The 115343-nt window shown below is 40.5% G+C and carries 111 protein-coding genes and 2 tRNA genes (2 of these 113 running past the window's edge); 66 read left to right on the top strand and 47 right to left on the bottom strand.

Annotated elements, in window-relative coordinates; translation table 11 throughout:
* From alaS to csrA, 3 genes are all read left to right on the top strand, one after another.
* Positions 1-902 carry the 3' end of an alanine--tRNA ligase gene (gene alaS / locus F887_RS11475; protein ID WP_171067390.1) on the top strand. The gene continues 1789 nt to the left of window position 1, outside the view, so the window shows 902 of its 2691 coding nt (coding positions 1790-2691); the start codon falls outside the window, past its left edge; the stop codon is at positions 900-902.
* Positions 903-968: 66 nt separating this feature from the next.
* Positions 969-2249 carry an aspartate kinase gene (locus F887_RS11480; RefSeq protein ID WP_005151971.1) on the top strand — a complete coding sequence of 427 codons (1281 nt, stop codon included), beginning with the start codon at positions 969-971 and terminating at the stop codon, positions 2247-2249.
* A gap of 238 nt (positions 2250-2487) precedes the next feature.
* Positions 2488-2751, top strand: a complete 264-nt coding sequence (gene csrA, locus F887_RS11485; RefSeq protein WP_005151969.1) for a carbon storage regulator CsrA — start codon at positions 2488-2490, stop codon at positions 2749-2751.
* Positions 2752-2809: 58 nt separating this feature from the next.
* Here csrA and rnhB read toward each other — a convergent pair whose 3' ends face one another.
* Complete coding sequence (gene rnhB, locus F887_RS11490) at positions 2810-3376, bottom strand: ribonuclease HII (RefSeq protein ID WP_005292969.1); 567 nt, start codon at positions 3374-3376, stop codon at positions 2810-2812.
* A 38-nt stretch (positions 3377-3414) separates the two neighbouring features.
* Complete coding sequence (locus F887_RS11495) at positions 3415-3798, bottom strand: hypothetical protein (RefSeq protein ID WP_005292968.1); 384 nt, start codon at positions 3796-3798, stop codon at positions 3415-3417.
* A 224-nt stretch (positions 3799-4022) separates the two neighbouring features.
* Between F887_RS11495 and F887_RS11500 the strand changes: the two genes are divergently transcribed.
* Positions 4023-4577 carry a cytochrome b gene (locus F887_RS11500; protein ID WP_005211622.1) on the top strand — a complete coding sequence of 185 codons (555 nt, stop codon included), beginning with the start codon at positions 4023-4025 and terminating at the stop codon, positions 4575-4577.
* A 43-nt stretch (positions 4578-4620) separates the two neighbouring features.
* Here F887_RS11500 and F887_RS11505 read toward each other — a convergent pair whose 3' ends face one another.
* The 4 genes from F887_RS11505 to F887_RS11520 all read right to left on the bottom strand — a co-directional run bounded on the left by F887_RS11505 (position 4621) and on the right by F887_RS11520 (position 10092).
* A complete protein-coding gene (locus F887_RS11505; RefSeq protein WP_005292965.1) occupies positions 4621-5619 on the bottom strand; it encodes an adenosine deaminase in 999 nt (332 codons plus the stop codon).
* Between the two features lie 113 nt (positions 5620-5732).
* The gene (locus tag F887_RS11510; protein WP_004805960.1) at positions 5733-7052 is read right to left on the bottom strand and encodes an NCS2 family permease; all 1320 of its coding nucleotides are present in this window, start codon (positions 7050-7052) and stop codon (positions 5733-5735) included.
* Positions 7053-7378: 326 nt separating this feature from the next.
* Positions 7379-7564, bottom strand: a complete 186-nt coding sequence (locus F887_RS11515; RefSeq protein WP_005151956.1) for a hypothetical protein — start codon at positions 7562-7564, stop codon at positions 7379-7381.
* Between the two features lie 317 nt (positions 7565-7881).
* Positions 7882-10092, bottom strand: coding sequence for a TonB-dependent receptor (locus tag F887_RS11520; RefSeq protein ID WP_005292963.1), 2211 nt, complete (start codon positions 10090-10092; stop codon positions 7882-7884).
* Positions 10093-10378: 286 nt separating this feature from the next.
* Between F887_RS11520 and F887_RS11525 the strand changes: the two genes are divergently transcribed.
* Positions 10379-12451 carry a TonB-dependent receptor plug domain-containing protein gene (locus F887_RS11525; protein WP_005292961.1) on the top strand — a complete coding sequence of 691 codons (2073 nt, stop codon included), beginning with the start codon at positions 10379-10381 and terminating at the stop codon, positions 12449-12451.
* Positions 12452-12621: 170 nt separating this feature from the next.
* Complete coding sequence (locus F887_RS11530) at positions 12622-12843, top strand: DUF6500 family protein (protein WP_005292959.1); 222 nt, start codon at positions 12622-12624, stop codon at positions 12841-12843.
* Between the two features lie 9 nt (positions 12844-12852).
* On the opposite strand, the gene F887_RS11535 is transcribed toward F887_RS11530, so the two are convergent.
* The 3 genes from F887_RS11535 to F887_RS11545 are packed head-to-tail and all read right to left on the bottom strand — an operon-like array spanning position 12853 to position 16527.
* On the bottom strand, positions 12853-14322 hold the full coding sequence (locus F887_RS11535) for a sulfite reductase subunit alpha (protein ID WP_005292957.1): 1470 nt from the start codon (positions 14320-14322) through the stop codon (positions 12853-12855).
* Positions 14323-14331: 9 nt separating this feature from the next.
* Entirely contained in the window at positions 14332-14922 is a 591-nt protein-coding gene (locus tag F887_RS11540; protein WP_005292955.1) for a PepSY-associated TM helix domain-containing protein, read from the bottom strand.
* A 33-nt stretch (positions 14923-14955) separates the two neighbouring features.
* Entirely contained in the window at positions 14956-16527 is a 1572-nt protein-coding gene (locus F887_RS11545; protein ID WP_005292952.1) for a DUF2271 domain-containing protein, read from the bottom strand.
* A gap of 314 nt (positions 16528-16841) precedes the next feature.
* On the opposite strand from F887_RS11545, the gene F887_RS11550 reads away from it, so the two are divergent.
* The 3 genes from F887_RS11550 (at position 16842) to F887_RS11560 (ending at position 19573) form a co-directional block, all read left to right on the top strand.
* Positions 16842-17729, top strand: a complete 888-nt coding sequence (locus F887_RS11550; protein ID WP_005292950.1) for a DUF4198 domain-containing protein — start codon at positions 16842-16844, stop codon at positions 17727-17729.
* Between the two features lie 122 nt (positions 17730-17851).
* On the top strand, positions 17852-18853 hold the full coding sequence (locus F887_RS11555) for an AraC family transcriptional regulator (RefSeq protein ID WP_005292945.1): 1002 nt from the start codon (positions 17852-17854) through the stop codon (positions 18851-18853).
* A gap of 96 nt (positions 18854-18949) precedes the next feature.
* Complete coding sequence (locus tag F887_RS11560; protein ID WP_005292943.1) at positions 18950-19573, top strand: sterol desaturase family protein; 624 nt, start codon at positions 18950-18952, stop codon at positions 19571-19573.
* A 66-nt stretch (positions 19574-19639) separates the two neighbouring features.
* On the opposite strand, the gene F887_RS11565 is transcribed toward F887_RS11560, so the two are convergent.
* Positions 19640-19972 (bottom strand): DMT family transporter, encoded by a 333-nt coding sequence (locus tag F887_RS11565; RefSeq protein WP_005292940.1) that lies wholly within the window; start codon positions 19970-19972, stop codon positions 19640-19642.
* Positions 19973-20079: 107 nt separating this feature from the next.
* The gene (gene mnmG, locus F887_RS11570; RefSeq protein WP_005151930.1) at positions 20080-21960 is read right to left on the bottom strand and encodes a tRNA uridine-5-carboxymethylaminomethyl(34) synthesis enzyme MnmG; all 1881 of its coding nucleotides are present in this window, start codon (positions 21958-21960) and stop codon (positions 20080-20082) included.
* 251 nt (positions 21961-22211) lie between these two features.
* Between mnmG and F887_RS11575 the strand changes: the two genes are divergently transcribed.
* The 9 genes from F887_RS11575 to F887_RS11615 all read left to right on the top strand — a co-directional run bounded on the left by F887_RS11575 (position 22212) and on the right by F887_RS11615 (position 31594).
* Entirely contained in the window at positions 22212-22580 is a 369-nt protein-coding gene (locus F887_RS11575; RefSeq protein ID WP_005292937.1) for a hypothetical protein, read from the top strand.
* 184 nt (positions 22581-22764) lie between these two features.
* Positions 22765-23670, top strand: coding sequence for a 50S ribosomal protein L11 methyltransferase (gene prmA / locus F887_RS11580; protein WP_005292934.1), 906 nt, complete (start codon positions 22765-22767; stop codon positions 23668-23670).
* Positions 23671-23684: 14 nt separating this feature from the next.
* Positions 23685-24545 (top strand): DUF3426 domain-containing protein, encoded by an 861-nt coding sequence (locus F887_RS11585; RefSeq protein ID WP_005292931.1) that lies wholly within the window; start codon positions 23685-23687, stop codon positions 24543-24545.
* Between the two features lie 375 nt (positions 24546-24920).
* A complete protein-coding gene (gene fis, locus F887_RS11590; protein ID WP_001086304.1) occupies positions 24921-25190 on the top strand; it encodes a DNA-binding transcriptional regulator Fis in 270 nt (89 codons plus the stop codon).
* A gap of 82 nt (positions 25191-25272) precedes the next feature.
* Positions 25273-26847, top strand: coding sequence for a bifunctional phosphoribosylaminoimidazolecarboxamide formyltransferase/IMP cyclohydrolase (gene purH, locus F887_RS11595; protein ID WP_005292929.1), 1575 nt, complete (start codon positions 25273-25275; stop codon positions 26845-26847).
* Positions 26848-27031: 184 nt separating this feature from the next.
* Positions 27032-28318 carry a phosphoribosylamine--glycine ligase gene (purD, locus tag F887_RS11600; RefSeq protein WP_005292927.1) on the top strand — a complete coding sequence of 429 codons (1287 nt, stop codon included), beginning with the start codon at positions 27032-27034 and terminating at the stop codon, positions 28316-28318.
* A 608-nt stretch (positions 28319-28926) separates the two neighbouring features.
* Positions 28927-29802 carry a MetQ/NlpA family ABC transporter substrate-binding protein gene (locus F887_RS11605; protein WP_005292925.1) on the top strand — a complete coding sequence of 292 codons (876 nt, stop codon included), beginning with the start codon at positions 28927-28929 and terminating at the stop codon, positions 29800-29802.
* Positions 29803-29873: 71 nt separating this feature from the next.
* Positions 29874-30902 carry a methionine ABC transporter ATP-binding protein gene (locus F887_RS11610; protein ID WP_005151899.1) on the top strand — a complete coding sequence of 343 codons (1029 nt, stop codon included), beginning with the start codon at positions 29874-29876 and terminating at the stop codon, positions 30900-30902.
* On the top strand, positions 30899-31594 hold the full coding sequence (locus tag F887_RS11615; RefSeq protein WP_004654491.1) for a methionine ABC transporter permease: 696 nt from the start codon (positions 30899-30901) through the stop codon (positions 31592-31594). Before F887_RS11610 ends, F887_RS11615 begins: the two co-directional genes overlap by 4 nt.
* Before the next feature lie 53 nt (positions 31595-31647).
* On the opposite strand, the gene F887_RS11620 is transcribed toward F887_RS11615, so the two are convergent.
* Together F887_RS11620 and F887_RS11625 are read right to left on the bottom strand one after the other, a co-directional pair.
* Complete coding sequence (locus tag F887_RS11620) at positions 31648-32517, bottom strand: arginase family protein (protein ID WP_005292922.1); 870 nt, start codon at positions 32515-32517, stop codon at positions 31648-31650.
* Positions 32511-33497: a hypothetical protein gene (locus F887_RS11625; protein ID WP_005292920.1), complete on the bottom strand. Its 987-nt coding sequence runs from the start codon at positions 33495-33497 to the stop codon at positions 32511-32513. Before F887_RS11625 ends, F887_RS11620 begins: the two co-directional genes overlap by 7 nt.
* Positions 33498-33864: 367 nt before the next feature.
* Between F887_RS11625 and gloB the strand changes: the two genes are divergently transcribed.
* The 10 genes from gloB (at position 33865) to F887_RS11675 (ending at position 45779) form a co-directional block, all read left to right on the top strand.
* Positions 33865-34596, top strand: a complete 732-nt coding sequence (gene gloB, locus F887_RS11630) for a hydroxyacylglutathione hydrolase (protein ID WP_005292918.1) — start codon at positions 33865-33867, stop codon at positions 34594-34596.
* Positions 34597-34894: 298 nt separating this feature from the next.
* Positions 34895-35101 carry a hypothetical protein gene (locus tag F887_RS11635; RefSeq protein WP_004654498.1) on the top strand — a complete coding sequence of 69 codons (207 nt, stop codon included), beginning with the start codon at positions 34895-34897 and terminating at the stop codon, positions 35099-35101.
* A 561-nt stretch (positions 35102-35662) separates the two neighbouring features.
* Positions 35663-37045, top strand: a complete 1383-nt coding sequence (gene ahcY / locus F887_RS11640; protein ID WP_005292915.1) for an adenosylhomocysteinase — start codon at positions 35663-35665, stop codon at positions 37043-37045.
* Positions 37046-37118: 73 nt separating this feature from the next.
* On the top strand, positions 37119-37955 hold the full coding sequence (metF, locus tag F887_RS11645) for a methylenetetrahydrofolate reductase [NAD(P)H] (RefSeq protein ID WP_005292913.1): 837 nt from the start codon (positions 37119-37121) through the stop codon (positions 37953-37955).
* Positions 37956-37977: 22 nt separating this feature from the next.
* Positions 37978-38697, top strand: a complete 720-nt coding sequence (locus tag F887_RS11650) for a 16S rRNA (uracil(1498)-N(3))-methyltransferase (protein ID WP_005292911.1) — start codon at positions 37978-37980, stop codon at positions 38695-38697.
* Between the two features lie 116 nt (positions 38698-38813).
* Positions 38814-41690, top strand: a complete 2877-nt coding sequence (locus F887_RS11655; protein WP_005292909.1) for a bifunctional diguanylate cyclase/phosphodiesterase — start codon at positions 38814-38816, stop codon at positions 41688-41690.
* Between the two features lie 191 nt (positions 41691-41881).
* A complete protein-coding gene (locus tag F887_RS11660; protein ID WP_005292908.1) occupies positions 41882-44152 on the top strand; it encodes an NADP-dependent malic enzyme in 2271 nt (756 codons plus the stop codon).
* A gap of 96 nt (positions 44153-44248) precedes the next feature.
* Positions 44249-45472 carry a multifunctional CCA addition/repair protein gene (locus tag F887_RS11665; RefSeq protein ID WP_005292905.1) on the top strand — a complete coding sequence of 408 codons (1224 nt, stop codon included), beginning with the start codon at positions 44249-44251 and terminating at the stop codon, positions 45470-45472.
* 146 nt (positions 45473-45618) lie between these two features.
* A tRNA-Asn gene (locus F887_RS11670) sits at positions 45619-45694 on the top strand.
* A gap of 9 nt (positions 45695-45703) precedes the next feature.
* Positions 45704-45779 (top strand) — tRNA-Asn (locus F887_RS11675).
* Positions 45780-45892: 113 nt separating this feature from the next.
* On the opposite strand, the gene F887_RS11680 is transcribed toward F887_RS11675, so the two are convergent.
* The 11 genes from F887_RS11680 to F887_RS11730 form a co-directional block, all read right to left on the bottom strand.
* A complete protein-coding gene (locus tag F887_RS11680; RefSeq protein WP_005292902.1) occupies positions 45893-46549 on the bottom strand; it encodes a MiaE family protein in 657 nt (218 codons plus the stop codon).
* 4 nt (positions 46550-46553) lie between these two features.
* On the bottom strand, positions 46554-47282 hold the full coding sequence (gene pdxJ, locus F887_RS11685) for a pyridoxine 5'-phosphate synthase (protein WP_005292899.1): 729 nt from the start codon (positions 47280-47282) through the stop codon (positions 46554-46556).
* Between the two features lie 55 nt (positions 47283-47337).
* Positions 47338-48045 carry a DNA repair protein RecO gene (gene recO, locus F887_RS11690; protein ID WP_005292896.1) on the bottom strand — a complete coding sequence of 236 codons (708 nt, stop codon included), beginning with the start codon at positions 48043-48045 and terminating at the stop codon, positions 47338-47340.
* Between the two features lie 9 nt (positions 48046-48054).
* Entirely contained in the window at positions 48055-48252 is a 198-nt protein-coding gene (locus tag F887_RS11695; protein WP_005292893.1) for an NF038104 family lipoprotein, read from the bottom strand.
* Between the two features lie 26 nt (positions 48253-48278).
* Complete coding sequence (gene era / locus F887_RS11700; RefSeq protein ID WP_005161120.1) at positions 48279-49304, bottom strand: GTPase Era; 1026 nt, start codon at positions 49302-49304, stop codon at positions 48279-48281.
* Positions 49305-49308: 4 nt separating this feature from the next.
* Positions 49309-50004 carry a ribonuclease III gene (gene rnc / locus F887_RS11705; protein ID WP_005151874.1) on the bottom strand — a complete coding sequence of 232 codons (696 nt, stop codon included), beginning with the start codon at positions 50002-50004 and terminating at the stop codon, positions 49309-49311.
* Positions 49973-50350 carry a DUF4845 domain-containing protein gene (locus tag F887_RS11710; RefSeq protein ID WP_005292889.1) on the bottom strand — a complete coding sequence of 126 codons (378 nt, stop codon included), beginning with the start codon at positions 50348-50350 and terminating at the stop codon, positions 49973-49975. Before F887_RS11710 ends, rnc begins: the two co-directional genes overlap by 32 nt.
* A gap of 28 nt (positions 50351-50378) precedes the next feature.
* Positions 50379-51242, bottom strand: a complete 864-nt coding sequence (lepB, locus tag F887_RS11715; RefSeq protein WP_005151872.1) for a signal peptidase I — start codon at positions 51240-51242, stop codon at positions 50379-50381.
* A 73-nt stretch (positions 51243-51315) separates the two neighbouring features.
* Entirely contained in the window at positions 51316-53133 is a 1818-nt protein-coding gene (gene lepA / locus F887_RS11720) for a translation elongation factor 4 (RefSeq protein WP_005292886.1), read from the bottom strand.
* 162 nt (positions 53134-53295) lie between these two features.
* Complete coding sequence (locus tag F887_RS11725; protein WP_032862807.1) at positions 53296-53751, bottom strand: acyl-CoA thioesterase; 456 nt, start codon at positions 53749-53751, stop codon at positions 53296-53298.
* A 125-nt stretch (positions 53752-53876) separates the two neighbouring features.
* Positions 53877-55253, bottom strand: a complete 1377-nt coding sequence (locus tag F887_RS11730; protein ID WP_005151869.1) for a Do family serine endopeptidase — start codon at positions 55251-55253, stop codon at positions 53877-53879.
* Between the two features lie 381 nt (positions 55254-55634).
* Here F887_RS11730 and nadB point away from each other — a divergent pair, with 381 nt between their 5' ends.
* Positions 55635-57266: an L-aspartate oxidase gene (nadB, locus tag F887_RS11735; RefSeq protein WP_005292885.1), complete on the top strand. Its 1632-nt coding sequence runs from the start codon at positions 55635-55637 to the stop codon at positions 57264-57266.
* 253 nt (positions 57267-57519) lie between these two features.
* Here the strand turns inward: nadB and tmk are convergent, their stop codons facing one another.
* From tmk to pabC, 3 genes are read right to left on the bottom strand one after another with little or no spacing between them, the layout of a single operon-like run.
* Positions 57520-58119: a dTMP kinase gene (gene tmk / locus F887_RS11740; protein ID WP_005292879.1), complete on the bottom strand. Its 600-nt coding sequence runs from the start codon at positions 58117-58119 to the stop codon at positions 57520-57522.
* Positions 58119-59198 (bottom strand): endolytic transglycosylase MltG, encoded by a 1080-nt coding sequence (gene mltG, locus F887_RS11745; protein WP_005292876.1) that lies wholly within the window; start codon positions 59196-59198, stop codon positions 58119-58121. The genes tmk and mltG overlap by 1 nt, the downstream gene beginning before the upstream one ends.
* Before the next feature lies 1 nt (position 59199).
* The gene (gene pabC / locus F887_RS11750) at positions 59200-60012 is read right to left on the bottom strand and encodes an aminodeoxychorismate lyase (RefSeq protein WP_005292873.1); all 813 of its coding nucleotides are present in this window, start codon (positions 60010-60012) and stop codon (positions 59200-59202) included.
* 251 nt (positions 60013-60263) lie between these two features.
* Between pabC and F887_RS11755 the strand changes: the two genes are divergently transcribed.
* The 6 genes from F887_RS11755 to F887_RS11780 all read left to right on the top strand — a co-directional run bounded on the left by F887_RS11755 (position 60264) and on the right by F887_RS11780 (position 65778).
* Entirely contained in the window at positions 60264-61271 is a 1008-nt protein-coding gene (locus F887_RS11755) for a sulfate ABC transporter substrate-binding protein (protein ID WP_005292871.1), read from the top strand.
* A gap of 31 nt (positions 61272-61302) precedes the next feature.
* Entirely contained in the window at positions 61303-61905 is a 603-nt protein-coding gene (locus F887_RS11760; protein ID WP_005292869.1) for an RBBP9/YdeN family alpha/beta hydrolase, read from the top strand.
* Positions 61906-61980: 75 nt separating this feature from the next.
* Positions 61981-62814, top strand: a complete 834-nt coding sequence (cysT, locus tag F887_RS11765; protein WP_005256814.1) for a sulfate ABC transporter permease subunit CysT — start codon at positions 61981-61983, stop codon at positions 62812-62814.
* Positions 62811-63695 (top strand): sulfate ABC transporter permease subunit CysW, encoded by an 885-nt coding sequence (gene cysW, locus F887_RS11770; protein WP_005292867.1) that lies wholly within the window; start codon positions 62811-62813, stop codon positions 63693-63695. Before cysT ends, cysW begins: the two co-directional genes overlap by 4 nt.
* Before the next feature lie 12 nt (positions 63696-63707).
* Complete coding sequence (locus F887_RS11775) at positions 63708-64778, top strand: sulfate/molybdate ABC transporter ATP-binding protein (protein ID WP_005292865.1); 1071 nt, start codon at positions 63708-63710, stop codon at positions 64776-64778.
* Between the two features lie 76 nt (positions 64779-64854).
* Entirely contained in the window at positions 64855-65778 is a 924-nt protein-coding gene (locus F887_RS11780) for a CysB family HTH-type transcriptional regulator (RefSeq protein ID WP_005151839.1), read from the top strand.
* Between the two features lie 102 nt (positions 65779-65880).
* On the opposite strand, the gene carO is transcribed toward F887_RS11780, so the two are convergent.
* Positions 65881-66627: an ornithine uptake porin CarO gene (gene carO / locus F887_RS11785; protein WP_005292863.1), complete on the bottom strand. Its 747-nt coding sequence runs from the start codon at positions 66625-66627 to the stop codon at positions 65881-65883.
* A 621-nt stretch (positions 66628-67248) separates the two neighbouring features.
* Between carO and dapD the strand changes: the two genes are divergently transcribed.
* From dapD to F887_RS11825, 8 genes are all read left to right on the top strand, one after another.
* The gene (dapD, locus tag F887_RS11790; RefSeq protein ID WP_005292861.1) at positions 67249-68070 is read left to right on the top strand and encodes a 2,3,4,5-tetrahydropyridine-2,6-dicarboxylate N-succinyltransferase; all 822 of its coding nucleotides are present in this window, start codon (positions 67249-67251) and stop codon (positions 68068-68070) included.
* A gap of 134 nt (positions 68071-68204) precedes the next feature.
* Positions 68205-68915 carry a 7-carboxy-7-deazaguanine synthase QueE gene (gene queE / locus F887_RS11795; protein WP_005292858.1) on the top strand — a complete coding sequence of 237 codons (711 nt, stop codon included), beginning with the start codon at positions 68205-68207 and terminating at the stop codon, positions 68913-68915.
* A 76-nt stretch (positions 68916-68991) separates the two neighbouring features.
* Complete coding sequence (gene queC, locus F887_RS11800; RefSeq protein WP_212749628.1) at positions 68992-69660, top strand: 7-cyano-7-deazaguanine synthase QueC; 669 nt, start codon at positions 68992-68994, stop codon at positions 69658-69660.
* A 31-nt stretch (positions 69661-69691) separates the two neighbouring features.
* On the top strand, positions 69692-70114 hold the full coding sequence (locus F887_RS11805) for a hypothetical protein (protein ID WP_005292853.1): 423 nt from the start codon (positions 69692-69694) through the stop codon (positions 70112-70114).
* Positions 70115-70208: 94 nt separating this feature from the next.
* On the top strand, positions 70209-70895 hold the full coding sequence (locus F887_RS11810) for a Dph6-related ATP pyrophosphatase (protein ID WP_005292852.1): 687 nt from the start codon (positions 70209-70211) through the stop codon (positions 70893-70895).
* A 19-nt stretch (positions 70896-70914) separates the two neighbouring features.
* Entirely contained in the window at positions 70915-71376 is a 462-nt protein-coding gene (locus F887_RS11815) for a peroxiredoxin (protein ID WP_004771476.1), read from the top strand.
* A 119-nt stretch (positions 71377-71495) separates the two neighbouring features.
* On the top strand, positions 71496-72065 hold the full coding sequence (locus tag F887_RS11820) for a CAP domain-containing protein (RefSeq protein ID WP_005292849.1): 570 nt from the start codon (positions 71496-71498) through the stop codon (positions 72063-72065).
* A 12-nt stretch (positions 72066-72077) separates the two neighbouring features.
* Positions 72078-72440, top strand: coding sequence for a glyoxalase superfamily protein (locus tag F887_RS11825; protein WP_005292847.1), 363 nt, complete (start codon positions 72078-72080; stop codon positions 72438-72440).
* 13 nt (positions 72441-72453) lie between these two features.
* Here the strand turns inward: F887_RS11825 and F887_RS11830 are convergent, their stop codons facing one another.
* Positions 72454-73026 carry a nicotinate-nicotinamide nucleotide adenylyltransferase gene (locus F887_RS11830; protein ID WP_171067447.1) on the bottom strand — a complete coding sequence of 191 codons (573 nt, stop codon included), beginning with the start codon at positions 73024-73026 and terminating at the stop codon, positions 72454-72456.
* A gap of 107 nt (positions 73027-73133) precedes the next feature.
* Between F887_RS11830 and F887_RS11835 the strand changes: the two genes are divergently transcribed.
* Complete coding sequence (locus F887_RS11835) at positions 73134-73934, top strand: enoyl-CoA hydratase-related protein (protein ID WP_005292841.1); 801 nt, start codon at positions 73134-73136, stop codon at positions 73932-73934.
* A 132-nt stretch (positions 73935-74066) separates the two neighbouring features.
* Entirely contained in the window at positions 74067-75221 is a 1155-nt protein-coding gene (locus F887_RS11840) for a glycerate kinase (protein WP_005292839.1), read from the top strand.
* Here F887_RS11840 and F887_RS11845 read toward each other — a convergent pair.
* The 5 genes from F887_RS11845 to F887_RS11860 all read right to left on the bottom strand — a co-directional run bounded on the left by F887_RS11845 (position 75215) and on the right by F887_RS11860 (position 82243).
* A complete protein-coding gene (locus F887_RS11845) occupies positions 75215-75529 on the bottom strand; it encodes a YqfO family protein (RefSeq protein WP_032863103.1) in 315 nt (104 codons plus the stop codon). The two genes, F887_RS11840 and F887_RS11845, sit on opposite strands and share 7 nt — an antisense overlap.
* A 68-nt stretch (positions 75530-75597) precedes the next feature.
* Entirely contained in the window at positions 75598-75723 is a 126-nt protein-coding gene (locus tag F887_RS18875; protein ID WP_005292834.1) for a KGW motif small protein, read from the bottom strand.
* Positions 75724-76384: 661 nt separating this feature from the next.
* Positions 76385-77596 carry a multidrug effflux MFS transporter gene (locus F887_RS11850; protein WP_005292829.1) on the bottom strand — a complete coding sequence of 404 codons (1212 nt, stop codon included), beginning with the start codon at positions 77594-77596 and terminating at the stop codon, positions 76385-76387.
* Positions 77597-77671: 75 nt separating this feature from the next.
* Entirely contained in the window at positions 77672-81502 is a 3831-nt protein-coding gene (gene purL / locus F887_RS11855; protein WP_005292826.1) for a phosphoribosylformylglycinamidine synthase, read from the bottom strand.
* A 225-nt stretch (positions 81503-81727) separates the two neighbouring features.
* On the bottom strand, positions 81728-82243 hold the full coding sequence (locus F887_RS11860) for a hotdog fold domain-containing protein (RefSeq protein ID WP_032863101.1): 516 nt from the start codon (positions 82241-82243) through the stop codon (positions 81728-81730).
* 211 nt (positions 82244-82454) lie between these two features.
* Here F887_RS11860 and F887_RS11865 point away from each other — a divergent pair, with 211 nt between their 5' ends.
* The 10 genes from F887_RS11865 to pal all read left to right on the top strand — a co-directional run bounded on the left by F887_RS11865 (position 82455) and on the right by pal (position 91592).
* The gene (locus F887_RS11865; RefSeq protein ID WP_005292822.1) at positions 82455-83795 is read left to right on the top strand and encodes a deoxyguanosinetriphosphate triphosphohydrolase; all 1341 of its coding nucleotides are present in this window, start codon (positions 82455-82457) and stop codon (positions 83793-83795) included.
* 70 nt (positions 83796-83865) lie between these two features.
* A complete protein-coding gene (gene ruvA / locus F887_RS11870; RefSeq protein ID WP_005292820.1) occupies positions 83866-84471 on the top strand; it encodes a Holliday junction branch migration protein RuvA in 606 nt (201 codons plus the stop codon).
* A 7-nt stretch (positions 84472-84478) separates the two neighbouring features.
* On the top strand, positions 84479-85474 hold the full coding sequence (ruvB, locus tag F887_RS11875) for a Holliday junction branch migration DNA helicase RuvB (RefSeq protein ID WP_005292817.1): 996 nt from the start codon (positions 84479-84481) through the stop codon (positions 85472-85474).
* Between the two features lie 170 nt (positions 85475-85644).
* Positions 85645-86547 carry a hypothetical protein gene (locus F887_RS11880; RefSeq protein ID WP_005292815.1) on the top strand — a complete coding sequence of 301 codons (903 nt, stop codon included), beginning with the start codon at positions 85645-85647 and terminating at the stop codon, positions 86545-86547.
* Positions 86548-86696: 149 nt separating this feature from the next.
* Positions 86697-87104 carry a tol-pal system-associated acyl-CoA thioesterase gene (gene ybgC, locus F887_RS11885; RefSeq protein WP_005151801.1) on the top strand — a complete coding sequence of 136 codons (408 nt, stop codon included), beginning with the start codon at positions 86697-86699 and terminating at the stop codon, positions 87102-87104.
* Positions 87105-87128: 24 nt separating this feature from the next.
* Positions 87129-87827 (top strand): protein TolQ, encoded by a 699-nt coding sequence (gene tolQ, locus F887_RS11890; RefSeq protein ID WP_005292812.1) that lies wholly within the window; start codon positions 87129-87131, stop codon positions 87825-87827.
* A complete protein-coding gene (gene tolR, locus F887_RS11895) occupies positions 87827-88279 on the top strand; it encodes a protein TolR (RefSeq protein ID WP_005292808.1) in 453 nt (150 codons plus the stop codon). Before tolQ ends, tolR begins: the two co-directional genes overlap by 1 nt.
* 3 nt (positions 88280-88282) lie before the next feature.
* On the top strand, positions 88283-89620 hold the full coding sequence (gene tolA / locus F887_RS11900) for a cell envelope integrity protein TolA (RefSeq protein WP_005292805.1): 1338 nt from the start codon (positions 88283-88285) through the stop codon (positions 89618-89620).
* A gap of 99 nt (positions 89621-89719) precedes the next feature.
* A complete protein-coding gene (gene tolB / locus F887_RS11905) occupies positions 89720-91003 on the top strand; it encodes a Tol-Pal system beta propeller repeat protein TolB (RefSeq protein ID WP_005292803.1) in 1284 nt (427 codons plus the stop codon).
* Positions 91004-91025: 22 nt separating this feature from the next.
* Positions 91026-91592 (top strand): peptidoglycan-associated lipoprotein Pal, encoded by a 567-nt coding sequence (pal, locus tag F887_RS11910; RefSeq protein ID WP_005151791.1) that lies wholly within the window; start codon positions 91026-91028, stop codon positions 91590-91592.
* Between the two features lie 55 nt (positions 91593-91647).
* On the opposite strand, the gene F887_RS11915 is transcribed toward pal, so the two are convergent.
* Positions 91648-91833, bottom strand: a complete 186-nt coding sequence (locus F887_RS11915) for an NF038105 family protein (protein ID WP_005151788.1) — start codon at positions 91831-91833, stop codon at positions 91648-91650.
* Between the two features lie 176 nt (positions 91834-92009).
* On the opposite strand from F887_RS11915, the gene F887_RS11920 reads away from it, so the two are divergent.
* The 5 genes from F887_RS11920 to F887_RS11940 all read left to right on the top strand — a co-directional run bounded on the left by F887_RS11920 (position 92010) and on the right by F887_RS11940 (position 95282).
* Positions 92010-92981, top strand: a complete 972-nt coding sequence (locus F887_RS11920; protein ID WP_005292800.1) for a class 1 fructose-bisphosphatase — start codon at positions 92010-92012, stop codon at positions 92979-92981.
* Between the two features lie 58 nt (positions 92982-93039).
* A complete protein-coding gene (locus F887_RS11925) occupies positions 93040-93816 on the top strand; it encodes a TrmH family RNA methyltransferase (protein ID WP_005292799.1) in 777 nt (258 codons plus the stop codon).
* Positions 93817-93975: 159 nt separating this feature from the next.
* On the top strand, positions 93976-94593 hold the full coding sequence (locus F887_RS11930; RefSeq protein WP_005292797.1) for an RNA polymerase sigma factor: 618 nt from the start codon (positions 93976-93978) through the stop codon (positions 94591-94593).
* Entirely contained in the window at positions 94580-94903 is a 324-nt protein-coding gene (locus tag F887_RS11935) for a hypothetical protein (protein ID WP_005292795.1), read from the top strand. The genes F887_RS11930 and F887_RS11935 overlap by 14 nt, the downstream gene beginning before the upstream one ends.
* Entirely contained in the window at positions 94893-95282 is a 390-nt protein-coding gene (locus F887_RS11940) for a DUF3106 domain-containing protein (protein WP_005292794.1), read from the top strand. Before F887_RS11935 ends, F887_RS11940 begins: the two co-directional genes overlap by 11 nt.
* 67 nt (positions 95283-95349) lie before the next feature.
* On the opposite strand, the gene F887_RS11945 is transcribed toward F887_RS11940, so the two are convergent.
* The 4 genes from F887_RS11945 to cxpE form a co-directional block, all read right to left on the bottom strand.
* Positions 95350-97902: a CSLREA domain-containing protein gene (locus F887_RS11945; protein WP_005292793.1), complete on the bottom strand. Its 2553-nt coding sequence runs from the start codon at positions 97900-97902 to the stop codon at positions 95350-95352.
* 16 nt (positions 97903-97918) lie between these two features.
* Positions 97919-99808, bottom strand: a complete 1890-nt coding sequence (gene rbtA, locus F887_RS11950; protein ID WP_005292792.1) for a rhombotarget A — start codon at positions 99806-99808, stop codon at positions 97919-97921.
* Positions 99809-99920: 112 nt separating this feature from the next.
* Positions 99921-100619 (bottom strand): DnaA regulatory inactivator Hda, encoded by a 699-nt coding sequence (locus F887_RS11955; protein WP_005292791.1) that lies wholly within the window; start codon positions 100617-100619, stop codon positions 99921-99923.
* Between the two features lie 20 nt (positions 100620-100639).
* Positions 100640-101833: a chloramphenicol efflux transporter CxpE gene (cxpE, locus tag F887_RS11960; RefSeq protein ID WP_005292790.1), complete on the bottom strand. Its 1194-nt coding sequence runs from the start codon at positions 101831-101833 to the stop codon at positions 100640-100642.
* Positions 101834-101966: 133 nt separating this feature from the next.
* Between cxpE and purM the strand changes: the two genes are divergently transcribed.
* Complete coding sequence (gene purM / locus F887_RS11965) at positions 101967-103037, top strand: phosphoribosylformylglycinamidine cyclo-ligase (protein WP_004805639.1); 1071 nt, start codon at positions 101967-101969, stop codon at positions 103035-103037.
* Positions 103034-103663 (top strand): phosphoribosylglycinamide formyltransferase, encoded by a 630-nt coding sequence (gene purN / locus F887_RS11970; protein ID WP_171067444.1) that lies wholly within the window; start codon positions 103034-103036, stop codon positions 103661-103663. The genes purM and purN overlap by 4 nt, the downstream gene beginning before the upstream one ends.
* 38 nt (positions 103664-103701) lie before the next feature.
* On the opposite strand, the gene F887_RS11975 is transcribed toward purN, so the two are convergent.
* Both F887_RS11975 and sppA read right to left on the bottom strand, forming a co-directional pair.
* Positions 103702-104493 carry an alpha/beta fold hydrolase gene (locus F887_RS11975; RefSeq protein WP_005292788.1) on the bottom strand — a complete coding sequence of 264 codons (792 nt, stop codon included), beginning with the start codon at positions 104491-104493 and terminating at the stop codon, positions 103702-103704.
* A gap of 132 nt (positions 104494-104625) precedes the next feature.
* Complete coding sequence (sppA, locus tag F887_RS11980) at positions 104626-105648, bottom strand: signal peptide peptidase SppA (RefSeq protein ID WP_005292787.1); 1023 nt, start codon at positions 105646-105648, stop codon at positions 104626-104628.
* Positions 105649-105786: 138 nt separating this feature from the next.
* Between sppA and F887_RS11985 the strand changes: the two genes are divergently transcribed.
* Positions 105787-106743 (top strand): lysophospholipid acyltransferase family protein, encoded by a 957-nt coding sequence (locus tag F887_RS11985; RefSeq protein WP_005292786.1) that lies wholly within the window; start codon positions 105787-105789, stop codon positions 106741-106743.
* 1 nt (position 106744) lies between these two features.
* Here the strand turns inward: F887_RS11985 and F887_RS11990 are convergent, their stop codons facing one another.
* The 3 genes from F887_RS11990 to F887_RS12000 all read right to left on the bottom strand — a co-directional run bounded on the left by F887_RS11990 (position 106745) and on the right by F887_RS12000 (position 111169).
* The gene (locus tag F887_RS11990; RefSeq protein WP_005292785.1) at positions 106745-109171 is read right to left on the bottom strand and encodes a DNA internalization-related competence protein ComEC/Rec2; all 2427 of its coding nucleotides are present in this window, start codon (positions 109169-109171) and stop codon (positions 106745-106747) included.
* An 86-nt stretch (positions 109172-109257) separates the two neighbouring features.
* A complete protein-coding gene (gene lolD / locus F887_RS11995; RefSeq protein WP_005292784.1) occupies positions 109258-109941 on the bottom strand; it encodes a lipoprotein-releasing ABC transporter ATP-binding protein LolD in 684 nt (227 codons plus the stop codon).
* On the bottom strand, positions 109934-111169 hold the full coding sequence (locus F887_RS12000; RefSeq protein WP_005292783.1) for a lipoprotein-releasing ABC transporter permease subunit: 1236 nt from the start codon (positions 111167-111169) through the stop codon (positions 109934-109936). Before F887_RS12000 ends, lolD begins: the two co-directional genes overlap by 8 nt.
* A 25-nt stretch (positions 111170-111194) precedes the next feature.
* Here F887_RS12000 and F887_RS12005 point away from each other — a divergent pair, with 25 nt between their 5' ends.
* Positions 111195-111776, top strand: coding sequence for a PilZ domain-containing protein (locus tag F887_RS12005; protein WP_005151758.1), 582 nt, complete (start codon positions 111195-111197; stop codon positions 111774-111776).
* 3 nt (positions 111777-111779) lie between these two features.
* Here the strand turns inward: F887_RS12005 and F887_RS12010 are convergent, their stop codons facing one another.
* Together F887_RS12010 and F887_RS12015 are read right to left on the bottom strand one after the other, a co-directional pair.
* Positions 111780-112673: a DMT family transporter gene (locus tag F887_RS12010; RefSeq protein WP_005292782.1), complete on the bottom strand. Its 894-nt coding sequence runs from the start codon at positions 112671-112673 to the stop codon at positions 111780-111782.
* 7 nt (positions 112674-112680) lie between these two features.
* Positions 112681-113151 (bottom strand): YaiI/YqxD family protein, encoded by a 471-nt coding sequence (locus F887_RS12015; RefSeq protein WP_005151751.1) that lies wholly within the window; start codon positions 113149-113151, stop codon positions 112681-112683.
* A gap of 233 nt (positions 113152-113384) precedes the next feature.
* Here F887_RS12015 and F887_RS12020 point away from each other — a divergent pair, with 233 nt between their 5' ends.
* Complete coding sequence (locus F887_RS12020) at positions 113385-114323, top strand: hypothetical protein (RefSeq protein WP_005292781.1); 939 nt, start codon at positions 113385-113387, stop codon at positions 114321-114323.
* A 35-nt stretch (positions 114324-114358) separates the two neighbouring features.
* Positions 114359-114502 (top strand): hypothetical protein, encoded by a 144-nt coding sequence (locus F887_RS18620; protein ID WP_005151747.1) that lies wholly within the window; start codon positions 114359-114361, stop codon positions 114500-114502.
* A 67-nt stretch (positions 114503-114569) separates the two neighbouring features.
* Here F887_RS18620 and serC read toward each other — a convergent pair whose 3' ends face one another.
* Positions 114570-115343, bottom strand: the 3' portion of a protein-coding gene (serC, locus tag F887_RS12025) for a 3-phosphoserine/phosphohydroxythreonine transaminase (RefSeq protein WP_005292780.1). The gene runs 306 nt beyond the window's last position; only the last 774 of its 1080 coding nucleotides appear in the window; its start codon lies off the right edge, out of view; it ends in the stop codon at positions 114570-114572.

The raw sequence follows: 115343 nt of genomic DNA, 5'->3' as shown, positions 1-115343 counted from the left end.
AACATGTTCAACAGAAAGGTTCTTTGGTTGCGAGTGACATTTTACGTTTCGACTTTGCCAATGACCAACCTGTTTCATTTGAACAGTTGCAACAGATTGAGCGTTTAGTCAATGCTGAAGTGATTGCCAACAGCCCTGTAACGACTGAATTACTGGATATTGAATCTGCGAAAGCCAAAGGCGCAATGATGCTGTTTGGCGAAAAGTATGGCGAAGAAGTTCGCGTACTGTCTATGGGTTCTATTATTGAAGAGAAAAACTTCTCTATCGAACTGTGTGGTGGTATTCACGTTAAGCGTACTGGTGATATTGGTCTCTTCAAAATCACCTCTGAAGGTGGTGTCGCTGCGGGCGTTCGTCGTATTGAAGCCGTGACTGGTACCAAGGCGCTTGAAGTTGTTCAAAAAACAGAAACTGATATCCAAACCATCAACGGTTTGTTGAAAGCGCAAAAAGACCAAACTGTAGAGAAAGTTGAAGCGATTGTTGAAACTGCTTCTAGTCTACAAAAGCAAATCGAACAATTGAATCAAAAGTTAGCGAGCTTCCAAGCAGCTGAACTTTTAGATCAAGTAAAGGAAATTGCTGGCCGTCAAACGCTGATCACATCGGTAAAAGGTTTAGATGCCAAATCATTACGCAATCTTCATGACAGCGTAAAATCAAAATTAGAAGATGCAGTCATTATTTTAGCTGGTGTTGAAGGTGATAAAGTGAGTTTAATCGCTTCCGTCGCTAAACAATACGCTGCAACTCTAAAAGCAGGTGACATCATCAAACATTTAGCTCAAGAGCTTGGTGGTAAAGGTGGTGGTAAACCTGACTTAGCACAAGGTGGCGCGCCACTTAACGAGAAGTTTGATCAAGTCATCGCAGCATTACCTGCTTGGCTTGAGCAATAATAAAGACTTCACTTTTGTGTAACTGACCCTGATGCCTCTCAGGGTCATGGCTTATATGGAACAACTATGGCATTAATCGTTCAAAAATATGGCGGTACCTCTATGGGTACTCCTGAGCGCATTTTAAATGTTGCTCATCGTGTCAAGCGTTGGCATGATCATGGTCACAAGGTGGTCGTGGTTGTATCAGCAATGAGTGGTGAAACCAACCGCTTACTTGCGCTTGCCAAAGCCATTACCAGCACCCCTGACCCACGTGAATTAGATCAAATGGTGTCAACGGGTGAACAAGTAACGATTTCCATGTTAGCGATGGCACTGAATTCAATTGGTGTAGAAGCTAAATCATATACAGGTCGTCAAGTTGGTATTAAAACGGACAGCGCGTTTACCAAAGCACGTATCGAATCGATTGATACTGATGTGATGAGCAATGATTTAGATGCTGGTCGTGTCATTGTTGTTGCTGGTTTCCAAGGTTTTGATGCCAATGGCAATATCACAACTTTAGGGCGTGGCGGTTCTGATACATCTGGTGTTGCACTTGCAGCAGCATTAAAAGCAGATGAGTGCCAAATTTATACCGATGTTGATGGTGTTTACACCACTGACCCGCGTGTTGCACCAAAAGCGAAGAAAATTGATCGCATTTCTTTTGAAGAAATGCTTGAAATGGCATCTTTAGGTTCAAAAGTTTTACAAATTCGCTCTGTTGAATTCGCAGGCAAATATCAAGTTCCACTACGCGTGTTATCAAGCTTTGATAATGATGACGATGGTGCATTTGATGAAGATTTCAAACAAAACGTAGGCACACTAATTACGACTGAGGCAGAAGACGATATGGAACAACCAATCATCGCAGGTATTGCATTTAACCGTGACGAAGCAAAATTAACAATTTTGGGTGTTCCTGACGAACCAGGTATTGCCTCTAAAATCTTGTCACCAATCAGTGATGCAAACATTGAAGTGGATATGATAATCCAAAATGTTGAAGAAGATGGCACAACTGATTTTACTTTTACTGTAAATCGTAATGACTTAGCAAAAGCAAAAGCAATTTTAGATCAAACAGCCAACAGTATCGAAGGTTGTGAAGTTGTGACGCGTGATGACATCGTAAAAGTGTCTATCGTTGGTGTAGGTATGCGTTCTCATGCGGGTGTAGCAAGCAAAATGTTTACTGCATTGGCTGAAGAAAGCATTAATATTCTCATGATTTCTACATCAGAAATTAAGATTTCTGTGATCATTGAAGAAAATTACTTAGAGCTAGCAGTTCGTTGTTTACATACAGCTTTTGGTTTGGATCGTGAACATGGCGAAAGCAGTGTACGTGCTTAATTAATAGCTGCTTAAACATATTTACTCGCAAGTAAATAAGAAAAAAAACAGAGCCACTATAGTTTTTTTTATAGTGGCTCTGTTATATTAGGCCTTGAGGTTGTAAAGATGATTCTCACAGAACTTACGAAAAAAAATGTTTTTTACATATTTCTGTTAGAATTTTCTGTATATTAAGCTGTGCTTTCGAACAATGAATTCCCTGTCGCAAGTTTAAGCGTTTAGCAAGGAGATAAACATGCTGATTCTGACCCGTCGTGTCGGAGAAACATTAATGATTGGGGATCAAGTCAGTGTTACTGTGCTTGGCGTAAAAGGCAATCAGGTGCGTATTGGTGTAAATGCTCCAAAAGAAGTTTCTGTGCATCGTGAGGAAATTTACCAACGTATCCAACATGAACGTGCCATGCATGAGCATCTGCAACATCTTGATCAAGATTTTCAACATTCTTTTGAAGAAGATAATAACGATTTTCCTCGAAATAATAACTTCAATCGTTAATACCCCGTGTGCTTCTCCAAAAATTAAAGCGACTATTCTTAGTCGCTTTAATTGTTTTTTATAGGCCTAAAGCCTTCTTTACAGGTCCATAGCTACGACGATGTTGATCAATCACACCATGGGCCGCAATCGCTTCAAAATGTGCTTTGGTTGGATATCCCTTATGTTTAGCAAAACCATAGTCTGGGTATTGCTGATCTAACTCATACATTTGTCGATCACGTGTGACTTTCGCCAAAATACTAGCAGCACTAATCTCTGCATGGCTGGCATCACCACCAACAATTGCTTCACAAGGAATAGTGATTCCCTTTGGAATCTGATTGCCATCCACAATCACTTTGACAGGCTGAGTGTTTAATGCTTCAACTGCACGACGCATCGCAAGAAAAGTCGCTTGTAAAATATTAAACTCATCAATTTCAGCATGTGTTGCTTCGGCAATGGACCAAGCCAAAGCTTTTTCCTGAATCTCTAAAAACAGTTTTTCCCGTTTTTTTTCAGTCAGCTTTTTAGAATCATTTAAACCCTCAATCGGATTATTCGGATCTAAAATAACTGCAGCTGCAACAACGGAACCTACTAAAGGTCCACGCCCTGCCTCATCTACACCAGCAACTTTCATATAAAATCTCTAAAGGCTGATGACTCAGCCTTATCTTATTAACCGGCTTTCTTGAACGTTTCAGCTACACATGCGTTTACAGTTTGAGAAACGACTTGAGTCACAATCGTCGCACGTGCTGTTGGATCAATGGCAGCTGTTGCCAATTCAACTGCAGTGACGCTGTTTGGCGCTTTTTCACTAACACAACCACACACTTCAGTTTGGATATTGTCACGCTGCTCTGCTGTCATTACACGTGTCGCTGTTTTCCACGCTGGTAGTGTATTAATCTCATTAATACATTTCGCATTTACAGCAACTTTTAACGCTGCCATACCTAACTGCTGTGAAGTTGTACCCGCTGAGTTATTTCCATCTGGGGTAACACAACCACTCAAAGCTAAAACGACAGGGGCAACAATAAGTACCAACTTTTTCATAATTTCTATCCTGTATCTAAATTTTGGCAGGCGTATTGTGCCTAAATGACGGCTTTTATGATATGACTCAGCTTCATATTTACATAATTAAACAATGATAAATGATTTAGACAACAATGAACGTTCTACGCATAAAACGCTCCGTTACACTTCCGATATATGAGAAAGAACAAGGGCTAACTAGAATTAAAAACACCCATCTATAACAAAGCCAGGATGTTGCAATGCCAACCTCAGCACAATATTACACGCGTACGGCACAAGTTATACATTGGCTCATGGCTGCAATTTTTATCACTGCTTGGCTGATTGGCTTTTACAGTGGCAACTTTCTCAGCTATGACGTTGATGGTAGCTTCAAGGGAACCGTTATTACCCTACATAAAAATATAGCCACAACCATTATTTTCTTAGTGGTGATCCGTATTTTTTGGCGCTACACCCACCCTGCACCAGAATTACCAGACACCATGTCACCGACAATGAAAATGTTGGCACATGTTGGACATTTATTCCTGTACTTAATGCTGCTCGCTCTGCCAATTACGGGCTGTTTATTTAGTTGGAGTGCTGGACACCCTGCTCCAGTTTTATATTTATTCGAAATTCCACGTTTAGTACAAGACAATCCAGAATTACTGGCAATTGTTAAACCCTTACACATTTATCTTTCTTGGTTTGCGGGCTTATTGGTTGCTGGACATGCATTGGCCGCCATTAAACACCATCTGATCGATAAAGATAATGTCTTGCTCAGCATGTTGCGTCAGCCCAAATAATACTTAAGACATAAAAAAAACCGCTTTACGCGGTTTTTTTAATTTAGATCTTTTTCACTTCTGCAATCCACTTTTGCTTTTCTTCATCAGAAATAAATGAAGCTTCAAAAGAGTTAATTGCCAATTGCTTTAATTCATCATTGCTTAAATCCAAAGCCTGCTGAATCGCAACAAAGTTATCATTCATATAACCACCGAAATATGAAGGATCATCTGAATTGACCGTTACCTGTACGCCCTTTTGCAATAAACGGCGAATATTGTGTTCGCCCATATCATTGACCACACAAAGCTTTAAATTACTCAAAGGACAAACCGTTAATGGCATTTTTTCAGCGATTAAACGCGCCATTAGACGCTCGTCTTCCTCAGAACGCACACCATGATCAATACGATTTACTTTTAATAAATCCAAAGCTTCCCAAATGTATTCTGGTGGACCTTCTTCACCTGCATGCGCAACGATTAAAAAGCCTGCTTCACGCGCTTTGGCAAAAACACGTTCAAATTTTGCAGGAGGATGTCCAACTTCACTTGAATCCAAACCAATTGCAATAACGTCATCTTTAAATGGCAAAGCTTGCTCAAGCGTTTCAAATGCTTTTTCTTCGCTCAAATGACGCAAGAAACACATAATTAACTGAGAACTAATGCCCAACTTGGTTTGTGCATCCGTACAGGCACGTTTTAAACCCGCAAGTACTGTTGCAAACTCAACACCACGCTCGGTATGTGTTTGCGGGTCAAAGAACATTTCTGTGTGCACCACACGATCTTCGGCACATTTCTCAAAATAAGCCCAAGCAAGGTCATAAAAATCCTGCTCATGCACAAGCACATTCGCGCCTGCATAATAAATATCTAAAAATGATTGAAGATTATGAAAGTTATACGCTTGTTTCACTTCTTCAACTGATTGATAAGGAATCTGAATCTGATTACGCTGTGCAATTGCAAACATCAGTTCTGGTTCAAAAGTCCCTTCAATATGCACATGCAATTCGGCTTTGGGTAAAGCACGAATCAGCTCGACTTGATTCATATTAACTCCACGTCTAAAGAAAAAAGGGTGTTACCGAAATAACGCCCTTTTAGGCTCTCTTCACAATGAGCTGTAAACACCTACAGCTCAAGAAGAAAATGATAAAAAATTACTTAACCACCAAATGCAACAAACTTAAATACCCACAGCGCTGCAATAATCCAGACCATATAAGGCACTGTCTTTGCTTTGCCTGTCAGTAACTTGACCAATGCGTAGCTGATAAAGCCCATCGCAATACCATCTGCAATTGAGTAGGTAAATGGCATAAATACGATGGTTAAAAATGCAGGAACAGCTTCAGTAATATCATCCCAATCGATATGGGTGATCCCCTGAATCATCAACACACCAATGAATAACAATGCTGGTGCTGTTGCGAAACCAGGAACAGATTGAGCCAATGGTGCCAAGAACAGGCAGCCAATGAACAAGAAAGCAACTACAACTGCTGTTAAACCAGTACGACCACCAGCAGCAACGCCTGAAGCTGATTCAATATAAGGCGTGGTTGAAGATGTACCTAATGCTGCACCTGCAACGATTGCCGTTGAATCAGCAAATAATGCTTTCTTCAAACGGGGTAATTTACCATCTTGTAAAAGGCCTGCACGGTGCGAAACACCAACCAATGTCCCTGTACTATCAAATAGATCAACAATAAAGAAGACAAAAATCACCCCAACCATACTGGCTGTAAATAGACCTTCAAAGTCCATTTGCATAAAAGTCGGTGCTAAAGAAGGAACTTGACCGACAACGCCTTTAAATTCATTCAAGCCCATTGCTGTTGCAATAGCAGTCACCACAAGAATACTGAGAATAATCGCACCACGAACTTTAAATTGGTGCAAAACTACAATCATTAAAAAGCCGAATAGTGCCAACAAAACCGTTGGTTGCTTGATATCCCCTAAACCAACCAATGTCGCTGGATTATCAACAATAATGCCTGCATTTTTTAGTGCAATTAATGCGAGGAATAGACCAATACCACCGCCAATCGCAAATTTAAGTGACATTGGAATCGCATTGACAATCGCTTCACGAATTTTAAAGAAACTAATCGCAAGGAAAACCAAACCTGACACAAAGACTGCAGCGAGTGCAGTTTGCCAAGGTACGCCCATACCCAAACAGACAGAATAGGTGAAATAAGCATTTAAGCCCATACCAGGTGCAAGTGCGATTGGATAGTTCGCAATAATCCCCATGACCAAACACCCAATTGCCGCAGCCAAACAGGTTGCAACAAAAACAGCACCATGATCCATGCCGGTTTCAGAAAGAATGAGTGGGTTTACAATGATGATGTAACACATCGTTAAAAATGTGGTTACACCTGCTAGAACTTCTGTTCTAAAGTTGGTTTTGTTCTCGCTCAGCTTAAATAAGCGTTCTAACAAACCAGCCGAAGCATTAGGCGTTGTCATAACATAGCACCTGTTGAAATCTAAGATCGTAGAATGTGAAATCTATACGTTTGTGTTTGCAATCTTTTTTGAATGTACACAAAAAGGTATACAAGGCTAAAAGCAATCTATATGCCAGCTTTGCCCTTGTGATACAGAGGATATGTATAAATTCGATTCCGATATCAAAACGTAAAAAGCCGCATATCTACATGCAGCTTTTTATTTAATGGTAAATATTTTAACAGATTCTATTCAAAACTTGAGTACCACAATACAAAAAAAGCGCATTTGATGCTCAATCTCGGATGATTGGCGCAATAATGCATGCATTACAGCCCTAGAAACTAGTTACTCCGCTGATAGGACGATAAATGTGTATGCGGATTGTGCTGTATCGTGTTCAGGCTATTTTCAGCATCTTGAACAATCTTCATCAACTCTTGACGTTTCTTTGCTTGGGCATCGACATAAGCTACATAACCCAAAATAAATATAGAGAAAGCCAAGACGATCGCAATTTTAATCTTCATTATTATTATCTCTATTATAAAGTTTTCTTTAATGCTAACAAAAAAGACTGAAAATGAGAACAAAAACGCATATTAAAATCACAAATGATAACCACATCACAATTATATCGTTATTTTAATAAGTTTTTTGTTTAATTTTCGCTCAATCAAATAATAGAATATTCCAGTTTTTTTAGCAATGACATTTTATATAATTCAATAAGATAGATAAAAATTACATCTTTATAATCGAAAAAACCCTTCATTTTCAGCATCTAAAAAATAAAAAGCACTTTTCCCGAAGGAAAAGTGCTTAAAGTCACAATTAAATATTTAGATTAGAACTGGTAGTTCAAACGCACCAAGAAGTTGCGTGGTGTACCAGACATAGACGGGTCTCTCCAATATTCCTTATCTGTAATATTATTTACAGCAACTGTTGCTCCCCAACGTTCATCTTTATAGCCAACTGCAGCATCTAAACGTGTCCAACCCTCAATTTTTGCTGTGTTTGCATCAGTTGTATAGAAAGATCCAACATATGTTGCACCCAGCTCTCCATAAACTTTTTCAGTTGGTAAATAGCGGACAAATAAGTTACCTGTATTCTCTGATATCTTCGCCAACTGTTTATCTTTTAAACGAGATGCTTCTGGAACGTTATTTCGGACATCTTTGGTCCACTTAGCATCTGTATAGCCATAGCCACCACGAACAAATAGATTATCCATTACGCGACCAATAAAACTGAACTCAAGCCCTCTTGAACGTTGTTGTTGACCAACGTCCCATTGTTCAGGATGCTTAATTTCATCAGGACGATAACGAATATTGTTTTTTGTAATATCATAAATAGAAAATTGCGTATTTAGTCGGTCATTCAACCAATCACTTTTAACCCCAATCTCATACTGTTCATTGTATTGTGGTTCAGCATCATAAACATTTGGACTTTGAGTCGGATCAATACTGATCATTCCGCGGCCACCATACGGCGCAAAACTCTTGCTATATGAAGCGTAAAAACTTTGACTCTCTATAGGTTGCCACACAAAACCCATATTTGGACTAAACGTTTCACCATCATATGACTGTTTCTTATCCGTCACCATGTTGTGTGTTTTAAACTCAAATTGATCGTAGCGTGCGCCAAGCATCATTTTAATAGTTGGAGTTAAACTCACTAAGTCCTGAATAAAAATAGCTTTATTTTCTGCATTATGTTGACTATAAGAAGTCATAGGTGTCCGACCAATTGTCTGACTAAATAATGGAGAGGCATAATTATCATTAGGATTGTACGGGTTAATATATCCGTAATATTTACCTGCATATTGACCACTAGAATAGTTACCCAGCTTTGGATCACGATCCTCATGCGTCCAGTCACTTCCAACCATGACATTATGTTCAAATGAACCCGTTTTGAATTTACCTGTAATATCGAAGGTATTCATTACAGTTTTATTCATGGTTTCTTGCCAAGCATAGCTTTGACGAAGATAACCATTCCAATCACATTTATCTGGCTTAGTTGCTAAAGTCAAATTATTATCACAATAAGTTCCACCAAAAAAATTATCAAAGTTTTGATACGCTTGGCGATAACTGGCAGCCCAATGGAACTTCCAATCTGGTGCAAACTCGTATTTAACATCAGTACGAATTGTTTGTAATTCATCTTCAATAAAATCTGAACTACGCGCAAAGGCATTCTTAATAGAAATGCCTTTTGGTAGACTTTCATAAGTAGGACCACGATCAGGCGTACGCTCTAATTTGTCAAACGTATATTGCGTTGTCCAAAGCAGCTTCTCATCATCACTACGATAAGTCACACTTGGAGAAATCATTTCAATTTGTGACCCAATAACTGAACGGAAGCTATTGGTATCTGCTTTTTCACCAGTTAGACGAATAGCCCAATTATCAGTAAGAACCTGATTAAAATCTAAAGTACCACCGATGTTTTCATATGAACCTGCATAGACTCCAACAGAACTTTTAGAATCAAAATTTGCGAATTTGGTAACCATATTGATTACACCACCGCCAGCACCACGCCCATAGAGTACAGAAGCAGGTCCTTTTAAAATCTCAATACGCTCTACATTCGCAGTACTACGACGTAATTGCCCACTTTCACGAACACCATCACGATAGATATCCCCTTCATCCGCTTTAAAACCACGAAGTGAAATCCCATCACCACGTGCATCATAATTCGTAGATACGCCTGGTGTCCCCTGCAACATCACACTCAGGTCATTTGCCCCATAGATTTTGTATTTTTGCACATCAATCGTATCGATCGTCTGCGGGATATCTTTTTTCTTTAGACCATTACGAGTAACACTTGCCTGATCATAATCAATATAACTTTTGATTGGATCAAGCTCACTCATTGCTTCAATTTTAATGGTTGGCATGACTGCTGTTGGTGCAGTTGTTTCATTCGCAAATGCATACTGCGCTTGCAGAAGCATCATAGTTAACAAGCTAAATTTAAAAATAGGCTTGTTATGCATATTCAAAGGTACAGAACTCATAAAATTTCTCAAAAAAACTCAGACAAAAATTAAAAAAATATTAAAAATAAAAAAACACTACAATTTTAATAAAAATCATTCTCATTTTCACCAACTTTTACACTATTTTTAAAGTTTAAAGCTGTTTTATTGTTCATATAGAATTCTTAGCTATTTTCCCTATAAAGCTTTTTAACGATAAAAATATTTTAAAATCTTTGAGTTATCCGCACTAAATTCCATTTTTCTACACAATTGTACATTAGGCTACACAGAAAATAATTTGATCATTTTTTGGGGTTCTAGAATGAAATATACCGTTTATTGTGGAAGACTCAGTGTGCTTAGCTCAGCATTACTCAGTATAAGTGCGTCAATGTTTGCTGCCGAGCCCCCAACCGAGACTTCTGCACCCGCAGTATCCGAATCAAGTCCTCAAGTTTTACCCACCCTTTCATTCAAAGCCTCAGCAGAACCCCAAAAAGCAAAAGATGATGATATTAGTGCTGTACCTAAAACCATCATTACCCAAGAAGAAATGCTGCAGTATGGTGATCAATCCGTCATGGATGCATTGCGACGTTCAGCTGGATTCCAAATTCCAAGTTTTGGCCAAGGCCCTCGCGGTGGTGGCGGTGCATCAGGTATGCGCTTTCGCGGTGGCGGCGCACCAACATTTTTGGTGAATGGTGAACCCGTACAGGGTGGCCCACGTGGCGGCATGTCAGTTATTGACACCATTAGCCCTGAAATGATTGAACGCATCGAAGTGATCAAGCAGCCTAGCGTTGCACAAGCTTCTGTTGCTTCTTCAGCCGTAATTAATATTATTTTAAAAGAGCCTCTAAACACAGGTTTAAATGGCTCAGTGAAACTCGGCTATGGTTTACGTGATAGTGGTGAGCAACAATCTGAACGTAAACAGATTAATATTCAAGCAGATGGTCGTAAAAACCAATGGTCATACAGTGTTTCAGCCAATCAGATGTGGATGGACAATACTTCGATCACCAAAATAGAAACAGCCACTGGAACACGTGAACAACTTCGCACTGTCAACCGCACCATGCAAATGTTTTCACCGCGTTTGCAGTACGATTTGGACGATCAACAGAAATTGATTGCAGAATTGTTCTATCGCAATGTCAAAATGGATGGCTATTCATCGAATCAAACTCAGGATGACAAGAACGACAGTATTCGATTAAACACCCGTTATGAACGTAAAGACAAAGACTTGAGTGATAAAATCCGCCTGTCAGTCGAACGTCAAACTGAAACACAACTGACGCACTCATCTCAAAATACAATTTATACCGATGAAACTGTAAATGAGTATGGTCTTGCCTATGATGGTATACGGAAATTAGATAAAGACCGTCAGATTAAATTCGGTTTTGATACGCGCAGTAACGAACTCGATAGCAATGTCAGCAAAAGCCTAGATGAGCAGCGTTATGCTGTGTATGGCGAAGGGAGCTGGCGCTTTACCGACCGTCAAACTGTGACTTTAGGAGTACGTCAGGAGTGGCTTAACCGCTCTGGCTTAGTCGATTATCAAGATCAACATTTAAGCCCTGTTCTAGCATATCGTTTCGACCTTACTGAACAGTGGTCGATTCAGACCAACTTAAGTCAAGCGTTTAAAAGCCCAAATACAGATCGTCTGATTCCCAATGTCACCGTTTCTACAGACAGCGATGCAGGAAGTTTGAATAATCCAGATCGTGGTGGAAATCCAAATCTAAAACCTGAAAAAATTCGTGCGGCTGAATCTACCCTTGCCTATGACTCTGCTAGTGGCGGTGTGAGTGTCACGGCGTATCATCGCGAAATTAAAGACTACATCGAAAAAGTCATTGCACTGGAAGGTACACGTTATGTGGAGCGACCACAAAACCAAGATCAAGCGACCACCTATGGTGTTGAGTTCTCAGGACGCTATGCATTAAAACAAACTGATGCTGGGCATTCATTTATGCTCAACGGTCAAGTATCGACGATTCGCGCCAAGATTGAAGATGGGCAGCACAATGAACGTTTGGTAAGTGATGTTGCACCTTATAATGCCAGTACGGGCGTATCTTATAGTTTTAAACCATGGCAACTTTCAACCAGTGCCAATGTCAGTTATACCCCGGAGTTTACCCGTGCCCTCGATGGCCAGCCTTATGATCGAACTACCAATCAGCGTTTTAGTTTAGACCTAAGTGCAACCAAACGTTTTGCACATGGCTGGGCTGCAAGTCTTAACCTTAACAATGTCTTGAGCACCCACTATAAAGAACGCCTGACGAACCAAACAGATGGTAGCTTATATCAGGCGAGAACCAATGAAAGTATTCCTTCATTGCAGTTTAACCTTGAGAAAAAGTTTTAATCCATCTCTAGCAGCAAATCATTTAACCAATCAAAGCCAGCGATTTACTCGTTGGCTTTGATATTTTAGATGCGCAAAGCGATGTAAGATGCGCTAAAACTGAATAATGACAATACTTTAACTGAGCATGTTATGATCTCAGCAATTGATCCACCTATGCTCCGAATAAAATGAGAACTGAACTAAAAACGAAGATCATACAAGTCTGCGATGAAAAAATTGCCAAAAAAGGCGATAACGTAGGACTTTCATTTTATGCTTTCTTTGCCAATAAAAATGATGATCCTGAACGCCTCATGGAAGCAGCACACTGGTGGATCATGCAGCATCAACTCGATCATTTTGAAAAAGCCACTAAAATTAAAGCATTGATCTTGGCACAAGCCGATTAACGACTAGACTTAATACACATCTCGCTGATAACGCTGTTCAAGCTTGAGTTGCTCAACCCATTCAACACCCAACAGCTCTTTTAAAGCTTGATCAACGCCGCTCGCCATGCCTTTCAAGCTACCACATACATAAATCGCTGCACCTTGTTGAATCCAAGCTTGCAAGCGAATGGATTGGGTTCTTAGACAGTCTTGCACATATACTTTTTCAGCTTGATCACGAGAAAATGCATAATCCACCTGATCCAGATAACCATGCTGCTGCCAGTAGTGAATTTCTGCCTGATAAAGATGATCAAACTGCTGTTGTCTTTCACCAAAAATCAGCCAATTTTGTTTATACCCCCAATGCTCTCGTTGACGCAAATGCGCCAATAAACCAGCAATCCCCGTCCCGTTGCCAATTAAAATCAGAGGTCTTGCATCATGTGGCAAATGAAAATTTGGATTATGCCGAATATGTGCTTGTACGCATTGATCAGGTTGCAACCCCTCAGTCAGCCAACCAGAACCTAAACCTAATCCAGTTTCTGTTTGCTGCTGTCTAACCACCAATTCGAGTAAACCATTTTCAGGTAGGCTTGCAATTGAATACTCGCGCTTTGCTAAAGCTTCAAATTGATCTATCCATTGTTCAAATGTTTGATCTCGTCTGACAGGTAATTCTCTTAAATTTAACGTTCTTAATTTAGCGGAAATCTCTGCATTTTGATTGCGCTGATGTAAGACCAAAAACTCCTCAATTTCTTTCAGATTGTTCTCACATTGGATTTCCAGAATATCCCCTGATGACCAAGTCAACTCTTCATCACCAATCAATTGAACTTTATAAATTGGCTCACCGACACTGCCTTTATTTAAACACTGACGATGGGCAAATTTTAATGGCAACATCTGTTGGGAATTTGCTAAGTCACCCAAGCTGACCGAGGTCAGTTGCTCTAAACCATTCAACCATTGTTCCAAATCACGACTATTCAGTTGATCAACCAAAACCGTATTAAATAAAATTTGCGCCTGTTGTTGAAGCAACCATTGTTCTAATCGCTGTCCAAACTGACAGAAGTTCGCATAACGCCGATCTCCCAATGCCAATATTGCAAATGATAAATGGGATAAATCTAAGTTCTGAGCAAACGCTTTATTGATAAAAGATTGTGCACTATCCGGTGCATCCCCTTCACCATAGGTACTAACCACCCATAAAATTCTTTGTTGTTCAGTGAGATCATCAATACTGAGATCTTGAATATTTTTGACTACGATCTGATCATCAACTAAGCGTAGTTGTTCAGCGGTATGTCTCGCCCAGATTTCTGCATGTCCAGATTGGCTCGCATAGACGACCAAATATGAAGGATGCAATTGTGAAGATGACGTTGAACGTTTTTGCTGCCAAAGCAAGTACACCACAATAAAAAGATGCAGACCCAATAATATTGCCAAAATCGCAATAACGATCAGCACAGCCTGTGTCATGACTCCACCTTAAATGGCAAACCAAATGAGTAAAATAATCGCTGCCAAACTTGCTGCTGTGAGAAGCAAATGTGTGATTAAACGGGTTTTAATCGTGAGAAATAAAATATAGCCCGCCAAAGACAATAAAATGATGATGATCGCACTGATATCGATTAACCAATGCCATGTTGCACCAACATTTTTACCGCGATGCAAATCATTGAGCAATGAAACCGTAGTGGCTGGTTTTTGGGTAATTTCAACTTCTCCTTGATCCATCAGTACCCACAGATCTGTTGATCCTGCCGGACTCTCCAAACGGATCATCACCTCGCCATCCATCACTTCACTACTTTTATAACGACCAATCAATGAGTGCTTGTCACGAACAAAATCCAAAATCGCCTGACTTGGATTTTCTTGTTTTTTAATTGCACTGATAAAAGCAGGTGGCAAAGTAATTTTCGCTATTTGCTCATCATTGGATGATTTAAACCAATCTGGGTTATTGAGTAACAATCCTGTCGCAGCAAAAAAAATCAGTGCGATAAAAGCGAATGCAGAAAGCCAACCATGCACATAGCGTGCATGGCGGTAAAAATCACGGCGTTGATACAAAAGACAAGCCTCGAAAATAAGTGGGACTTTTTATTAAGCGCCACGTTGGAAGTTTAATTTTAGCGTACCAATTTCTGCCTGTGCAGGAAGTGTTTTTGTGACCGCTTTTGGCCCAACCTCTAACTCAAAGCTTTGATATGAATGGTCACCATGCTCACGAGAGGTTTCAATATGGATTAAATATTTACCTGCATCCACAGCTTTACCAGCGTCATCTTTACCATCCCAAGCTAAACGATACTGTCCTGGTTGGCGTGATGGTTTTGCAACTGCATCCAAGTTTGGCATTTGACGACCATAACGGCGCCACCACACATAGTTTGAGTTGAGCCATTTCTCATCTTTACCCCAAACTGCAAGGGTACGAACCAGTTTTTTATCACTATCCGTCACCCAAACTGAAACATAAGGCGCACGGTAATTATCAACAGCAAGTTTTGGAATATTCACTTCAATTTGAGCCTGATAACCTTTAGGCCAAGCTGTTGCAGCAGCATTTGCAGCCACATGTCGAAGGATCGCAGGCTGATTGGCATCTAACAAAGTTGACCAACCTGAACTTTGATAGCTGCTTCCATCACTGGCAACCAATTGTGCTTCGAAACCAACCAGTTGTTCAATCAGTTGCATGCCTTCATGCGGTGACATTGCAGTTAAAGCCGTTGCCAAAGCATCTGCATCTGCAGCACACTGCCCGACCACTACACATTGCTCTACAGTTTGAATTGGCATCCCAGTTTGAGGGTTAAGCAAATGCGATTGCCCAGCCAATGAACGATAACCTTGTCCACTAAAAGCAACCGCTTGATCTTTGATATTTAAAATTTGGTTTGGTGCCGCATTATCAAAGTGTTCATTTGGATTTTGAATACCGACTTTCCAACCTGCCTGTTGAGGTGATTGTCCCCAAACACGCATATCCCCCCCAATATCAACCAAAATCCCCTGTAAATGTGGCACAGCTTGTTTTGCGGCAATCAAGGCACGGTCAATCACATAACCTTTTGCATAGGCATCTGGTGCGACTTGAACCGCAGAAGCAATTTTAATCTGTTTGGTTTTTGGGTTTAGCTCAATACTCTGTGTCTTTAACTGACGCAGTAATGCTTCTTGGGTTTGATCATCCAGACTTTGCACCTGATTGCTCCGTTCCCAAAGTTGAATTAACTGACCTAAACGTGCATCAAAACCACCACAGGTCGCACTACGCCATTGTTCACAAGCAGCAATGACCTCATAAAGTTCAGGAGATGCTGCTATTTGTTGCTCACGATTCAACTGACTGATTTCACTGTCATCACGCCAAACCGATAGAATCTTATCTAAACGTGCAACTTCTGTCTGAATCGCCTGTAATGCCTTTTCTGCATCGTGTTGATGTGCTGTCGTAACAACAACATCCAAAGATGTGCCCAAAATGTGATCTTGATGAAAGCTATAACTTGGAATCTGCACTGGAGCTTGCAATATAGGTACATCTTTTGCACTGCTTTCATTGGCCTGAGTAACAGTAATTGGCGACATAAATACAGCCAGCGCGGCCATCAACGGTGATAAACGAAATATGATTTGAACTGGGCGAAAAACGTGTTGCGTTGATGACATCGTTAAGGTTCCTTTTCTCAGATTTACCTAAGCCAATACATGAGCTTTTTCAAAAGCAAATAGCTTGGTCTCACGCATGAATTACAGCCAAAAGAACATGAAAGTGAAATCATTTTATTTTCAATAAAATCAAAAACATTCTATTCACTTAAGACACACATTAGGGAGAAAAATAACGTGTTTATCTTTATATGTACAATGGCATAAAAACGATTAAAAATTTATCGAAATAATATTGCAACTGATACTCGTTATCAAGTAGATTGTAGCAATTCTTTTGCATTTTTGTTTATTTCTCTTTTAAGGAGTTCTTCATGCGTCATCTGCTCACTGTTGCCCTTTTTTCAGCGCTGCCAACATTCAGTTTTGCTCACACAGCAAGTCCTTTTTTATTGCCAGACGTATTTGATAGTAAAGCGGATAGCGTAAGTTTCCAGAGCGCAATCACTGTAGAAAAATTCTTTGTACCAGGCCGTAACTTTAAAACAGATTATCAAGTGACAACACCAGAGGGTAAAACCGAAACAATTAAAGCAGCAGCAGAATTAAAAAAATTCAATATCGCTGAAGTCAATTTAAGTACCGAAGGGACATATCGTATTCGCACACAAGATGCGACGGGCACTCCGACCAAATATGCCTTGGTTGATGGTCGTTGGTTACGCGTTCGTCCTCAGCGTCCAGCAAATGCCAATCCAATGCCACCGCAAAATAATAATGCAGCACAAAAAGCACCTCAAGCGCCTGCAAATCAACCACCTCGTTTTATTGCTGAAGACCAAATCCCTGCAAATGCAAAAACTGCACAGACGATCAATCACTATATCGCAGAAAGTTTTGTCACCAAGGGCAAACCTAGTCCTGTCCCAGCTGTAAGCAATAAAGGCTTCGAATTCAAATTCTTAACTCATCCAAATGAACTCTATGCTGGCGAATCATTTAAGGCGCAAGTTTTAATCGACGGCAAACCTGTACCAAACTTGGAAGTTGATGTATTTAAAGGTGCAAGTAGCTATCAACCCAATGCAAAGCGTGATCAGCCGCATGTAAAAACCAATGCCAAGGGTGAAGTTGAGGTGAAATTCAGTGAAGCAGGTATTTATCTGATTACAACCGCTTATCCAGAAGCAAATACAGATAACACCAAACAACCTGTCGCACAAACTTATACTTATAGCGTCACGGTTGAAGTGACTGAATAAGCCTTTTAATGAAGGTACTTATCAGCGTATAAGTACCTTTCTCCACCTGATTTAATCCCTATCCATTTCTATCTTAAAAATAACAGCGTATATTGTTTTAAAACTCGTACTTCCCCTGTTTTATGACTTCAAGAAAAACCAGTGATGCAGGCATCTTTTTGTGGATGGTCTATCAAACCATGCAAATGATGGATATAGATGCTGCCGCCATCTTTGCCCGAGTGCACCTTCCAGATCAACCACCAGATAAATTTGTGCGTCGAGATAACTCTACTCAGCAGCGTTTTTGGAAAGCCGCTGTAGAAATTAGTAAAGATCTCGACATTGGTTTGCATATCGGTGCAAATGTCCCAGCATTTCGTGGGCAAGTTATTGAATATCTTTTTTTGAGTAGCCCAACATTTGGTGAAGGCCTAAAACGCACCATGCGCTATCAAGCCTTACTCACCGATGCCATGTCATTTAACTTAGACATGATAAATGAAGATACGGTCATGATTTCAGGCCTAAATCATCCTGTTCGGCATTATCTGGAATGTGCGATTGGCATTCTGCTTAATTTTTTTAAATACATTAGTGACGAAACATTTATACCGCTTGAAATTGGCTTGCCCTATCATGAAGGTGCACACCCAAATGAATATCAGAAAATATGGGGATGTCCTGTTAGACTTGGTCAAGAGAATGGCTACATTTACTTTGATGCAACACAATTAACAACTGCTTCTCCTGCACATGAACCTGAACTTTTAAAAGTACATGAACATCATGCTGCTTCACAGCTTGAGCTATTAAACAAACATCAGCTCATCAATGAAATCGAAAAGATCTTGGCTAGTGGATTATTAGAGTCTGGAGATTTTGACCAGAACATCGTGGCCCAATATTTAGGACGCAGTGCCCGTAGCTTAAGAGCAGACCTACAGCTTTTAAATACCACCTATGAAAAAGTCATTGCCCACTATCGTGAACGCCTTGCACGGCGTTTGCTATCCCATACACAGGAAAGTATCGATCAGATCGTTTATCTTACAGGCTTCTCTGAACCCTCAGCTTTTTCAAGAGCATTTAAACGCTGGACTGGGGAGACACCAACTGCATACCGACAACGTAAACAGGCTTAAATTGATTGGATAGGCAGCTCCAAACTGTCAGATCAGTCAAAATATTTTGCTCATCTCTTTTTAAAATCAGATCCATGTTAGACGAGGTAATCCAGCATGATCGGTTTTCCAGTAGGTGTTTTTGTTGCAAATGGTATGGAATGGTATTTCCACAAAGTATGGTTGCATGAATTCCCAAGTAAAAATAGAAATAGCCCCTTCTTTACCCATATTGCCCATCACAAACGTGCACGTTTAAATGGCTTTCATGACGAAGGTTATGCAGAGTCCATGTTTAAAAACTCTGAAATGTATAATGAAAAATCAGCATTAATCGGTTTGGCTGCCGCATCTACGATTTTTCTACCCGTTGCCCCTTTCTTTACCGCGGGCTTGTACTATGGCATTTGGAATTATTGGAAAGTTCATGCCAAATCGCACCTAGATCCAGAGTACGCCAAAAAGCGGATCCCTTGGCACTATGATCATCACATGACCAGCAATCAAAATGCGAATTGGTGTGTGACCCGTCCATGGTTCGACTATATTATGGGAACCCGAGTCATGACCGATGTATCGGTTACCGAAACGAATCCATTGGCAATGAACATGCCAAAGTGGTTGGAAAAAAGAGTGAATCGTATAGCACGTCGTTTATTGCCTAAAGCATATGCTCAAATTGATGCCAATACCCAATTTGATCAACAGAATTTAAGGCAAGGAATTGAAGTGGCTTTATAAATTATGAGGCGCTTATTCTTTTGATAAAACCGAGCTAAAACAGCTCGGTTTTTTATTATGAGAAAGTTAATGTGAACTGGTTTTAGACAATAAATTTAAAATCAGCACACCACTCATAATCAACACAATGCCTATAATTCCCCAAAGATCCAGTTTTTGATCAAACACAAACCAAGCAACTGTGGTAATCAAGACTATCCCAACCCCAGACCAAATCGCATAAGCAACGCCTACAGGAATCGTTTTCAAGGTCAAAGACAAACAATAAAATGCAATCATATAACCCTCAACCACAACAATGGATGCAATTGGCTTGGTAAAACCCTCACTACTTTTTAAGGCAGATGTTGCGATCACTTCCGCAGTAATCGCAATGAATAAAATAATCCAGTTGTTCATTTACCCATTTCCCATCATCAAATACGACCTATTAGAATATCTACAAGAAAAAACACCCTTTATAAAAAGGGTGTTTTCATATGACTTAGAATTAATCTAGTGACAACTTAAGCCGTCTTTTTCGCCATATTGTTTTTACGGATCGTAATCATGACCAATTGCACTGCTGCTGGTGTAACACCTGGAATACGACTCGCTTGTGCCAAGGTCTCTGGACGAACAGTATTTAACTTCAAAGTGATTTCACGTGATAAACCTGAAATACCATCGTAGACAAAATCAGCAGGAATCTTGGTTTCTTCAAGACGCTTTAATTGCGCTACATCTTCGTGCTGGCGGTTAATATAACCTTCATATTTCACCGCAATCTCAATCTGCTCACCCACATGTTCAGACACTTCCGAACCCGTTAATTCAGCAATTTGGCTAAAATTAATATTCGGACGTTTCAACAAATCGATCGCACTACACTCTTTACTGAGATCTGCACCCGTCATTTCAACGAATTTTTTGCCCATTGGGTTATTTGGTGCAGCCCATAAATGCTGTAATCGAGAGGTTTCACGCTCAACCGCTTCCATTTTTTCGCTATAGGCAGCCCAACGTTCATCATCAACAAGACCAAGTTCACGGCCAATCGTGGTTAAACGCTGATCCGCATTGTCTTCACGCAACATCAAACGGTATTCCGCACGCGACGTAAACATACGGTACGGTTCTTTGGTTCCAAGCGTAATCAAGTCGTCTACCAATACACCCATATAGGCTTGATCACGTTTTGGTGTCCACTCTTCTTGTTCCCAAGCACGGCGTGCGGCATTTAAGCCTGCAAGTAAACCTTGTGCACCCGCTTCTTCATAACCTGTCGTACCATTAATTTGACCAGCAAAGTACAAGTTTTGAATCGCTTTGGTTTCAAGTGTGAATTTCAATGCTTGAGGATTGAAATAGTCATATTCAATTGCATAGCCTGGACGCAAGATATGCGCATTTTCCATACCGCGAATCGAACGAACCAAATTGAACTGTACATCAAATGGCAATGAAGTCGAGATACCATTTGGGTAAAGTTCATGCGTATCTAAGCCTTCAGGCTCCAAAAATACCTGATGTGAATCTTTATCTGCAAAACGGTGAATTTTATCTTCAATCGATGGGCAATAACGTGGGCCAACACCTTCAATCACACCGGTATACATTGGTGAGCGATCTAAACCACCACGAATAATTTCGTGGGTTTTTTCGCTGGTGTGCGTGATATAGCAATTGACTTGTTCAGGATGCATCGAAACATCACCCATGAACGACATCACTGGAGATGGGAAGTCGCCTGGTTGTGGTGTCATGACTGAGAAATCGACCGTACGCGCATCAATACGTGGTGGCGTACCAGTTTTTAAACGACCAACAGGTAAATCAAGCTCGCGTAAACGATGTGCCAATGCAATTGACGGTGGATCACCAGCACGACCACCACTTGAGTTTTGTAAACCTACGTGGATCACACCGCCCAAGAATGTTCCTGTCGTCAAGACCACAGTTTTGGTATCAAAACGGATCCCCATTTGGGTGACAACACCTTTAACAGTATCGCCTTCAACAATTAAGTCATCCGCAGCTTGTTGGAAAATATCCAAATTGGCTTGATTTTCTAAAGTATGACGAATTGCAGCTTTATAACGTACACGGTCTGCTTGCGCACGCGTCGCACGGACAGCAGCGCCTTTACGTGAATTCAGAATACGAAATTGAATACCACCTTTATCTGCCGCAAGTGCCATTGCACCGCCAAGTGCATCGATCTCGCGGACAAGATGTGATTTACCAATACCACCGATTGCTGGGTTACAGCTCATCTGCCCCAAAGTCTCAATATTATGCGTCAACAATAATGTTTGTCTTCCCATACGTGCAGCAGCAAGCGCCGCTTCCGTACCAGCGTGACCGCCACCAATTACGATAACGTCGTAAACTTTAGGATAGTGCATAGTGGTAAATGTGTATTCAAAAAATGACAGAGTATTATACAGGAGTTTTCTATTAAATTGGCAAAAACCATCAATATTCTTATAGGTTCCAAGCCACTGTTCTGGCTACAGAATACACAAAAAGAAACCTTATGTTGCATTTTCCTCTTATACTTCACACAGCGATTCATCACTATTAACTTGAACACCACTGTTTTATCTGTTCAATTTCTTATCCTAAAAAGTGCATAACAAATACTTAGGAAAATGACATGAACACAAAGCTTTTATTTTCATCTCTTATTTGTGGCCTATGTTTTAGCGTAGCTGCACATGCAGATACCAAGGCGACCCAAGATCAGCAAACCAAAAAGTATCAGCAGGTTTGTAAAGGCAAAAAACAAGGTGACCCAGTTTCTTTTGCCTATAAAGGCGTTGTTTTCAATGGTTCATGTGAACCGAATGAAGCAGGTAAATTAGCGTTCCAGCCACCAACACCTGCAAATAATGCAGCGCCTGAGACTCAAAGTCGTCTTGCAGAAACACAGTCTGCGCCGCGTCCTGTGAGTGAACCTGTAGAAGCGCCACCCGTAGCTCCTGCTCCTCCTGCTACACCCGATGTAGAACAAACTGCGCCTTAATTGCAGTCATTATAAAGAAGGTCTCTGTAGACCTTCTTTTTTATTTATCTGTGATAAAAACAATGCGATAAGCCAATCTCGCTTAAATATTTGCCCTTAAAATTGTAATCTGTCTATTTTATAATCCCTTTAATAAGTTTTAATCTATTACAATACTCGCAAATACATTTATTTAGGTTTTCCTGTGAACTGGCTACAAATTCATATTACTGTTGATCAAAATCAAGTTGAACTGACCGAAACATTACTCCTGTCATTAGGTGCGGTGAGTGTTACCTTGGATGATGCAGAAGATCAAGCCTTGTTAGAGCCATTACCAGGAGAAACGCCACTTTGGAATAAAGTCATCGTTACAGGGATTTACCAACAAGAAGAAGATGATCCAATTGATGTCGATACTTTAGAAGCATTCTTAAAAGTTCAACTCCCAGATGTGCCTATGCGTCACCAATATTTGGAAAACCAAGTCTGGGAACGTGCATGGATGGATTATTACGAACCAATTCAAATTGGTGAGAAATACTGGATTGTTCCTGAATGGTTAGAGCCACCTGAAGCAGATGCAACCAATATCAAACTTGATCCTGGTCTTGCATTTGGTACAGGCAACCATGCCAGTACCTTCTTATGCTTACAGTGGTTAGGTAAAACTGATGTAAAAGATAAAATCGTGATCGACTACGGCTGTGGTTCAGGGATTTTAGGTGTTGCAGCACTTCTCTTAGGTGCGAAGAAAGTTTATGCAACCGACATCGACCCCCAAGCCGTACTTGCTACAAAACAAAACGCAGATTTGAATGGTGTACTGGATCGTCTTTATGTAGGATTACCTGAAGAGTTTGATCAAGAATTTAAACCACAACAAGCAGACGTCCTTGTCGCAAATATTTTAGCGGCACCGTTAATGGCGCTTACGCCTGAATTCTCAACTTTATTAAAAAATGAGGGTGAGTTCGCACTTGCTGGTGTAATCGAAGAGCAAGTTGCTGATGTTTCTAGTGTTTACTCGCAGTTTTTTGATATATTAGAGATTGAAAAGCGTGAAGAAAACTGGTGTCGCATTTCAGGAAAACGTAAAACAACAATTTGAGAACACTGTTACTTATGAGTGAAAAACAAACCCGCTGCCCTAAATGTTCTACTGTGTACAAAGTGACCCTTTCACAACTCAGTGTTGCACAGGGCATGGTTTGTTGTCCGAAATGCGTGATTAACTTTAATGCACTCACCAATTTATTAGAGTCAGAAAGCGAAGATATCCCGACCCCGACCAATCGCTCACTTTTTTCTTCAATTCAACCTGACAGCTCGTTTGCAGAAAAACAGATGCAGATTTTGCGCATCTTTGATCAAAAAATTGAAAACTCAAATATTGATTTATTAACGTATCTGAATAACCTGAATTACTTTAATACCGAACCTGTTACAGCCCTACCCAATTTAAATCTGTCGGAAGATACCCTGTTAATTGATCATGAGACCAATGACAAACAGCATGGCTGGCTGTATTACACCTTGTGGGGTTTAGGTAATATTGCCCTCATTTTAGTGTTTGCATTTCAAATTTTATGGTTCAACCCTAAATTGATGCATGAAAGCCCTGCACTGAATCAGATGTTTAATTATGCATGCGGCATTTTTTCATGCAAAACCAGCAATGAACAATACAAATACCTGAGCTTTGAAAAAGTAAAAATTAAACGGGGCGAACAAGATAGCTCTGTTTTTTCAGGCGTACTTTTGAATCATCATGAGAATAGCGTAGCACTCCCTTCTATTAAGGTTGTACTCAAACAAAATGACGAAGCCGTTTTTAATGTATTACTTAAACCACAAGACTATTTAGTCGACAGTTTAAAAACGATTCAACGCATTCCAACCAACAGCCCTTTTCGCTTCGAATTTAGCCTTCCAAAAAGCAAAAATAGCTTTAATGACTATAGTTTAGAATTTGTACAGCCCTAAAAGCTCAAAAAAGTGACAAAAAAACAAAAAAAAGTGAAGTTAAATTGCTCACTTTTTCGCTGACAGTGGTATGATACGCGCCACGAATGCTTTGACCTACTTACTCCTCGTTATTTATAGACAATAAAATCGTTAAACGAACTGTGCTTCTATCCCATAAGCGCATTGTTGGTTTTTTTGTTTTTAAAAGTAGGCTGTAACAAATATTTAACTATTGTTACGCTTATTTTTTACACAATTCGAGGATTTGTGGCAAGCTAATAGTCCCATTGTTTTAGAGTCACTGTTTTAGGATCTAAAACAGGACTCAGTAATTTAGACCACATTTATATCACTTTACCCAAGTAGATATTTTGAATTTTCGGATTAAAACGCATGAATAGCAAATCTCCTATTTTTACGGCTCAATCTGATGTCGCTCTTCGCATCCATGTAGATCGCGCAGTTCGTCATTATTTTGCACAATTGCAAGGTGAGCAACCATCTCAAGTTTATGACATGGTTTTAGCAGAAATGGAGAAACCTCTTTTATCTGTGGTCTTAGAATATACTCGCGGTAACCAAACACGTGCTGCTGAGATTTTAGGCCTTAACCGCGGAACTTTACGCAAAAAGTTAAAAGCTCACGGTTTAATGAGTGAATAATTGATAAAATGCTCACGTTCTCGTGGGCATTTTTTTTGCCTTTTATTTTCAATCTGTAGACTTCAAACTGTTGACTAAAATCATGACTATCAAACGTGCTTTAATCTCTGTTTCCGATAAAACTGGAATCGTTGAATTTGCTCAAAATCTTGCAACGCTAGGGGTAGAAATTTTATCTACGGGCGGTACATATAAGTTGCTTAAAGACAACAATATCGCCGTAGTAGAGGTTTCTGAACATACAGGTTTTCCTGAAATGATGGATGGTCGTGTAAAAACACTACATCCAAAAATTCATGGAGGCATCTTAGCGCGTCGTGGTCTGGACGAAGCAGTGATGCAAGAACACAACATCGATCCGATTGATCTGGTGATTGTTAACCTGTATCCATTTGCAGCAACAGTAGCAAAACCAAACTGTTCACTGGCAGATGCAATCGAGAATATCGATATCGGTGGCCCAACAATGGTTCGTGCCGCAGCAAAGAACCATGCATCAGTGGGTATTATCGTAAATGCAGCTGACTACGACACAGTGGTTGCTGAATTAAAAGCAAATGGTGCGCTGTCTTACGAAACTCGTTTCGACTTAGCAGTAAAAGCATTTGAGCACACAGCACAATACGATGGCATGATTGCATCTTATTTAGGTGCGCGCGTTGGTAAAACTGAAGGCGAAGCGGACCTATTCCCTCGTACCTTCAATACCCAACTGAATAAAGCACAAGATTTACGTTATGGTGAGAACCCGCATCAAAAGGCGGCTTTCTATGTTGAAGCGACTGCTCAGGAAGCATCAGTTTCTACTGCGAAGCAATTACAAGGTAAAGAACTTTCTTATAACAATATTGCAGATACAGATGCCGCACTTGAATGTGTGAAATCTTTTGTGAAGCCAGCTTGTGTGATCGTTAAACATGCCAACCCATGTGGTGTTGCTGTTTCTCTAGATGGTATTCAAGCTGCCTATGATCTTGCTTATGCAACCGATCCTGAATCTGCATTTGGTGGCATCATTGCATTCAACCGTGAATTAGATGTCGCAACTGCTCAAGCGATTGTTGATCGTCAATTCGTTGAAGTGATTATTGCTCCAAGTCTTGCAGATGGCGTACTTGAAATCACAGGCGCGAAGAAAAATGTTCGTGTCATGGTTTGCGGTGAACTTCCTGCAATTGATGCACGCGCACCACAGCTTGACTACAAACGCGTCAATGGCGGCTTATTGGTTCAAGACCAAGACTTAGGCATGATCACTAAAGACGACTTAAAAGTTGTGACGAAGCGTGCACCGACAGAACAAGAGATTGATGATTTGATCTTTGCTTGGAAAGTTGCGAAATACGTCAAGTCAAATGCGATTGTTTATGCTAAAGATCGTCAAACCGTTGGTATTGGTGCTGGTCAAATGAGCCGCGTCAACTCTGCACGTATTGCTGCAATCAAAGCAGAACATGCAGGTTTAGTGGTTGAAGGTGCGGTCATGGCATCTGATGCATTCTTCCCATTCCGTGATGGTATTGATAATGCTGCAAAAGCTGGCATTAAATGCATTATCCAACCTGGCGGTTCAATGCGTGATGAAGAAACCATTGCAGCAGCTGATGAAGCTGGCATTGCTATGGTCTTCACAGGCATGCGTCACTTCCGTCACTAAATAATATAAGTCTCTAGCCCAATCACCCTAAATCCCCCTTTATAAAAAAGGGGGCCTTACTTTTATCCAAACTAAAAAGCATGTTGCCCTCTTTTTCAAAGAGGGGTTTAGGGAGATTCTGAGGGGACTTTTTTATTCTGAACAGGTATATTCTTAGATACTGAAAAAGGGAAATAACTTTATAATGAATATTTTAGTTTTGGGTAGCGGTGGCCGTGAACATGCACTTGCATGGAAAATCGCACAAGATGCAAAAGTCACTCAGATTTTCGTTGCACCAGGTAATGCAGGTACAGCAACAGAAGACAAATGTAAAAATATTGATCTGAATATTTTAGACAATCCAGCCATCATCAAATTCGCAAAAGAGAATGATGTTGCTTTGGTCATTGTTGGTCCAGAAGCACCATTAGTGAATGGTGTGGTAGATGCAGCACGTGAAGCAGGTTTAAAAATCTGGGGCCCGACTCAATACGCTGCACAGCTTGAAGGTTCTAAAGCATTTGCTAAACACTTCTTAAAGCGTCACAACATTCCAACGGCTTTTTATGACGTATTTACTGAAGTTGAAGCGGCTAAAGCCTACGTTGAAAAAAATGGCGCACCAATCGTAATCAAGGCTGATGGCTTGGCTGCGGGTAAAGGCGTCATTGTAGCCATGACCAATGAAGAAGCTTTTGCTGCCATTGATGACATGCTTGCAGGCAACAAATTTGGTGATGCTGGTTCACGTGTCGTGATCGAACAGTTCCTTGATGGTGAAGAAGCAAGCTTCATTTGCATGATCGATGGCAATAACATCTTGCCAATGGCCACGTCACAAGACCATAAACGTATTTTCGAAGGTGATGAAGGTCCGAACACTGGTGGTATGGGAGCTTACTCTCCTGCTCCTGTAGTGACCACAGAAGTCTTTGAACGTGTGATGAACGAAGTGATGCGCCCAACTGTTGATGGTATGACAGCAGACGGCCATGTTTATACAGGTTTCTTATACGCAGGTTTGATGATTGATGAACAAGGTCAACCCCGTGTGATCGAATTCAACTGTCGTTTTGGTGATCCAGAAACTCAACCGATTATGATGCGTTTAAAATCATCTTTAGTCGATTTAGTTGAAGCAGGTATTGCAGGCAACTTACCAAGTGAAGCCGAATGGGATGAACGTAAATCAATTGGTATCGTACTCGCAGCTGAAGGTTATCCAGAAACCGTACGTAACGGCGATGTGATTTCAGGTCTTGGCCAATCTCCAGAAGACACCAAGATTTTCCATGCAGGCACTGCAATGAGTGCTGATGGTCATGTGATTACAGCAGGCGGTCGTGTACTGTGTGTAACTGCACTGGGTGATACCGTTCTTGAAGCACAAATCAATGCACTAGAAGTATGTGGTCAAGTCACCTTTACGGGTATGCAATACCGCAGTGATATCGGCTACCGCGCGATTGCACGTGAAAAAGCTGAATAAGTTTTTTAAGCAAAAAAGAGCCTTCTTCGGAAGGCTTTTTTATTCCCTAAACTGCATAAACATGAATTCTATATTCATTATTTAAATATAAAATTCAGAAAAATATATATTTATTATTCAATTGATTCATCTCTCTATATTTTTTTAAAAAACTATAAAACTATCATTTATTTATATTTACTTAGTCGATGATTTTCTTTTACTCATCAGACGATTGGTCTCCTAAGTACAGGCGGTTCCACTATAACCTCCCCTAAATTGTTGCTATGATTGCCGAAATTTTAGATGTTGTTTTTATGTTAACTACATATTCTTTTTCATTATTTTTAAATGACTGGAATATTGCACCTAACAAAACAAATTGCAGCTAAATCCAAATTTGATTTGAAAATGAAATGAATAGTTGGTTCCTATCTGTATATACTGAATTGGAACATGAATATTCATCTACTTTTCGGATGTTGTAGATATCACACTTGTTCAAACTTTAACAATAATCCAGGGATTGTTTTGAGTGCGATGTCAATTTACAACATACAAACCTATTGCAATCATGAATGCTAGAGAAATAATGATTTTCTCGACATTTTTCCGATTAGGATTTATACATGAAAAAGCTGATTAGTCTTTTTTTAAGTGTATCGGTGTTATTACTTGCAGCCTGCAGTAAACAACCTGATACCGCATCTACCGAACAAAAAGGTGATGCTGCTGCATTACAAACCGTTGTAATCGCTTCTACAGGTTCAGATGCTGATATTTGGCGTTATATCGCAACATTGCCAGAAACCAAAGCAGCTGGTCTTAAACTCGAAATTAAAAACTTCACTGACTACGTTGCAATGAACACTGCCGCAGCGAATAAAGAAGTTGATTTGAATGCGTTCCAATCTTACGCTTACCTTGTCGCATTCAATGCTGCAAATAAAGACAAGATTGCTCCTGTTTCAACAACTTACTTAGAGCCAATGGGTATTTACTCAAGCAAAGTAAAGAAAGTTGAAGAGTTTGCTGAAGGCGCTACGATTGCGATTCCAAATGATGGTGCGAATGAGTCACGTGCTTTATTACTTTTACAAAGTGCTGGCTTGATTAAATTAAAAGCTGACTTCGATCCTGTAAAAGGCACTCCTGCTGACATTATCGAAAACAGCAAAAAAATCGTGATCAAACCAATCCAAATGGCAACAGCTGTACGTGTTAAAGACGAAGTTGATGCAATTTTATTGGGTAATACGCTTGCAATGGAAGGCGGTTTGAACGTTCTTAAAGATGCCATCTACTATGAGCCTGTTGATCAAAGCACCAAGTTAAATGTCAATGTATTGGCAACTGCTGAATCACGTAAAGATGATGCTGTGCTGCAAAAAGTTGGCGCGCTTTATCATACAGAAGCAGTAAAGAAATATGTTGAAGAACACTTTGCTGGTACGAAAGTTGACGTAAATAAACCAACAAGCTACCTCACAGAAGCGAATTCGTAATATAATACCCCCAAATAAAACAGGCAAAGTGATTTTGCCTGTTTTTTCTTTTTTGCATAGTATTGACGAACATGATCCAATTTAAAAACATTTCGAAACACTATCAGTTGAAAGGTCAAACGATTAACGCACTGGATCAGATCAACTTAGAGATCCCAGAAGGCAGTATCTTTGGCATTATTGGCTATAGTGGTGCAGGTAAAAGTACGCTCATCCGTTTGGTGAATTTACTTGAACGCCCATCTCAGGGACAAGTGATTATCAACCAAAAAGACTTTACTGCAATGGATGCACGTACACTTCGTCAAGAACGTGCAAATATCGGTATGATCTTTCAGCACTTCAATTTACTTCAGACCAAAACCGTGTCTGAGAATATTGAAATGCCACTAAAATTACTTGGTCATAGCAAAGCAGAGCGAGAAAAGCGCCTCGCCGAATTACTTGATTTTATTGATCTCAAACATAAAAAAGATGCCTACCCTGATGAGCTGTCAGGTGGTCAAAAACAACGTGTTGGCATCGCACGTGCACTGGCAAATCATCCTAAAATTTTACTGTGTGATGAGGCAACTTCGGCACTCGACCCACAAACCACCAAATCCGTTTTGGCACTGTTAAAAAAGATTAACCAAGAACAAAACATCACCATTGTCATGGTCACCCATGAAATGGATGTGATTGAATCGGTGTGTGATTATGTTGCTGTGATGGAAGCTGGTCATGTCATTGAAACTGGTCCAACACTGGATATTTTCAGTCAACCACAGCATCCAACCACAAAGACCTTTATTCAAACCGTATTGCAACAACAATTACCAGTCAACATTTTGAATAATCTCGAACATAAGCATCACAATAGTATCTACAGCTTGCAATTCTTGGGTACTTCGGCACAAGAAACCGTGATTCAAGCAGCGATTAAGCAGTTTGATGTGAGTTTAAATATTTTGTTTGCCAATATGACCGAGATTAATGGCACAGTAATCGGGCAAATGTTTATTCAACTTTTAGGTGATCCGCTAACGATTCAGGAAACGGTGAAATTCCTTGAACTTCAAGGGGTGAAAGTTGAACAGTCTGGAGTGGTCAGCCAATGAGAGATTTAATCGTACAATGGCTGACACAAGTCACAGCTCCGTTTTGGCATAGCTCACTGTCTATCGACCAATTTGTTACCGCACTACAAGAAACCTTCCAAATGGTATTCTTCTCGCTGCTGTTTGGCTGTATTTGGGGACTCATCCAAGGCATTACCTTAGTGGTTACCCGTACAGGTGGTATTTTACAAAATCGCGCGATTTATTATTTCCTCAACCCGATTGTCAATGCACTGCGTTCACTTCCCTTTATTATTCTATTGATCGCTGTTATTCCACTGACAAAAATGCTAGTTGGAACTTCGATTGGAACATGGGCTGCAATTGTGCCGTTAACCATTTACGTTGGTCCATATCTTGGTCGTTTAATTGAGACCTCATTACTTGAAGTGAATGAAGGGATTGTTGAATCTGCTCAGGCAATGGGTGCTTCACCTTGGCAAATTATCTTTAAGTTTATTATTCCAGAAGCGCGTAGCTCTCTGATTTTAAACTTAACCACAGGTACAATCTCCCTCATCGGAGCGACAGCGATGGCCGGTGCTGTCGGTGCTGGCGGTATTGGTGACTTGGCGATCTCATATGGCTACCAGCGTTTTGATACCAGCGTAGTGATTTTAACCGTGATCGTGTTATTGCTGTTGGTTCAGATGGTGCAAATGCTGGGTGACTGGCTAGCAAAATTGCGCTAATCCATTACTTCATAAAAAAACGCTCAACTTGGGGCGTTTTTTTATGTCTTGTTTTACTTGGGAAAGTAGATTTCATTCGCTGCTTTAAAGGTATTGACATGCAACGGGACCAAATCATCCAGTGCCTGATACCCCCCTGCCAAAACGAACAGCATCGGAATTTTCATTTTCTTGGCCATTTCAAAGGCAATACGATCACGTTCAAATAGCAACTCAGTAGTAAACCATTTAGAGCCATATTTATCATGTTGATGACAGTCCATGCCTGCCTGATAAATGATTAAATCAGCCTCCCAACGCGAAGCATATTGAAACGCCTCAAAGATTGCTTCACGGTATAAATCAAAATTACCTTGTTTGGGATGGATATAACGGGTCAGACTGCGTTCACTGGCTTTACAGCCAAAGCGAATTCCAAAAATTCCAAAATTAATCAGATTGGTCATTCGATTAGTAAAAATAGCAGTGCCATCACCGCCATGTTGGTCACAGTCTAAAACGAAAATACGTTTTTCTGGATATTGCTTGGCAACCAGTGCTAGACCATTAAAAGTACAATAGGCCGCACCCGATTCATAACTGGCATGATGAAATCCTTGTGCAATATTTGCAGCCACCCCTTCGTTTAGGGCAATTTCAGCCCCCAATAATTGCCCTGCCTGAACCGATAAAATCGCATCTCTCAGTTGTTCATTCCATGGCTTAAACCCTTGGATGGTTGCAAATGCAGATTGCCCTGATATAAAAGCATCCACATATTGTGGATGATGTAATTTCTTTAATATTTCAATATCAATCAGCCCTGGATCAACCAACTCAACCATTTGATGAGCACGCAACACATCTGCAACGGCTGTGAGTTTTTCCATACTATTGGTATGCGTTTGTGCAAAATAGCGTGGAGAATAACAAGCTTTTAGCATGGATGTCCTACGTAAATTTGATCATGCGCAATGTCCACCAGCTGACTTAATTCAGTTGTATCTGGTCGAAATAATCCATTATCCACCTGTTGTTTAAAATGATACCCAAATGCCCGAGCACGATTTTTTGGCGATACAGCCAAAGTTGTTAAGCGTAAAAACCAGAAACCATTCATTTCGATAATCGGGATTACATAGCCTTTGTATTGCTTATTTTTATGTTTTTCCAGCTGTTCGATTTCATAATTGGTAGAAAATAAACTTCCCGCTGGTAAACGAACACCATTCATCATCAGGGGTACCAAGCTAATACAGGAATGGTTATCCCCCATATTCAATTTTTCCATCATGATCGGTTGATCATGCGCATTCACAAAAATATTGATTTCACCCTGCCGTAATAAACGGTGGTGTGCAATGCGCAAGAAAAACTTTTCCGCCATCGGACAAGAACCCACTTTGGGCTTTTCTGCCAAAGCCTGACACTCAATCATGCCAATCTGCTCGGCATCCTGTGGCAGGATAATATCGCTCAGTAGCTGACAAATTAATTGGCTCTCTTCAAGCTCTGCATATTGATGAATCGTTCTTAACTTGGCTTGAAAATCGACTTCCTGTTGCAGATTTTGTGCGAAGCTTTCTTGTGGATCTAGACGTTGCAGACATTGTTGAACTGCTGGATTGATATCTAAGTTACGCCACGACTCAAGTTGTAATCCATAGGAAGCACTTTGACTCAGAATATTCTTTAAGCCCTTGCTGTCATACTCTTCAAAAATGCGTAAATCTTGTAAGCCAATGGCATCCCTTGGCTGCGAAACGAATTCCGCAATCACACGTGTTGCTTGGGTATAGCCACAGCCCCGTCGTTCAGTTTGATGACTAAAATGCTCATTCAGCATTTCTGTAAGTTTGGCAGAGAGTGGATATAAATACTTTTTAAAGATAACGACCACTTCATGATCGGGTATATCAGACATAGCTCCCTCTCTTGTTGTTGTGATTTATAACAACTTTGTCTTTAAAAAATGAACTGTAGTTATCTTGTTCAGCCTAATCATTTAAATTATTTGCTTTGATTCAATATTTTTATAGAACTAAAGATGAATATAAACCATTAACTTATAAAACTTTTATCTCATCTTTATCGAAAAAATGACACTTGTCAACGATAAAGATATTCATGGAAAGTGGCTGTCAGAATATGCCCGAAAAAGTCATTATTCAGCATTAAAAATTAGCAGGAGTTTTGCACTGAAGTAGATTTCCACTTACACTAGAAACAGGCACTCATTATGAGCACCCAAATCGCAATAACCACACGAAACAAAGCTTTAGGATTCGGCTATGCATTATAAGATTCATGCAATTGACGTAAAAAATGCCTTAAAAAACTATATTTGGTTATTGGAAGATACAGCTACACACGAAGTTGTTGCCATTGACCCAACAGAAGCAGGTTTGGTCACAGATTTTTGCGAACAACATGACCTACAACTCAGACAGATCTGGCTGACCCATTGGCATCGTGATCACACAGGTGGTGTTGAAGGACTACTCGCAGATCAGAATATTATGGTCTATGGACCTCGTGATGAACTCAGTAAAATTTCACTGATCTCAAACCCTTTGCAAAATGACGATCATTTTCATTTTAATGATCTCAAAGTTGAAATTATTGCAACGCCAGGCCATACCCTTGGTCATATTACCTATTTCATTGAAAAAATTGAAACGCTGTTTAGCGGTGACACCTTATTCGCAATGGGTTGCGGTCGTCTGTTCGAAGGGACAGCGGAGCAAATGTATCATTCATTGAATCGGCTGGCTGCCCTGCCTATTCAAACCAAGGTGTACTGTACCCATGAATACACACTTGGCAATGCAGAATTTGCCTTGACTGTTGAACCTCATAATGTTGCTTTACAAGAGCGTATGCAACACGTCAGAGCACTCAGAGAAGCAGATCAAATTACCCTCCCGAGTACAATTGAATTAGAGCTTGAAACCAATCCTTTTCTGCGTACTGAAAGTGCTGAAGACTTTGCGCGCATTCGCAGTTTGAAAGATCAATTTTAATTAAACCCCAGCGTCTCCATTGATTCATTTTCTGCTTGCTCAATAAAGTGGAAAATGAAATCATTTTTTACATTTGGCCCAAGAAAATTTAAAAAAAAATTTGCTTCCCCCCAAGCAAAGACAAAATATTTTATATAATAAATTCAATTGAATAACAAAAGCACAGATAAAATTCTATCTATAAAAATTACGCTAAATTTACATTACTTACATGTGGAAAAATAAATCTATGCAATGCCCCTTTAAAAAATTTTAACTGACCCTTATTAATAAATACATGTTCACAAGGAGATCTGTCATGAAAAACAGAGTTGTTAAAGCAAAAAACGTATTGGCTTTCCGTATTTGGTTAGAAAAATTGGGATATTCAGTTAAAAATCTGACAGATAACCGTGGTTTTACATTTAGCTTTAAAAAAGAATATGGTTTGGTTACTTGTGATCTCTCTGGTAATGCTTTAGCAATGCAGTTGGGTGAAGAATTCGAAGATCATTTAAAAGCCTAATGACAACTTTTTCTAAATATGAGGATTCCAAAGGGATTTGGAATCCTTGATTGATATACATAAAAATAATTAAAACCTATGTTCCATTTAATCCTTCATTTTCTAACCATTTCAAACAAAATATTAGGGTCTGGTGACATTTCAGCCATACATTGCGTTATTCGCTAAAGCCACATCAACAAGGCATGAAAAGCAGGCAATCGCAGCCGTTTGCCAAATTTCATAACGTAATTTAGGGAAGTTTTAGCTATAACCCTCTGGGACAGGGCTATTTTTTGCCGTTACTACGTTATGTTTTGCTTACTTAGAGTAACTAAGTTTCGCAAAACCCTCCTTGTACCGCCTAAAAAATATCCTCTGTCGCAAGTATCTGTGAAATGTCAACAGCCCCTATTGGAACAAAACTGATTTCCAAGTATCATTATGCCCAATCGAGGGATGCTGCGACGATTGATCGGCACTAAAGATCAATTTGCCAGGCTCGATGTGAGAAGCAACGCTTCGCAAGACAACGGCATCCGCGAACAGAACGATCCATACTATTTTTTCTAGGAGATCCTGATGAACGCGGTGAATGCTTCATTTACAGATTATAAAGTTGCTGATATTTCCCTTGCTGACTACGGTCGTAAAGAGATCAAACTCGCTGAAGCAGAAATGCCAGCTTTGATCGGTTTACGTAAGCGTTATGCGGCTGCAAAACCACTTGCTGGTGCAAAAATCTTGGGTTGTATCCACATGACAATCCAAACTGCTGTTTTAATCGAAACATTAGTTGAACTCGGCGCAGAAGTGCGTTGGACCTCATGTAATATTTTCTCAACTCAAGACCATGCTGCTGCTGCAATTGCTGCAAGCGGTGTTCCAGTTTTTGCTTGGAAAGGCGAAACTGAAGAAGAGTATGTATGGTGTTTAGAACAGCAGATCAATGTCAACGGTCAGCCTTGGGATGCCAACATGATCTTGGACGATGGCGGTGACTTAACTGCACTTGTTCATGACAAATACCCTGCGCTTTTAGAACGTATTCACGGCATTACCGAAGAAACCACAACAGGCGTTCAACGCCTATTAGAAATGTGGAAAGACGGTTCGCTTAAAGTTCCTGCGATCAACGTGAATGACTCGATCACTAAATCGAAAAACGACAACAAATACGGTTGCCGCCATTCATTAAACGATGCGATCAAACGTGCAACTGACATGTTGCTTTCTGGTCGTCGTGCGCTTGTGATTGGTTATGGTGACGTTGGTAAAGGTTCTGCACAATCTTTACGTCAAGAAGGCATGATCGTTCGTGTGACTGAAGTCGACCCAATTTGTGCAATGCAAGCATGTATGGACGGCTACGAAGTTGTATCTCCGTACAAAAATGGCGTGCAAACTGGTAAGAAAGAAGACATCAACCAAGACTTATTAGGCAATACTGATCTTGTTGTCACAACGACGGGTAACTACCACGTATGTGATTCTGCAATGTTAGATAGCTTAAAAGCAGGTGCTGTAGTTTGTAACATTGGTCACTTCGATACAGAGATCGACACTGCATACTTACGTGATTACAAGTGGGTTGAAGTAAAACCACAAGTACACCAAGTGTATCGTTCAGAAGACGAAAATAACTACCTGATCCTTCTTTCTGAAGGTCGTTTAGTGAATCTTGGTAATGCAACTGGCCACCCTTCACGTGTCATGGATGGTTCTTTCGCCAACCAAGTTTTAGGTCAAATGCATTTATTCGCAGAAAAATTTGCCGACTTACCTGCTGATCAAAAACAAGCTGCTATTCGTGTAGAAGTACTTCCTAAGAAATTAGATGAAGAAGTTGCTGCTGCAATGGTACTTGGTTTTGGTGGTGTGTTAACCCAGTTAACGCAAGTACAAGCAGATTACTTAGGCGTTCCTGTTGAAGGTCCGTTCAAATCTGACGCTTATAAATACTAAGAAAACTAGGGCAGACGTTTTACGGACTGCCCTTTTTTCTAAAAATTCCAAGCGATTTTAAAAAGGATTTGAAATGACAAAACGTGTTCCTATTTCTTTTGAGTTTTTCCCGCCAAAAACTGATGCAGGTGCGGAAAAATTAAAAACTGTTCACCAAGAATTACAACTGTTAAATCCAGAGTTTTTCTCGATTACTTATGGTGCGGGTGGTTCGACGCGTGAACGTACTTTAGCTGCCATCCATGATTTCAATGGCAAAGGCACGCCTGTTGCACCTCACTTGTCTTGTATTGGGGATAACAAAACACGTATTGCTGAACTTTTAGATTTATACAAATCTCAAGGGATTGATCGCATTGTCGCATTACGTGGTGACTTACCGTCAGGTCAGGTTGGTCTAGGTGAATTACCCTACGCGCAAGACCTCGTGCGCTTTATCCGTCAACATTCAGGTGATCACTTCCATATTGAAGTAGCTGCGTATCCTGAAATGCACCCTCAAGCCGATACATTTGATGGTGACATTCAGCGTTTTGTTGAAAAAGTGAATGCAGGCGCGAATGCAGGGATTACCCAATTTTTCTTCAATCCAGATGCTTATTTCTATTTCATCGAACGTATTGCCAAAGCTGGTGTGGATATTCCAGTTGCACCAGGCATCATGCCGATTACCAATGCAAGTAATTTAATCCGCTTTGCAGACGGCACAGGTGCAGAAGTTCCACGTTGGATCCGCAAACAACTGGCTGCTTATGGTGATGACAGTGCAAGTATCAAAGCATTCGGTCACGAAGTGATTGTAAATCTTTGCGAACGCCTGATTGCAGGTGGTGCACCGACACTACATTTTTATTCAATGAACCAAACTGAACCGACTCGACAACTCGTTGTTGATCTTGGTTTAAACTAATCTGTACGAGCACGACCCAAGCATGAATCGTTTTTATATCGAAACCGAATTAAATACTGGCAATACTGTTGAATTAACCGAGGCGGTATTTCATCACTGGGTACGCGTGCTACGTGCAAAAGAACAAGAACAAGCCATCTTTTTCAATGGAAAAGGTGGTGAATACGTCGTAACACTCACGCAAATCAATAAGAAAAATGCTTTTGTTTCTGTTGATCAATTTGAAGCAGCTGATCGTACCGCACCTTTCACCGTTGTTTTAGGTCAAGTGATGAGTAAAGGTGATCGCATGGATTATGCGATTCAAAAAGCCACAGAATTGGGTGTTACGACCATTCAACTGTTAACCAGTGAACGTTGTGAAATGCGTTTAAAATATGATCGTGACCAGAAAAAACTAGACCACTGGCAATCCGTTGCAATTGCGGCCTGCGAACAATGTGGTATGAATCGCGTTCCTCAAGTACTCGCTCCAATTTCCTTAACAGAATGGCTGAATTCCGAGCTACCTGCATCTCGTTTGGTACTCGCGCCAAATAAAGACCAAAACAATGTATTGCTGAATAGTTCCCCTGATTTAGCCTTGCTCATTGGTCCTGAAGGTGGCTTAAGTGAAGCAGAAATTAACACTGCCAATCAACACCAATTCCAAAACTGGTGTATTGGTGACCGTGTGCTCAGAACGGAAACTGCACCCGTTGTTGCGTTATCCATTTTAAATTATCACTTCGCATCGAACTAAAGCAGTGGCATTGCTTTCTGTTATGTTTAGCGTTAATTTAAAATAAAACTCTGCTCTGTTTACAAAAAAACAAAGACTGTAAATATAGATAAAAAATGAAAAGGATTATTCTTTGTATGTTAGGGGTTCAGGAAAAAAATTTGCCACAGTTTATCTACACGGATCAAATCGATTATCCAAATCATGTGCGCCTATTCGTATTAAGCGTATTTTGCATTTGTCTGTTAGATTATGCCCTATTCGGTATTTTTTATTCTTTTGAATCGAATATCTTCACAAAATGGATGAGTATCACTCTCGTCATTTTGTTTAGTTTTTCCTGCATTTGCCATTTTTTACTCAAACGTTATTCATCCGTTCGCTTCACCAAGCAAACCAATATTATTTTTCAGTTGATTTGTTTCTTTACTGGCTTATTGATCGGGGTCAATACCATTGTAATTAATCATTATTTAATGGTAGACGTCCCACATCTGGTTGGATCGCATGTTTTAACCTTGACTGCATTGTTACTCACCGCATCTCATATCATTGCGCTGACCTTCTTAACTCAGCATATCCGCTATTTCTTTTTATTTTTTATCCCAAGTATTACACCGCTCATCGCATCTCAGTTATTGCATCGAGATCATGATCATACCCTGTTCTATCTTGCTTACTATTCATCATTTTTTGCAACAGTCCTATGTGCTCAAGCCACCTTCAAAATTCACAAACGTCTGGCCTTGGTACTAGAGAAGAATAAGCAATTGATTGATGTCGCTGAACAGCACAATCAATGGACAGAAGAGCTGTGCCAACAATTACAACGTGAAGTCAATAAATCCAAAGATATTGAAGCACAACTCCAGTTTAATAATCACTTATTGGAACAGAAAGTTCGTGAACGTACATTTGATCTAACACAGATGAACGAAAGTTTAGAAGAACATCGTCAGAATTTAACCTTTGCTCATGAAACTGCGGGAATTCGCCCTTGGGATTGGAATCTTGAAAATCATACCGTTGGTGTGACCAATGCGCACAGCAACGCAGTCACCCGTAATTCTGAAAATCACTACACCCTATTGCATAAAATCATTCACCCAGAAGATATCGAACGTGTAAAAAATACCTTATACAATCACCTCTGTGGCCAAACTAAACGTTATGAAGAAACATTCAGGATCAAGCGTCAAAATGGCGAATGGACATGGATTCACGATGTTGGCCAGGTGATTTTAAGAGACCCTAAAGATGATACGCCTTTAAGAATGGTGGGTATTCATCGTGATATCAATCAGGAAAAGAAAGATCAGGAGCGCTTAAAACTCGCTGCCAGTGTATTCGAACAAGCCTCTGAAGGCATTTTTATTTTAGATGAAAACTTTAACTACATTGAAGTGAATCCGAAATACGAGCAACTTACTGGCATTGATAAACAAGCGATCGTCAATAAACAGTTATTTGAAATTACCAAACAAAATAAACAGCATCACCATAATTTCCATTTGTCTATTCTTGATACCCTGCGTGAAGAGCATGAGTATGAAGGTGAATTTCAAGAAACTTATAATTCTGAAAAATCATGTTTTTTATGGATCCATATCAATGCTGTGAAAAATGAGCAAGATCGCGTCATCAATTATATTGGCATTGTCTCAGACCAGACCGAACGCAAACATCAGGAACAACGTTTATCTTATCTGACCAATTACGATACGCTTACTGATCTGCCCAACCGTTTTTATTATCAGCAACAATTACATCAGTATTTGGTGAATGAAGCTTCGATTCAGCATTTAGCAGTGATCCGTTTAAATATCGATCGTTTCCGTGCATTGAATGAAATTATCAGTAACCAAGCAGGTAATGAACTGCTGAAACAGGTTGCACAGCGTTTGCGCATTAGTAATATTGATGCTCTGTTGGTCGCGCACTTAAGCGCAGATGACTTTGCAATTATTTACGAAATGTCGCCGCTGCACCCGCCAATTCATCAACTCTGCAATAACATTGTTGAAGCCTTCAGCAAACCGTTTTATCTGGCTGATCAAGAGTACTTCGTCAGTATTTCAATTGGTGTTGCCATCTATCCTGAACATGGTCGCCAAGTCGATAATTTAAATACCCATGCAGAACAAGCACTGACTGAAGCAAAGCGTTTGGGCGGCAATACCATTCGCTACTATTCAAATGAAAGAGCCAATTTTGTTGCGAAATATACAGATTTAGAACTCGACCTCAGAAAAGCCATACAAAACAATGAACTGGTTGTTTACTATCAACCAAAAATCAATGCGCACAATAGTCACATTAATGGTTTTGAAGCCCTGATTCGCTGGAAACATCCAACCAAGGGTTTGATCATGCCAAGCATTTTCATTCCTTTGGCGGAAAGTACCAGCTTGATTTCTGATATTGGTCAGTTCGTTTTGCATGAAGCCGCTAAACAATTACAAACCTGGCAAAAGCTTGGTTTTAACAATATCAACATTGCGGTCAATATTGTGGCGCAACAAATTTTACGTGGTCAACTACTGCATGATATCGATGCGGTGTTAAATACCTATGCCATTTCAGGGAAAAATCTGGAACTGGAAATTACCGAATCGGCCTTTATTGAAAATACTGAAAGTGTCAAAACAGTATTACATGCCATTAAAGAACGTCAGATTTCAATCGCGCTAGATGACTTTGGGACAGGCTATTCCTCACTCGCCTACTTAACCGAATATCCAATTGACATTTTAAAAATTGATCGCGCTTTTATTTCAAAAATTGGCAATGCTAAACAAGATGCGATAGTTAATGCCATGATTGCCATGGGCAAAACCATTGGCCTAAAAGTTGTAGCAGAAGGCGTTGAGACTGAACAGCAATACGAATATTTGAAACGACAAAATTGCGACATATTACAGGGTTACTTATTTTCACAACCACTTACTTCTGCCCATGCAACGGAATATCTGCAAAAACAGATGCAACAGTCAACTGTAAAATATTCCATTTAATAGCTAATTTTGAGCTTTTTGGCCGTTTATTTTACACGCCACATCGATTGTCAATAAGCTCGAAGTTGAGTGAAAATAAGCTTTTTTGACTGTGCGAAAGCATGAACTAGTGCTATATTCTTGTGCACTTATCTTAATATAGTAATTAGACTTCTATATGTCTGATTATTATCGGAACAAACGAGACTCAGATGGACGATCAATCTTTAAAACAAGCCGCTTTGTATTACCATGAATTTCCAACACCAGGCAAAATCAGTGTGACACCTAGCAAGCAGCTCGTTAACCAACGAGATTTAGCGCTTGCATATTCCCCAGGTGTTGCTGCTCCATGTTTGGAAATCGAACGTGACCCTTCTGCTGCTGCGAAATATACAGCTCGCGGTAATCTGGTCGCGGTTGTGAGTAATGGTACAGCCGTGCTTGGTTTAGGAAATATTGGTCCGCTTGCTTCTAAGCCGGTAATGGAAGGTAAAGGCGTTCTATTCAAAAAATTCGCTGGCGTAGATGTATTCGATATCGAAATTGCTGAAAATGATCCAGATAAGATCGTTGATATCGTTGCATCTCTAGAGCCAACTTTCGGTGGTATCAACCTTGAAGATATCAAGGCACCAGAATGTTTCTACATCGAGAAGAAACTTCGCGAACGTATGAAAATTCCAGTATTCCATGATGACCAACATGGTACTAGTATTATTGTCGGTTCAGCATTGCTCAATGCTTTGCAACTGGTGAACAAGAAGATTGATGAAATCAAAATTGTTGCATCAGGCGCAGGTGCAGCAGCACTTTCGTGCTTAGATTTACTTTGTGCTTTAGGCGTAAACAAAGCCAATATCTTCGTTGCAGACTCTCGTGGTCTTCTCACAACATCTCGTGAAGGATTGGATGATTCGAAAAAACGTTATGTTCAAGACATTCAAGTCAGCCAATTACATGAAGTTATGGCAGGCGCTGATATGTTCTTGGGTCTTTCAGCAGCAGGCATCTTAACCAAAGAAATGGTTAAAGAAATGGCTGAAAATCCAATTATTTTTGCACTTGCAAACCCAGATCCTGAGATTTTACCTGAACATGCACATGAAGTTCGCCCAGATGTCATTATGGCAACTGGACGTTCTGATTATCCAAACCAAGTAAACAATGCGCTTTGCTTCCCTTACATCTTCCGTGGTGCATTGGATGTTGGTGCAACCACCATTAATGAAGAAATGAAGATTGCATGCGTACACGCAATCGCACGCATGGCACATGTTGAAGCTGATGCTGCAACCTATGGTGAAAAATCTGCTTCATTTGGTCGTGATTACCTTATCCCTCGTCCACTTGATCAACGTTTGATTCTAGAAATCGCGCCTGCCGTAGCAAAAGCTGCAATGGATTCTGGTGTCGCAACACGTCCAATCGAAGACTTCTCTGCGTACCGTCAACGTCTTTCTGAGTTTGTTTATAACTCAGCATTCTTGATGAAACCGATTTTCTCTCAAGCGAAGACTGATCCAAAACGCATTGCATATGCTGAAGGTGAAGACCAACGCGTATTACGTGCTGTTCAGATTGTGGTTGATGAAGGCTTAGCGAAACCAATTCTGATTGGTCGTACTGCCGTGATTGAAGACAATATCAAAAAGCTAGGCTTACGTTTACAACATGGTGTAAACATTGAAATCGTCGATCAGGAAAAAAATCCGTCGTATGATGATTTCTGGAAAGAATATCACCAGATCATGCAACGTAAAGGCGTGACAGTTGAATATGCGCAACGTGAAGCACGTCGTCGCTCTACACTCATCGCAGCAATGTTGGTTAAATTTGGCAAAGCTGATGGTATGTTGTGTGGTACTTACTCAAGCTATGACATTCATTTAGATTTCGTGAAAAACGTGATTGGCTTAAAAGAAGGCCGCAGTACCTTCTTCACGCTGAATGCATTGATGCTTGAAGATCGCAATTTATTTATTGCTGATACGTATGTAAATACCAACCCAACAGCGGCTCAACTTGCTGAAATGACCATTTTAGCGGCTGAAGAAGTTCGTCGTTTCGGTATTACACCACGTGTTGCCCTGCTTTCTCACTCAAGCTTTGGTAGCGACCAGACTGACGCAAGCGCACAAAAAATGCGCGAAGTCTATCGTTTACTTTCAGAACAAGCACCTGAGTTAGAAGTGGAAGGTGAAATGCATGGTGATGCGGCATTAGATGAAAATATTCGTCACTTCGCATTTCCTAACTCACGTTTCAAAGGTTCAGCAAACTTATTGATTATGCCTAACCTAGATTCAGCGAACATTTCATTTAACTTGTTAAAAGCGACTTCTGGTAATAATGTGACCATTGGTCCTATTTTACTAGGTGCTGCAAAACCTGTTCATATTCTTACACCTACAGCAACGACTCGTCGTTTGGTGAATATGACAGCATTAACGGTTGCCGAAATTCAGCAAAGTCAAAACTAATTCGACTTAAGCCTCGCTTTTCTTGAAAAGCTTCGCTTAACGCTTGAGAAAACCTCTATTCTGTAGCATGATTGTGTGAAGAATAGAGGTTTTTTCATGCAAGTTTATTTAGTAGGCGGTGCTGTTCGAGATCATTTGCTCGGCCATCCCTATCACGAAAAAGATTATGTGGTGGTTGGAGCAACGCCCGAGCAATTATTGGCTGAAGGTTATCAACCCGTTGGCAAAGATTTTCCTGTATTTTTACATCCAAAAACAAAAGAAGAATACGCCCTTGCTCGCACAGAACGTAAATCTGGTGTGGGTTATCACGGCTTTCAATTTTTTACTGACACCACCGTTAAATTAGAAGAAGATCTGATTCGTCGTGATTTAACCATTAATGCAATGGCGATGGATGATGCAGGTAAACTGTATGATCCCTATGGGGGACAGCACGATTTAGATCAAAAAATTCTACGCCACGTTTCAGATGCATTTACCGAAGATCCACTACGTGTCCTTCGTGTAGCACGCTTTGCTGCCCGTTACGCAAGCTACGGCTTTAAAATTGCAGATGAAACTCTGCAATTAATGCAGCAGATTGCCAAATCTGGTGAGCTTGATGCATTAACACCTGAACGTGTGTGGAAAGAAACCTCACGTGCTTTGCTCGAAGACCATGCAGATGTCTACTTCCAAACACTCAAAGAGTGTGATGCCTTAAAAATCTTATTTCCAGAGATTGACGCGTTATTTGGTGTACCACAACGCCCTGAGTATCACCCTGAGATTGATTGTGGTATTCATACCCTCATGGCACTCAAACAAGCCTGTTTAGCAGAATATGCGCTTGATGTGCGCTTTGCAGTGCTTGTTCATGATCTTGGTAAGGCACTTACCCCTGTGGATGAATTGCCACGACATATTATGCATGAAGAACGTGGTATAAAGCCGGTGACAGATCTCTGTGACCGTTTAAAAGTACCTACACATTTAAAAAGCCTAGCCTTAATTGTGTGTAAAGAGCATTTGAAATGTCACCAAGTCAAGAACCTGAAACCAGGTACTTTATGGCGTCTATTACAACGTTTAGATGTATTGCGTCGACCTGAAAAAGTGGAAGCTTTTGTTCAGGCCTGTGAATGTGATGCCAAAGGGCGTTTAGGTTTAGAGCAACGTCCCTATCCCCAAGCACAATATATGTTAGATGCGATGCAAATTGTCAGAAATATACGTGCACAAGATTTACCTGAACATGTCACTGGCCCAGAAATTGGTGAAATGCTGATTCAATATCGAATTGATGCCTTAGCCAAATTTAAAGAAAATGCACAATAACTGATTAATTTTTAAGTGAATAAAGTTAATTTTTTGCAATTTTTCTTGTTTATAGAGCAAAAAGATTATTAATCAAGCAAACGGTTAATTTTATTTACTATTGTTGTTGACGCATCTGCTTTTCATGCCTAAAATGCGCATCAGATTCTCCAATAGCTCAGTCGGTAGAGCGACGGACTGTTAATCCGCAGGTCCCTGGTTCGAGCCCAGGTTGGAGAGCCAATCTACTATTCTCCCATAGCTCAGTCGGTAGAGCGACGGACTGTTAATCCGCAGGTCCCTGGTTCGAGCCCAGGTGGGAGAGCCAAGATTCTAAAAAGCCCTGATCATTGATCGGGGCTTTTTTTATTACTCAATAATGAGAATGCCCCCATAAAAAAAAGCTCCTGATCAACAGAAGCTTTTTTCTTTTAATTCAACTTAGGCAGCGACCTGTGCTGGCACACCACTATGAAAACGGAACGTATCATCTGGGCTTAAAATCAGATTCTTTTCCACTTCACGAATATGCTCAATACGTTTCTGGATCGTCTCTTCTGGATCTTTGAGTTTTGCAGTTTTTGCAACATCCAAAGCCAGTGCTAAATAGTCCTCAAAATGACGCGATTCTGATTTAAGCAGGTAGCGGTAGTAACGCCCCAGTTCATCATCAACAATCGGTGCCAGCGCATAGAAACGCTCACACGAGCGTGCTTCGACAAATGCACCAATAATCATCACATCAATTAAAGCCTCAGGCTCATAGGTACGGATTTCTTTACGTAATCCACCTGCATAGCGCCCGGCACTCAAACCCTTCCACTCTTGGCCACGTTTATTCATGAATTCCAAAACCTGCTCATAATGCAGCATTTCTTCACGCACCAATTGTGCCAATTTCACTTGCAGGTCTGTAAAAAAGCTGTAGCGGAACATCAAATTCATGGCTGTACTTGCCGCTTTTTTCTCGCAGTTAGCATGATCTTGCATTAATACATCAAGATTATTAACAGCTTCATCCAACCACGCCTGAGGAGTTGTACAACCTAAAAACCCAATGACAGGCTGCATTAACTCGTCATAATTTACACTACTCATCAACTTATCTCGCAGCAGCCTGAATTGCTGCTTTCATATCTGTTACCGCTTGAGTCAGACCAACAAATACGCTATCGGCAATAATCGAATGACCAATGTTGAGTTCATGAATTTGAGGGATCGCAGCAATTGCAGCAACGTTCTCCAGATTCAAGCCATGCCCTGCATTCACCACCAAACCTTTGGCTGCCGCGTACTCTGCACCTTGAATAATACGTGCTAATTCAGCTTGCTGCTGCTCTGTAGTCTCGGCATCTGCATATGCACCCGTGTGAATCTCAATGGTCGGTGCACCACAGGCAACTGCTGCATCAATTTGCGCCAAATCTGCATCGATAAACAAAGACACATCACTGCCAATTGCAGTCAATGCTTGTGTTGCTGCCTTTACTTTTTCAAAATGCCCAACCACATCCAATCCACCTTCCGTGGTCACTTCTTGACGACGTTCAGGTACAAAGCAGACATGCTGAGGTTGAATCTCTTTGGCAAACGCAACCATTTCATCGGTTACCGCCAATTCCAGATTCATACGTGTTTTTAATAATGGACGCATACGACGTACATCATCATCTTGTATATGGCGGCGATCTTCACGCAAATGTAACGTAATCCCCTCAGCACCTGCCTGTTCACACACCAAAGCAGCCTGAACTGGATCAGGGTAAGTTGTACCACGTACTTGTCTTAATGTCGCAACATGATCAATGTTTACACCTAAGATTGCAGCCATAAAAAATATCCTATCGGTTTAGCCCTGAATAATTATTTTCAATACATCAGGAATATCAAGTTTGTGTACTTTGGATCCAAAGTTGACGGCTTTTCAGCGGTCGATCACCCAACAAGGAGCTAATCATTTGACGGTATAGTTTACCCAATAATTGCAACTGTTCGTGAGAAAAATCCCGTCCATCTTCATAACTTTGCATTGACGCAATCAACGCGCCATCAAGTGTTGAACGCGAGGCTTGTGAAACTGGCAAAAAGCCATCATTGAGCTGAAATTGATAATGCTGATTGACCTGAATGTCTTGTTGGCTCGCATCTATTGAAAAATCAATGGCATAACCAAGTTCTGGCAAGAGTACATGCTCAAATTGACGTAAAATCTGCCGGAGAAATACAGCAGCTTGTTCGTGTGTCGCCAATTGCTGTAACAGCACTAAAATCAACTGATATTGTTCAAATGTTTGCGGCATCATCTCTTCTAAAGGACATAGTCGCAATAGAATTTCATTTAAATAAAAACCAGCAAAAAATGCATCACCATGAAAAAATACAGGTTGATTCAGAATTTCCAGTTTTGTGAAGTTTTTTAGTTCAGATTTGCCTGTGGCTTGCAGACGAATAGGCTGATATTGCGGCGGTGGGGTCTGTCTTAGAATCCCATCCACTCGACCATATTCTTGTGTAAATAAATGCACAATATGACTTTTTTCACGATATTTACGATGATGAATCAAATAACCATGTAGGACTTCATTGCGCATCATAGTATGAGACTAGTCCTTCTTTTTCTCATCCTTTTCTTCATCATCGCCATCGGGAATCACTGCGCCAACAACCGCAGCAGTTCCTTTAACAACACCTTTGGTGGTTTTATAAGCAACTTTAACAGGTACAGTCACAAGCTTGTGAATACAGCCTTGCAACATGAATACACATGTCACGATCGCGAGTATACGAATTGTTGTTTTCATACCTGTTTCCGTTATCTTAACTGCGATTAAATATCGCTATAACCCAAGCTTTTGAGTGCACGCTCATCATCAGACCAACCACCTTTGACTTTCACCCAAAGCGTTAGCATAATTTTTTGCTCAAACATTTTTTCCATGTCTGTACGTGCATCCATGCCGATGCTTTTCAGCTTCGCACCTTTATCGCCAATCACAATGGCTTTTTGACCTTGGCGTTCCACAAAAATAGTCGCATCAATATACGTACAAGGTGGTTTTAAACGACCTGTTTTTTCATTTACTGCTGCTTCTTCAGTTTTAAATGATTCAATTTGAACCGTTAAATCATATGGAAGCTCTTCACCTAACTGACGCATAATTTTCTCACGAATGATTTCACTCGCAAGGAAACGCTCAGAACGATCTGTAATTTGATCCAATGAATACAAAGGTGGCTGATATGGCAGATATTTTTCAATCGTGTCACGCAAATGATCTAGATTTGCACCACGCAATGCTGATACTGGCACAATTTCAGCAAAATTCATTAGCTTGGCACGCTCTCGAATCAGCGGTAAAGCCTCATTTTTATTTTCAAATGTATCTAGCTTATTGATCACGAGGATCACAGGCATATCTGCATTTTTAAGCTTTTCCAAAACCAATTCATCGTTTTGAGTCCACTTTTGTGCATCAACTACAAATAAAACCAAGTTCACATCACGCAGTGCTGAATGTGCAGCGCGGTTCATCATCTTATTGATGGCACGCACTTCTTTTTTATGCATCCCTGGCGTATCGACAAATACGGCCTGTGATTTCTCACGTGAATCAATCCCCACGATCTTATGGCGTGTGGTTTGTGGCTTACGTGAGGTAATCGATAGTTTTTGACCCAAGATATGGTTCATCAAGGTTGATTTGCCCACATTTGGACGACCAACAATGGCAACAAAACCGCTTTTGAAATCTGAAGGAATGGTCGTTCCTTGAGAACTAAAAAATTGATCAACTAGATTATTGCCATCTTGCTGTTCAGTTGCTTCTGGCTTATTTTCTTCTGAATGAGACATCAGGTTATTGCTCCAATAATTTTAAAATCTCTGCCGCTGCCGTTTGTTCGGCAAAACGACGACTTGAGCCCTCGCCTATAATTTTTGGCAATCCCGCTACATCACATTCCACTTTGAAATGTTGATTAGGGGCATCGCCCTGAATATCTACAACCTCGTAAACTGGGAGAGGTTTTTTACGTGCTTGTAAATACTCTTGCAAACGTGATTTAGGGTCTTTCAGTTGATCTGTCGGTTCGATATGATCAAGATATGGTTCATACCATTTTAGCACAATGCGTTCGAGCAAGTTGAGATCATTGCTGTCTAAATAAATAGCACCAATGATTGCTTCAACGGTATCCGCCAGAATTGACTCTCGGTGGTGTCCACCTGATTTTAACTCGCCAGTGCTTAAAATTAATGACCGACTCAGTTGTAAATCATTTGCGATTTTTCCTAATGCTTCCTGTCGAACTAAAGTCGCACGCATTCGCGTTAAACGACCTTCATTTTCAAGCGGATAAGCATTGTACAAATAATTCGCAACGATCATTCCTAATAAAGCATCGCCTAGAAATTCTAGGCGTTCATAATTCTGCTTATGACTCACAGAGCGATGGGTCAAAGCCAGTTTTAACAAGTCAATTTGCTTAAACTGGTGACCTATTCGCCCTTGCAGCCGTGTATCATTGAGCTTGTTTTGCAGATTTTTGGTCAAAAGTCTTCTCAAAGGTCATCACTAAACTGATATTTAGCATGAAAGGCTTACGTATTTCATACTTCTTCATTACCACAAGATCATCTTTATAAGTCACTTGCGCAATATCTTTAAAATGTAAATCGCGGATCCCATTCATCTCAAAACGCTGATCCATCTGAGAGGCAAACTTACTCGGTGTGATATTCGCAGGACTATCTTTTAGCAGCCCCTCGATTTGAGTATTAATCAGTTTGTCATCCCAATATGCTGGCCAAATCGCAATTGCTGCTTTTACAGCAACTGCAAATAAGACCACCCCAAATAAAATTGCAATATACGAAGTCCCTTGCTGAGATTTACGCATCTGTCTATTTCCTATGTGTTTTTATTTATTAGTCAATCTTACCATTTCGGTTGAAACTTGGAAGATTTAAACCAGGTTCTTTATGCATCCATACATAAAAAGCACGACCGGTTAAATTCGCTTCAGGCACAAAGCCCCAAAAACGACTATCAGCACTTTGATCACGGTTATCCCCCATTGCGAAGTATTGTCCCTTCGGCACTGTTACTTCCCAATCTTGACCATTACTTTGGATAAATACATCATTCGCTTTTGCGACGAAAGGTACCAAAGCTTCAGCACCTCTCAATTGCGCAAATTGGAATTGTTCAGCAAGTGGATTGCGTCCTTCCAAGTAGCGAATTAAGTGCTGATGCTCACCCAGAGTTTCTTTAAAATAGAGTGCAGTCGGTGTATCTTGCTGATCTTTCGCACGCGTGAATTGAGTTGCAACTTTTGCAATTTGCTGGCCATTGATGGTCAACTCACCCGCCTTAAACTGAATGTGATCGCCAGGCAAACCCACTACACGCTTGATATAGCTAATGGTTGGTTGTGGTGGATAACGGAATACGATGACCTCACCACGTTTTGGCTCACCGACATCAATGATTTTCGAGTTTACGATTGGCAGACGCACACCATAATCAAACTTATTCACCAAGATAAAATCACCCGTTTCTAAGGTAGGGACCATAGAATCTGATGGGATATTAAATGGTTCATATAAGAAAGAGCGAAGCACCAGCACAACAGCTAACACAGGCCAAAAATCATAGGCCCATGTAATGACAAAGTTCTCTTGATTACGCCCACGTGTTGCACGCTGTTTCAATACCAACTTATCCAGTAACCACACCAAAAAGAAAATTAGTGTTGCTGGTACCAGAATCAAGTTAAAATCAAAATCCACAAACCCTCTCTTGCAGTTTCACTGCCTGTCGTCCAACTGGGTAAAACCAACGTTTCCCCAGCCTCATCTTTCTTTATCTATCAACTTTTAATACAGCTAAGAACGCTTCTTGTGGAATCTCAACACTTCCCACTTGCTTCATACGTTTCTTACCTTCTTTTTGTTTCGAAAGAAGTTTCTTCTTACGCGAAACGTCACCACCATAACATTTTGCCAATACGTTTTTACGCATCGCTTTGACAGTAGAACGGGCAATGATTTGCGCACCAATTGCAGCCTGAATCGCAACATCATACATTTGGCGAGGAATCAGATCTTTCATCTTCTCAACCAATGCAATACCACGATGACGTGCATCTTGACGGTGGCAGATCATCGCTAAGGCATCAACCTTTTCGCTATTAATTAATACATCAACCTTAACTAGAGCTGAACTCTCGAAACGCACGAAGTTATAATCCAGTGACGCAAAACCACGTGAGCATGATTTCAACTTATCAAAGAAATCCATCACCACTTCCGCCATTGGAATTTCAAAGCTTACCGAAACTTGGTTACCCAAGAACTTCATATCCTTTTGCACACCACGGCGCTCGATACACAAGGTCATTACATTACCCAAGTATTCTTGTGGCACGAGGATATGACATTCAGCAATTGGCTCACGTAGATCTTCAACCGTCGAGCCATCTGGCATTTTTGACGGACTGTCGATATAAATAATGTCGCCTTTTTTGGTTAACGCTTCATAAATTACCGTTGGCGCAGAGCTGATCAGATCAAGATCATATTCACGCTCTAAACGCTCTTGTACGATCTCCATGTGCAGCATCCCTAAGAAGCCACAACGGAAACCAAAGCCTAACGCATCTGAACTTTCTGGTTCAAAGAATAAAGCAGAGTCATTGATCTGTAATTTTTGTAAAGCTTCACGGAATGGTTCAAAGTCACTTGAATCAATCGGGAACAAACCGGCATAGACCTGTGGTTTGACCTTTTTAAAACCTGGTAAAGTCGCAACATCAGGTGTATTAGACAATGTAATGGTATCGCCGACTGGTGCACCAAAAATATCTTTAATCCCTGCAATCACAAAGCCAACTTCGCCCGCTTCCAGAATGTCAGTTTCTGTATGCTTCGGGTTGAATACACCGACTGAAGTTACAGGATGCGTTTGCCCTGTAGATTTCACCAACATCTTGTCGCCCTTGCGGATACGACCTTGCTTGATACGAACTAATGACACTACACCAAGATAGTTATCGAACCATGAGTCAATAATTAAGGCTTGTAAAGGTGCATCACGATCACCTTCTGGTGCTGGAATCACATCAACTAGACGCTCTAAAACATTTTCAACACCTAAGCCAGTTTTTGCTGAACAGGTTGGCGCATCTGTCGCTTCGATCCCGATAATTTCTTCAATTTCATGAATCACACGCTCAGGCTCAGCTTGCGGTAAATCAATCTTATTCAAGATAGGTAAAACTTCTAAGCCTTGTTCGATCGCGGTATAACAGTTTGCAACTGACTGTGCTTCAACACCTTGTGCAGCATCAACAACCAACAATGCACCTTCACATGCCGCCAAAGAACGTGATACTTCATAAGAGAAGTCAACGTGTCCCGGAGTATCAATGAAGTTCAATTGATATTCTTGACCATTTGGATGCGTGTAATACAAGGTGACTGACGCGGCTTTGATGGTAATCCCACGTTCACGCTCAAGCTCCATAGAGTCTAATACTTGAGCTTGCATCTCGCGATCTTGCAAACCACCGCACATTTGAATAAAGCGGTCAGCCAAAGTTGACTTACCATGGTCAATATGAGCAATGATCGAGAAATTGCGTATATTTTTGATATCTACGGATTTTTTAGCTTGCGCCATGGGTTACCTTAAGAAAATAGAACGCCCCGTACTTTAAAAAAGTAATGGGCCAAATGGTTTAATAAAATTGCTCGCGATTATAACAGAACAGGCTTTCAAAGTATTCAAAATAATAAACACTATGATATGAGCAACTGAACAATTTATCTATATTTAGACCAATCAAACTGCTTCATATGAAATGGAGAAATCCATTGGGTTTAAATCAGCAGCAATCGGCTGATACGCTTGGGTAAAACTTGGTGACATCCGTTTTGGCCGACCTGTTTCAATTTCAATACAGGCCCATTTGGTATTGCCAACAAATAGTATGCTTTGGTCTTTAGGTCGATAAAAGGCATACTGGCGAAATGAATAAAGCGCATTAATATCATCTAACCATGTCCGTAAGATGACTTCTTCACCTTCAAGTGCGGCCTTACGATATTGAACATGATGCTCAACCGCTACCATTGCATGTTTGAGTTCTAAATATTGAGCCAGCCCCAAACCCAAGGTTTCAATATGGGCTGCAGCGACATCTTGCATCCACTGCACATAAATCACGTTATTGACATGCCCAAGTACATCAATATGCTCAGGCTGAACTTGTATTTTTAAATCAAAAATCGTACTCATAATCTCAGGTATTTCATTCATCAAAGTTCAGCTAGCTACACTAGTCTAAACACAACAGCATTACAAAACAAAAACCACCCTATTTTAGAGTGGTTTTATTTAGTCGATATAAGGTCAATTCAAACTTAAGGTAAGCGTAAGCCAAGAATTGCACGTTGACCTTGACGAATAATCGTCACACGCGCAACGCTATTTTTTGGCAAGGCAGACACTGTTTTGGCAAACATTTGGCTGTTGGTAATTGCTGTACCATTCACTTGTACAATCACATCACCTGCAACCAAATTAGATAAAGATGCTGTACCACCGCGCTTCACATCTTGAATCAAAATACCACCACGAACTTCCAAACGCGCTTGTTCAGCTGCTGTTAAGTCACGGATGCTCATACCCAAACCACTGGTTGGGTTGTTTTTCTCTGCATCGGCAGCCGTATCATCTGGCGCAGTGCCTAAGGTTGCCGAAATCGAACGTGTTTTATCATCACGAAGGATTTCGAGCTGAACTGTTTGGTTCGGAGCAATACGGTTGAGTGAATAAAGTAAATCGCTAGTACGTGAAATTGGAGCACCATTGGCTTTCAAAATCACATCACCCGATTTGAGACCTGCTTTTTCAGCCGGTGATTTCGGTGCAACTTGAGTAATCAACGAACCTTCTGGTTTCGGCAATTTATATGCTTCAGCCAAGTTACGATCAATATCTTGCATCATGATACCAAGATAAGAACGGGTCACCTTGCCAGTCGTTTTCAGCTGTTGCACGACATCCATCGCCACATCAATTGGAATCGAGAACGATAGGCCCATATAACCGCCCGTACCACTGAAGATACGTGAGTTAACCCCAACCACTTCGCCACGCTGGTTAAATAGTGGACCACCCGAGTTACCAGGATTCAGTGCTGCGTCAGTTTGAATAAACGGAACAGATGTTTCGCCACTCATATTCCGTGATTTTGCACTGACGATTCCTGCCGAAGCAGAATAGTCAAAACCGAATGGTGAACCAATTGCGAGTACAGGCTCACCCACTCTCAATTGATTTACATCACCCACTTTTAATTCGGGGAAATTATTTCCATTTACCTTAAGCAATGCGATATCAGTACGCTCGTCACTGCCCACCAAAGTTGCGTCCAATTCACGACGGTCATTCAAGGTAATACTAATACGCGAGGCATCCGCGATCACGTGACGATTGGTAAGCAAATAACCATCTTTACCGATAAAGAATGCACTTCCGAACGCAGTTTTTTCTTGTGGCCCTTGCTGTTGAGGGATAATCACTTGATTACCAAAAAAGCGTCGTAAAATTTCAGGAACTTGTTGTTGCAATAACTCTTCCTGAGTCATTTTCTTTACAACATTGACACTCACAACAGCAGGACTAACCTGCTCAACGAGATTTGAAAAATCTACTGGCGCAGCAGCATTGACTTGAGACGCTGCTATCGTAAATACCGCAGCATACATTCCTTGTTGTAAATAGCGACTTTTCATGAAGCAAGAACCCACATACTGATGATTAAAATGAAATTTAGATCTATGTTTTTAGCATAACCTAACCATTCTTTTCGTAAAAATATGTTTATATTTTCAATGCATACAACGAACTAGAATGATGAATTGTGAACAAATTATGGAGACATTATCCACGATTTACCCTGTAGCTAAGGTTTTATCCCGAGTAGCTTAAACATAGATTAAAACAATGTACTGAAACGTAATCGTTTTCTCATTCGCACAGATGAGGCAAAAAATAATCGGCAAATAAATCGCATTCGCTAAAAATTCACTCAATTCTAGGCAGATTGGCCCTTGCCTTTTTGATAAAAAAGCGGTGTCATTAGCGAACGTTTAAAACTGAAGCAGATCGACGACATGCCTGATTTAAAAACAATTCACCATTTTGATGTGATTATTGTGGGCAGTGGTGGTGCAGGTTTAAGCCTCGCACTCTCTTTACCAAGTCATTACAACATTGCAATTTTAGCCAAGGCAGCATTGACAGAGGCCAGTACCTACTATGCGCAAGGCGGTGTTGCTGCAGTATTAGACGAAACAGATTCTATTCAACAACACATTAATGACACTATGATTGCAGGCGGTCATCTTTGTGAGTTGGATGCGGTAAAACATACTGTTGAAGGTGGTAAACCTTCGGTTGACTTCCTGCTTAAGCAAGGCGTGCAATTTACGCTGGATGATGATGAACAACTCCATCTCACTCGTGAAGGTGGTCACTCACAACGTCGTATCATTCACTCTGCCGATGCAACAGGCAAAGCCATTTCAACCACGTTGGTTGAGCGCGCTAAAGAACGAAAGAATATTACGATTTTTGAAAATTATATTGCGATTGATCTAATTACCCTACACAAGCTAGGGCATCAAAACCAAGCTAATCGTTCAATCGGCCTTTATGCTTTAGATGAATCCACCGAACAGGTTCATACTTTCTTGGCTCCATTCACTGCCCTTGCCTGTGGTGGTGCAATGAAAGCCTATCTCTATACATCAAATCCGGACATCGCGACGGGCGATGGAATTGCCATGGCCTACCGTGCAGGTTGTCGTGTCGCCAATATGGAATTTAACCAATTCCATCCAACTTGTTTATACCATCCCAAAGCCCGTTCATTCTTAATTACCGAAGCAATGCGTGGTGAAGGTGCTTATTTACGCCTACCAGATGGCGAACGTTTTATGCTGCGTTTTGATGAACGCGCTGAACTTGCCCCACGAGATATTGTGGCACGCACCATCGACCATGAAATCAAACGCTTGGGGATTCGTCATGTCTGGTTAGACATCACGCATAAATCACCAGAATTTATTATTGAACATTTCCCGACACTCTATGCACGTTTGCTCGAACTCGGCATTGATATCACCAAAGATATGATCCCTGTGGTGCCTGCGGCGCACTATACCTGTGGCGGTGTCGTCGTCGATGAGCATAGCCAAACTGATTTAGACGGTTTATATGCAATTGGTGAGACCTCATATACAGGCCTACACGGCGCTAACCGTATGGCAAGTAACTCATTACTCGAATGCTTCGTTTACGGTATGAGTGCAGCAGAAGATATCGAACAAAAATTTGATGCAGACTTTAAGCTTCCAGACGTCCCTTCTTGGGATGAAACACAAGTGACAGATGCAGATGAAGATGTCGTCATCTTACAAAACTGGGATGAACTTCGTTCGACCATGTGGAACTATGTCGGTATTGTACGTACCACTAAGCGTTTGCAACGTGCTTTACATCGCATTGAAATGTTGAAGCGTGAAATCACTGAGTACTATCAGGATTATCGTGTCAGTAAGAACTTGATTGAATTGCGTAACCTCGTTCTGGTTTCGGAAATGATTGTACGTTGTGCGATGGAGCGTAAAGAATCGCGTGGTTTGCATTACACGCTGGATTACCCTGAACTCTCGAATGAAATTCGCAAGACAGTTTTAACTCCACCAACCTTTAAAGTGGAACAACCGCTGGTGAATGAATAGCACTTTTAATTTATTCGTCTATTATTTAATTAGCACTGCCTCATATAGCCCAAATAATTAAATATTGTTTGTATAGGCGATACATTACTTTGAAGGATCAAAGTAATCAAAATCCATTGTTGGACAGAGGGTACATCCTTGTTACCCCTGTCCAACTGGCGGCATCCATGCCGCCGTTCTCGATAGTAAATAGCAACTTGAATTCAAATACTAAAAAAGCAGGCTATTTTTTAGACTTAATTTTGCTTAAAGCCTATTTTAAATATTGCAAAGCCTCTTCAAACACAAGATCAGCATTCTGTGTTGCATCCAAACGCTTCATCCGCTCAGGCTCTGCTTTCCACAAGGTCTCATAACCCGCACGCACTTTGGCAAAGAAACTCAACTTCTCTTGCTCAAAACGATCCAATGCACCACGCTCTCGCGCACGGGTCATGCCTAACTCAATTGGTGCATCCAGCCAAAAGGTAATATTCGGCATTTTCGCAACAAATGTTTGATTCAACAGTTCAAGCTTTTCCTGACTTAAACCGCGTCCAGAACATTGATACGCAAAGCTGGCATCGGTAAACCGATCGCTCAACACAATTTTCCCAGCCGCCAATGCAGGTAAAATGACTTGCTGTAAATGCTGTGCACGCGCAGCATAAATCAATAACAATTCAGTATCATGACTCATTTGCTCTTCATGATTCACAGCCAACAATAATGAACGAATTTGCTCAGCCAATGGTGTTCCACCCGGTTCACGGGTTAGCACCACTTCTTTACCTTGCTGTTCAAAGTACTGATGAATTTTACGAATCAGCGTGGTCTTCCCCACACCTTCCGTCCCTTCAAAACTAATAAACATTATTCAGCCTGCTTTTTCTTTGAACGTAATACAGTTAAATATTCTTGCACTGCACGGTTATGGTCTTCTAAAGACGCGGTAAATTTATGTCCACCGTTACCTGTGGCAACAAAATAGATATTTTTAGCATCATCAGGATGCATCGCTGCTTCAATTGCCTTCTTACTTGGCAAAGCGATTGGTGTCGGTGGTAAACCATTAATGGTATAGGTGTTATACGCAGTCGGCGTGCGTAAATCATTGCGGGTGATATTGCCTTTGTAACTATCACCCATACCATAAATCACGGTTGGATCAGTTTGCAAACGCATCCCCATTTTCAAACGACGCACAAATACACCTGAAACCTGTTCTAACTCGCTATCAAGGCTGGTTTCTTTCTCGATAATCGAAGCCATGATCAAGGCTTCATATTTATCTTTATACGGTAAGTTCGGTGCTTTTTTTGCCCAAGCGTCATCTAAAGATTTCATTTGACGGCGATACAAATCGGTTAAGATTTTTTTATCCGTTTCGCCTTTGGCAAAGAAATATGTATCAGGTGCAAACAAACCTTCTGGATGTGTAAAAGGAATATCTAATTGTTTTAACAATTCAGTTTGAGGAAGATCAAGCAATGTATTGGTGACATTCGAATCTTTTCGCAAACTCTGAATTAACTGTGAAAAAGTCGTCCCTTCAATCACCAAAATACGATTCATCTGTGCATTATCTGCATCAGACAACATATCCATCACTTGACGGATACTCATACCTTCAGTTATTTCATAGACACCTGCTTTCATGGTGTCGTGAATCATAAACTTCTGGTAGAGCTTTAAAATAATTGGAAAATTCACCTTATTTTCTTTGGCTAAACGATCAATAAATCGTGAGTACGTATCACCAGAAGAAATCACCAAAAGTTGTTTTTTACTTTCTACAGGATAATTTTTAAATAAACTCGACCATACAATGCCAAAGATCACCAAAACAAAAATAACAATGGCGATCAAAAAGGCTTTAAAAAAAGAAAATCTAGATTTCGGTTTAGCTTTTGGCTTTTTCTTACTTTTGCTGGAACTAGGCGGCTTTGGCATATTAATCAATCTGGCTAAGTTTTAAAGTTTCAAATAAATCAAGATAAGGTTGTTGCTCTAAACAACGGTCATGAAATCGAATCACCGCTTTCATTGGGTGTAACGCATTGCAGAAAAACAAACTCTGAATACGCCCAATCTCACTCATATCAATACAACGCTGCTCACATTCCACCTGATATTGCTGCATTCTCGATAAAATTTTGGCACGCATCACACCGTGGACGCCATTATAGCGAAGTTCTGGCGTAATCCACCGATCATTTATACGAATAAAACAATTACTGCTCACCCCTTCAACAATAGAGCCCTGTACATCACTGACCAATGCTTCCAGCCAGCCTTGTTGATCTGCCTCTTGCTTAAGCAATACTTGTTCTAATCTATTTAATGTTTTTAATCCAACCAGATGTGGCATGTTCAACCCTAACGCATGATTTAACATGCCACTTTCAATCCATTCAGGTTGAAAAGCCTGTGTCACTCTTGGGTAATACCAGACGTAGACGTCAGCAGCATGCAAAGGCAGACTATAACCTCGATCGCCTTCACCACGGCTAATCACGACTTTTAAAGTGCCATTCAGATTTGGATGTTGCTGTTGTAAGTGCACAAAAGACTTTTCAATAAAGGATAAATCCGCATCGAGACTGAGGCTATTACACGCCAATTTTAAACGTGCGAAGTGAAGTTCTTTTAGCTCAAAATTTCCGTGAAAAATACGTGCGGTGGTAAAGCAACCATCTCCATAGTGAAAAGCTCGGTCTAATAAAGGAATGGAGTCAATCAACTGTCCATTTTTATAACACTGCATGATTTAAGCACCTATCCACTCTGTATAAGACCTACCATCAAAACAAATAAGCCATTGATTTTAAATAAGTATAGCAATATAAACTGAGAATTAAAAATTTCTTATTTATCAATAATTCAGCAAAGCTTATCTGTTTTATCTATTTCTATTTTTTTCATAACAAATTCGATTTTAATTATTTTTTTTGCAAAAAAACTGGCGTTATGCTGCGTACATATTCCAAACAGTAATTTAGTTTTAAGGGGTTTTTCATGCGTTTTTCTCAAGTTAAAGTCGGCGTCATTGCCGCATTACTCTCAGTTTCTTCATTTGCGGCACAAGAATTCTTAAACGTTTCTTATGATCCGACTCGTGAGTTATATACAGATTTCAACAAACAATTTGGTACATTCTGGAAACAGCGTACTGGTCAAGACATCGACTTTAAACAATCACATGGCGGCTCGGGTAAGCAAGCACGTGCCGTGATTGATGGCTTAAATGCAGACGTGGTCACACTTGCACTTGCAGCAGATATTGATGAAATTGCTGAAAATGCAAAACTACTTCCAGCGGACTGGCAAAAGAAATTACCGAACAACTCTACGCCATATACATCAACAATTGTATTTCTAGTTCGTAAAGGCAACCCAAAACAAATCAAAGATTGGGGTGATCTAGTAAAACCAGGTGTAGAAATTATTACGCCAAACCCAAAAACATCAGGCGGCGCACGCTGGAACTACTTAGGTGCATGGGCGTGGGCGAAACATCAAAAAGGTGGTAACAACGCTAAAGCTCAAGAGTTTGTTCGTCAAATTTACAAGCAAACCAAAGTCCTTGATTCTGGCGCACGTGGTGCAACGACGACATTTGCTGAGCGCGGTATTGGTGACGTATTACTGGCTTGGGAAAATGAAGCTTACCTTGCTGTACGTGAACAACCAGGTAAATTCGAAATCGTCACCCCATCTCTGTCAATTCTTGCAGAGCCACCAGTGGCTGTGGTTGAAAAGAATGCTGAGAAAAAAGGTAACTTACAAATTGCTCGTGGTTACTTGAACTATCTGTATTCACCAGCAGGCCAAGAAATTGCCGCACGTAACTTCTACCGTCCACGTAATGCAGCAGTATTAAAGAAATATAGCAATGTATTCAAACCACTTAAACTGGTTACGATTGACCAAGAGTTCGGTGGCTGGACCAAAGTACAAAAAACTCACTTTGATAATGGCGGTGTGTTTGACCAGATCGTCAAGCTCAACAACTCAGCGAAATAATTTACTCAGCGGGTAAATAGGGAGAGCGGACATGATTCATACTGTAATTGTTCCAGGTGTAGGCGGTAGCGAAGCGCAGCATTGGCAGTCTTGGTTACAACAGCAACTCGTGTCTAGCTCTCACGTTCAACAGAAACATTGGGATCGCCCTGTGCTGAGTGAATGGATTGCCCAATTTGTAAAAACTGTTGCTGCTGCCCCAGCGCCTGTTCAAATCGTTGCTCATAGCTTTGGTTGCTTAACCAGTGTTGCTGCGCTCGCGGAATATCCTGAACTCAGAGCTAAAGTGAAAAATCTGGTGTTGGTTGCCCCTGCGAATCCTGCACGGTTTGGTGAAGCAGGCTTTGCCCGCCACAGCTTGACTGACTATAAACAGTATTTTCAGCAACTCAAAATTGACGTGCCAACCACCTTATTGATCAGCGAAAATGATCCTTGGTTGGGTTATGTCGATGCATTGCAACTGGCACAGGCTTGGAAATTGACACCCATCAATTTAGGTCCTGTTGGTCATATTAATGTTGCTTCGGGATTTGGTCCTTTCCCAGAAATCCTGAACTACTTGCTGCCTGAAAAAAAGACGCAGCTCGTCGCCCGAATGAGTCAGGCAAATTTTAATCTAAAATTTGCCTAACACCGCTCCCGTATTTTTAGTATTCGCATTATTTATTTGCTTGTTTTAGCAAACATTTCTCTTTGAGGAAATATCATGTCGCAGCGTTCCCGAGTGCTGCCTGGGTTTGGTCTCTCATTAGGCTTCACCCTCGCTTACGTGTCTTTGATTGTGCTTATTCCTTTATCTGCTGTCTTTATCAAATCTTTAGGGATTGGATGGGATGGTTTATGGGAAATCTTAACTTCAGAACGAATTTTAAAGTCCTTACAACTGAGCTTTAGTGCCGCATTGATTGCCGCGTTGGTCAACGTCGTATTTGGTCTCTTGCTCGCATGGTGCTTGGTTCGTTATACCTTTCCAGGCAAACGCATTGTCGATGCATTAGTTGATTTGCCTTTTGCATTACCCACTGCCGTTGCAGGTATCGCATTAACATCTTTATATGCTCCAACAGGTTGGATCGGACAATATCTGACTCCTCTTGGAATTGAAGTGGCTTATACCCCGATTGGTATCACACTTGCTTTAATCTTTATTGGTTTACCCTTCGTAGTTCGTACCGTACAACCGGTACTGAGTGATATTGAAACAGAACTAGAAGAAGCTGCGTCTGCACTAGGTGCTAATCGCTGGCAGACCATTACTAAAATTATTTTGCCAATTTTGTTCCCAGCCTTGCTGACAGGTTTTGCTTTAGCATTTGCACGCGGTGTTGGTGAATATGGTTCGGTGATTTTCATTGCAGGTAACCAGCCTTATAAAACAGAAATCGCACCCTTGATGATTATCTCTCGCTTAGAGGAATATGATTACGCAGGTGCAACCACCATCGCTGTGGTTATGCTCATCCTCTCTTTCGGCATCTTATTTTTAATTAACTTGGTGCAAGCATGGGCTAGCCGCCGCACAGGGAGAGTTGCACAATGAGCTTAAATACCAACAGCAATGCTTTAGCACTCAAACTGCAAAGCAGAGATGCGACCCGCGAACCTACTTGGGTCCGTTATACCCTGATTGGTGTTGCACTGATCTTTTTCCTCAGCTGTTTGATCTTGCCACTGATTTTGGTTTTTGTTGAAGCCTTCAAACAAGGCCTGACCGTTTATATCAACGCCTTAACCGATTCAGATACCTTATCGGCAGTGAAGTTAACGCTACTTACCGCAGCGATTGCGGTGCCCATTAATGTTGTGTTTGGTGTTGCAGCCGCATGGGCCGTTGCAAAATTCCAATTTCGCGGTAAAGCCATCTTAACCACGATCATTGATATGCCTTTCTCGGTATCACCAGTAATTGCAGGTTTAATGTTGGTTCTGATTTTTGGTACGCAAGGTTGGATGGGCAGTTGGTTAATGGACCATGACATCAAAATCTTGTATGCCGTGCCTGCGATTGTATTAGCTACTATTTTTATTACTGTTCCCTTTGTTGCACGTGAATTAATTCCTTTGATGGAAGCACAAGGAACAGAGGAAGAAGAAGCCGCGATTGTATTGGGTGCTTCTGGCTGGCAAACCTTTTGGAGAGTCACTTTACCCAATATCAAATGGGGTCTGATTTACGGCGTAATTCTGTGTAATGCCCGTGCAATGGGTGAGTTCGGTGCGGTATCTGTGGTTTCAGGTCATATTCGCGGCCAAACCAATACCTTACCGCTACATGTTGAGATTCTTTATAACGAATACACCTTTAGTGCTGCATTTGCTGTGTCTTCATTACTGGCATTTTTAGCGATCATCACTTTGATTTTGAAAACTTGGCTAGAAATACGTCAAGAGCAAGCAAATAAACATCAGCCGAATCACTAAGGAATAAACAAAATGAGTATTCAAGTTAAAAATATTGAAAAACACTTTGGTGCATTCCATGCGCTGAAAAATATCTCTTTGGACTTTCCTGAAGGTGAATTGGTTGCCCTCCTTGGCCCTTCAGGTTGCGGAAAAACGACACTATTACGCATCATTGCAGGTTTAGAATCTGCAGATGGTGGTCAGGTTTTACTGGAAGGTGAAGATGCAACTGACATTCATGTCCGTGAACGTCAAGTTGGTTTTGTATTCCAGCACTATGCCCTGTTCCGCCACATGACTGTTTTTGACAATATTGCCTTTGGTTTACGCGTTCGCCCACGTGCAACACGCCCTTCTGAAGCTGAAATCAAGAAGCGTGTAACGCGTTTGCTTGATCTGGTACAACTTGGCTTTTTGGCGGATCGTTACCCTGCTCAGCTTTCTGGTGGTCAACGCCAACGTATTGCATTAGCCCGTGCGCTTGCAGTTGAACCTCGTGTTTTGTTACTGGATGAACCATTTGGTGCGCTTGACGCGAAAGTCCGTAAAGAATTACGCCGTTGGTTACGTACCTTGCATGATGAACTGCATATCACTTCGATCTTTGTCACCCACGACCAGGAAGAAGCTTTAGAAGTCGCAGATCAAATCATTGTCATGAACAAAGGTGATGTCGAACAAATTGGTTCGCCACGTGAAGTGTATGAAAAACCAGCAACACCATTTGTTTTTGATTTCCTTGGTCAAGCAAATCGTTTTGAAGGCGAGCATACTGGCGGTATTATCCGTATCGGTGATGATCGTATTCAGCTACCAAGTCTATTAGATGCACCACAGGGCAAAGTGATTGCATTTGCACGCCCAAATGAATTACATATTCATGCCCAACCTCAAGCCAATACCATTGAGGCAACGTTCTTACGTGAGGTATGGATTGCAGGTCGAGTTGTGGCTGAATTACAAGATCGTAGTGGACGAACGATTGAAATTTTATTAAGTGTAGAAGAGGCGAACTTACATCAATTCAAACCAAATCAAACCGTTTGGATTAGTGCGGCTCAACTTCATTTATTTGCAGATCAAACAACGCAAGTTGCTTAGAATAATATCTTGAGGACGGCTAAAATATTCTCGTGAAAATTTAGCCGTTGCTCACTTTTTATGTGGAAAAACGATTATGAACTTTCAACAACTCAGAATTATTCGAGAAACTGTTCGCCAAAACTTTAATTTAACCGAAGCATCTGCTGCACTTTATACCTCCCAATCAGGTGTCAGTAAACACATCAAAGATTTAGAAGATGAATTAGGCGTGCAGCTATTTGTTCGTAAAGGGAAACGCCTATTAGGTTTGACTGAACCGGGTCAATCATTATTAAGCATTGTTGAGCGTATGTTGGTCGATGCTGACAATATTAAACGTTTAGCCGATGATTTTAACAAAGTTGATGAAGGTACACTAACCATTGCAACAACCCACACTCAGGCACGTTATGTACTGCCACCGATTGTGAATCAGTTTAAAAAATTATTTCCAAAAGTGCACTTGGTTTTACAACAAGCAAGCCCTGTTGAAATTGCAGAAATGTTACTACAAGGTGAAGCGGACATCGGTATTGCAACCGAGTCGTTAACAACAGAAGATAACTTGGCAAGCGTGCCGTACTATGAATGGCACCATAGCATTATCACGCCCAAAGACCACCCTTTAGCAAAACTAGATAAAATCAATCTGGACGTGTTAGCTGAATATCCATTGATTACCTATCATGGTGGCTTCACAGGACGTTCGAAAATTGATAAAGCATTTGAAGATGCACAATTACATGCTGATATTGTGATGTCGGCCCTAGACGCCGATGTAATTAAAACCTATGTTGAACTAAACATGGGGGTTGGGATTGTCAATGATGTCGCTTACGATGCAGAGCGTGATTACCGTTTACAGCAAATCAAAACAGATATATTTGGTGTGAATACCACATGGATTGCGGTGCGTAAAGGACACCTACTCCGTGGCTATGGTTACGAATTTATTTCGTTATGCTCTCCTGAAACAGATATTAAAGCGCTGAAAAAAGTGGCTTATCCTGAAGAATGAATCATCTAAAAATAAAAGGCTCCTGATGAGCCTTTTATTTTACCTATTCGCAGACATAAAAAAACGAGCATCGCGCTCGTTTTTTTATGTTGAATGCATGGTTTAGAAGTTAAAGCTTACACCCACTTTACCAACTGGCAACCATTGATATTTGTCGTCATTAGCAATTTTATGAGCTTCAGCATTAACAGCTTCTGTTAAAGACTGGCTACCCGTAGTTGTTGCTGTACCTGTAGACGTCAAAGTAACCTTTGGATTACCCGTGTAATATGCACCTACTTCACCAAAAACACCGATGTTTTTGTAAACTTTTGGTGCAAAACCAAAGCCTACATATGGTGCGATGTCGTTTTTATACTCCATCTTACCATCGATTTTAACGCCACCAGCATTCGCCAAGAAGTCTTGATTATTCACGCGGAAAGCACGAGTTGCACTTACATTACGAGTTAAATCATAATTGTTATCTAAATAAGCCACACCAGCTGCTACATATAGAGATTTAGCAAATACGCTTTCACTTGTTCCCCATGGATGCACTTCAGCATTTAAATATGCTGTTTTATTATCCATGTCTACATCATAAGTCGAGCCATTTACTTTGATGTCATCTGACCACGAGATATCACCACCATTGTAACCCAATGACAAACCTACATATGGATTGACTTTATATGAAATAGCACCACCGTAGCCTGTCGTACCGACTTCAGCACGAACTGAAACTGGATCTAAGTATGAAGGGAATGCATAAACTGATTCCTTCACAACTTGCTCATCTGCTGCAAACGCAGTACCTGCAATCGCTGTTAAAGCACCTGCTGCTAACATAACACGCAAAGCTTTCATTGAAGTCTCCTCACAAAAACGCTTTTATTTAAATAAATATATAATTGTTGCTTGTGGAATAAGCATAAAAGAATGATCGCTAACTTTTTATACAGAAACTGATTACTTTTTGTTATTTTTTGATACAAATTCGAAGGAATTATGTATTTTAAAATTATAGATAAAAAACAATAGGCTCCGTTTTTATTACATTTTTGTTGCTTAAATTTAAAACAATATATTGTAACTATTTTTTTCAAAGGTTCTGAGGGTCTGGCTGCCACCTTATCTATGGTTGCGACATGAGCCGTATACGGCGCAAGATTTTTAGGCGATAAGGCGACTTGTGAAATTTATCCACTCTAAATGAACAAGACATAACAATGTAGCGGCAAAAAATGTTCATGTCCTTAAGCTTCGTCTTGCGCTGTAATCAAAGCTGTGCTTTGCACTTGCTCAGGTTATGGCTAAAATTCCTTCATAATTCGTTATAAAACTTGGCAAGGGATTAGCCATTCCCCCCTACGTTTCATGCCCCGTCTGATAAAATTTTAGCCTATAACGCAACCTATTTATAAAATGGCAACAGACCCTAGAAAATTAGTGTAAAATCTTCAAAATTTTTTTGGAAGAAGGAAGATCATGTCTCAGCTTTCTACAATCATTGAGCAAGCATTTGAAGACCGTGCCAACTATAGTGCAGCGGATTGCCCAACAGAAATCCGTCAAGCTGTAGAAGAAGCATTGACAGGATTAGACAACGGTACACTTCGTGTAGCGGAAAAAATCGATGGTGAGTGGGTTGTTCACCAATGGTTAAAAAAAGCGGTTTTACTTTCATTCAAACTTAATGACAATAAGCCAATTGAAGCTTGTGATCTCCGTTTCTATGACAAAGTAGATACGAAATACGCAGGTTGGACTGAAGAGCAATTTAAAGCCGCGGGTGTACGCGTTGTACCGCCTGCTGTCGCTCGTCGCGGTAGCTTCCAAGCAAAAAATGTGATTTTGATGCCTTCGTATGTCAACATCGGTGCTTATGTAGATGAAGGCACCATGGTTGATACATGGGCAACAGTCGGTTCATGTGCACAAATCGGTAAAAACGTTCATTTATCTGGTGGTGTTGGTATCGGTGGTGTTTTAGAGCCTTTGCAAGCAAACCCAACCATTATTGAAGACAACTGTTTCATCGGTGCCCGTTCTGAAATCGTTGAAGGCGTGATTGTTGAAGAAGGTTCTGTGATTTCAATGGGTGTTTTCATTGGTCAATCAACCAAAATCTTTGATCGTGAAACAGGTGAAGTTCACTATGGCCGCGTACCAGCAGGTTCTGTGGTTGTTGCGGGTAGCCTTCCATCAAAATGTGGTACTTACAGCCTTTACGCTGCAATCATCGTGAAAAAAGTTGATGCAAAAACACGTGCAAAAACCAGCTTGAACGATTTATTACGCGCTGACTAATTTGTAATATATACGGAACTTGATGGTTCCTCGGAGCGTCTGTCGCTCCTCGTCTCTACGATCAGTCATGGTCGTAGAGATTTTGTTTTTATGTAGCATGCTGCTTGTGTGGCACCTGTTTGTGGTAACTGTTTATGGCTTCCTTACGTTCTTCTGCAATTCCTGTCTCCGATCCTGCGGCGGGTTTACGCATCACAGAGATTTTTTACTCTTTGCAAGGCGAAGCGAATGCGTTTGGTCTGCCAACGGTATTTATCCGTTTAACAGGTTGTCCTTTACGTTGTAGTTATTGCGATACCACCTACTCTTTTGAAGGTGGCGAACGTTTATCACTCGAACATATCATTGAAACGGCAAGTCAACACAAAACCCCGTATATCTGTGTCACAGGTGGTGAACCGCTTGCTCAACCGAATTGTCTGATTTTATTACAACGCCTGTGTGATCTTGGTTTTGACGTTTCTCTAGAAACCAGTGGTGCTTTAGATGTGTCTAAAGTTGACCCTCGCGTTTCCAAAGTGTTGGATTTAAAAACACCAACCTCAAAAGAAGACCACCGCAATTTATATAGTAATCTTGACCATCTCACCCCACATGACCAGATTAAATTTGTGATTTGTAATCGTGAGGATTATGAATGGTCAAAACAGCAACTCGAACAATTTCAGTTGCAAGATAAAGTAAGTACCGTCTGGTTTTCACCTGCTTTTGCCATTGAAAAAGGTGCTGTTGCCCTACCTGCATTGGCGCGTGACTTAGCCCAGTGGATTTTAGAAGACCATCTCCCTGTTCGATTCCAATTACAGTTACATAAGCTGTTATGGAATGATGAATCTGGTCGTTAAAATACTCACCATATCCGTTCTGCAAGACAGATCGGCTTTTATCAAATTTATTTTAGGTTGAATCATGGAAAATAATATGCGTTCTCGTGCCATCGTATTATTGTCTGGCGGCTTAGACTCAACAACGTGTCTTGCTTGGGCACAGTCAAACTATGAATGTATCGCCCTCAGCTTTATGTACGGTCAACGTTCGACTACTGAACTTGATGCAGCTAAAGCACTTGCACAACGTGCAGGCGTAGAACATCGCGTCATTAATATTGATTTGGGCAATTTAGGTGGCTCTGCGCTTACAGATCATAACATTGACGTCCCAGAACAATTACAAGAAGGCATTCCTGTAACTTATGTTCCAGCACGTAACACTATTTTCTTATCTTATGCACTTGCTGCAGCTGAGGTTTTTGACGCTGCTGCCATTGTGATTGGGATTAATGCTGTTGATTATTCAGGATATCCTGACTGTCGCCCTGAATTTATTGACGCTTTTGCCAATCTTGCCCGTCTGGCAACAAAAGCAGGTGTTGAAGGAAAACCCCTTAAAATTGAAACACCTTTGTTACATTTATCCAAAGCGAATATTATACGCTTAGGCATCGAACATGGCGTAGACTATAGTCAAACGGTATCCTGCTATCAGGCAGATGCTCAAGGACGTGCATGTGGCAAATGCGACAGTTGTCGTTTGCGTCAACAAGGGTTTATCGAAGCAGGTATTGCGGATCCTACGCGCTACGCTGAATAACCGATATTAGGGTAAAAATTAGGTACATTATATGAAGTTTTCTAAATCAAATCTTATTCTTTCTACAATGATGTCAGCTGCTGCACTGTTTGCAACAGCAACTCACGCAGCTGATAATCCATTACAAACTGCGTATAAAAGTACCAATGTAAAAGCAGCATTGGTCAATGTATGTAAAGACCAAACTGCAAAAGGCGGCAAATTAACTGCTGCTGAAGTAAGCAAGTTCTGTGGTTGTCAAATTGATGCACAAGGTAAAGTAACTGAAGCACAAAAATGGGAAATCCAAAGCGCAATCAATGCGAAGAAAAGCCCAAGTTCTTTAGGTTTTGTACAACAGCAAAATAAAGATTTACAAGCTTGCTTAGGCGCCCCACTGGTAACTAAGTTAGAAAAATTAACTGAAGAAGCAATGAAAGCTGCTCAACAGCAGCAGCAAGCTCCGAAAAAATAAGCTTGTATTGCTGAAAACAAAGCCTGCATTTATGCAGGCTTTTTTATTGAGCTTTGTTAAAATCCCATTTATCTAGAATCAGTTGAATAACACCATGCAAGACCAATGGAAAACCAATGCTGAACAAAGGCAATCAATTGTCTCATTCAGTGGCGGCAAAGACAGTTCCCTCGCCTTATACCATGCCATGCAAACAGGCACTGTAATTGGGCTGATTGTGATGCTGGAAGAACAAGGCCAGCGTTCTCGCTCACATGCGATGCCACTGGATATTATTCGCGCACAAGCAGATGCGGTTGGTTTACCCGTATTTATGAACTCTTCGAGTTGGTCTGATTATGAAACAAAGTTTATCGCACTACTCAATCAAGCCAAACAACGCGGTGCTGAAGTATTAGTCACGGGTGATCTTGATATGCCTCAGCACGGCTGCTGGCACGATCAGGTGACTCAGCAAGTGGGACTCAAATTGGGTATGCCGCTTTGGTTGCGACCTCACCGTGAAGTGGTCGAAGAATTTATCAAGCTGGGATTCAAAAGTGTCATTGTGACAGTCAACCTAAAGCTCGGTATGCACGTCGATGATCTAGGTAAAATTTTAACCCTAGACTATATCCAAGCATTAGAAGACCGTGGCGTTGATCCATGTGGTGAAGGTGGAGAATTCCACACCACTGTGATTGACGGACCTATTTTTAACAAAGCTATTCCTGTACGTCACGGCGATATTGTTTATCATGAGGAATATGCTTTTTTACCGCTTGAACTTGATCAAAATTAATTTTATCGAAGGATGAACAATGTCTGAGAATATTCAATTACCAAATCATGTTTTCCCAACCACACAAGGTGAAATCAATCTTGCTGAAATCAGCAGTGAATGGTTGGTACTCTATTTCTATCCAAAAGATTCAACCCCTGGCTGTACTACCCAAGCGGTAGGCTTTTCATGCTTGAAAGATCAATTTGATGCCTTAAACTGCCAGATTATTGGTGTATCTCGTGATTCAGTTAAAGCACATCAGAACTTTACAGAAAAACAAGCGCTCAGCATCGATTTAATCAGTGACAAAGAAGAAGTGCTGTGCAAGCACTTCGATGTAATTAAAGAAAAAAATATGTATGGCAAACAGGTAATGGGCATCGAACGCTCAACTTTTATTTTCCATAATAAACAGTTGGTGAAAAGCTACCGTAAAGTTAAAGCTGCTGGGCATGCAGAACAAGTGCTAGAAGACCTAAAAGCCTTACAAACGGCTTAGCGCCAATAAGTAACAAAAAAGCGAGTTTCAAGCTCGCTTTTTTGTTCAGGCAAATTGCTGTTCGCTTTACGCTTGGCGTATGATAAACAGATTAAAAGAATAAGCTAAAGACATTTAAAATGAATCATCGCCATGTATTGCTATCACTTCCCTTACTTGCGTTTGTATCAGCATGTAGTTCGAATACATCGATAACATCTCAAGAACAGCCCCCCTTAGCACCACAAATTCAGAAAATGGCGATAGAGATACGCTGCCAAGATATACAAAACCCTGCGTATCAACAGGTCATTTTGAAGGCGATCAATGAAATTCGTCAGCATCCACGCCAATGCGGAGAGCAATATTTTCCTGCAGTTGCGCCACTGAGATGGAACAATCATTTATATCAAAGCGCCTTTGTTCATGCCGAAGATATGGCACAACATAGTACGCTTGGGCATATCAGTGCTACAGGACAAGATTTTAGAAGCCGTTTAAAACAAACGCAGTTCAAGGGTCGTGGCGGTGGAGAAAATGTGGCGCGTGGACAGAAAAATTTAAATGATGTGATGGCCACATGGCTGGCCAGTCCCGTGCATTGTCGCAATTTGATGCATCCAAAATTTACAGACTACGCGCTAGCCTGTACAGTTGATCAATCAGCAAAGCAAAAAAGTTATTGGACTCAACAATTTGGTGTTCGATAAAAAGGAATAAGCATGCAATCTGGCTCTATTACCCCCATTCTACGTATTTTTGATGTGGAACTCGCCAAATCCTTTTACTTTGATTATTTGGGCTTCCAACTCGATTGGCAACATACTTTTGGGGATAACTTCCCGCTTTATCTACAGATTTCCAAAGCTGATTGCATCATTCATTTAACTGAGCATTTCGGTGATGCTAGCCCACATAGCGCCATTCGTATTTATTGGGAGAATCTCAGTTTGCTTCATACAGAATTGGATGCAAAAGACTATAAATTTGCCAAGCCTCAAGTAGAGAAAACCGATTGGGAAACATTGGAACTGAGTATCACCGATCCATTTTCAAATCGAATTATTTTTTGGGAAGATGCTTAATCTTCCCTTTGTATCAAGACTCATCGATATTGGAACGGTCATTATCCTTAAATTTTTGCTGTAATTTCTGATAGATCGGCGATTTTTGAAATTCGCTCAGGAACTGAATTGTCCCTTTTGGGAAAAACTCGGCTTGAATCTCACCACGATAATAGGCTTCACGCATTGGTGTTGCTGAAATGGAATCTTTTAAACTCTCCAGCTCCACCATCTGCCACTCAGGGAATAAACGTAAATAATAAGAAGATTCATCCTTGAAATGACCGATTAAACCGACTTTTGCATTTGGCTGAATCACGCCATTGACCAAGTCTTTGACCTGTTTGACCCATTTCTCATCGTTATAGACATCGACCACATGAACAAAATGAATTCGTGTTTGATCTTGCTCAGAGAAGTTCGACAAGATCATTTGCTCACGCTCAACCGCCAGAAAAGGATTTTTGATATTCCGTTCAGATTGAGCCGACCCCAAAGCCAAGATCACGTTTTGACTTTTTTGTAATGCAATTTCAATGGTTTGCATATGTGCAAAATGAAATGGTTGAAAGCGTCCAATAAAAACAAGATAGTCAAATGTGTACATAGGCTTAATTTCACTTTTTTGTGAACTCATCAGTTGCGCCATTCTAATAAATATGCGACATAATGAGGACACTTAAAATCAATCTGGATTAAAGCAAGGATAGTACGATGACACTTAGCTGTATTCAACAACCTCATCAACATTTGCAAGCAAATTTAGAAGATGGCGTACTCACCTTAGCCATTAACCGTTCAGAAGCAAAAAATGCACTCTATGGCGAACTTTATATTTGGATCGCAAAAGCTTTGGATGAAGCCGATGCAGATAAAGAAGTTCGCGTGGTAATTTTCCGCGGTGCAGAACAAGACTTTACTGCGGGTAATGACATGAAAGACTTTATGGGCTTTATTCAAAAGCCACATGAAGGCAAAGCTGGCGATCAACCTCCATTTGTATTGTTAAAATCTGCCGCCCGTTTTTCAAAACCACTCATCATTGCAGTGAAAGGTGTCGCAATCGGAATTGGTGTCACGATTCTATTACATGCGGATATAGTATTTGCAGACAATACTGCCCTGTTCCAGATTCCATTTGTCAGCCTTGGTTTATCTCCAGAGGGTGCAGCAAGTCGTTTATTGGTGAAACAGGCAGGCTATCAAAAAGCAGCTGAGTTATTATTCACAGCGAAAAAATTTGATGCAGCGACTGCGGTACAAGCAAATCTAGTCAATGATGTGGTTGAAGATGTATATGCGACAGCGCAAAAGACAGCGCAACATTTAGCAGCATTACCATTGGCTTCGATCAAACAAACTAAAGCACTCATGAAACAAGACTTGGCAGATATCATTGCATGTGTCGATGATGAAGCTGAAATTTTCATGCAACGAGTACGCTCACCAGAAATGATGGAAGCGGTACAAGCCTTTATGCAAAAGCGTAAACCTGATTTTTCTCAGTTCAATTAATCACTGCGTAAATCTTTCGAACAAACCACTTAGCCCTAAAAGTTAAGTGGTTTTTTATTTTGCTTATCCATATAGATATTTACAACCAGACCAACTAAGCTCAATTCAGGTTAAAACTAAATTGCAAAAAATATGAAAGTCGTCATTGCCCCTGATTCTTTTAAAGATAGCCTATCTGCACGTCATGTTGCCGAAGCCATTGCTTTAGGCTGGCAACAGGTATTTCCTGATGCAGAAATCATTACTTGCCCGATGGCTGATGGTGGTGAAGGATCAATTGAAGCAGTTTTAGCAGCTTGTTCAGGACAATGGCGTGAGCAGATGGTACAAGGTCCGCTGGGTGAGCCTGTACTGGCCAAATGGGGATGGCTAGCAACGGAAAAAATCGCCATCATTGAAATGGCTCAAGCCAGTGGTATCCAATTGGTGCCCTCCTCAGAACGCAATGCATGTATCAGCAGTACCTTTGGTACAGGAGAGCTGATTCTCGCTGCTTTAGATGCAGGTGCAAAAGAAATAGTACTGACTGTGGGTGGCAGTGCAACCAATGATGCTGGTACGGGGCTTTTATCTGCATTAGGCGCTAAGTTTCTGGATGCAAATCATCAAGTCTTGCCTGCTGGTGGTCTTGCCCTGCAAAACTTAGTACAGATTAATCTGGAAAATTTCGATCCACGGATTCAACAGACTAAATTTTTATTGGCCGCTGATGTGACCAATCCACTTTGCGGCCCAAATGGTGCATCTCATATTTTTGGCCCGCAAAAAGGTGCTTCACCAAGTCAGGTACTTGAATTGGATCAAGCATTGTCACATTTTGCTGATATTACTGCTCAACAGTTTGGTTTTGATCAACGTCATGAGGCTGGTGCAGGTGCTGCGGGTGGACTTGGCTTTGCTGCAAAAACTTACTTACAAGCCGAGTTTAGATCGGGTGTTGAAGTCATCGCAGAACTAAATCAACTCGCTGCCAAAATCCAAGGCGCGGATTGGATGATTACGGGCGAAGGAAAGTTTGATGAGCAGACCTTGAATGGCAAAACCCCATTTGGTGTCGCCAAAATAGCACAAGCAGCCAATATCCCTGTGATTGTAATTGCAGGAACACTTGGGCAAAACTATCAAGCCTTATATCAACATGGCATTACGGCTGCCTTTTCTTTAACTTCAGGTCCAATCAGCCTAGAAGAGGCCTGTCAAAATGCGGCAGAGCTGATTCGCGCACGGACAACCGATATCGCCCGATTAATTCAGACCAGTATGATTAAACCTAGTCAAACTCAATGAATCTCTAAAATCTGAATAAACTCAAAGGCAGGCTCTTCATATGGATGACTTGCCTTTAGAGCTTTTGCCACAGCTCTGGCCTTATCTTCTGCAATAATGGTTTCAACTCGCCATTCTTCGAGTTGCTCTAATTCATCCAATTGCCCTAAAAAAGGGTTTGCACTTTTAACGGGCTTGAATTGCCCAATGCCTTTGACTTGCCATGCACAGTGTTCGTAATTACCAATACCACCCGCGCCTGCTTCGAAAACCGCTTGTTTGGTGGATTCCAGATGAGATTCAGGCACGTAATAAATCAGCTTTAACATCATAAAATGGCTCAAATCGAAATCAATGAGATTTCAATCATAACGTTATAAAAGCTGAACAATCAAAGTTAAATCTTGATGATGAGATAACTCACGACGATAAATAACAGTTGAATGATTATAGTTAAGCCAAACCAAAACCAGCCTTTGTCTTTTGAATATATTGTTCTCATATGATTTTCATGTTTCATCATGCCGTTCTCTCATATCTTATTTATTAATGAAATATAAGAAGCAAGAATTGAACCAATTACAAAAGTTGTAGTAAGAAATATACAAACGAACTTTCACCAAAAACAGATAGATGAGAACATCTTAAAATTAAGAATTGTATATTTTTAAAATATTTAGGTAAAAACTAAAGAAATTTAATCAAATATGTTGTTAACACAAAAACTAGCATTCCCCACGATGTAGATCTTAAAGATTTCGGACCAAAAAGTCCTACCAACACTAGAAGAATAGGTGTTATAAAAATGCCTATCACTTGAATTATATTAAGTTCTTCAAACATATATCTCCTACTAAATTAACTGAATGTTTGATAAAAATTTTATCACGATTAATTAACAATTATACCAATTCATATTTTTTATCAGCCACTACAGGAGATACTCTTCCATGTTCCGATTTAAATAGCAGACCCCAATATAGCTATACCCACCAATATAAAAACTAGCACCCAAAGCTCTTCTAGTATCATTTCCCCACAAACAGGATCAATAAAATAATCATATTTACTTAGTTCTATCGAGCTCATAACTTTCTCTTCAAGCTCCCCACACATTAATGGTGTTTAGTTATAAACCATTGATTTAAAAGGGTTTAAAAGTAAATCATCTACTTCTTCTTTACTTAACCATCCGTACTTAGCGTTTGTAAATGTCTTTTTTCATACTGTGTCATCGCAAATGCTAAACCACACAAAATCACAAAGCCACTGGTCATCGGAATCAAAGTCCCGTTATAAAGCTGCCCAATGATCGAAGCGAGTATTAAAGATAGTACAGATGAAGATGCCCCAATAATCGCCGAAGCCATACCTGCAACATGCCCCATCGGCTCCATTGCAATCGCATTCAGATTGCCAAATAGTGTTCCAAACAATAAAAACAGAACGCAGGCATACAGCATAAACATCCAGAACGAAACTGGCACACCCATAAGTTGAATGATAAGGAACAGCAATGAAATTAAACATAGGCCAAGAAAGCCATAAATACAGATGGGACGCATCCCAAACTTCATGACAATTCTAGAATTGGTAAATGATGCAATCCCCATCACACCTGCTAATAACGCAAAGTAGGCACTAAATTCCTGCCCTGTTTTGCCAAATTGCTGCATAAAGATTTGTTGTGAAGTCCCAAGATATCCAATAAAACCACCAAAACAGAAACCTGCACATAGCAAATAACTCATGGTGGTTTTATTGCTCACCACTTCTTTAAAGCCATCTTTAAATGCTTGTACACGCATAGGCAAACGATTTTCTGGAATTAGCGTCTCTTCTAGTCGTAAAGCCACCCAAGCACCAACGGCTATGGCATAGACCATATACAACACAAAAATATCGCGCCAACCAAAGAAATGAATAATCAATTGTCCCAAGCTTGGGGCAACTGCTGGCGCCACCATAAACACCATCATGATCAAAGACATGATCCGCGCCATTTGTGCGCCACTGTATTTATCCCGAACAATGGAAATCGAAGCCACATAAGGCCCAGAAACACCCACACCCTGAATAAAACGCCCGACCAAGAACCATTCAAAACTTTGGGTGGAATAGCACAACAAGCTTCCTAAAAAATAGATGACGATGCCTGTAAATAAAATTCGTTTTCGTCCAATTGCATCAGACAATGGCCCTGCAATCAGTTGCCCGATGGTCATTCCTGAAAAAATGCTAATGATGACCCATTGCGCCTGATTGCTATTCTGTAGACTAAAAACCTGACCAATTTCACCTAGTGCAGGTAAAACAGCATCAATCGAGAAAGAAACGATGGACATTAATAATGCCATCAGTAATGCAAATTCATGGAAATGGATTTTTGATTTCATTTTTCTTGCCCATTGATCATTATTTTATATGGAATTAAATAAGCCACCTGACGGTGGCTTATTGCATGAATCTAATTAACCAATAAATTTACGTGCGTTACGGAACATACGTAACCAAGCACCATCTTCAGCCCAATCTTCTGGCTTCCAAGAATGCTGTAAAGCACGGAAGTTACGCTCTGGATGCGGCATCATTACTGTTGCACGACCATCTTTAGAAGTTTGACCTGTAATCGCGTCAGGTGAACCATTCGGGTTCAACGGATAGTGTTGAGTTGGGTTACCCAAGCTATCTACATAACGCAAAATCACTTGGTTTTCAGCATTTAAAGCAGCAATTTGCTGTTCAGTCGCAACCAGACGACCTTCACCATGTGCCACAGCGATTGGTAAAATCGAACCTTGCATATCTTCAAGCAATACAGAAACTGACTTTTCTACGCGTACGTTAACAGCACGTGCTTCAAATACTTCTGAGGTATTACGGTGGAAACGGCCCCAATGCTCTGCACCTGGAATTAGTGGTGCAAGTTGCGACATCATTTGACAGCCATTACATACACCTAAGCTGAATGTATTTTGACGATGGAAGAACTGTTCAAACTGATCACGCAATTTTGCATTGAACAGCACTGATTTCGCCCAGCCACCGCCAGCGCCCATCACATCACCGTATGAGAAGCCACCACATGCCACTAAACCCTCAAAGTCGCTCAAGCTGACACGACCTGCTAGTAAGTCACTCATGTGTACGTCAATGGTATTGAAACCAACTTTATCAAACGCAGCGGCCATTTCGACGTGACCATTGACACCTTGCTCACGCAAGATTGCCATGTTTGGACGGCGTGTATTGATATACGGTGCTTCAACAGGCTCATTCAAATCATACGTTGCTTGTGCAATCAAACCTTTGTGGTTTTGATCTGCGATTAAGGCAAACTCTTGATCAGCCGTTTCAACATTGTCACGTAAACGCTGGATTTGATGTGAAACTTCTGCCCATGCTTGTTGTAATTCAGCACGTGCTAAAGTCAAACCATTCACAGCCAATTGATCAGTTGTATTGACACGGCCCACAACTGCGATTGCATCTTTCAGGCTTGATGCTGCAACCTCAACTTCCAATTGTGCCCAATCAGTCGCTGTGATTTGCAATACAGCACCAATTTCTTCTGCAAATAAACTTTCAGTTGTTTGATTTTCTAATGCAACACCTAAGCGTGAAGCAAACATCATTTCAGCCACAGTCGCCAATAAACCACCATCACCGATGTCATGGTAAGCCTTGATCACACCACGATTGTTCCAGTCTTGAATCAAGGCAAAGAATGCTTTGAAGTCATCAAAACTATCAACATCAGGTGTGACAGAACCAATCGCTTTATATACTTGTGCAAGGATCGAACCACCTAAACGGAACTGCCCTTTAGATAGGTCAATACGAACTAGTACTGAATCAGCTAAGTTCTTCAATTCAGGCGTTAAGGTTTTACGTACATCTAAAACTGGTGCAAATGCAGTGATCACACCTGTCATTGGCGAAGTCACTGCTTTCTCTTCACCATCATTCCACGTAGTACGCATAGAAAGTGAATCTTTACCGACTGGAATTGCGATCCCTAATGCAGGGCACATTTCCATACCAATCGCTTTCACACCTTCAAACAAGGCTTGATCTTCACCTTTTTGACCTGCTGCTGCCATCCAGTTTGCAGAAAGCTTGATGTCACTAATCTGTTCAATGTTGGCACAAGCAATGTTGGTGATTGCTTCAGCAACCGCTAAACGTGCAGATGCAGCCGGATTCAACAACGCTACTGGTGGACGTTCACCCATTGCCATTGCTTCACCTGTGAAGCCTTGCAAGCTGGTTGTGGTTACTGCTGCATCTGCAACAGGAACCTGCCAGCGCCCGACCATCTGATCACGCGCAACCATACCGGTAATCGAACGGTCACCAATGGTAATCAAGAACGATTTAGATGCGACTGTAGGATTTTTCAATACGCGGAAAATCGCATCTTTCAAATCAACTTTTGCAGCATCAAAGTCATTCCCTGTACGCTCAATCGTTTCATAAGCACGTTGCATCCGCGGCGTACCGCCCAAGATCACCTGCATTGGGATATCAACTGGCTTGTTTTCAAACAACGGATCTTCAACCGTTAAGTGACGCGCTTCAGTTGCTTCACCAAGTACAGCAAACGGACAACGTTCACGTGCACAAATTTCTTCAAACTGTTCTAAAGACTCTGGACGAATCGCAAGCACATAACGCTCTTGCGCTTCATTTGACCAGATTTCCATCGGGCTCATGCCTGGCTCTAATGATGGAATTTTACGAAGGTTAAGCACTGCACCCAACTCATGATCGTTCACAAGTTCAGGCATGGCATTGGATACACCACCCGCACCCACATCATGTACAGACACGATTGGGTTAAAGTCTTCTAAGCGCCAGCAGGTATCGATGACTTCTTGGCAACGACGTTCCATTTCTGGGTTTTCACGTTGTACCGAAGCAAAGTCCAAACTCTCGCCCATGGTACCGCTGTCTACAGAAGACGCTGCACCACCGCCAAGACCAATCAACATTGCAGGTCCACCCAACACGATAAGCAAGTCACCCGGTTGGATTGCATCTTTTTCAACATGGTCAGGACGAATGTTACCGTAACCACCAGCGATCATGATTGGCTTGTGGAAGCCCTTTACATCACCATTGACATTCTGTTCAAAAGTACGGAAATAACCATTCAATGCAGGACGGCCAAATTCGTTATTAAACGCAGCACCACCCAATGGCCCTTCAATCATGATTTGTAATGGCGATGCCATACGTGAAGGTTTACCGTAGTTTTCTTCCCAAGGTTGTTCAAAACCAGGAATATTTAAGTTAGAAACGGTAAAGCCTGTTAAACCTGCTTTAGGTTTACCACCACGACCTGTTGCACCTTCATCACGGATTTCCCCGCCCGAACCTGTTGCAGCACCAGCAAAGGGAGCAATTGCAGTTGGATGGTTATGTGTTTCCACCTTCATTAAGATATGAGCAGCTTGGCTCTTATATTTATATACGAAGTGACCATTTTCATCCGCTTTCGGATAAAAACGCATGGTGTCATAACCCACAATCACTGACGCATTATCTTTATATGCTGATAACACATCGGTTGGAGATTCTTTATAAGTATTTTTAATCATTTGGAACAATGATAATGGTTGTTTTTCACCATCAATTGTCCATTCAGAACCAAAGATTTTATGACGACAGTGTTCAGAGTTTGCTTGAGCAAACATCATCAACTCAATGTCATTCGGATTACGACCCAGCTTGGTAAATGCTTCGGTTAAGTAATCAATTTCCTGCTCAGATAAAGCAAAGCCAAACTCATTGTTGGCTTTAACTAACGCTTCTTTTCCTTGACCCAAGATATCAATTGAGTTCAACGGCTTCGGTGCTGTTTCTGAGAACAAAGCTTTTGCATCATCAATTTGAGCAAAAACACTCTCTGTCATACGGTCATGTAATGCCAATTTCACTTCATTCGAAATCTCTTTCACACCTTTCAGTGTAAATAACAGACCACGCTCTAAACGGTGAATGGGCGTATTACAGTTTTGAAAAATATCCGTTGCTTTAGACGACCACGGAGAAATTGTCCCTACACGCGGTGTCACTAAAATCTGGATTTCATCACTTGCAGCTTGGCGAAGTTCGAAAGATTGACCATCGTTTAAAAGTTGTAATGCCGATTGATGTTGCTGCTCGCTGAGCGCTTGATCAAACAAATAAACCCACTGGCTGTCAAAAGATTGAACAGAACTCATTGACGTTAATCGGTTTAAGAGTTGAGCTTTCTTGAAAGAAGAATGTGCTGATGCACCGGCCACGATAAACATGTTGACTTTGGCTCCACGGGTGGGTCTAACGAACCTACCACAATGTGACTTATGAAAGAGCGCATATTCTACTGTGAAAGGCTCATTTCAGCTAGCTATATCCATCTTAAAAAACAGAGTTTTCTGCTGCAAATGGCTTAATTTATTGTAGCTTTATCCATTTTACTTTATTCGTAACAATTCATTTAAGCGAATACAGCAATCACATTCTCTGTTTATATGCAATCACGCCTCTTTCTTTTCTGTTACCCAAATCAGAATATAGCCCTGCACAACGGGCTGTCCATCCTCTCTGTATGCAATTACCTCTACCTTCATATCCCCAACTTTCCAGTCTTCATCAATTCTCGCTGTAAGCTGAATATTAGAATTGGCTTTAGCAACATAATCTACATGCATACCTTTTGGTAACCATCTGAGATGCGAGGGAATAGAGGCTTCCATAACTACCCCCATCACAAACTCCAAACCATTACAAATCGCAATCACATGTACCGTTCCAATATGATTTTCTACACTGCGACTTTTAGACATGGATGCTTCACAAAAGCCAACGTCTAGCTTTGTAATGACTGGATTAACGGTACGAAAATAAGGTGCAACTCGACTAATAACTTTGGAAAGTACAAGCAACCCACCTGGCAGTTGCTTTAATGTTTGATAAGCAAGCAATACAGTATTTGATTGAATCTTTTTCTGTTTTTTTATTTTATCGCTGAGGTAATCAATTGGATTTTTCATCTTAGGTTTAAATAGATACAGTGAACGACAAATTAACATATGAATATAAATAGCTATATCGCTGCATTCCCCTGTGTCATTGTCAGAAGAGATAAGTCAAAATCTTGAAACTCCACTATTTACCTTATTAAGACAACTTGTGTCGCTCTACCCTAGTGCTTTAATCTTTTTTTTGGCATCATGATCCTGAACTCATAGTGAATAATGATGAATGGAACAAATGCGTTGGGTAGAATTGCTATCTGCAATTCGTTTAGGTAGTAAAAAAAGTAGTACTGAATTGGCTCGAAGCCCATTTCACAAAGATTATGACAGAATTATATTTTCTCAAAGCTTTCGCCAACTGAATAGAAAAACACAAGTTCACCCACTCACTCAGCATGATGGCATCCATACTCGCTTAACACACTCGCTTGAAGTTTCTTGTATCGGTCGTTCACTCGGCATGTTAGCCGCAGAAAAAATCAAAGATGAGTTACCGATGTGGATTTCCCCAGCCGATGTCGGAGCAATTATCCAAGCAGCCTGTTTGGCGCATGATATCGGCAACCCTCCTTTTGGTCATGCGGGTGAATATGCGATTCGGGAATGGTTTGATGATGCCTCACATCGCGACTTTCTCACCAAACTGACACCAGAAGAAGCCGCTGATGTGCGCCAATTTGAAGGCAATGCGCAAGGGCTTCGATTACTCAGCCGGATCGACTACCACCCTGATGATGGCGGTATGCGGCTCACCTGTGCCACACTGGGCGCGTATTTAAAATATCCATGGCTCTCAAAAACGATTGAAGAACAAGGTGATATGCCATCGCATCAGCGGGCAAAATTTGGCTGCTATCAATCTGAAAAAGAGATTTTAAAACAATTGGCGGAGCAACTCGGTTTAATTCAGCTCGGGGAATACCATTATTGTCGTCATCCACTCACCTATTTATTAGAAGCAGCAGATGATATTTGCTATGCACTGATTGATTTAGAAGATGGCATTATTCTCAACATGTTGAACTATGCCGAAGTTGAACCGATTTTCCTGAATTTGATTGCAGATTATGGCTATCCAGAGGAATTGCATTTACCGCATACCACTTGGCAGCAAAAAATCGCAGCCTTACGTGGCCGCGTCATGAAACGTTTAGTCGATGAAGTCACCACGGCTTTTGCAAAACATCATTATGAAATTTTGACAGGTCAGCTCAAAGGCAGCCTGTTACAATATTGTTCACCCGATATTGAAGCAGGTATTCAAACCGCGAAAAATCTTGCGAGAGATCGTATTTTTGAACATCCGCAAAAGTCTGGTTTAGAGATTATTGCCCATCAAAGTTTGCAAACCATCTTAGATGCTTTCATCCCTTTAACCATGCCGCATAAAACATTAAGCTTTAAAGAACAGCGGTTAATGTCAATTTTGCAACATTCAGGCGTAAATCTGCAAAACAACCACTATAATAATATTATGCAAGTTCTCGATATTATTAGTAAGTTCTCGGATCATCAGGCTTATAGTCTGGCGCAAGAGTTGCAAGGCAATAAAATTGGATTCTTTTAACAGTTGAAATGAGACCAAGACTTTTTTCAAACTCAAACTAAATTTTTTTTAAAATAGTGAAATTTAACTCATGATCGGATGTTTAATTGGCGAAGTGTTTGCCTTAGAAGCCCCAACCGTCTTACTCAATGTGAATGGTGTAGGCTATGAAATAGACACACCTCTTTCGACATTTTGCCAATTACAAAAAGGACAAAAAGTAACGTTATGGACTCATTTGGTGGTCCGTGAAGATGCACAACAACTTTATGGCTTTAGCGATGCTCAAGAGAAAGTCATTTTCCGCACTTTGCTTAAAGTAAATGGTGTAGGTCCTAAAATGGCTTTAGGTATCTTGTCTACCTTAAGTATTGAATTACTGATTCATACCATTGAGCATGATGATATTAATACCCTGATTAAAGTTCCGGGCGTGGGTAAGAAAACCGCTGAACGTTTAATGATTGAATTACGTGATCGTTTCAAAGCATTGGCACAATCAACAGGTAGCGTAACCAATACAGCAGCAACGCAAATTCAATTTATGTCAAATTCGCCTGTTGCTGAAGCAGAAGCCGCATTACAATCTCTTGGTTATAAACCAGCAGAAGCACAAAAAGCCGTTGCAGCAGTAAAAGCAGACTTTACTGAATCTGCCGATATTATTCGTGCTGCGCTTAAATCAATGATGAAGTAATAGATATATGCAAGATCGTCTTATTAGCGGAACAGAAAAACCAGAAGATCAATTTGATCGTGCGATTCGACCAACCTCATTGGCTGATTATATTGGCCAGCCCGTGGTTCGTGAACAAATGGAAATCTTCATTGGTGCTGCACGTGGACGTGGTGAAGCACTCGATCATACCTTGATTTTTGGTCCTCCTGGTTTAGGTAAAACGACCCTTGCCAATATTATTGCGCGCGAAATGGGCGGTAATTTAAAGTCGACTTCTGGTCCTGTATTGGAACGTGCAGGTGATTTAGCAGCAATGCTGACCAATCTAGAGGAAGGTGATGTTCTGTTTATTGATGAAATCCATCGTCTATCCCCCGTGATTGAAGAAATTCTTTATCCAGCAATGGAAGATTACCAACTGGATATTATGATTGGTGAAGGCCCTGCGGCTCGTTCAATCAAGTTGGATTTACCACCATTTACTTTGGTGGCTGCTACAACACGTGCAGGCTTATTGACCTCTCCGTTACGCGATCGTTTTGGGATTGTGCAACGCTTAGAGTTTTATTCGGTTGAAGACCTCACTCACATCGTGACACGTTCTGCCAACTTGATGGATGTTCCAATTACCAAAGAAGGTTCAACTGAAATCGCCCGTCGTGCTCGCGGTACACCGCGTATTGCCAACCGTCTCTTACGTCGTGTTCGTGACTATGCGCAAGTCAAAGGCACAGGTGAAGTCACTCAAGAGATGGCGCAACGTGCTTTGGATATGCTTAACGTCGATAAAGCAGGTTTAGATACGCTCGATCGTCGTTATCTCAGTATGTTACTGGAACGCTTTGAAGGGCGACCAACAGGTGTTGAAGCCTTAGCCGCAGCCATGGCAGAAGACAGTGGCACACTTGAAGATGTGATTGAGCCGTATTTGATTCAGCAAGGTTATGTGATGCGTACTGCGCGTGGTCGTATTGCAACCAATATGGCTTATTTACAGTTTGGTATGACCCCACCTGAATAAATACCAAATAGAATAAATATCGTATGAAAGCGATATTTATTCTAAATAATCATACTAGTAATTTCTTAAATATATAGATATTAAAAATAAAATTCCCTGCTATAATTTCTCGTCTTAAAACTAAACTACATATTTAAACGAACCAAAATTCAATATAAAGGGTGAAAGAAATGTCAAACAAATTATTAATTTCCACGATATGCTCTGGGGCACTATTATTAACCGCCTGTGGAGGTGGTGGAGATAATAATCAAACATCATTTGATAGCAAAGAAAAGTTAGATTACAAACAATTAGAAACAACGAAAGTCATTACCGAATCTGTAGTTAATCTGTCAAATGAATCAGACAACCTACTCATTTACATCACTATACTGACTAAAGGTATTTACGACAGAGCCAAAAATTCAGATTTATCTTGCGAGACTGGAAGCGTAAAGATAAATAATGACAATACTGTTACACTCAATAATTGTAAGAATTTTTGGATTCCGTCAGAGGGTAAAAAATTTGCAGGAACAGTTTCAGGTACAATTCTATCTAGTGCGAGCAATACTACATCTTCAGAAAAAATTGAATTAAAATTATCAAATATTAACATCAATCTTGATTCAGCTGATCAGTCAATCTTTTTCAATGGCCCAATAAACTATACATCTAAAGCGATTAACAATAATCTTAATAGTGATTTATATGAAGCCAATCAAGCTGCTTTCAAGTTTATAGATAAAATGGACAGTAAAAACTACCATCAATATGCTTTGAATAATTATCAGCTAATTTCTAACTATACCAAATCTACGGATAGCATAGAAAATATTTCGAAAGGACAATTAAATGGTGAAATCAATGGTAAAGTTTTTTCAGTAAATTATTCATCAAACTTTAAATTCTCAACAGTAAATGATCTTTATAATTTGAAACCAAACTCTGCAAATATTGAAATCATCGATCTTTATAACAAGCAAAATACCATTTCAATTGATCGAGCTACAGATGGAAATGCATTGGTAAATACTTATGCAGCAGGAAAGCTCGTACAAACTTTTTCTCAAGACTGGAACGAGTTTTAAGCAATTATAATTTTATCCAAATAAGCCCTCTTTGTAGGGCTTATTTTTTATCTAGCTCAACAATATGTTATTTATTACTATTTCCTTCGCCCGTTTGACGCAATATCATTCATGCTTGCTCACAGTACGCAAGAATAGGTAATAGAGACATGGCAAATCATTTTGAGTTCAAAATTCGCGTTTATATCGAAGATACAGATGCAGGCGGTATCGTTTACCATGCCAATCATATCCGTTTTATGGAGCGTGCTCGTACCGAATGGCTGCGTGCAGCAGGTGTAGATCACTACTGGCACCAAAAAGACTACAGCTTCGTGGTTCACCAAATTCAAGTCAAATATGTACGTCCAATATTAATGGATGATTTAATTACCGTTACAGCACGTGTTATTTCGTGTAAAGCCGCATCTTTTGTGTTGCAACAAAATATTTATCGTGGTGAAATCTTGCTGGCTTCAGGTGAGGTTGTGTTGGCATGTTTAAACAAAGATCTTATGCCACGTAGACTTCCTGATGAAATTCGTGATCTGATTCAAAAAGAATTGGCACAGGACTAAAATAAACTTTCGGCACCGTAACTTATGGCAACTAACTTAGAATCTTCCCTGCATATTTCTGACCTAATTTTACAAGCAAGTCCTGTTGTACAACTGGTCATGCTGATCTTATTATTCGCTTCGATTTATAGCTGGTACTTGATCGCTAAATTATACATGGGCTTTAAAAAAGCAGAGCAAGATGATGAGCATTTTCAAAAGATGTTTTGGTCTGGTGCCGAATTAAATACGCTTTTTAATAATGCGCAACTCAACTCCAAACGCCGTGGTTTAGAAGATATTTTCTATCAAGGTTTGGGTGAGTTTTTTAAACTACAAAAACGTAAAGCAGACACCAATCAAACGATCGAAGGAACAGAGCGTATTCTTCGCGTTGGTTTAAGCCGCGACCAAAGTGGTTTAGAAGTTGGCTTAGGTGCACTTGCCAGCATCGGTTCAGTTGCACCTTATATCGGCTTATTTGGTACGGTTTGGGGCATTATGAATGCCTTTATTGGTCTTGCCGCAGTTGATCAGGTTACCTTGGCAACCGTTGCGCCTGGTATTGCAGAAGCCCTGATTGCAACAGCAATCGGTTTATTTGCAGCGATTCCTGCTGTACTTGCGTTTAACCACTTTACAGCTAAAGGTGAATCAACTTATTCAGATCGTGCTTTATTTGCAGAAGAAATGGTTGCCCTTTTACAGCGTCAAGCGATTGGAACGACACAGGAAGATGCATAATGGCGATTCAACGCTCTGGACGTTTTGAACGGATTAAAAAACCACTCAAAAGTGATATGAACGTCGTTCCATATATCGACGTCATGTTGGTACTTTTGGTTATTTTCATGGTGACTGCACCCATGATCACTAGTGGTATCAAAGTGGATTTACCTCAGGCGAACAACCATCCTATCGAATCCAAAGATATGCCAGCCATGGTCACGATTAGTAAAGAGGGAAAATTTTCTCTTGAATACCAAAACCATAAAGGCACTGATTCTCTTTCGCTTGAACAACTCGAAGTTATTTTAAGCGAAGCTCAAACTCAAGCTGAGCAAGAAAACAAACAACTTACGGTTTTGGTCAATGGTGAGAAATCCCGCCCGTATGGTGAAGTGGTTTCACTGATGGCAAGTCTACAGGAAGCAGGCTTAACACAAGTTGGTTTACTGACAGAGCCGTTAAAATAAGCTATGAAAAAATTTCAAGAGCCGCCTTTTAAGCAAAATGCGATTGCGCTGGGTTTCACACTCGGCGTACATGCGATCGCGATTGTGGGCTTATTATTTTTAGGCTTAAGTAAACCACCCGAAGAGCCTAAAAAGCTCAAGACTGTTTTAGTTAGACCCGAAGATTTACCACAACCATTAACACAGGTTGAACAAGAAACAACAGCTGACAACGAAGCTCCCGAAGTTCAAAGTCCTGTTGTAGATAAGACGTTACCTGAAAATATCCCTGTCGTCCCTCCTTCACCAAGTCCACAACAACTTGCTGCTGAAAAGCAAAAAGCAGAACAGGCACAGCAAGCAAAATTAGCTGAGCAAAAACGCAAAGCAGATGAAGCAGCTCGTGCACAACAAGTTGAAGAACAGCGTAAGCGCGCTGAAGCTCAAGCACAGAAACAACGTGCGGATGCAGAAGCAAAACGACAAGCTGAGGCAAAAACCGAGGCAGAGACAAAACGTCGAGCAGAACAAAACGCCAAATCTGAAGCAGAGGCTAAGGCACGTCAAAAAGCTGAACAAGATGCACGCTTAAAACAGCAAAAAGCAGCTGAGAATGCAAAGCTTCAGGCTCAACAAGATGCGAAGCGTAAAGCTGAGGCCGATGCTAAGGCTCGTGCTGAAGCTGATGCAAAGCGCAAAACTGATACAGATGCTAAACGTAAGGCTGAAGCTGAGGCAAAACGCAAAGCTGAGACAGATGCTAAACGCAAGGCCGAGGCAGATGCTAAGGCAAAAGCGGACGCAGATGCGAAACGTAAAGCAGATGCAAATATTAAGGCCAAAGCTGAGGCGGATGCGAAACGCAAAGCCGAAGCAGACGCGAAGGCAAAAGCCAATGCGGATGCAAAACGCAAAGCTGACGCAGATGCTAAGGCAAAAGCTGACGCAGATGCAAAACGTAAAGCTGAGGCAGACGCAAAGGCAAAAGCTGAGGCAGACGCGAAACGTAAAGCCGATGCGGAAGCCGATGCTAAAGCTGCTGCCTCAAAAAAAGCTGAGCAAGAAGCAGCTCAGAAAAAAGCTGATGCTAAACGGATTGCAGACTCTACCAAAGCCGCGTTCAAAAGCAAAATTAGCAGAGCTTGGGAAGTACCTTTAGCTTCTCGAGGAAAATCAATTACTGTTAATATTTCACTTGATGCAAACGGAAATGTAATATCTGTTGTTGCGAATAGTAGCGATTCGGATTTAAAAGCGAGTGTAGAAGCTGCAGTAAAACAAGCATCTCCTCTACCAATGCCTGATGATCCAGATATTGTGAAGCAACTTCGTCGCGTCACAATTACATTCATTGCAAAATAGTAATGAATAGTTAACGTTACAGGCTTTTAATAGCACAAAGCCTGTAACTATGTTAAATAATCAACAGCCACAAAAATACGAACGCAAGTAATTGTAACTATGGACAAGACTCGTAAACACCTCCTCTCTTTAGCAGTTTTCGCTGCAATTAGTGCAGTTGCTCCTACCGCAGCTTTCGCACAATTACATCTTGAAATTGCTAAAGCCCCTGAACAAGCACCTAAAATCGCGATCATTCCATTTGCAAATGACAATGCGATCTATCCAATTGTGGAAAGTGACTTGAATCGCTCAGGCCGTTTTACCAGCGCATCTCAAAATTTACCTGCAACTGCTAGCCTAAATCAGGTTCAAGCAGGTGATTGGCAAAATGCTGGTGTTCCGTATGTCGTCGTCGGGCAAATGAAAGCCGTCGATGCCAATACATTCGAAATTCACTACCAGCTTTATGATGTACAAAAACAACAATATTTATTGAACGAAGTACTCACCGTACCGAGTTCACGTGTACGCCAAGCGGGACATCTGATCAGCGATACAATCTATCAAGCTTTGACGGGTATTGCAGGTGACTTTAGCGGTCGTATTGCCTATGTACTGCGCAATCAGGCGCCCCCTGCTCAACGCTATACCTTACAAATCGCAGATACCGATGGTGAACAACCTAAAACCGTACTTTCGTCACGTGATCCAATCCTCTCTCCGGCTTGGACACCTGATGCAAAGAAAATTGCTTATGTCTCATTTGAAACCAAACGCCCAGCGATTTATCTGCAAGATTTAGCCACTGGTCAACGTGAAGTTTTAGCAAGCTTCCGTGGCTTGAATGGAGCACCAAGCTTCTCTCCTGATGGAAAGTCGATGTTGTTTACAGCATCAATGCATGGCAATCCTGAAGTGTATCAAATGGATTTAAGTACACGCCAAGTACAACGCATGACCAATGATTCTGCGATTGATACCGAAGCACGTTACTCACCAGATGGTAAATCCTTTATTTTTACTTCGGATCGCGGTGGTTCACCACAAATCTATCGCTATAGCTTTGATGACAGTTCCGTCAAACGTTTAACCTTCAAAGGTGCATTCAATGCACGTGGGACTTTAAGTGCTGATGGTAAAAAGATTGCTTTGGTACATCGCCCAAGTGGCAGTAACTACAAAGTTGCAATCCAAGATATCAATACAGGTATCACCAATATTCTCACGCCAACCAGTTTAGATGAATCACCAAGCTTCTCACCAAATGGACAAATGGTGGTTTATGCAACACGTGAAGGTAGTCGTGGCCTTTTATCAGTCATGTCTACAGATGGTCGTTTCCGCATGAATTTACCAAGCGAACAAGGTGAAGTTCGTGAACCAGCTTGGGCACCAAAATAAATTTAATCGATTGGAGAATCATATGAACATTAAATATCTAACGCTTCCACTGATTGCTGCGACTCTCGTTTTTACAGGTTGTGCAAGCCGCAAGCCTGCTGCTGAAATCACTGCGGGCAACACACCAAATGGCTCATCTACTGTAAGTACCGATGGCTTAAGTGAAGATGCAGCTTTAAATGCGCAAAACCTAGCGGGTGCATCGTCAAAAGGCGTCACTGCTGCTAACAAAGCATTTTTAGCAAAACGTGTTGTACACTTTAACTATGACAGCAGCGATTTGTCGAACGAAGATTATCAAACCCTACAATCACATGCACAATTCTTAGTTGCCAATGCCAACTCTCGTGTTGCATTAACAGGTCATACTGATGAGCGTGGTACACGTGAATACAACATGGCTTTGGGTGAACGTCGCGCGAAAGCTGTTGAAAGTTTCTTGATCACTAACGGTGTAAATCCACAACAACTTGAAGCGGTCAGCTATGGTAAAGAATCACCAGTCAATGCAGGTCATGACGAAGCGGCATGGAAAGAAAACCGTCGTGTAGAAATCAATTACGAAGCAGTTCCACCATTATTAAAATAATGGCTTAGCTTTAAATAAAAATGCTCACTACCATGTGGGCATTTTTATTTTTGGATCAAGATGATGATTGGGATTTAGACTCTGGTTGCATCGACTCAATCATATCGTGCTTATTGAAATCTTTATATTCAGGCTTGGCTTCATACTCTTTCCATGCATCCTTCACATTTTCTTTGGAAATCGTATCTAAGCTAATTGGCTCACTTGGCGTGGGTGTCGCTTCAAAATTCTTGGTTGACATCTTAATCTCCAAACATCCTGTCTAGTATCTGTCCAACATAGCATGTAATCACGTGCTTGTAATCATAAAAGCAACATAAATAAAGTAAGATAATTTTTATTTTTATGTGATCTCATCTAGAATAGCCACATTCTTTTTTATCATTTTTTGACACGGCCAAACTGGAGCTATTTAATATGTCAAACCTTACATTGACCCAATACTTAGAACAACAAAATGGGAATTTGACTCCAGAGTTAGCACAAGTTATTGAAACCATTGCAGCAACATGCCAAACCATTGACCAAGCATTGCAAAAAGGTGCTTTGGCAGGGATTTTAGGCAGCGCTGGCAATGAAAATGTTCAGGGTGAAACACAAAAGAAATTAGATGTTATTTCGAATGATTATCTGATTGATGCTTTAAAAGTTCATCCACACGTTGGTGGCTTGGCATCAGAAGAATTAGATGACTTCACGCCTGCACAAGAAAACGGAAAATACCTGGTATTGTTTGATCCATTAGATGGTTCAAGCAACATTGATATTAATATGTGTGTTGGTACCATTTTCTCGATTCTTCCAGCAAAAAATGCAGTGACTCAATCTGCAGATTTTATGCAAGCAGGGACCGAACAAGTTGCTGCAGGCTATGTACTTTATGGTCCATCTACCATGTTGGCACTTACGGTAGGTGCAGGCGTTGCATTCTTTACTTTTGATCCAACAACTCAAGCTTTCGTACTTACCACTGAGCAAGTTCAGGTTTCAGCAGATACACAAGAATTTGCCATCAACTCATCAAACCAACGTCATTGGGAAAACCCTGTAAAACGTTATATCGATGAGCTTTTGGCTGGTAAAACATCAGTACGTGAAAAAGATTTCAACATGCGTTGGGTTGCATGTATGGTGGGTGATATTCACCGTATCTTATGCCGTGGCGGTATTTTCCTTTACCCTTACGATTTAAAAGATCCTAAAAAAGCAGGCCGTTTACGTTTAATGTACGAAGCGAACCCAATGAGCATGTTAATCGAGCAAGCTGGTGGTGCATCAACTACTGGCCGTGTCCGCATTATGGACATTCAACCAACTGAGTTGCATCAACGTGTTCCAGTTATTATTGGTTCTAAACACGAAGTTGAGCTTGTAACGAGCTATCATTAATTATTTTTTAATAATCAAGGCATTATAATATTATAATGCCTTTTTGGATGTTTACTTTATGGCGGTTATTTTTCTAGAATCAAAAGACAATGCAAAAATTAAACATTTGCGTGGCTTAATCGAGCTCAATAGCGCTCGAAAAAAACATCAACAAACTGTTCTAGAAGGTACACATCTTTGTTTAGCTTGGTTGCAACAACAGAAAAAACTTTTTTCTCTATTTACTACTGAACAAGCATTAGAGCATCCTGATTTACAAGAAGTTATCGAACTACACCAAGGTCATGTCTTCGTGATTAGCGAAGTGCTCTATAAAGATTTAAGTACTTTAGGCACGACTCTACCTTGCTTAGCTATTATTGACCTTCCAAAAACATCAATGACAATTGATTTTGAAGTAGATACTTTAATTCTAGAAAACATTCAAGATCCAGGTAATGTGGGAACATTACTGCGTTCAGCTGCCGCAGCAAACATCAAACAAGTGATTTGCACCCAAGGCTCGGCAACGCTGTGGTCCCCGCGTGTACTTAGAGCAGGCATGGGCGCTCATTTTAGTCTGCACTGTTTTGAAAACTTTCAATTACAGGACATTCTTCCAAAATTTCAAATTCCTGTCTTGGTTACCAGCTCACATCAATCGAGCAGTCTGTATGACCAAGATTTAACACAACCTTGTGTATGGATTTTGGGGAACGAAGGCCAAGGTGCGAGTGACTATGCCTTAGAACATGCACGGGCAGTTGCCATCCCCCAACCAGGCGGACAAGAGTCGCTCAATGTTGCAATTGCAGGATCAATTTGCTTTTTTGAAATGGTTCGCCAACGTCAGTAAAAACGTTAAATTATTTTAAATACGATTTTTTTACTGAGAAAATCAATTACACTACTAAAAATAATTGCTTAAGTTGTCAACGCGCCCACCAGTTTCAACGTTATATGATTAATGAATTGGAATTAATGGTGGGTATCCATGACAGGATTTTCCATCTCTATGGATTTAGCACCGAAACAGGCTCGAACCGAAACCAGTACTGATCGCAGTACGGTTGAACAACGTCTGCGTATTTTTATGCAAGACGTTACAGGTCGTGCATTGGTGATGATGGAAAGTGCCACGCAAGGACAACAAGGCATTGCGATGGATTTAGTGCAGGAAGCCTTTATTTCCTTGCATAAATCATACGCTGATAAAAATATAGAAGAATGGTATCCCCTGTTCTACACCATTTTAAATAACAAACTCCAAGATTGGAGACGTAAAGAAGCACGTCGTGCAACTCCCTTCTCATTATTCAAAAAGATTAGTTTAGATGATGACGAGGAAATGATTGATGTTGTAGATGAATCAACTCCCAATCCTTTTGATTTTCTGAATCAAGAAGTGACAATGGAAGAAATTCAAGCAGCAGTCAATCAACTACCAGTCCGTCAACAACAAGCATTTATGCTAAGAGCATGGGAAGGCTTTGATACGATGACCACAGCTCAGATTATGGATTGTAGTGAAGGCAGTGTGAAAACACATTACCACCGTGCAATTCAGGGACTCAGAATTGCTTTAGAGCACTTAAACCCACATACGGGAGGATCATCAGATGAAAAAAGATGAATTCACCAAACATGTAACATCCAAGCTTGATCAGCTTGCCAGAGAGCAGCATCACAACAAAATGTTGGTGATGAACCATGTTCTCGATACGGTTCAGAAAAAACCAACATCTTATTACAGTGTTTGGAAAATGAGTGGTTTTGCACTCGCAGCGGCAATCATGGGTATTGTTGTTCTGCCGAGTTCATTACAACTGGCCGATCAACCACAGAACCAAGTTGTCGTGAATCCAAAACTTTCACCACAAATGGTTGAAGATATGGAAATGTTATTGGTTTTGGGTGAGGATAAAGTTCCACATGGCAGCTAAAAAATTAGCACTTGTTGTGTGTACACTCGGCTTATTACAAACCAGTTTTGCAGGTTCAGAACGGTTTTGGGTTTTCTCCAAACCGAACAAACCGACAGCTGAAGAAGCTTGGGATGACTTGTCACCTGAAGAGCAACGCGTTTTAATCAAACGCTATCAAACCTTGAAGGAAATTCCGACAAACCAAAGCTCACAATTACAACAACGCATGGAATGGTTTACTCAACTGCCTGAAGAAGAAAAGCAGAAAATGCGAGATGTATGGCAAAAAATGAGTACACAAGAGCGTAATACGTTACGTAAACGTATGCAGAATGCCAGCACCGAAGAACGCGTGAATATCAGAGAAGAATACCTCATCAAGTACGCTGAGCATTAACTTTTTATTTCGATGAATATTTAAAATAAAAATAGCGCCTAAAAGCGCTATTTTATCTTTGGCGTACTTATTTTCTGAAACGACGGTAAGCCAACAAGCCTAATAGACCAAATACCGAGTAGAAACCTAAGCTACCACCGCCACTACCACCAATACCCTTACCCCCACTGTCCGCAGGACGGGTATCATCTGTAGTTGTTGCAGTATTAATTGTCCGCACTGTTGCAGTATTACCTGAGATCACACCATCAGCATCATAAACTTGATATTTAAATGCGAAGTTGAATGGGTTAAATGCATTCACCTCTTGCACATAGATGTTCCCACCATAACAAGTTTCCTTTTGATCTGGTACAGGACATGGTCCTTGACGATCAGCTGTAATATTCAAATCTTTTTTTGGTACATCGATTAAACGGATTGGCAATTCCAATCCGTCGGCATTTCTCCAAAAACGAGGTTTGTTTGGCTTATTTTCTGGACCCGATCCGCCAGCACCTGTATCTCCATCATCATTCGCGAAATCAAGCAAGTTCAAACTGAGTTTTTGTTTTGCCTGATATTTAAAAGTCAAAGAAGTATCTTTCACCACTGGTGCTATATTAGTGAATGCAGCTTTAATCAATCCTGATGATTTTACGTTTTCATTAGAAATCAATGTAATCGTATATTTACAGAAAATTTTATCCCCAGCCTGGGTAATACTATCATCCTTACGATAAAAAATAATTTGCTGTAGATCTGCATTCCATTTACAGACCAAATTAGGAATATCACTCGTATCTATATCAGTAACAGCATCATTAATTTGGCCTTTCCCCAAAGGTTCTGCCGTAACTCGGTACAAGTCTGGACTAAAAAATCTTAATTTATAACTTCCATCAGTTTGCTTCACATCTTCTGGTAGAGGTAATTGATAGTTTTCCAAACCAATATAAATGGCACGATATTTTAAGCTTTCTTTTCTTTTTTCCTCAATATTAAAACTATCCAATAATTTCTTATATTGATCCAACCGAGATTTATAATAAGTTAAAAAATCAGGATTATTGGGATTTTTTACCATATTATCAAAGAAATCATACTGTTCTTGATATCCTGAAATCATGTTACTAATTGATACATTTGACAAGTCCGTTAAATCACCAGCAATAAATCGCATCAATTCAATTGAACCAATATCACATGTATTACGTGCATTAGGATCATAATACAGAGTACCATCAGTAATACGTGCCAAACCACGTTGATCTGTTGGACTACAATTAGAAACGCCTGTATCTAACAACCCAACCAACTTTGTCTTATCACCATCTTTTACAGGAATTGCATTTTTCTCTGGATAGTAGACAGGCAAAAATGCTGTGTGTGCTGTCGGTTTTTGTAAAGGGCCTAATACAGTTCGAATATTATCAACTTGTGCCAAATTAATATTGGTTTTATTATCCTTAAGCGATTCCTTCGGGACATCACATATATTTTTAATCAGTGATGTCGAATCCTCTTCTTTTAATGCAAGAGCATTATACTGAACCTTCAGACCTACTTTTTCTTGTTCCGCTGCTGCACCTAATAAATATCGACAAGCATAGCTATTATTACCTCCATTATAGGCAATAATATTAAAGGCTAATGTCTTATCGCCCAATTTATCGTACAACAGTGTAGTAAAAGCATTATTCTCAACAATTGTATTACTTGTAAGAGTTAATCTACTGGTACCACTTAAAATACTAGAAGGGTCATTAGGGCTAGGATCAGTACCGGCTTTGGTATCACCTGAGAATTTAATCAAATTCCCTGTAGTTGTATTTACAGTATTTTGAGCAATCGTGTTATTACTTGCATCAACGGTAGCGACACCACAAAACTCAAGCATATTTTTTGAGTTGGTAGAGCCGTTATTAACAAAACTATTTCCAAGAAGGCTTACTGTATGTACTGAATATCCAAGATCATTCCTGCAGCTCATTGCCAGCACGCTGCCATTTTCAGCTTGATTTCCTTGAATTAAGCTCTTAGATAGTGTTAATGATGAGGATGGTCCTGCTAAAAAAATTGCCCCACCTTCTTTAGCGCGTGAATTTAGAATTTGCGTACTTTGTAATAATACATCCGCCCCAGCATAAATTGTACCACCTAAGTCTGTAGTATTGCCGCCTGTCAAAATCAGGTTACTTAGTGTTAGAGCACTCTTTCCAATCGTCGTATTGAAAATACGAGAATTCTCAGCCTTGATTGTTGTTTGTAGTTCAATTTGTGCAGGATATTGATTCACAATATCATTTAATAAAACATTTTTACCCTGCCAGTCTACAGGGCTTGCCCCCAAAATTGAAATATTGACACTTGGCGTTAATTCCTTGTTAAGTGTATAAGTTCCTTTTTCAAGTTGAATCACTTTTTGGGTAGTCGGTGACATATCTGTCACTGGACACCCTCCAAATGATACTCGATCAGCTGCCGTTTTTATTGCTTCTCTTAATGAACAAGCATTGAGATTACCACCATCCTCATCATCAAAAGTTGTGACTTTGATGGGGGTACTACTCGTTGCAGCTAATAGTGGCATTGTTGCCAGCATCATCGTCGCCAATAATGTTTTTTTATAATGTTTCATCTCATCACATCCCTGATTATGATTTAAAACGACGTATTCCTACCAATCCTAATAACATTAAAATTGCCCCCATCCCCAAACTACCACCACTTACTTTTACGGTCTTGCTTTGGAAGTTATCTGGTGGAGCCTGATTAATATTTGTTGGGATATCAATATAATCACTGGTTGCATCATTAAAACGTGTAACAGTCGTCATAACCCGCAGCCTAAACATATCCTGGCCATGCCAATCACTGTAAGGAACATATGTTACATTGCCATCTTGATCTAAAGTCAATTTACCTTTTGATGGAATATGCGGTTCCTGCACAATTTCCAAACAACCAGGCTGCCAAGGTTGGCCATCAGCACGCTTATTCAACTTTGCTTCACATGTTGCTGGATCAAGTAACTCTCCATCAGCTAAGCTATCAAGGATACTAAATTTTGCAATTTGTTTATAAGTAAGATCCATACCATTGGTTGGAATGTTACTACGATCAATCAACAATTCGATTGCCCCTAGATCACATAATTCATCAAGCCCACTTCGTTTCTTACCGCGCTGATCAGAGCCTTCACAGGTGGCTAAACTATATGTTGTTCCATCACTATAAATTCTTCCTCTATTCACAATTGGAGAATCCGCAACACTCAAATAAGATGTTAATAATCGTGGTTTGAAATAACCTAACATTTGATCTTTTGGCGTGTAATATGGGCAAAGCAAGCCTTTTGCAGGTGGAGCCGCGCATACACCTTCATCATTTGTACCACCAGCAATCAATTTTTGTTCTGGATCATTTTGATTCCAGATCACATTAGGTAAACATTTAGTCGTTTCAAAGCCTTTACACTCGGATGTCGTAAAGTTACTTTGCACAATCGTGGTATCATCTACCGTACTAGTAAAATCATTATTTCCATTTGCTACAACAATACTATTCGAAATAAAAGAACTTGGATAATATTCAATCTCTTCTTTTTCCACACCATTGTCATTCGTTTTAGTAACTACTTTCCACCTTAGTGCATGCAAATACAGACCAGCGGCATTTTTAATAATAGTATTATTATTCAGAATCATACCTTCACGAATATTAGCAACATATCCGCCTTTATTATGAAAAATGCTGCTATTTTTGATACTAGCGAAGACTCCTAATGCTGCACCGACAGTATCATTGTTAATACCTTCTTGCACATATAATAGGGCCCCTGTCGGACCTGCAGCTCCTTCATTATCACGCAATACGGATTGTGTAATGGCGTACCTTGGCATTTCACTATAAATGACCGCACCCTGATCAGCTTTATTTCCTTGCAAGATACTGTTCGTAATAGAAACGTTTCCTGCTGTTTTATTTACAAGTGTGCTAGTACCAACATTATAAATTGCACCACCTCTATTAGCCAAACCACCTGCTAAACGAGAATACTCGATTTTTAAATTTTCACGGTTACTAATTAAACCGCCATTATTAACTTTTGTAGAAGAGCCTTGTAAATTCAATTCACTAAAAATAACAGCAATTAAAGACTTTTCTACATCACCATCATTAATAGAAAAAAGACGGTCTGCACCGACCATTTTAATTGTCGCGTTATTGAGCCCTTTTGTACTGGTAAAGTCCGTATTCACTGCTGATCGAATTGTCATTTCAGCTTTGATCGCTAATTCTGACTTTAGCTGATAAGTTTGATCACGCTGTAAAACAATTACAGAAGACGAATCTTTATCCCCACAGCCTCGATAGCCATTTTCATATTCTTTTTGGCTTCTTTTATTTATAAACTCTACAGCGTTTCTTAACGAGCAACCGGTATAATTCTCTTCATCGAGTAACGTCGTGACTTGAATATCCGCAGAATATGCGTGTCCAGTAATCGCAAATAAAGCGCAGGCAAGCGTCCGTTTGAGCATACCGATCTCCTTCTTTTTTCATTTTTCTTCGTATTACAAACTCGGTGTTTGCAACCACATTCCTTTGTGCGTACTTTGTCATAGCTCTCGAAATTACTCAAGAAATTTTATGCTATTGGCGATATTCATCAATCAACGCATAAATTTGCTTAAGTGTTGTATTTGAAAGCTTAGTTTTTTCGCCTTTCAGCATTTTTTCAAGTTGGGCCAATGTTTGTAATAACACTGATGCCTGATGCGGTCCATTACTTAATAGATAATCCACAATTTGATGATCAAAATGAATACCCCGACGCGTCATCACAGATTGTAATAACGCTTGTCGATCAATATAAGAGCTACCATTGGGTACTTTGACACTGACCGCTTGAGTTAGCCTTGATTGTAAATCTGGTAATTCAAGCTTGAGTTCAATTGGCGCAACACGAGACGAAAAGACCAGTTGTCCTTCATGGTTATTCATTAAATGAAAAACAGCTTTCTGCCAATGTGGAACCCCACTAATCGCATCAATATCATCTAAAGCAACTAAATCATAAAATTCTAAAGAGGTAATCGCTTCAATCGGTGCATCTAATAATTCTAATAATGAGACCTTAATTGCTGGTCGGCCTAATTCTAAGTATGAATCACAAATTGCTGAGAGCAAATGGCTCTTACCCGTACCTGCCCCACCATATACATAAAATCGGCTGACTAAACCTGCATGTAATTGTCTGACTGCATCAACCACAGGTCCCCAACCCGGCCCCGAAAAATCACTGATTCGGGCATCGAGTTGTGGTTCTATATCCAGTTGTAGTTGACGCATATATTTAATAAGTTCCTCAATTACTTTAAGTCATTCGAGTTTGAAGTCTCTGTATCTTGAGAGTTTTTAATTTGAATATCAAGCTCTACTTGACTAGTTTCAACATTTATATGCTGAGTTTCGCCTTGTACCAAAACAACTTCAGTTGGTAATCCATACAGGGAACTTTTTTCGTAATTATCACGCGCATGTTTTAATAACACAACAATGACAGCGGCTACAGGCAATGCGATCAACATACCAAGGAAACCGCCCAATTGTGCGCCTGCCAATACAGCAAAAACAACCGCTACAGGAGATAATCCAATTTTATCCCCTAACAAGAATGGTTGAAGAATATAGCCTTCGACCATTTGTCCAATCATAAATACAACACCGACAAGAAGTAGCTGCGTCCAATCTAATCCAAACTGGAACAGTGTTGCGATCACGGCAGCGATAATGCCGACACCAAAACCTAAATAAGGAATGATACTTGCCAAACCTGCAATCATGCCAATGATTAAGCCAACTTCTAAACCAATCAGCTGTAACCCCACAGCATACACAATCCCTAATAAAAGCATGACAAGGAATTGGCCTTTCACAAAAGCACCCAACACACTATGACATTCACGAACAATGGTTAAGGTTGACGCTTCATAAGGACGTGGGATCAAGCGTCTGAAGCTCTGCAACATTCTTTCCCAATCCAGCAAGAAATAGAAAGAGATAATCGGGATAAGGATAACCACCCCACCAATTTGAATAAAATTCAAGCCAGATTGAGCAACTCTTAATGCCATGGTTTGAATGCTATCGGCACTATAGTTGGTTTGAATATAATCCATCAATGCTTTGGTAATTTGCTCGGTATCAATTTCCATCGGTACAACATTAAACGTGTGCGATACCCACGGTAAGAAGGTCGCATTAATCCAATGAATACCTGCAGGGATACTATCCCGCGCATACATTAACTGTTTCCAAATCAATGGTACAAGGAACCACAAAACCATGGTCAAGGTCACACCAATACCAATAAATACGATACTGATAGCTAACCAACGTGGTAATTTGATTTTTACAAGAAGATCAACAAGCGGGCTAAATAAATAGGCTATAAAAAAAGCGCCTATAAAAGGAATCACAATGGGCTTTAATAGATAGAGCACCCAAAGGAATAATGCGAGCCCAGCGATGATAAAGATACGACGTAGTACCTGATCTTGCATAAAATCTAGCCTTTTCTTGTTTAATCGTTATAAAAGAAAAAAAATTTAATTAAAGATAGCATTTTCGAGCATAAATAACATAAGAGTTTCGTATATTCAGGTTATAATCTGCCGCCAATGCGGAGACTTCACTATGAGCAACTCAACTTCTACCCCAAATACTGGTTTAAGCTATAAAGATGCGGGGGTCGACATTGAAGCGGGCGACGCACTGGTCGATCGTATCAAATCTGTCGCTAAACGTACCACTCGTCCTGAAGTCATGGGCGGCCTAGGTGGTTTCGGTGCCCTATGCAAAATTCCTAAAGGTTATGAAGAACCAGTATTGGTTTCAGGCACTGATGGTGTAGGTACAAAATTACGTTTAGCACTTAATCTCAATCGTCACGATACGATTGGTCAAGATCTTGTTGCCATGTGCGTAAATGACTTACTTGTTTGTGGCGCAGAGCCTTTATTCTTCCTTGACTATTATGCGACTGGTCATTTGAATGTGGATGTTGCAGCGGATGTAGTGACAGGTATTGGTAAAGGTTGTGAACTTGCTGGTTGTGCATTGGTTGGCGGTGAAACTGCTGAAATGCCTGGCATGTACGAAGGCGAAGATTACGATCTTGCTGGTTTTGCAGTAGGTGTTGTTGAGCACAGCAAAATCATTGATGGGACTAAAGTGAAGTCTGGTGACGTACTCCTTGGTGTTGCATCTAGCGGTGCTCACTCAAATGGTTACTCATTACTGCGTAAAATCCTAGATGTTAAAAATGTAGATTTAACTCAAATCGTTGATGGTCGTCCACTTGCAGATGTTGCAATGGAACCAACGCGTATTTATGTAAAACCAGTGTTAGAGCTTTGCAAACAAGTTGATGTTCATGCTATGGCTCACATCACTGGCGGTGGTTTACCTGGTAACCTGCCACGTGTACTTCCAAATGGCGCGCAAGCAGTCATTGATGAATCTAGCTGGGAATGGTCTGAATTATTCCAATTGTTACAACGTGAAGGTAACGTAGAACGCTTCGAAATGTATCGTACATTTAACTGTGGCGTTGGTATGGTAATTGCCGTTGATGCAAGCGAAGCAGACAAAGCAATTGATCTCTTAAATGCCCAAGGCGAAAAAGCATGGAAAATTGGTTATATCCAAGAAAATGCTGAATCAGTTGAAGGTGCAGACGAAAAAATTCGCGTGATCTTTGCATAATGAGAATTGCTGTCCTTGTCTCTGGCAACGGTAGCAACTTACAAGCCCTGATAGATGCAAATCTGTCAGGGCAAATCATTGGTGTACTCTCAAACAAAGCCGATGCCTACGCATTGCAACGTGCCGAGAAAACCAATATTGCGACCGCTGTTATTTCACATAAAGATTATCCCAATCGAGAAAGCTTTGACGACGCTATGCATCAACAATTGTTAGCATGGCAAGTGGATCTGGTTATTCTTGCGGGTTTCATGCGTATTTTAACGCCAAGCTTTGTTAGCAAATGGCAAGGCAAAATGTTAAACATCCATCCTTCTCTGCTGCCTTTTTATAAAGGTGTTCATACACATCAACGTGTATTGAATACAGGAGATCGTTTACATGGTTGTACAGTTCATTTTGTCACAGCCGAACTCGATGCTGGACAAAGTATTGCACAATCGGCAATTCAAGTGGGTTTGCATGACTCTGTAACAAGCTTGGCACAACGTGTGCATCAACTTGAGCATTTTATCTATCCTCAAGTTGCACAATGGTTCTGTACAGGTCAACTGACCTGGCAAAACGGTCAAGCCTATTTCAATCAGAAACCTTTAGAACGACCGATTCAATTCGCACAATTCTAAAAATAAAAAACGCATCTCTGGATGCGTTTTTTATGCAATCAAATCACCAAACTTTTAATTTTCTCAACCGTTTCCACAGGATGCTCTAATGGGAACATATGGCCACCCTCAAGCACAGAAAAAGGAATAGCTAATTTCTTTTTCGCCACTTGCGGGAACTTCTCTTTCAAGAAAACACTGTCTTGCCCAACAACCAAATGCACGGGTACAGGTGGTTTTGGCATTGGTAACCACCACATAGATGGAGTGGTTCTAAACATAGCCACTTCATCCTCTTTAGGAATCGTTAAAGTCACCCCACCATTTTGATGATCATCCGTCAAAGCATGCTCAATATAAGCTTGGAAACAAACAGGATCAAAATGTTGATAAAAGCCTCTCGAACCTAACAATTCAGCAGCTTGTTCACGCGACTCCCAATGATCACGTCGACGTACCGACAAACCTGCTGGGGTAATTTTATCTACTAATTTAGGTTTAAACATTTTAGCAAGATGAAAGACAAAGGATGCTTTACCAATGATTAACGGTGGATCTAGCATGATCACTTGTGAAAATAATTCAGGACGGCGATAGGCTGCCATTAAAGTCAACACGGAGCCCAAAGAATGCCCCAGACCAATTACCTTGCGACCTTGCGCTTGCTGCACAATACTATCGACAATCTGATCAACTAAATGCGTCCAGCCATGGGTAATCGGATAACGTTTATCATTTCCAATTTCTGCCACGTAAATAATGTCGTATTGATCTTTTAATTGATCAAACAGCTTTTGATAAACTTTAGAAGGAACACCATTGGCATGGGCAAAATGAATCAAAGGTTTCATAAGCTTGTCTTTTATTTTCACTGATTGGTCAATTATCCTGCTCTACATATGTATTGCAAATTAAAAGGATAACTGTCCAGTTATTTTTAGAATAAAAAAAGGGCTGTGATCGACACAACCCTTTTTGAAATATTATTGTATTTTCGCGTTCTGCTGAGTCTCAAGTTGGGCAGCAAGCGAACTACTAATTCCTGCGCCAAGCTGTGCACCCATACGCCCTAAAATAGACTCTAATGGATTACGTTGTACCGTATAGTCCACTTTTTGCTCGATTTTTAAATCACGCATCAATGTTGTCAGACTTCCGTTACGATCCGCCACACCTAAAGCAACGGCTTGCTCACCTGTCCAGAACAGACCTGAGAAAATCGCTGGGTCGTTTGATTTCAAACGTTTACCACGGCCTTCTTTAACCGCATTAATAAAGTGAGTATGCACATTATCAAGCACTGACTGCACATGTTGTTTCTGTGCTGGATCAAGTGGTTTGGTCATACTTAAAATGTCTTTATTGCTACCCGCAGTAAGCGTACGGTCTTCAATCCCCAGCTTTTGCGCTAAGCCACTTAAACCATAGTTCGGCATGATCACACCAATTGAACCTACGAGACTTGATGGATTCACAATAATTTCATCTGCCGCAGAAGCAATATAGTACGCACCTGATGCACCCATATCACCGATCACTGCATAAACTTTTTTATCTGGATGCTGTTTTTTCAGATAGCGGATTTCTTGCCAGATTTCATCAGACTGTACTGGTGAACCACCTGGTGAATTAATATTTAAAGCAACGGCCTTACTTCCACTTGCTTCAAATGCACGTTTTAAGGCTTTATTGGTATCTTCACTATTCACTGTAGACTGACCTGCAGATGAATCGATGGTGCCGACAATATCAACCACAGCCAAGTGATTACTACTAATATTTGTGGTTGATTTATCAGATGAGGTGGTACAGCTCTTGGTCATTGCTAATAATACGATCAGCAAATATGCAAAGCCCAAACATTTGAAGAAAATACCCCAACGACGGCTACGACGTTGTTCTTCAACAGAAGCAAGCACGGCTTTTTCTAAAATCTGCCATTCTTTGCCTGTCACATTATTACTATTTGTAGATTCGTTTTGTGGTTTTGGTGGCCAATCGGACATAAGATTCCAATCCAATATATTTTAAAGTGACTTCATTATATACGTGGATTTGAATAAAACTGTTTAAATAACTTGTCTTAACTTATAATTATTTTTTGCTTTATACTTCCCTTTGTAATTTTTTCTAATTATTGATACATGACTCAGCCTAAATCAAGCAGCACAAGTTATCGTCTTATTCAGTTTGTTAGTCGCCAGCCGATTCAATTAGGGCGCTTCTTTGCACGTATGGTTGCAGCCTTGGTCACTACTCTTCCGCTGTCCAAGCTTTCCAAAACAATTGGTTTGAATATACAAATTGCTTTTCCCGAGATGGATCAACAGCATAGACAACAAATCACCAAACAAGCCATTCGAAATGAATTGAGTTCTTATTTTGAATTTTTCAGTATTTGGGGCTCAACAGATGCCAAAAATATTCAAAGAATCCAAAATATTCATGGTGAACATTATTTCCATGAAGCCTTAGCAGAAAAAAAAGGCGTCGTCCTGATTATGCCTCATTTGGGGACTTGGGAAGTCATGAACGCATGGTTAGCACAACATACTCAAATGACGATCCTATATAAACCTGTCAAAAACCCTGATGCTGATCGTTTTGTTCGTGATGCGCGTAGCCGTAATCAGGCAAATTTAGTACCGACCGATGAAAGCGGGGTACGACAGATTTTTAAAGCACTAAAACAAGGTGGCACCACTGTTATTCTTCCAGATCATACTCCCGATCATGGTGGAGATATGGTCGATTATTTTGGTATTCCATTAGCATCTAGCAGTCTCAGTGCCAAACTCATTCAAAAAACCAAGGCTCGAGCTTTATTATTTTATACCATTAGAAATGATCAGGATGGCTTTGATATGTATATCGAGCCAATCAGCTCTCAAATCTATGAAGGCAATGCTGAAGATGGGACTTTGATTGTTCACCAAACCTTGGAACAGCTGATTCGACGTTACCCAGAACATTATCACTGGAGTTATAAACGTTTTCGCGCTAACCCTGATTTAAAGAAAATTTATGATATTGATGAAAAAGAAGCACTCGCAAAAGTTGCTGAAGTTCGTCGACAAACACAGCAAAAAGAGAATGCTTAGGCTATTCTCTTTTCAACCACTTGAATTGTTGTCTCTGTTGTTTTAACTCTACGGTGTCATGCTCAAAGACAAAACTCAGACCACCTGTATCTGCAGTATTCAGTAAAGGAATATTTAAGGCTTGAAGACGACTTTGTAGTTCTTGGCTTGGATGACCATAACGATTATTAAATCCTGCTGAAGCAATCGCCAGTTTCGGTTTTAACACAGCTAAAAAATCATATGCAGAGCTATTTTTACTGCCATGATGACCAAGCACCAAAACATCCACTTTTAAATCAGGATACTGACGTAAGAGCTTATATTCAGTTTCCCACCCTGCATCCCCCATAATCAGAAAGTTTTGATAAGGCTGGGCCTTGGAAAACTGTAGATATACCACACAGGACTGTTCATTTTGCTGATGCTTTGCAAGTGCTAAACCGTCCAGATCGGGTGATAGAATTTCTATTTTTAGATTTGAATAAGACCAATTTTGCCCTTGCTGACATAATGAAAAATTATCTTTAAATGGCATAATGTCACTCAGCTCATTGGATTGAACTTGGGTAATATCAAACGCATTTTGAATCGAGGGAAACGCACCGCTATGATCTTGATCAAGGTGGGATAGAATGACGTGATCCAATGCTCGGATGCCTTTCTCCCTTAAGAAAGGGATAACCACGCGTTCACCTATACTAAATTTGGTTTCATCATAAGAGCCACCTGTATCGATCATTAAAGTCTGCTGTGGATGCTGCAAAAAGATCGCTTGCCCTTGCCCCACATCAACAATATTCAGGACAGTAGGCTGAGTTTTTAGGCCTAAAACTATGGGCAAAAAACAGATGCCTGCCCAAAGCTTTGGAGTTATCCCTTTTGGCATAAATAGAATAATCAACCCAATAATTAAACTCACCATCATCAAAGGTGTATAACTCACACCATATAGGCTTGGTGAAAGATGTTGGAGCATATTCAACAACCACATCAGTACCGATAACAACACACCATTCAACTGAAATAACAGCTTTCCAAATGCAGGAATGAGCAGCCAGATACAAGCGGCAATAATATTCAAAGGTACAATCAAGCCACCGAGCAAAGGAATCGCAATCAGATTGCTAAATGGTGCTGCCCAAGAAATTTGCTGAAAGAAAATAACCACCAAAGGTAACAATGCAATAAAGATTTTCCATTGCGATTCAATGAAAATATTGATGGTCAAAACCAGTTTTTGTGTCGGTGTCAGAATCAATTCTCGCGGTAATTGTTGAATGGTTTGATAGATCCGTAGCAGAATAAAACATGCCCCATAAGACAGCCAAAATGCAGCGGAAAGAATACTAAATGGATCATAAATCAGTAATAAACTGGCGCTGTAAACCAGTAACGCTAAGGGCTGAATCGACTGGCGAAATAATAGAAAAAGGCTCGCAATGACGACGGTTAATAATGTTCTTATCGCTGGAATTTCAAAACCGACAAAAGTCACATACAGCAATACGCTGACCACAAACGGCAATAGCAGCAAGATCTGTCGTGGTTGCCATAAATATAATTTTGGATAATAACGTTGCAGCATACGTTTCAAAACCCATGTCAACAGCAACGCAAAAATCAGCACATGCGGACCTGAAATCGCCAACAGATGTGAAATTCCCAACTGTTGAAATTGCTGCTTTAAGCGATTTGATAACAGGCTTTCATCCCCTGTAAGTAATGCGAGAAGTAAACCTTTATGTTGCAGACCCGAAGCCTGAAACATGTGTCGAAATGACAGCCGCATGGTCTCAATTTTTAATAACAACATTGCTTGAAGGCTTTGTTGCTGCTTAAGATGCTGCTGATAACCCAGGCGATAGATTTCATCGCGACTCAATGGCTGAATATGTCTGACCGAAAATGCCGACATAACATTTTGTTGTAAAAACCATTTCTCCTGATCAAAAGCACCTGCAACTGCATAACTATGGGCAGGTTTGATCGTTCCATAGATTCGATAATAATGACCCAACTCTAAAACCTGTTCTGGAATCGCTTGTTGTTTTGCCTTATTCAAATAGAGAAACCAAGCTACTGGCTGCTCCCGTCGGTTCAGCACCTCGGCAATTTGTTTTTGTCCATCTTCGGTCAGCTGATCGATTTTTTTAATATAAACAATTGCTTCAAAAGGCTGAACTTCAACTTCTCTCAATTTGAGCCGCTGCGCTAAAGCTGAGTCAGCATAATGATAGCCCATAGCAAACAATGCCCAACTGGCACTGATTATAAGTAACGCTTTATAAGCAGATAAATATAAATGAGATCGTCTTTGGAAAAGGCTAAAAGCAAAAATTATAACTGCTAAAGTCAACCATACCCACCATGTGGCAGCGACAAAAGCGAGCTCCCGCCCCATAAAGGCAATCCCAGCAATCCAGCCCAATAAGATAATTTTTAACATTTTACTAAATTAATTTTTTAATTATTCTAATGATAAAATTAAAGCCCGTTTGCAGGGCTTTAACAAGTGCTTAAACAAAATATTTATTATTGATCAAGCCATAAACCATCTTGCATATGCAAAATAGAGTCAGCTGACTGTGCCAATTGCTCATCATGGGTCACAATTAACATTGCCATGTTCAGCTCTTTTTTCAAATCAGTGAGTAATTCAAAAATACTGAGCGCTGTTTTGCGATCTAAATTACCCGTTGGTTCATCTGCTAAAACCACAGCAGGTCTAGTTACCAATGCACGTGCTAATGCCACACGTTGACGCTCACCACCAGACAATTCACCGGGTTTGTGGTCCATACGATGAGATAAGCCGACACGATCCAACAGGTATTCCACCTGTTTTTTCACATCTTTGAAGTTGCTTTCACCACGTATCATTAATGGCATTGCCACATTTTCCAGTGCTGAAAACTCAGGCAATAAATGATGGAACTGATAAACAAAACCTAAATATTGGTTACGCTTGTAGCCCCGTTCGGCTTCGCCTAAATTATCAAAGCGTTGCCCTTGTAAAAATACTTGCCCTTGCGAAGGCTGCTCTAAGCCACCCAATGCATGCAATAACGTACTTTTACCTGAGCCACTTGAACCAACAATGGAAACGAACTCACCAGCTTTTACTTGAAGTGATAAACCTTTAATCACTTCAACTTTGCTTTTTCCATCATCAAAATGCTTATAAATATCTTTTGCTTCTAAGACAATATTACTCATAACGTAACGCCTCAGCAGGTTGAACTTTGGCTGCACGCAAAGCAGGATAAACTGTCGCCAAGAAACTTAATATCAAAGATACAGTTACAATCACCACCACATCTTGCCATCTGAGATATGAAGGTAAGTAATGCACAAAGTACGCATCAAATAGATTCAAACCTAAGACCGTATTGAACCAAGAAATAATATCGCTGATGGTCAATGCTAAAGTCACACCTAAAATCGTACCTGCAATGGTACCAATCACCCCAATCACCGTACCTTGCACCATGAAAATTTTGGTAATCATCGAAGGCGAAGCACCTAAGGTACGCAAAATCGCAATATCAGACTTTTTGTCTGTAACCACCATGACCAGTGATGACACAATATTAAATGCTGCAACGACAATAATCAGTACCAGTAATAGACCGACGAGCGTTTTTTCCATTTGGATCGCATTGAACAAATTACCATGGGTATAGGTCCAGTTCGATGCATAGAAGTTACTTGGCAACTGGCTGACAATATCATTGGCCACTTTTGGTGCAGCAAAAATATCATCCAGTTTCAAACGAACACCTTGTGCGCCATCTGGTAAACGTAGCAAGGTAGACGCATCATTCAAGGCGATATAACCCACCATTGAATCCACTTCTGCACCTACACTAAAAATACCGACGATTTTAAAACGTTTAAAACGCGGCACCACACCTGCTGGAGAAGGTGTTGCTTCTGGTAACACCAATGTCACATTGTCATTTAAACCCAGACCCAGCGCATCGGTCATGTCCTTACCGAGAACAATACCGAACTCACCTTTCTTCAAGGCATTTAAATCACCTGAGACCATGTGGTTTTGAATGATTGAAACCTTCTTTTCATATTCAGGTTCAATCCCAGTGACCATGATTCCTGCTACTTGACCTTGCGCTGTTAACATTCCCTGCAATTGGGTAAATGGTGCAACCCCAGTGACATGCGGATGATGCTCAACTTTTTTTACAAGCTCAGGCCAATCTGTTAGAATTTGAGTAGAAGAAACAGTGGCTTGTGGAACCATTCCCAGAACACGAGTTTTTAATTCGCGATCAAAACCATTCATGACAGATAATACTGTAATGAGGACAGCAACGCCGAGGGTTAAACCAATCATGGAAACCAAGGCAATAAAAGAAATAAAATGATTACTCCGCCGAGCACGAGTGTATCTCAACCCTATATACAGCGAAATTGGCTTAAACATACCATCTAGTCCGAGGTGATTTATTATGGAAAATTCACAACATCATCTTGTTGACGACAACACTGAACGTCGAGTGATGTCTCGTATTGATGCCGTGTTGAGAATCAACTATCAAATCATTCCAGATGATGTTGCGCTGAATGATCCTTATGACTCTCATTTCGTATTACCGCGCTATTTTCTACTACTTGCAGAATTAGATCAATTTGATCACGCGTTTCGCTACGAATTAGAACAATTAAATGAAAAAGATCAACAAATTGCTCGCATCTTATCCCTTTTTAACCAGAAATTGAATCTGATTACAGGGTCTTTTTACGACAATATCGTGCAATCATTGTTGCCAGTGCCTGAACAGGTAAACTTTTCGGAGAATGGATTAAGCTTCTTTAGCACTCAAGATATTAATGAAGGCACTTATATTCATATTACCTTGAGCCACCCTGAAAACTTCTTCCATATTGCAGCGACCGCCCAAGTGGCACACAGTAGTGCAGAAGAACAAGGTAAGTTCCGTATCGGCGCCTATTTCATCACCTTGAACCCGCAAGATCGTGCAAAATTGGCAGCCAGCGTTCAACAAAGCCAGCAGCCTGAGACCACTTAAGTCTTATACTTTTAATCGACGATATGCACGTAAGTCTCTAAAGAAATAGAGAAATAAACCAAAGAGAATAATGCTTGCCCCAACAAATACCTGAACTGACAATTGCTCGTGGTTCAGGTATGCCCCAATCAAGATTGCCAGCATAGGTGTCATTACTGTGGTTAATGACAAGGTTGTAGCTTGAAGATTTTGCACCAGTTTAAAGTAACAAAACATCGCAATCAGAGATGCCATCACAATGGTATAGGTCAATGCCAATAACGATTTAGCAGAGGGCATATGAGTCGGTGCATATTGCCAAATCCACGGCAATAATAGACTTGCCAATATGGTAGAAACGAGGATTGAACCTGTCGCTTGTGCCATTACAGGTAGATCTGCATTAATCTTTTTCACCAGAAAGATTGAGAGTGAGTATGAAAAAACACTGATCAGCATTAAAACAATACCCAGCGGTTGCACATGTTTCTGACTGCCACTGAGACAGATCATCGCTAATCCGACAATGGATGTCGCCATGCCAAACCACTGTAAGCCCGCTAATTTTTGCTGGAAGCCAAATCGACCAATCAAGCCTGCCATAATGGGTGCCAAACCAAACATCAACGCAATCAATCCCGAACTGAGATAAGCCGTTGCCGCATAGGTAAAGATTTGCGAACCGATCAGACTTAATGAGCCCGCAGCATAGCTTAATAGTGCAATTTTATGTGTTGGGAATTTTACTTTTAACAGCAATAAAACTGTTGCAGCTAAAGGCAAGGCAATAAAAAAACGAATCAACAATGCCCACATGGGATGTAAATCAGAAACACTCCACACAATGGCTAAAGGCGTGGTTGCCCAAATGAATACCAATAATCCATAAGTGAATATTAAGTTAATACGTGATGGCATATTCAACTCAAGAAGCTGTTTTACGTTTCTGTTTTAAAATGGTCTGATCCAGTGAACTTGAAAACTCTCGCTTATCTCGCTCAGAGATTGGAGGAGGCCCACCTGTTTGTACACCTGCACCCCGTAAAGTATCCATGAAGTCGCGCAAATGCAGACGTGCTTTCACATTTGCAGTGGTATAAATCTCGCCACGTGGATGAATCGCAATGCCACCCTTTTCAATCACTTGTGCTGCAAGCGGTATATCTTGTGTAATGACAATGTCATTTTCTTGCATTCGATCTACAATTTCTTGGTCGGCCTTATCTGCACCACTCATCACCTGAATTGATTTAATCCGCAGTGACGGCGTAATACCCACATTTTGATTGGCAACAAAAATAACTTCAAGTTGATAACGATCAGATGCGCGTAGAATAACTTCACGTAAAATTTTAGGCAAAGCATCAGCATCTACCCACAATTTAAATGGCAGCACGTTGGCAAAAGCTCATGAAAGTAAAAATATAGTGTAACAGATTACTGGAAAAGTAGAGTGAACATCATCCAACTATTCGCATTGACAGTTTCAGTTCAGCACGCTTGGGGCAGCATATTGATATTTCGAACTAAAAACTAAATTAATTGTAGAGAATTACAGATTCAGACTTGAAATATGACAGTTACCCTCGATTTAATAGAGTAAGTTCAACCTTTTTAGCATTACGCTTTATGAAAAATCAAAACAGTCCAGAAATCATTAAAATTCAAGATCAAAATTTCGGTAATCATGTCGAGCATTGGAACTTATTGACAGATACTCCCGAAACGGATGTTCCCAAATGGTTAGGATTGGCGCTTGATGCTCCTGTAATGCCGATGGGCCTCTGCCAAGATGAACATGAAATGGATCAATCCTTTTGGCTGATTCAAGGTCCGAGTGGTGAAGCTGTTTCGATCAATCAAATTATTGCGGTTGAAGATCAAAAACCACGTGCATTAAAAACAGCATTTCCAAGTTTTGATAGCCCATATAAATATGATGCACAAATCGAGCGAATTATTACCTGTGATTCTTCAACTCAAGCAGTATTACGTCTGAACTTAAATAAAAATACCATTATTTATGCCTTCGATAATTTATTCAGTGTAAATAGCTGTCAATATGACAAAAATCAAACCTATCAAGTTCAATTTAATGCTTGGGCATATGAATTAGAGACGGTTTCAGCAGATGAGAAAATCATCGTTGATGACCCTGTTTCAATTAAACATCACCGCGCATTAAATGCGATTTTGTCCGAACATAATGGAATTGCTCCAGATAATTTACAAGAATTGATTAATGACTGGCAACCAAAAACGCCAGAAGATCAAGAACCTGTCACTGTCGACTTTTCTAAAATGGTGGCCTATTTATTTGGTGAAACATTAGGTCAAGAAGACGAAGCTTGGTTTCAAGGTAATATCGTAGGCAAAACTTCAATGCAGTTTATGCAGGAAGAATATACCCTTTATGATGTGACACTGGTATTAGAAGATGATTTACCTGCAATCCTGATTCGTATTGCAACCAAGAATGAATTGTATAAAAACTTTAACATTGGCCAATATATTCGCGGTAACCTATGGATTCAGGCGAATATTTATGCTAAAACTGCACATAAGTGACAAAAAATCACATAAATGGCATTTTAGGCGTTCTAATGAAAATTATACCAGAACAAACGACCACCAGTCTGATTCACTCGAGTGATCAAGGTCTTAAACTTGATGTTGGTGCTTTTTGCTTTTTTTTACTTGGTATGTTTTTAGCAGCACTCATGTTTCATCAAATTGGCTTTTTTTAAATTTTTGACCACTACCCTATTCACAAATAAAAGCCCTCAATGTTGAGGGCTTTTATTTTAACTATGCTTAACCATGACGTTTTGCAAACTCATCCATAAAGTCAACCAGCGCTTGCACACCCGCTAAAGGAACGGCATTGTAAATACTTGCACGCATACCGCCTACAGAACGGTGACCCGCTAAATTTAACAAATGGTTTTGTTCTGCTTCTTTTAAGAAGGTCTTTTCAAGTGCTTCATCTGCAAGTGTAAACGGTACATTCATCATTGAACGATTTGGAACAGCAATTGGGTTGTTATAAAAGTCGCTTGAATCAATATAACCATAAAGAAGTTTCGCCTTCTCTTGGTTCATTTTGTAGATTGCATCTACCCCACCCTGCTCAAGCAACCACTCAAACACCAAACCAGACAAATACCAAGCATAGGTTGCAGGCGTATTCACCATTGAACCATTCTTGGCTTGATCAGCATATTTTAAGATGCTCGGAATTTCAGGTTTTGCTTGGTCTAACAAATCATCACGAATAATGACAATAGTTAAGCCTGCTGGACCAATATTCTTTTGCGCACCCGCATAAATCAGACCAAACTTGCTCACATCTAAAGGTGCAGACAAAATACTAGATGAATAATCGCAGACCAATGGTGCGTTTACTTCTGGAATCCCTGCGAATTGTAAGCCACCAATCGTTTCATTATCTGCATAATGCACATAGGCAGCATCAGCTGAAAGATTCCAGCTGCTTTGTTCAGTAATCGCATGTTTGCCATCAATTAAAGTACCCGCTTCAACGATATTAATATCACCGTAGCGTTTTGCTTCTTTTAGTGCTTTCTC

This window comes from Acinetobacter sp. NIPH 2100, from assembly GCF_000369805.1.
Classification (GTDB): domain Bacteria; phylum Pseudomonadota; class Gammaproteobacteria; order Pseudomonadales; family Moraxellaceae; genus Acinetobacter.
The sequence above is the reverse complement of the archived record's forward strand: the minus strand, read 5'-3'. Positions and strand labels throughout refer to the sequence as shown.

Coding starts and splice junctions, on each gene's coding strand:
- F887_RS11780 (WP_005151839.1), top strand. CDS start 64,855: ATGAACTTTCAACAACTCAGAATTATTCGAGAAACTGTTCGCCAAAAC.
- F887_RS11615 (WP_004654491.1), top strand. CDS start 30,899: ATGAGAGATTTAATCGTACAATGGCTGACACAAGTCACAGCTCCGTTT.
- lepA (WP_005292886.1), bottom strand. CDS start 53,133: ATGGCGCAAGCTAAAAAATCCGTAGATATCAAAAATATACGCAATTTC.
- dapD (WP_005292861.1), top strand. CDS start 67,249: ATGTCTCAGCTTTCTACAATCATTGAGCAAGCATTTGAAGACCGTGCC.
- F887_RS11610 (WP_005151899.1), top strand. CDS start 29,874: ATGATCCAATTTAAAAACATTTCGAAACACTATCAGTTGAAAGGTCAA.
- mnmG (WP_005151930.1), bottom strand. CDS start 21,960: ATGCACTATCCTAAAGTTTACGACGTTATCGTAATTGGTGGCGGTCAC.
- ruvB (WP_005292817.1), top strand. CDS start 84,479: ATGCAAGATCGTCTTATTAGCGGAACAGAAAAACCAGAAGATCAATTT.
- F887_RS11585 (WP_005292931.1), top strand. CDS start 23,685: ATGAGTGAAAAACAAACCCGCTGCCCTAAATGTTCTACTGTGTACAAA.
- F887_RS11535 (WP_005292957.1), bottom strand. CDS start 14,322: ATGACACAGGCTGTGCTGATCGTTATTGCGATTTTGGCAATATTATTG.
- F887_RS12000 (WP_005292783.1), bottom strand. CDS start 111,169: ATGTTTAAGCCAATTTCGCTGTATATAGGGTTGAGATACACTCGTGCT.
- F887_RS11835 (WP_005292841.1), top strand. CDS start 73,134: ATGACACTTAGCTGTATTCAACAACCTCATCAACATTTGCAAGCAAAT.
- rbtA (WP_005292792.1), bottom strand. CDS start 99,808: ATGCTCAAACGGACGCTTGCCTGCGCTTTATTTGCGATTACTGGACAC.
- F887_RS11515 (WP_005151956.1), bottom strand. CDS start 7,564: ATGAAGATTAAAATTGCGATCGTCTTGGCTTTCTCTATATTTATTTTG.
- csrA (WP_005151969.1), top strand. CDS start 2,488: ATGCTGATTCTGACCCGTCGTGTCGGAGAAACATTAATGATTGGGGAT.
- F887_RS11650 (WP_005292911.1), top strand. CDS start 37,978: ATGAATCGTTTTTATATCGAAACCGAATTAAATACTGGCAATACTGTT.
- F887_RS11620 (WP_005292922.1), bottom strand. CDS start 32,517: ATGCTAAAAGCTTGTTATTCTCCACGCTATTTTGCACAAACGCATACC.
- tolR (WP_005292808.1), top strand. CDS start 87,827: ATGGCGATTCAACGCTCTGGACGTTTTGAACGGATTAAAAAACCACTC.
- F887_RS11605 (WP_005292925.1), top strand. CDS start 28,927: ATGAAAAAGCTGATTAGTCTTTTTTTAAGTGTATCGGTGTTATTACTT.
- F887_RS11915 (WP_005151788.1), bottom strand. CDS start 91,833: ATGTCAACCAAGAATTTTGAAGCGACACCCACGCCAAGTGAGCCAATT.
- F887_RS11760 (WP_005292869.1), top strand. CDS start 61,303: ATGATTCATACTGTAATTGTTCCAGGTGTAGGCGGTAGCGAAGCGCAG.
- tolQ (WP_005292812.1), top strand. CDS start 87,129: ATGGCAACTAACTTAGAATCTTCCCTGCATATTTCTGACCTAATTTTA.
- carO (WP_005292863.1), bottom strand. CDS start 66,627: ATGAAAGCTTTGCGTGTTATGTTAGCAGCAGGTGCTTTAACAGCGATT.
- F887_RS11775 (WP_005292865.1), top strand. CDS start 63,708: ATGAGTATTCAAGTTAAAAATATTGAAAAACACTTTGGTGCATTCCAT.
- fis (WP_001086304.1), top strand. CDS start 24,921: ATGAATAGCAAATCTCCTATTTTTACGGCTCAATCTGATGTCGCTCTT.
- F887_RS11520 (WP_005292963.1), bottom strand. CDS start 10,092: ATGAGTTCTGTACCTTTGAATATGCATAACAAGCCTATTTTTAAATTT.
- F887_RS11560 (WP_005292943.1), top strand. CDS start 18,950: ATGATCGGTTTTCCAGTAGGTGTTTTTGTTGCAAATGGTATGGAATGG.
- F887_RS11525 (WP_005292961.1), top strand. CDS start 10,379: ATGAAATATACCGTTTATTGTGGAAGACTCAGTGTGCTTAGCTCAGCA.
- F887_RS11510 (WP_004805960.1), bottom strand. CDS start 7,052: ATGACAACGCCTAATGCTTCGGCTGGTTTGTTAGAACGCTTATTTAAG.
- ruvA (WP_005292820.1), top strand. CDS start 83,866: ATGATCGGATGTTTAATTGGCGAAGTGTTTGCCTTAGAAGCCCCAACC.
- F887_RS11935 (WP_005292795.1), top strand. CDS start 94,580: ATGAAAAAAGATGAATTCACCAAACATGTAACATCCAAGCTTGATCAG.
- ybgC (WP_005151801.1), top strand. CDS start 86,697: ATGGCAAATCATTTTGAGTTCAAAATTCGCGTTTATATCGAAGATACA.
- metF (WP_005292913.1), top strand. CDS start 37,119: ATGACAAAACGTGTTCCTATTTCTTTTGAGTTTTTCCCGCCAAAAACT.
- F887_RS12020 (WP_005292781.1), top strand. CDS start 113,385: ATGAAAAATCAAAACAGTCCAGAAATCATTAAAATTCAAGATCAAAAT.
- F887_RS11825 (WP_005292847.1), top strand. CDS start 72,078: ATGCAATCTGGCTCTATTACCCCCATTCTACGTATTTTTGATGTGGAA.
- F887_RS11695 (WP_005292893.1), bottom strand. CDS start 48,252: ATGAAAACAACAATTCGTATACTCGCGATCGTGACATGTGTATTCATG.
- mltG (WP_005292876.1), bottom strand. CDS start 59,198: ATGCCAAAGCCGCCTAGTTCCAGCAAAAGTAAGAAAAAGCCAAAAGCT.
- F887_RS11500 (WP_005211622.1), top strand. CDS start 4,023: ATGCCAACCTCAGCACAATATTACACGCGTACGGCACAAGTTATACAT.
- sppA (WP_005292787.1), bottom strand. CDS start 105,648: ATGTCCGATTGGCCACCAAAACCACAAAACGAATCTACAAATAGTAAT.
- purM (WP_004805639.1), top strand. CDS start 101,967: ATGAGCAACTCAACTTCTACCCCAAATACTGGTTTAAGCTATAAAGAT.
- F887_RS11920 (WP_005292800.1), top strand. CDS start 92,010: ATGTCAAACCTTACATTGACCCAATACTTAGAACAACAAAATGGGAAT.
- cysW (WP_005292867.1), top strand. CDS start 62,811: ATGAGCTTAAATACCAACAGCAATGCTTTAGCACTCAAACTGCAAAGC.
- F887_RS18620 (WP_005151747.1), top strand. CDS start 114,359: ATGAAAATTATACCAGAACAAACGACCACCAGTCTGATTCACTCGAGT.
- F887_RS11990 (WP_005292785.1), bottom strand. CDS start 109,171: ATGTTAAAAATTATCTTATTGGGCTGGATTGCTGGGATTGCCTTTATG.
- F887_RS11565 (WP_005292940.1), bottom strand. CDS start 19,972: ATGAACAACTGGATTATTTTATTCATTGCGATTACTGCGGAAGTGATC.
- recO (WP_005292896.1), bottom strand. CDS start 48,045: ATGATGCGCAATGAAGTCCTACATGGTTATTTGATTCATCATCGTAAA.
- tolA (WP_005292805.1), top strand. CDS start 88,283: ATGAAAAAATTTCAAGAGCCGCCTTTTAAGCAAAATGCGATTGCGCTG.
- rnhB (WP_005292969.1), bottom strand. CDS start 3,376: ATGAAAGTTGCTGGTGTAGATGAGGCAGGGCGTGGACCTTTAGTAGGT.
- queC (WP_212749628.1), top strand. CDS start 68,992: ATGCGTTCTCGTGCCATCGTATTATTGTCTGGCGGCTTAGACTCAACA.
- F887_RS11845 (WP_032863103.1), bottom strand. CDS start 75,529: ATGTTAAAGCTGATTTATTACGTGCCTGAATCTCATCTGGAATCCACC.
- F887_RS11840 (WP_005292839.1), top strand. CDS start 74,067: ATGAAAGTCGTCATTGCCCCTGATTCTTTTAAAGATAGCCTATCTGCA.
- F887_RS11550 (WP_005292950.1), top strand. CDS start 16,842: ATGCGTCATCTGCTCACTGTTGCCCTTTTTTCAGCGCTGCCAACATTC.
- pdxJ (WP_005292899.1), bottom strand. CDS start 47,282: ATGGCTGCAATCTTAGGTGTAAACATTGATCATGTTGCGACATTAAGA.
- cxpE (WP_005292790.1), bottom strand. CDS start 101,833: ATGCAAGATCAGGTACTACGTCGTATCTTTATCATCGCTGGGCTCGCA.
- F887_RS11810 (WP_005292852.1), top strand. CDS start 70,209: ATGCAAGACCAATGGAAAACCAATGCTGAACAAAGGCAATCAATTGTC.
- era (WP_005161120.1), bottom strand. CDS start 49,304: ATGTCTCATTCAGAAGAAAATAAGCCAGAAGCAACTGAACAGCAAGAT.
- lolD (WP_005292784.1), bottom strand. CDS start 109,941: ATGAGTAATATTGTCTTAGAAGCAAAAGATATTTATAAGCATTTTGAT.
- F887_RS11755 (WP_005292871.1), top strand. CDS start 60,264: ATGCGTTTTTCTCAAGTTAAAGTCGGCGTCATTGCCGCATTACTCTCA.
- queE (WP_005292858.1), top strand. CDS start 68,205: ATGGCTTCCTTACGTTCTTCTGCAATTCCTGTCTCCGATCCTGCGGCG.
- F887_RS11815 (WP_004771476.1), top strand. CDS start 70,915: ATGTCTGAGAATATTCAATTACCAAATCATGTTTTCCCAACCACACAA.
- purL (WP_005292826.1), bottom strand. CDS start 81,502: ATGTTTATCGTGGCCGGTGCATCAGCACATTCTTCTTTCAAGAAAGCT.
- nadB (WP_005292885.1), top strand. CDS start 55,635: ATGCCTGATTTAAAAACAATTCACCATTTTGATGTGATTATTGTGGGC.
- F887_RS11575 (WP_005292937.1), top strand. CDS start 22,212: ATGAACACAAAGCTTTTATTTTCATCTCTTATTTGTGGCCTATGTTTT.
- F887_RS11860 (WP_032863101.1), bottom strand. CDS start 82,243: ATGAAAAATCCAATTGATTACCTCAGCGATAAAATAAAAAAACAGAAA.
- F887_RS12010 (WP_005292782.1), bottom strand. CDS start 112,673: ATGCCATCACGTATTAACTTAATATTCACTTATGGATTATTGGTATTC.
- F887_RS11555 (WP_005292945.1), top strand. CDS start 17,852: ATGACTTCAAGAAAAACCAGTGATGCAGGCATCTTTTTGTGGATGGTC.
- F887_RS11865 (WP_005292822.1), top strand. CDS start 82,455: ATGGAACAAATGCGTTGGGTAGAATTGCTATCTGCAATTCGTTTAGGT.
- F887_RS11830 (WP_171067447.1), bottom strand. CDS start 73,026: ATGTACACATTTGACTATCTTGTTTTTATTGGACGCTTTCAACCATTT.
- F887_RS11975 (WP_005292788.1), bottom strand. CDS start 104,493: ATGAAACCTTTGATTCATTTTGCCCATGCCAATGGTGTTCCTTCTAAA.
- tolB (WP_005292803.1), top strand. CDS start 89,720: ATGGACAAGACTCGTAAACACCTCCTCTCTTTAGCAGTTTTCGCTGCA.
- F887_RS11710 (WP_005292889.1), bottom strand. CDS start 50,350: ATGCGTAAATCTCAGCAAGGGACTTCGTATATTGCAATTTTATTTGGG.
- F887_RS11530 (WP_005292959.1), top strand. CDS start 12,622: ATGAGAACTGAACTAAAAACGAAGATCATACAAGTCTGCGATGAAAAA.
- F887_RS11495 (WP_005292968.1), bottom strand. CDS start 3,798: ATGAAAAAGTTGGTACTTATTGTTGCCCCTGTCGTTTTAGCTTTGAGT.
- F887_RS11680 (WP_005292902.1), bottom strand. CDS start 46,549: ATGAGTAGTGTAAATTATGACGAGTTAATGCAGCCTGTCATTGGGTTT.
- F887_RS11730 (WP_005151869.1), bottom strand. CDS start 55,253: ATGAAAAGTCGCTATTTACAACAAGGAATGTATGCTGCGGTATTTACG.
- purH (WP_005292929.1), top strand. CDS start 25,273: ATGACTATCAAACGTGCTTTAATCTCTGTTTCCGATAAAACTGGAATC.
- purD (WP_005292927.1), top strand. CDS start 27,032: ATGAATATTTTAGTTTTGGGTAGCGGTGGCCGTGAACATGCACTTGCA.
- tmk (WP_005292879.1), bottom strand. CDS start 58,119: ATGTTTATTAGTTTTGAAGGGACGGAAGGTGTGGGGAAGACCACGCTG.
- F887_RS11850 (WP_005292829.1), bottom strand. CDS start 77,596: ATGAAATCAAAAATCCATTTCCATGAATTTGCATTACTGATGGCATTA.
- F887_RS11505 (WP_005292965.1), bottom strand. CDS start 5,619: ATGAATCAAGTCGAGCTGATTCGTGCTTTACCCAAAGCCGAATTGCAT.
- F887_RS11660 (WP_005292908.1), top strand. CDS start 41,882: ATGGACGATCAATCTTTAAAACAAGCCGCTTTGTATTACCATGAATTT.
- cysT (WP_005256814.1), top strand. CDS start 61,981: ATGTCGCAGCGTTCCCGAGTGCTGCCTGGGTTTGGTCTCTCATTAGGC.
- F887_RS11940 (WP_005292794.1), top strand. CDS start 94,893: ATGGCAGCTAAAAAATTAGCACTTGTTGTGTGTACACTCGGCTTATTA.
- ahcY (WP_005292915.1), top strand. CDS start 35,663: ATGAACGCGGTGAATGCTTCATTTACAGATTATAAAGTTGCTGATATT.
- F887_RS11665 (WP_005292905.1), top strand. CDS start 44,249: ATGCAAGTTTATTTAGTAGGCGGTGCTGTTCGAGATCATTTGCTCGGC.
- F887_RS11925 (WP_005292799.1), top strand. CDS start 93,040: ATGGCGGTTATTTTTCTAGAATCAAAAGACAATGCAAAAATTAAACAT.
- F887_RS11930 (WP_005292797.1), top strand. CDS start 93,976: ATGGATTTAGCACCGAAACAGGCTCGAACCGAAACCAGTACTGATCGC.
- F887_RS11880 (WP_005292815.1), top strand. CDS start 85,645: ATGTCAAACAAATTATTAATTTCCACGATATGCTCTGGGGCACTATTA.
- F887_RS11545 (WP_005292952.1), bottom strand. CDS start 16,527: ATGTCATCAACGCAACACGTTTTTCGCCCAGTTCAAATCATATTTCGT.
- F887_RS11805 (WP_005292853.1), top strand. CDS start 69,692: ATGAAGTTTTCTAAATCAAATCTTATTCTTTCTACAATGATGTCAGCT.
- F887_RS11625 (WP_005292920.1), bottom strand. CDS start 33,497: ATGTCTGATATACCCGATCATGAAGTGGTCGTTATCTTTAAAAAGTAT.
- pabC (WP_005292873.1), bottom strand. CDS start 60,012: ATGCAGTGTTATAAAAATGGACAGTTGATTGACTCCATTCCTTTATTA.
- pal (WP_005151791.1), top strand. CDS start 91,026: ATGAACATTAAATATCTAACGCTTCCACTGATTGCTGCGACTCTCGTT.
- F887_RS11635 (WP_004654498.1), top strand. CDS start 34,895: ATGAAAAACAGAGTTGTTAAAGCAAAAAACGTATTGGCTTTCCGTATT.
- F887_RS11725 (WP_032862807.1), bottom strand. CDS start 53,751: ATGAGTACGATTTTTGATTTAAAAATACAAGTTCAGCCTGAGCATATT.
- F887_RS18875 (WP_005292834.1), bottom strand. CDS start 75,723: ATGATGAAACATGAAAATCATATGAGAACAATATATTCAAAAGACAAA.
- gloB (WP_005292918.1), top strand. CDS start 33,865: ATGCATTATAAGATTCATGCAATTGACGTAAAAAATGCCTTAAAAAAC.
- F887_RS11820 (WP_005292849.1), top strand. CDS start 71,496: ATGAATCATCGCCATGTATTGCTATCACTTCCCTTACTTGCGTTTGTA.
- F887_RS11955 (WP_005292791.1), bottom strand. CDS start 100,619: ATGCGTCAACTACAACTGGATATAGAACCACAACTCGATGCCCGAATC.
- F887_RS11480 (WP_005151971.1), top strand. CDS start 969: ATGGCATTAATCGTTCAAAAATATGGCGGTACCTCTATGGGTACTCCT.
- F887_RS11985 (WP_005292786.1), top strand. CDS start 105,787: ATGACTCAGCCTAAATCAAGCAGCACAAGTTATCGTCTTATTCAGTTT.
- F887_RS11655 (WP_005292909.1), top strand. CDS start 38,814: ATGTTAGGGGTTCAGGAAAAAAATTTGCCACAGTTTATCTACACGGAT.
- F887_RS12005 (WP_005151758.1), top strand. CDS start 111,195: ATGGAAAATTCACAACATCATCTTGTTGACGACAACACTGAACGTCGA.
- F887_RS11945 (WP_005292793.1), bottom strand. CDS start 97,902: ATGAAACATTATAAAAAAACATTATTGGCGACGATGATGCTGGCAACA.